91 protein-coding genes and 2 pseudogenes (1 of these 93 running past the window's edge) are annotated in these 115,343 nt (G+C 62.6%); 48 read left to right on the forward strand and 45 right to left on the reverse strand.

From position 1 onward, the window contains the following. The first annotated feature begins 463 nt into the window (after positions 1-463). Together aepX and aepY are read left to right on the forward strand one after the other, a co-directional pair. Positions 464-2,185: a phosphoenolpyruvate mutase gene (gene aepX / locus HWX91_RS35060; protein WP_028200637.1), complete on the forward strand. Its 1,722-nt coding sequence runs from the start codon at positions 464-466 to the stop codon at positions 2,183-2,185. Beyond that, the gene (aepY, locus tag HWX91_RS35065; RefSeq protein WP_028200636.1) at positions 2,182-3,348 is read left to right on the forward strand and encodes a phosphonopyruvate decarboxylase; all 1,167 of its coding nucleotides are present in this window, start codon (positions 2,182-2,184) and stop codon (positions 3,346-3,348) included. The genes aepX and aepY overlap by 4 nt, the downstream gene beginning before the upstream one ends. A gap of 88 nt (positions 3,349-3,436) precedes the next feature. Here aepY and HWX91_RS35070 read toward each other — a convergent pair whose 3' ends face one another. From HWX91_RS35070 to HWX91_RS35085, 4 genes are all read right to left on the reverse strand, one after another. Then, positions 3,437-3,589 (reverse strand): hypothetical protein, encoded by a 153-nt coding sequence (locus HWX91_RS35070; RefSeq protein WP_165614491.1) that lies wholly within the window; start codon positions 3,587-3,589, stop codon positions 3,437-3,439. 81 nt (positions 3,590-3,670) lie between these two features. Beyond that, complete coding sequence (locus HWX91_RS35075; protein WP_028200635.1) at positions 3,671-4,375, reverse strand: PIG-L deacetylase family protein; 705 nt, start codon at positions 4,373-4,375, stop codon at positions 3,671-3,673. Positions 4,376-4,562: 187 nt separating this feature from the next. Next, entirely contained in the window at positions 4,563-6,092 is a 1,530-nt protein-coding gene (locus tag HWX91_RS35080; RefSeq protein WP_042277528.1) for a UdgX family uracil-DNA binding protein, read from the reverse strand. A gap of 195 nt (positions 6,093-6,287) precedes the next feature. Further along, positions 6,288-6,992 (reverse strand): SDR family NAD(P)-dependent oxidoreductase, encoded by a 705-nt coding sequence (locus tag HWX91_RS35085; protein WP_028200634.1) that lies wholly within the window; start codon positions 6,990-6,992, stop codon positions 6,288-6,290. 175 nt (positions 6,993-7,167) lie between these two features. On the opposite strand from HWX91_RS35085, the gene HWX91_RS35090 reads away from it, so the two are divergent. After that, positions 7,168-8,085, forward strand: a complete 918-nt coding sequence (locus HWX91_RS35090) for a LysR family transcriptional regulator (protein ID WP_028200633.1) — start codon at positions 7,168-7,170, stop codon at positions 8,083-8,085. On the opposite strand, the gene HWX91_RS35095 is transcribed toward HWX91_RS35090, so the two are convergent. The 5 genes and pseudogenes from HWX91_RS35095 to HWX91_RS35115 all read right to left on the reverse strand — a co-directional run. After that, positions 8,082-8,669: a nucleotidyltransferase family protein gene (locus tag HWX91_RS35095; protein WP_028200632.1), complete on the reverse strand. Its 588-nt coding sequence runs from the start codon at positions 8,667-8,669 to the stop codon at positions 8,082-8,084. The genes HWX91_RS35090 and HWX91_RS35095 overlap by 4 nt on opposite strands. A 77-nt stretch (positions 8,670-8,746) precedes the next feature. Next, positions 8,747-10,969, reverse strand: a complete 2,223-nt coding sequence (locus HWX91_RS35100) for a xanthine dehydrogenase family protein molybdopterin-binding subunit (protein WP_028200631.1) — start codon at positions 10,967-10,969, stop codon at positions 8,747-8,749. Further along, positions 10,966-11,967 (reverse strand): FAD binding domain-containing protein, encoded by a 1,002-nt coding sequence (locus HWX91_RS35105; protein WP_028200630.1) that lies wholly within the window; start codon positions 11,965-11,967, stop codon positions 10,966-10,968. Before HWX91_RS35105 ends, HWX91_RS35100 begins: the two co-directional genes overlap by 4 nt. Positions 11,968-11,980: 13 nt before the next feature. Further along, on the reverse strand, positions 11,981-12,730 hold the full coding sequence (locus HWX91_RS35110; RefSeq protein WP_028200629.1) for a 2Fe-2S iron-sulfur cluster-binding protein: 750 nt from the start codon (positions 12,728-12,730) through the stop codon (positions 11,981-11,983). A 396-nt stretch (positions 12,731-13,126) separates the two neighbouring features. Then, positions 13,127-13,261 (reverse strand): annotated as a pseudogene (locus tag HWX91_RS35115) (PKHD-type hydroxylase); the annotation flags it as partial. Positions 13,262-13,603: 342 nt separating this feature from the next. Here HWX91_RS35115 and HWX91_RS35120 point away from each other — a divergent pair. The 4 genes from HWX91_RS35120 to HWX91_RS35135 are packed head-to-tail and all read left to right on the forward strand — an operon-like array spanning position 13,604 to position 20,109. Continuing rightward, positions 13,604-16,462, forward strand: coding sequence for a type VI secretion system Vgr family protein (locus HWX91_RS35120; RefSeq protein ID WP_102857518.1), 2,859 nt, complete (start codon positions 13,604-13,606; stop codon positions 16,460-16,462). After that, the gene (locus HWX91_RS35125; RefSeq protein ID WP_028200297.1) at positions 16,459-18,486 is read left to right on the forward strand and encodes a phospholipase D-like domain-containing protein; all 2,028 of its coding nucleotides are present in this window, start codon (positions 16,459-16,461) and stop codon (positions 18,484-18,486) included. The genes HWX91_RS35120 and HWX91_RS35125 overlap by 4 nt, the downstream gene beginning before the upstream one ends. A gap of 2 nt (positions 18,487-18,488) precedes the next feature. Continuing rightward, positions 18,489-19,814, forward strand: coding sequence for an SEL1-like repeat protein (locus HWX91_RS35130; protein WP_221306907.1), 1,326 nt, complete (start codon positions 18,489-18,491; stop codon positions 19,812-19,814). Between the two features lie 7 nt (positions 19,815-19,821). After that, positions 19,822-20,109 carry a PAAR domain-containing protein gene (locus HWX91_RS35135; protein WP_028200295.1) on the forward strand — a complete coding sequence of 96 codons (288 nt, stop codon included), beginning with the start codon at positions 19,822-19,824 and terminating at the stop codon, positions 20,107-20,109. A 209-nt stretch (positions 20,110-20,318) separates the two neighbouring features. On the opposite strand, the gene HWX91_RS35140 is transcribed toward HWX91_RS35135, so the two are convergent. The 4 genes from HWX91_RS35140 to HWX91_RS35155 all read right to left on the reverse strand — a co-directional run bounded on the left by HWX91_RS35140 (position 20,319) and on the right by HWX91_RS35155 (position 25,244). After that, entirely contained in the window at positions 20,319-21,002 is a 684-nt protein-coding gene (locus HWX91_RS35140; RefSeq protein WP_028200294.1) for a Fe2+-dependent dioxygenase, read from the reverse strand. Continuing rightward, positions 20,999-21,745: a tetratricopeptide repeat protein gene (locus HWX91_RS35145; protein WP_028200293.1), complete on the reverse strand. Its 747-nt coding sequence runs from the start codon at positions 21,743-21,745 to the stop codon at positions 20,999-21,001. The genes HWX91_RS35140 and HWX91_RS35145 overlap by 4 nt, the downstream gene beginning before the upstream one ends. Positions 21,746-21,755: 10 nt before the next feature. After that, on the reverse strand, positions 21,756-24,005 hold the full coding sequence (locus HWX91_RS35150; protein WP_028200292.1) for a TonB-dependent receptor: 2,250 nt from the start codon (positions 24,003-24,005) through the stop codon (positions 21,756-21,758). 327 nt (positions 24,006-24,332) lie between these two features. After that, on the reverse strand, positions 24,333-25,244 hold the full coding sequence (locus HWX91_RS35155; RefSeq protein ID WP_042277268.1) for a LysR family transcriptional regulator: 912 nt from the start codon (positions 25,242-25,244) through the stop codon (positions 24,333-24,335). A 90-nt stretch (positions 25,245-25,334) separates the two neighbouring features. Here HWX91_RS35155 and HWX91_RS35160 point away from each other — a divergent pair, with 90 nt between their 5' ends. Further along, a complete protein-coding gene (locus HWX91_RS35160) occupies positions 25,335-26,423 on the forward strand; it encodes a zinc-binding dehydrogenase (protein WP_028200290.1) in 1,089 nt (362 codons plus the stop codon). Positions 26,424-26,542: 119 nt separating this feature from the next. Here HWX91_RS35160 and HWX91_RS35165 read toward each other — a convergent pair whose 3' ends face one another. Beyond that, positions 26,543-27,835: an aspartate carbamoyltransferase gene (locus HWX91_RS35165; RefSeq protein ID WP_025647588.1), complete on the reverse strand. Its 1,293-nt coding sequence runs from the start codon at positions 27,833-27,835 to the stop codon at positions 26,543-26,545. A gap of 396 nt (positions 27,836-28,231) precedes the next feature. On the opposite strand from HWX91_RS35165, the gene dapA reads away from it, so the two are divergent. From dapA to HWX91_RS35185, 4 genes are all read left to right on the forward strand, one after another. Further along, positions 28,232-29,146 carry a 4-hydroxy-tetrahydrodipicolinate synthase gene (gene dapA, locus HWX91_RS35170; protein ID WP_028200288.1) on the forward strand — a complete coding sequence of 305 codons (915 nt, stop codon included), beginning with the start codon at positions 28,232-28,234 and terminating at the stop codon, positions 29,144-29,146. Positions 29,147-29,413: 267 nt separating this feature from the next. Then, the gene (locus HWX91_RS35175; RefSeq protein WP_025647584.1) at positions 29,414-30,403 is read left to right on the forward strand and encodes a M23 family metallopeptidase; all 990 of its coding nucleotides are present in this window, start codon (positions 29,414-29,416) and stop codon (positions 30,401-30,403) included. After that, positions 30,396-30,782 carry a hypothetical protein gene (locus tag HWX91_RS35180; RefSeq protein ID WP_028200287.1) on the forward strand — a complete coding sequence of 129 codons (387 nt, stop codon included), beginning with the start codon at positions 30,396-30,398 and terminating at the stop codon, positions 30,780-30,782. The genes HWX91_RS35175 and HWX91_RS35180 overlap by 8 nt, the downstream gene beginning before the upstream one ends. Before the next feature lie 167 nt (positions 30,783-30,949). Continuing rightward, a complete protein-coding gene (locus HWX91_RS35185; protein WP_028200286.1) occupies positions 30,950-31,384 on the forward strand; it encodes a bactofilin family protein in 435 nt (144 codons plus the stop codon). A 132-nt stretch (positions 31,385-31,516) separates the two neighbouring features. Here HWX91_RS35185 and HWX91_RS35190 read toward each other — a convergent pair whose 3' ends face one another. The 3 genes from HWX91_RS35190 to HWX91_RS35200 form a co-directional block, all read right to left on the reverse strand. Then, positions 31,517-32,323, reverse strand: coding sequence for a hypothetical protein (locus HWX91_RS35190; RefSeq protein WP_028200285.1), 807 nt, complete (start codon positions 32,321-32,323; stop codon positions 31,517-31,519). A 122-nt stretch (positions 32,324-32,445) separates the two neighbouring features. Next, positions 32,446-34,515 carry a putative bifunctional diguanylate cyclase/phosphodiesterase gene (locus HWX91_RS35195; RefSeq protein ID WP_028200284.1) on the reverse strand — a complete coding sequence of 690 codons (2,070 nt, stop codon included), beginning with the start codon at positions 34,513-34,515 and terminating at the stop codon, positions 32,446-32,448. A 141-nt stretch (positions 34,516-34,656) separates the two neighbouring features. Continuing rightward, positions 34,657-35,070, reverse strand: a complete 414-nt coding sequence (locus HWX91_RS35200) for a rhodanese-like domain-containing protein (protein ID WP_028200283.1) — start codon at positions 35,068-35,070, stop codon at positions 34,657-34,659. Between the two features lie 122 nt (positions 35,071-35,192). Between HWX91_RS35200 and ftrA the strand changes: the two genes are divergently transcribed. From ftrA to HWX91_RS35260, 12 genes are all read left to right on the forward strand, one after another. Continuing rightward, positions 35,193-36,158: a transcriptional regulator FtrA gene (ftrA, locus tag HWX91_RS35205; protein ID WP_025527590.1), complete on the forward strand. Its 966-nt coding sequence runs from the start codon at positions 35,193-35,195 to the stop codon at positions 36,156-36,158. A 391-nt stretch (positions 36,159-36,549) separates the two neighbouring features. After that, positions 36,550-37,494, forward strand: coding sequence for a hypothetical protein (locus tag HWX91_RS35210; protein WP_028200282.1), 945 nt, complete (start codon positions 36,550-36,552; stop codon positions 37,492-37,494). 155 nt (positions 37,495-37,649) lie between these two features. After that, a complete protein-coding gene (locus tag HWX91_RS35215; protein ID WP_028200281.1) occupies positions 37,650-38,417 on the forward strand; it encodes a bestrophin-like domain in 768 nt (255 codons plus the stop codon). Positions 38,418-38,469: 52 nt separating this feature from the next. Further along, on the forward strand, positions 38,470-39,687 hold the full coding sequence (locus tag HWX91_RS35220; protein ID WP_028200280.1) for a DUF2252 domain-containing protein: 1,218 nt from the start codon (positions 38,470-38,472) through the stop codon (positions 39,685-39,687). 783 nt (positions 39,688-40,470) lie between these two features. Next, a complete protein-coding gene (locus HWX91_RS35225; RefSeq protein WP_028200278.1) occupies positions 40,471-40,941 on the forward strand; it encodes a hypothetical protein in 471 nt (156 codons plus the stop codon). A gap of 178 nt (positions 40,942-41,119) precedes the next feature. Further along, positions 41,120-41,545, forward strand: a complete 426-nt coding sequence (locus HWX91_RS35230; protein ID WP_028646114.1) for a hypothetical protein — start codon at positions 41,120-41,122, stop codon at positions 41,543-41,545. A gap of 334 nt (positions 41,546-41,879) precedes the next feature. Further along, positions 41,880-43,295 carry a GH1 family beta-glucosidase gene (locus HWX91_RS35235; protein WP_028200277.1) on the forward strand — a complete coding sequence of 472 codons (1,416 nt, stop codon included), beginning with the start codon at positions 41,880-41,882 and terminating at the stop codon, positions 43,293-43,295. A gap of 134 nt (positions 43,296-43,429) precedes the next feature. Then, complete coding sequence (locus HWX91_RS35240; protein WP_028200276.1) at positions 43,430-44,668, forward strand: ABC transporter substrate-binding protein; 1,239 nt, start codon at positions 43,430-43,432, stop codon at positions 44,666-44,668. Positions 44,669-44,677: 9 nt separating this feature from the next. Next, a complete protein-coding gene (locus HWX91_RS35245; RefSeq protein WP_028200275.1) occupies positions 44,678-45,619 on the forward strand; it encodes a carbohydrate ABC transporter permease in 942 nt (313 codons plus the stop codon). Then, positions 45,619-46,530, forward strand: coding sequence for a carbohydrate ABC transporter permease (locus HWX91_RS35250; RefSeq protein WP_025527711.1), 912 nt, complete (start codon positions 45,619-45,621; stop codon positions 46,528-46,530). Before HWX91_RS35245 ends, HWX91_RS35250 begins: the two co-directional genes overlap by 1 nt. 71 nt (positions 46,531-46,601) lie before the next feature. After that, complete coding sequence (locus tag HWX91_RS35255) at positions 46,602-47,777, forward strand: ABC transporter ATP-binding protein (RefSeq protein WP_028200274.1); 1,176 nt, start codon at positions 46,602-46,604, stop codon at positions 47,775-47,777. 48 nt (positions 47,778-47,825) lie between these two features. After that, positions 47,826-48,890: a LacI family DNA-binding transcriptional regulator gene (locus HWX91_RS35260; RefSeq protein WP_030098812.1), complete on the forward strand. Its 1,065-nt coding sequence runs from the start codon at positions 47,826-47,828 to the stop codon at positions 48,888-48,890. On the opposite strand, the gene HWX91_RS35265 is transcribed toward HWX91_RS35260, so the two are convergent. The 4 genes from HWX91_RS35265 to HWX91_RS35280 form a co-directional block, all read right to left on the reverse strand. Further along, entirely contained in the window at positions 48,860-49,717 is an 858-nt protein-coding gene (locus HWX91_RS35265; RefSeq protein ID WP_025527708.1) for a PA4780 family RIO1-like protein kinase, read from the reverse strand. The two genes, HWX91_RS35260 and HWX91_RS35265, sit on opposite strands and share 31 nt — an antisense overlap. 181 nt (positions 49,718-49,898) lie before the next feature. After that, the gene (locus HWX91_RS35270) at positions 49,899-51,164 is read right to left on the reverse strand and encodes a type II toxin-antitoxin system HipA family toxin (RefSeq protein ID WP_042277258.1); all 1,266 of its coding nucleotides are present in this window, start codon (positions 51,162-51,164) and stop codon (positions 49,899-49,901) included. After that, positions 51,154-51,489, reverse strand: coding sequence for a helix-turn-helix transcriptional regulator (locus tag HWX91_RS35275; RefSeq protein WP_063627899.1), 336 nt, complete (start codon positions 51,487-51,489; stop codon positions 51,154-51,156). Before HWX91_RS35275 ends, HWX91_RS35270 begins: the two co-directional genes overlap by 11 nt. 246 nt (positions 51,490-51,735) lie before the next feature. Beyond that, positions 51,736-52,656, reverse strand: coding sequence for a LysR family transcriptional regulator (locus tag HWX91_RS35280; protein WP_025527705.1), 921 nt, complete (start codon positions 52,654-52,656; stop codon positions 51,736-51,738). A 124-nt stretch (positions 52,657-52,780) separates the two neighbouring features. Here HWX91_RS35280 and HWX91_RS35285 point away from each other — a divergent pair, with 124 nt between their 5' ends. From HWX91_RS35285 to HWX91_RS35300, 4 genes are all read left to right on the forward strand, one after another. Next, a complete protein-coding gene (locus HWX91_RS35285; protein ID WP_025527704.1) occupies positions 52,781-53,968 on the forward strand; it encodes a M20 aminoacylase family protein in 1,188 nt (395 codons plus the stop codon). Between the two features lie 39 nt (positions 53,969-54,007). Next, positions 54,008-55,186, forward strand: coding sequence for a porin (locus tag HWX91_RS35290; RefSeq protein ID WP_028200272.1), 1,179 nt, complete (start codon positions 54,008-54,010; stop codon positions 55,184-55,186). Between the two features lie 14 nt (positions 55,187-55,200). Further along, complete coding sequence (locus HWX91_RS35295) at positions 55,201-56,484, forward strand: MFS transporter (RefSeq protein ID WP_028200271.1); 1,284 nt, start codon at positions 55,201-55,203, stop codon at positions 56,482-56,484. Positions 56,485-57,095: 611 nt separating this feature from the next. Continuing rightward, on the forward strand, positions 57,096-58,805 hold the full coding sequence (locus tag HWX91_RS35300; RefSeq protein ID WP_028200270.1) for a SulP family inorganic anion transporter: 1,710 nt from the start codon (positions 57,096-57,098) through the stop codon (positions 58,803-58,805). A 58-nt stretch (positions 58,806-58,863) separates the two neighbouring features. Here the strand turns inward: HWX91_RS35300 and HWX91_RS35305 are convergent, their stop codons facing one another. The 3 genes from HWX91_RS35305 to HWX91_RS35315 form a co-directional block, all read right to left on the reverse strand. Beyond that, the gene (locus tag HWX91_RS35305) at positions 58,864-59,223 is read right to left on the reverse strand and encodes a hypothetical protein (RefSeq protein WP_028200269.1); all 360 of its coding nucleotides are present in this window, start codon (positions 59,221-59,223) and stop codon (positions 58,864-58,866) included. Between the two features lie 70 nt (positions 59,224-59,293). Beyond that, positions 59,294-59,932 carry a LysE family translocator gene (locus tag HWX91_RS35310; RefSeq protein WP_028200268.1) on the reverse strand — a complete coding sequence of 213 codons (639 nt, stop codon included), beginning with the start codon at positions 59,930-59,932 and terminating at the stop codon, positions 59,294-59,296. Positions 59,933-60,221: 289 nt separating this feature from the next. Then, positions 60,222-61,097, reverse strand: a complete 876-nt coding sequence (locus tag HWX91_RS35315) for a LysR family transcriptional regulator (protein ID WP_028200267.1) — start codon at positions 61,095-61,097, stop codon at positions 60,222-60,224. Between the two features lie 191 nt (positions 61,098-61,288). Between HWX91_RS35315 and HWX91_RS35320 the strand changes: the two genes are divergently transcribed. The 6 genes and pseudogenes from HWX91_RS35320 (at position 61,289) to HWX91_RS35345 (ending at position 70,459) form a co-directional block, all read left to right on the forward strand. Beyond that, positions 61,289-61,723 carry a VOC family protein gene (locus tag HWX91_RS35320; RefSeq protein WP_028200266.1) on the forward strand — a complete coding sequence of 145 codons (435 nt, stop codon included), beginning with the start codon at positions 61,289-61,291 and terminating at the stop codon, positions 61,721-61,723. Positions 61,724-62,140: 417 nt separating this feature from the next. Further along, entirely contained in the window at positions 62,141-65,377 is a 3,237-nt protein-coding gene (locus HWX91_RS35325) for an efflux RND transporter permease subunit (protein WP_028200265.1), read from the forward strand. Positions 65,378-65,425: 48 nt separating this feature from the next. After that, entirely contained in the window at positions 65,426-66,649 is a 1,224-nt protein-coding gene (locus tag HWX91_RS35330; RefSeq protein WP_028200264.1) for an efflux RND transporter periplasmic adaptor subunit, read from the forward strand. A gap of 98 nt (positions 66,650-66,747) precedes the next feature. Beyond that, the gene (locus HWX91_RS35335; protein ID WP_042277271.1) at positions 66,748-68,214 is read left to right on the forward strand and encodes an efflux transporter outer membrane subunit; all 1,467 of its coding nucleotides are present in this window, start codon (positions 66,748-66,750) and stop codon (positions 68,212-68,214) included. A gap of 93 nt (positions 68,215-68,307) precedes the next feature. After that, positions 68,308-68,994 carry a heavy metal response regulator transcription factor gene (locus HWX91_RS35340; RefSeq protein WP_028200263.1) on the forward strand — a complete coding sequence of 229 codons (687 nt, stop codon included), beginning with the start codon at positions 68,308-68,310 and terminating at the stop codon, positions 68,992-68,994. Continuing rightward, positions 68,991-70,459 (forward strand): annotated as a pseudogene (locus HWX91_RS35345) (heavy metal sensor histidine kinase). Before HWX91_RS35340 ends, HWX91_RS35345 begins: the two are co-directional and overlap by 4 nt. Here the strand turns inward: HWX91_RS35345 and dinB are convergent. The 4 genes from dinB to HWX91_RS35365 all read right to left on the reverse strand — a co-directional run bounded on the left by dinB (position 70,426) and on the right by HWX91_RS35365 (position 75,641). After that, positions 70,426-71,592, reverse strand: coding sequence for a DNA polymerase IV (dinB, locus tag HWX91_RS35350; protein ID WP_028200262.1), 1,167 nt, complete (start codon positions 71,590-71,592; stop codon positions 70,426-70,428). The pseudogene HWX91_RS35345 and the gene dinB overlap by 34 nt on opposite strands. Before the next feature lie 178 nt (positions 71,593-71,770). After that, positions 71,771-72,913, reverse strand: coding sequence for a substrate-binding domain-containing protein (locus tag HWX91_RS35355; protein ID WP_028200261.1), 1,143 nt, complete (start codon positions 72,911-72,913; stop codon positions 71,771-71,773). Positions 72,914-73,008: 95 nt separating this feature from the next. Further along, entirely contained in the window at positions 73,009-74,010 is a 1,002-nt protein-coding gene (locus HWX91_RS35360) for an ABC transporter permease (protein ID WP_028200260.1), read from the reverse strand. Continuing rightward, on the reverse strand, positions 74,007-75,641 hold the full coding sequence (locus HWX91_RS35365; protein WP_042277248.1) for a sugar ABC transporter ATP-binding protein: 1,635 nt from the start codon (positions 75,639-75,641) through the stop codon (positions 74,007-74,009). Before HWX91_RS35365 ends, HWX91_RS35360 begins: the two co-directional genes overlap by 4 nt. Positions 75,642-75,892: 251 nt before the next feature. Between HWX91_RS35365 and deoC the strand changes: the two genes are divergently transcribed. The 7 genes from deoC to HWX91_RS35400 all read left to right on the forward strand — a co-directional run bounded on the left by deoC (position 75,893) and on the right by HWX91_RS35400 (position 85,278). Further along, complete coding sequence (gene deoC / locus HWX91_RS35370; protein ID WP_028200259.1) at positions 75,893-76,903, forward strand: deoxyribose-phosphate aldolase; 1,011 nt, start codon at positions 75,893-75,895, stop codon at positions 76,901-76,903. A 16-nt stretch (positions 76,904-76,919) separates the two neighbouring features. After that, a complete protein-coding gene (locus HWX91_RS35375; protein ID WP_028200258.1) occupies positions 76,920-79,322 on the forward strand; it encodes an aldehyde dehydrogenase family protein in 2,403 nt (800 codons plus the stop codon). Between the two features lie 120 nt (positions 79,323-79,442). After that, positions 79,443-80,405 carry a ribokinase gene (locus HWX91_RS35380; RefSeq protein ID WP_028200257.1) on the forward strand — a complete coding sequence of 321 codons (963 nt, stop codon included), beginning with the start codon at positions 79,443-79,445 and terminating at the stop codon, positions 80,403-80,405. Positions 80,406-80,438: 33 nt separating this feature from the next. Next, a complete protein-coding gene (locus tag HWX91_RS35385) occupies positions 80,439-81,512 on the forward strand; it encodes an ABC transporter permease (protein WP_028200256.1) in 1,074 nt (357 codons plus the stop codon). A gap of 112 nt (positions 81,513-81,624) precedes the next feature. Continuing rightward, on the forward strand, positions 81,625-82,629 hold the full coding sequence (locus tag HWX91_RS35390; RefSeq protein WP_028200255.1) for an autoinducer 2 ABC transporter substrate-binding protein: 1,005 nt from the start codon (positions 81,625-81,627) through the stop codon (positions 82,627-82,629). 1 nt (position 82,630) lies between these two features. After that, on the forward strand, positions 82,631-84,190 hold the full coding sequence (locus tag HWX91_RS35395; RefSeq protein ID WP_028200254.1) for a sugar ABC transporter ATP-binding protein: 1,560 nt from the start codon (positions 82,631-82,633) through the stop codon (positions 84,188-84,190). A gap of 29 nt (positions 84,191-84,219) precedes the next feature. After that, positions 84,220-85,278, forward strand: a complete 1,059-nt coding sequence (locus HWX91_RS35400; protein ID WP_028200253.1) for an ABC transporter permease — start codon at positions 84,220-84,222, stop codon at positions 85,276-85,278. Between the two features lie 39 nt (positions 85,279-85,317). Here the strand turns inward: HWX91_RS35400 and HWX91_RS35405 are convergent, their stop codons facing one another. The 4 genes from HWX91_RS35405 to HWX91_RS35420 form a co-directional block, all read right to left on the reverse strand. Next, on the reverse strand, positions 85,318-86,043 hold the full coding sequence (locus HWX91_RS35405) for a DeoR/GlpR family DNA-binding transcription regulator (RefSeq protein ID WP_028200252.1): 726 nt from the start codon (positions 86,041-86,043) through the stop codon (positions 85,318-85,320). 259 nt (positions 86,044-86,302) lie between these two features. Further along, positions 86,303-86,881, reverse strand: coding sequence for a YceI family protein (locus tag HWX91_RS35410; RefSeq protein WP_028200251.1), 579 nt, complete (start codon positions 86,879-86,881; stop codon positions 86,303-86,305). A gap of 48 nt (positions 86,882-86,929) precedes the next feature. Continuing rightward, positions 86,930-87,493: a YceI family protein gene (locus HWX91_RS35415; protein ID WP_042277270.1), complete on the reverse strand. Its 564-nt coding sequence runs from the start codon at positions 87,491-87,493 to the stop codon at positions 86,930-86,932. A 127-nt stretch (positions 87,494-87,620) separates the two neighbouring features. Beyond that, a complete protein-coding gene (locus HWX91_RS35420; protein WP_028200249.1) occupies positions 87,621-88,175 on the reverse strand; it encodes a cytochrome b in 555 nt (184 codons plus the stop codon). Positions 88,176-88,468: 293 nt separating this feature from the next. Here HWX91_RS35420 and HWX91_RS35425 point away from each other — a divergent pair, with 293 nt between their 5' ends. After that, positions 88,469-89,716 carry an arsenic transporter gene (locus HWX91_RS35425; protein WP_028200248.1) on the forward strand — a complete coding sequence of 416 codons (1,248 nt, stop codon included), beginning with the start codon at positions 88,469-88,471 and terminating at the stop codon, positions 89,714-89,716. Here the strand turns inward: HWX91_RS35425 and HWX91_RS41420 are convergent. Both HWX91_RS41420 and HWX91_RS35435 read right to left on the reverse strand, forming a co-directional pair. Further along, positions 89,713-89,844, reverse strand: coding sequence for a hypothetical protein (locus HWX91_RS41420; RefSeq protein WP_390417776.1), 132 nt, complete (start codon positions 89,842-89,844; stop codon positions 89,713-89,715). The genes HWX91_RS35425 and HWX91_RS41420 overlap by 4 nt on opposite strands. Positions 89,845-90,463: 619 nt before the next feature. Continuing rightward, a complete protein-coding gene (locus tag HWX91_RS35435; RefSeq protein ID WP_028200246.1) occupies positions 90,464-90,769 on the reverse strand; it encodes a hypothetical protein in 306 nt (101 codons plus the stop codon). Positions 90,770-90,992: 223 nt separating this feature from the next. On the opposite strand from HWX91_RS35435, the gene HWX91_RS35440 reads away from it, so the two are divergent. From HWX91_RS35440 to HWX91_RS35455, 4 genes are all read left to right on the forward strand, one after another. Beyond that, on the forward strand, positions 90,993-91,199 hold the full coding sequence (locus HWX91_RS35440; protein ID WP_127837966.1) for a hypothetical protein: 207 nt from the start codon (positions 90,993-90,995) through the stop codon (positions 91,197-91,199). A 14-nt stretch (positions 91,200-91,213) separates the two neighbouring features. Further along, positions 91,214-91,507 (forward strand): EF-hand domain-containing protein, encoded by a 294-nt coding sequence (locus tag HWX91_RS35445; protein ID WP_028200245.1) that lies wholly within the window; start codon positions 91,214-91,216, stop codon positions 91,505-91,507. A 129-nt stretch (positions 91,508-91,636) separates the two neighbouring features. Continuing rightward, a complete protein-coding gene (locus HWX91_RS35450) occupies positions 91,637-92,350 on the forward strand; it encodes a response regulator (protein ID WP_028200244.1) in 714 nt (237 codons plus the stop codon). Beyond that, a complete protein-coding gene (locus HWX91_RS35455) occupies positions 92,347-93,693 on the forward strand; it encodes an ATP-binding protein (protein ID WP_028200243.1) in 1,347 nt (448 codons plus the stop codon). The genes HWX91_RS35450 and HWX91_RS35455 overlap by 4 nt, the downstream gene beginning before the upstream one ends. Before the next feature lie 10 nt (positions 93,694-93,703). On the opposite strand, the gene HWX91_RS35460 is transcribed toward HWX91_RS35455, so the two are convergent. The 4 genes from HWX91_RS35460 to HWX91_RS35475 all read right to left on the reverse strand — a co-directional run bounded on the left by HWX91_RS35460 (position 93,704) and on the right by HWX91_RS35475 (position 96,475). Further along, positions 93,704-93,970 carry a hypothetical protein gene (locus tag HWX91_RS35460; RefSeq protein WP_028200242.1) on the reverse strand — a complete coding sequence of 89 codons (267 nt, stop codon included), beginning with the start codon at positions 93,968-93,970 and terminating at the stop codon, positions 93,704-93,706. 191 nt (positions 93,971-94,161) lie between these two features. Then, a complete protein-coding gene (locus HWX91_RS35465; RefSeq protein WP_028200241.1) occupies positions 94,162-94,530 on the reverse strand; it encodes a DUF1634 domain-containing protein in 369 nt (122 codons plus the stop codon). Next, on the reverse strand, positions 94,527-95,417 hold the full coding sequence (locus HWX91_RS35470; protein WP_244144177.1) for a sulfite exporter TauE/SafE family protein: 891 nt from the start codon (positions 95,415-95,417) through the stop codon (positions 94,527-94,529). Before HWX91_RS35470 ends, HWX91_RS35465 begins: the two co-directional genes overlap by 4 nt. Then, positions 95,414-96,475, reverse strand: coding sequence for a GntR family transcriptional regulator (locus HWX91_RS35475; RefSeq protein ID WP_244144178.1), 1,062 nt, complete (start codon positions 96,473-96,475; stop codon positions 95,414-95,416). Before HWX91_RS35475 ends, HWX91_RS35470 begins: the two co-directional genes overlap by 4 nt. A gap of 284 nt (positions 96,476-96,759) precedes the next feature. Between HWX91_RS35475 and HWX91_RS35480 the strand changes: the two genes are divergently transcribed. After that, the gene (locus HWX91_RS35480) at positions 96,760-97,881 is read left to right on the forward strand and encodes a YncE family protein (protein WP_028200238.1); all 1,122 of its coding nucleotides are present in this window, start codon (positions 96,760-96,762) and stop codon (positions 97,879-97,881) included. A gap of 231 nt (positions 97,882-98,112) precedes the next feature. Here HWX91_RS35480 and HWX91_RS35485 read toward each other — a convergent pair whose 3' ends face one another. The 3 genes from HWX91_RS35485 to HWX91_RS35495 all read right to left on the reverse strand — a co-directional run bounded on the left by HWX91_RS35485 (position 98,113) and on the right by HWX91_RS35495 (position 102,422). Next, positions 98,113-98,544, reverse strand: a complete 432-nt coding sequence (locus HWX91_RS35485) for a hypothetical protein (RefSeq protein WP_028200237.1) — start codon at positions 98,542-98,544, stop codon at positions 98,113-98,115. 243 nt (positions 98,545-98,787) lie between these two features. Continuing rightward, positions 98,788-99,708, reverse strand: a complete 921-nt coding sequence (locus tag HWX91_RS35490) for a DUF72 domain-containing protein (protein WP_028200236.1) — start codon at positions 99,706-99,708, stop codon at positions 98,788-98,790. A gap of 32 nt (positions 99,709-99,740) precedes the next feature. After that, on the reverse strand, positions 99,741-102,422 hold the full coding sequence (locus HWX91_RS35495; protein ID WP_028200235.1) for a response regulator: 2,682 nt from the start codon (positions 102,420-102,422) through the stop codon (positions 99,741-99,743). Positions 102,423-102,897: 475 nt separating this feature from the next. Here HWX91_RS35495 and HWX91_RS35500 point away from each other — a divergent pair, with 475 nt between their 5' ends. Further along, positions 102,898-104,127: a DUF2252 domain-containing protein gene (locus HWX91_RS35500; protein ID WP_028200234.1), complete on the forward strand. Its 1,230-nt coding sequence runs from the start codon at positions 102,898-102,900 to the stop codon at positions 104,125-104,127. 723 nt (positions 104,128-104,850) lie between these two features. Here HWX91_RS35500 and HWX91_RS35505 read toward each other — a convergent pair. The 4 genes in view from HWX91_RS35505 to bcsA are tightly spaced (at most 19 nt apart) and all read right to left on the reverse strand, a layout consistent with a single transcriptional unit that may run on beyond the window. Then, positions 104,851-109,659: a cellulose synthase subunit BcsC-related outer membrane protein gene (locus tag HWX91_RS35505; RefSeq protein ID WP_028200606.1), complete on the reverse strand. Its 4,809-nt coding sequence runs from the start codon at positions 109,657-109,659 to the stop codon at positions 104,851-104,853. Then, positions 109,650-110,852 carry a cellulose synthase complex periplasmic endoglucanase BcsZ gene (bcsZ, locus tag HWX91_RS35510; protein ID WP_028200607.1) on the reverse strand — a complete coding sequence of 401 codons (1,203 nt, stop codon included), beginning with the start codon at positions 110,850-110,852 and terminating at the stop codon, positions 109,650-109,652. The genes HWX91_RS35505 and bcsZ overlap by 10 nt, the downstream gene beginning before the upstream one ends. A gap of 19 nt (positions 110,853-110,871) precedes the next feature. Next, the gene (bcsB, locus tag HWX91_RS35515; protein ID WP_028200608.1) at positions 110,872-113,448 is read right to left on the reverse strand and encodes a cellulose biosynthesis cyclic di-GMP-binding regulatory protein BcsB; all 2,577 of its coding nucleotides are present in this window, start codon (positions 113,446-113,448) and stop codon (positions 110,872-110,874) included. 3 nt (positions 113,449-113,451) lie between these two features. After that, on the reverse strand, positions 113,452-115,343 hold the 3' portion of the coding sequence (gene bcsA / locus HWX91_RS35520) for a UDP-forming cellulose synthase catalytic subunit (protein ID WP_028200609.1). Its footprint extends 313 nt past the window's final position; 1,892 of the gene's 2,205 nt are visible here — the last part of the coding sequence; the start codon falls outside the window, past its right edge; the stop codon is at positions 113,452-113,454.

The following is a 115,343-nucleotide window of genomic DNA, read 5'->3' on the forward strand; positions in this document are numbered from 1 at the left end:
GAATGAACCCCAAACACTTGACCTTCAATACAGTTGCTTTCTTTGCGGCGGCAAAGAAAGTAAGTGCCGCCCCGCACAGGGGCAACACTAATAGACCATTAACAAAACAAGGAAAGGCCAAAAGATAAACACTAATAGACCACGACCGACGCCAATACAGAAAAACAAACACCAACCATATAAACCATAAAAACAAAATAAATAGAAAACGAAAAACCCACCCCAAACCCCAAGCCCCGCAGGGCCCAATCACATTTCACCACGTAACGCCAAAAAACCCCAACCAGACACTCATCCGCATGAAATGCAAAAAACAGCACATTTCCACACTTAACAACAACACCCAAAAAGGTGAATACAACCGTCACCACCAATAAAAACGATTTCAGCTATAGTCGCCATTTTCCAGTCGCCAGCCGGGCAAAAAAGAGCACCAATAAGCCCGCCACCAGGAGTAAAGAAAATGAACGCCCGCGAACCCGCATTCATCCCGGTTTCCCGCAGCGCACGCCTGCGCCAGATGCTCGTCAGCAACGAACTCGAATTCATGATGGAGGCCCATAACGGTCTCTCCGCCCGTATCGTCCGCGAAGCGGGCTTCAAGGCGATCTGGGGTTCGGGTCTCGCGATCTCCGCCCAATTCGGCGTGCGCGACAATAACGAAGCGAGCTGGACGCAAGTCGTCGATAACCTCGAATTCATGGCCGATGCCAGCGATCTGCCCATCCTCCTCGACGGCGATACCGGCTACGGCAACTTCAACAACGTGCGCCGCCTTGTGCGCAAACTCGAACAGCGCGGCATCGCCGGCGTCTGTATCGAAGACAAGCAATTCCCGAAAACAAACAGCTTCATCAACGGCGAAGCCCAGCCGCTCGCCGATATGGACGAGTTCTGCGGCAAGATCAAAGCCGGCAAAGACTCGCAGTCGGATGAAAATTTCTCGATCGTCGCCCGCGTCGAAGCACTCATCGCCGGCTGGGGCATGGACGAAGCGCTGCGTCGCGCGGAAGCCTATCGGCAAGCAGGCGCGGACGCGATCCTGATCCACAGCAAGCTCTCGCGCCCCGATGAAATTCTCGAGTTCGCACGCGAATGGGCGGGCCGCGGGCCGCTCGTCATCGTGCCGACCAAGTACTACAGCACGCCCACCGAAGTGTTCCGCGAAGCCGGCATCAGCACGGTCATCTGGGCAAATCATCTGATCCGCGCGGCAACCTCGGCCATGCAGGCCGTCGCCAAGGAAATTCACTCGAGCGAAACGCTCGTCAACGTCGAAGACAGCATCGCCGCCGTCAACGAAATCTTCCGTCTGCAAGACGCGGACGAATACTCGGAAGCCGAAGACCGCTATCTGTCCAGCGGGCGCTCGGCCGGCTCCGCCATCGTGCTCGCGGCCAGCCGCGGCAAGGGGCTCGAAGCCGTCACCGAAGACCGTCCGAAAGTCATGCTGCCGATCGCGGGCAAGCCGCTGTTGCGCTGGCTCGTCGACGCGTTCAAGAAGCAAAGCGTCAACGACATCACCGTGGTCGGCGGTTACCGCGCCGATGCGATCGACACGGCCGGGATCAAGCTGGTCGTCAACGAACGCCACGCGCAAACCGGCGAGTTGGCGTCGCTCGCCTGCGCGGCCGGCAAGCTCGCGGGCGATACCGTCATCTCCTACGGCGATCTGCTGTTCCGCAGCTACATCCTGCGCGATCTGGTCGAGAGCGAGGCCACGTTCAGCGTCGTGGTGGATTCGTCGCTGACCGATGCGGAAAACGCCAGCGTGCGCGACTTCGCATGGTGCTCGGCAGCCGACGATCGCGGTCTGTTCGGCAACAAGGTCACGCTGCGTCACGTGTCGAGCGGGCAGGAAGCAAGCTCGGCCATCGCTTCGCAAACGCCGCATGGCCGCTGGGTGGGTCTGCTGAACGTGCGCGGCGAAGGGCGTGAGCGTCTGCAAGCGGTGCTGGGCAAGTTGCAGGCGCGCCCGGATTTCGATTCACTCGACATGCCCGCGCTGCTCAATGCGCTGATCGAAGCAGGTGAGGCGATCGAAGTGCAATACGTGCACGGCCATTGGCGCGGCGTGAACGATCTGGAAGACTTCCGTCGCGCCGGCGATTTCGCGCATGCGCAAGCGCCGTTTGCGGCAGCGGCCGGCGGCAAGACGAACGAAGCCAGCGGAGCAGCGCAATGATCGAGGCAGCACAGTTTGTCGAAGCGGCGCGCGAGCGTGTTTTCGACTGGTATGCAGGTGTGCCGTGCTCATATCTGACGCCGTTCATCAACTACGTATTGCAGGATGAATCGCTGCATTACGTCTCGGCCGCCAATGAAGGCGATGCGGTTGCGTTGATCGCCGGCGTCACGCTCGGCGCGCAAAACGGCCGCCGCGGTATCACGATGATGCAGAACTCCGGGCTCGGCAACGCGGTGAGCCCGTTGACTTCGCTCACGTGGACCTTCCGTCTGCCTCAGTTGCTGATCGTGACGTGGCGCGGGCAGCCCGGCGTCGCCGACGAACCGCAGCACGCGCTGATGGGTCCCGTCACGCCCGCGATGCTCGATACGATGGAAATTCCGTGGGAGACTTTCCCGACTGAGGCTGACGCGATCGGCCCGGCGCTGGATCGTGCCATTGCCCACATGGATGAAACCGGCCGCCCCTACGCGCTCGTGATGCAAAAGGGCAGCGTGGCGCCCTACGAGTTGAAAGAGAGCGCCGCGGGCGCGCGCCGCGTGCCGGTCGCGCCGCGTTCGCAATTCAAAAACGTCGCGGCGAATGAATTGGCTTCGCGTCACGACGCGCTGCAGAAAGTCATCGCGCACACGCCGCTCGAATCCACGGTAGTGCTCGCGTCGACCGGTTTTTGCGGCCGCGAACTCTATGCAATCGACGACCGTCCCAACCAGTTGTACATGGTCGGCTCGATGGGCTGCGTGACGCCGTTTGCGCTGGGCCTTGCACTCGCGCGTCCGGATCTGCACGTGGTCGCGCTCGACGGCGACGGCGCCGCGCTGATGCGCATGGGCGCCTTCGCCACGCTCGGCGCGTACGGCCCGTCGAATCTCACGCACGTGCTGCTCGACAACGGCGCGCACGATTCGACCGGTGGTCAGGCGACGGTGTCGCCGCAGGTGTCGTTTGCGGGTGTCGCGGCGGCTTGCGGTTACGCGTCGGCGCTTGAAAGCGACGACGTCGGCGTGATCGACGAGTTGTTCGGCACAGCGCCGTCGCCCCACGGCCCGCGCTTCGTGCGACTGGCGATTCGCCGCGGCACGCCCGATGGCCTGCCGCGTCCCACGATCACTCCGCCCGATGTCAAGACGCGCCTGATGCGCCACATCGGCGCCGCTTAAGGAGTCGGTGAATGCTGCTGCTCAATCCGGGGCCGGTGATGCTTACGGAACGCGTGGGCTAGCCAGCCTGGTGGCAGACTCCCGGGCGTCACACCGGATCTTTGTCCGGCGGTCCATCGGGCCGCTGCGGCTCTTCGGTGTGATGACCCGGCGACGGCGGCACTAGCGGATCGGCTTCCGGGTCCCGATTCGGATCGGCGTTCGGATCGGGAATCGGGCTGGTATGCATGTCGTAGCTCATTGCGTCACCTCTTTGAGTCAGGAATGTGCCTGAACGCAGGCCGTTTCCTTCTAGCGTAGGCGATCCAGCACGGCACGCCTCTTACTTTTTCCCGCGACGGCCCGCGCTCAATTGCCAGTAGCGTTCGGCGGCGAAAACGTCGTCGTAGTTGCCGGCGCCGAAAGCGCGTAGCTGGCTTGCGTAAGCGTTGACCGCTTCGCGCTTGAGCTGGAGGCGGCGCGGCAGGTCGATCGTGTGACTCGCGTTCGGATAGTCCGGCGTGGCGACGATGCCGCGTTGCGCGAGGTCGGCGAGGCGCGCCTGCACGACACCAGGTGTGCGGCGGTGAATCGCGTCCTCATAGGCGAACCAGGTGAGGTGCGACAGCCGCGGCAGGATTTCGCAACAGGCTTCGAATACCAGGACGTGATCCTCGTGCCGCAGGCCGAGCGGCATGAGCAGCGTATTCGCGGTCGTGCGGTAGATGGTCTCTTCAAGCGCCGCCGCCAATCGGGCGATCGACGGCGAATCCAGATATTGGCCGTCGCGAAACGGCATGCGCAGCGGAATCGCGTCGAGCACTTCGAGCGCGAGGTTGTCTTCGCGCGTGCGGGCGTGGATGGCCTGATGGGCGCTCGTGAACCCCGACTTTGCATCCCATTCGGTTTGCATTTCCTGCTCGGGCGGGGCGGCGAATACGGTACAGACCGCGGCGTCGGGATGGGCGGCGAGTAATGCGCCGCAACTGAAGACGGCGTCATCGAAATGGGGCGAGACGATAAAAAGGCGTGGGCTGGTTTCGCTCATGGAATGTGTGGAGATTGCGAGACGTGCGGGGCCGCGTTCGAAGCTTCAATCTTGCGCGAGACACACTCGCGGGATCGGCGGCGTCACATCAGCTTAGGCGGAATTGGCGCAGCTTGTGGTAATCGTTGTGAGCGCTGCAAACCGCGTGCCTGGGCGGCCCGATTCTGCGGCGGCTTCCCGTAGAGGCTCACCGTTGTGTCTCTGGCCTATCCCGAACCTGCTCACCTCGAGCGGGCGCGCTGCCCTCCGCCAGTGCCGCTGCGCGGCTGAACGCGCTCGTGATGGTCGCCACGATGTCGTTGCGCAATGTGGCGTCGGCCATTCCTAGCGCATACGACGGGTGCCAGGTCGGCACGATCAGGCGCCCGTCGTGGGCGATGGTTTGACCAAGGTATTCGGACAGATTGACGTGTGCGCCGGTCAGTGTTTGCAACGCCGTCGCACCGAGTGCGACGATGACGCGCGGTGCGACCCGCGCCAGTTCTTTTTCCAGCCAGTACTGACAAGCCTCCAGTTCGCGCCACACGGGTGTGCGATGGACGCGTTGCTGGTCGAGCGTTTCCCATTTGTAATGCTTGACGGCATACGTCAGATACAGCGCTTGGCGCTCGAGGCCGGCGCGCGCCAGCACGGTGTCCAGCAGTTGGCCGGCCGGTCCGGTAAAGGGCTCGCCATGCTGGTTCTCGTCTTCGCCCGGCTGTTCGCCGATCACCATGATCGCCGCAGGTGCGGGCCCGGCGCCCGCCACCGCCTGTTTCGCGTTGCGCCATAACGCGCAGCGCCGGCAGGTGGCGAGCGGGCCGGTGGGCTCCTGCAAGGGGGGCGTCACGGCCGAATACTCGACCGGCGGTTTGCGGGGAACGGTGACAGCCGCGCTTTGCGCGCCGAGACGGCTGCGTTCGCGCGCGAGATGTGCGGGCAGCGGTGGGCCTGCCGGCGGCATTCTCCAGTAACGCAGCGGCACCGGCGACGGCAGGCTGTTGACGGCGTTGCTGTAGTACGCGAGCCAGAGCGCCTCGGTGGGTGTGCTGGTGACGGCTTCGCCACTGAGTGCACCGGCCGCACTGGCCGCGAACGCAGGCGCGGCTTGCTCGCATTGCGCCAGTAACGGCCGGTCAATGCGCAGCAGCATGCCGTTCCAGAACACCGCGCCGTGCGGCGTGGCCAGCATCCACGTGGAATTGCCCATGCTCCCGGCGAAGCGCACGGCGGCACGCTCCAGCAAGTCGTGATGCGGCTCGTACCAGCCGACGAATTCGGGTGGCCCCATCGACGGATCACGCCGTCTGAACAAGGTGAGTGTCAGCAGGTCTTCGGTTTCGCGCTCGATAGTGCGGATGCGCTGATCCAGCAGCGCGCCGTCCGGGTCGCTGGGGTCTAGGACATTGCGCTCGCTGCGCGTCCAGCGCCAAAGGACGCGGTACAGCAGCGCCCAGCGGTCCGGCGCGCGGAAGCACGCCGCCGTTTTCAGCCAGGAGAGCAGTTCGCGCGGAATCACGGGTGTGGCGAGGCCTGGGGCAGCGGCGGCGATTGCTGGGCCGGAGGCACCCGCCGTGGCGAACGCGGATTCAGCAGCCGGCACGCCCGGAGTTGCAGCCCCCGCTTCAGCTTCGGACTCGACCCACTCGACCTGTGGCGGCTCGATACCTTGCCGCAGCAGTACCCGCGCGGCACGCCGCCATGTAGCGAAAGACGGTTCGATCGGAATGCGTTTCATGCTGACGCGCGGCGGATGCGCGCATCGTGATGCGCGTACCTATGCTGCTAAAATACTGTATGGATATACAGTATGCGGCAGAACGCCTGCCTGGATCAAGTCGACCGGATCAAGCCGGCGCTGCGGGTGCGTGACCCTGCAACGGGGCCAGAGACATACTCGCCGGCCGACGGGTATTCGCGTCAACGGCGCCCGTCACCACGGCACGACCCTTCCGAGGTAGTCGAGGTAATGCAGGCCGGCACGCCCTTCATAAGCCTCGATCGTATTGACCAGGTTCGGAATGCTTTCCCCGATGGTCAGACGCGCCGTAGGACCGCCCATGTCGGTCTGGACCCATCCAGGCGCCATCAGCAGAAGGCTGCGCGGATACTCGGCGCTGCGCGCCGCGAAAGTCCGCATGAACATATTCAAGGCGGCCTTGCTGCCCCGATAGACTTCGTAATTCGCGTTAGTGGCGTTGGTGATACTGCCTTGCCCCGACGACATGACGCCAATCGTTCCAGTCGGCGGGACGAGGTCCTGAAACGCGTCGATGACTCTCATCGGGCTTAGCGAATTCGTCACCATCACCCGCACGAATTCCTCGGTTGAGACATCCGCGATTGTTTCCCCATCGTCGTTCTTGACGCCGGCGTTCACAAAGAGCACATCGATACGACGGTCTGCAAGGCGGGTGCGCAGCGCTGCGATCTGCTCCGGAATCGTGATATCGACAGTTTCTACTTCCAGCGCGCCAGCGGAAGCCTCCGCGACATGCCGGAGCTTGTCGGTCGAGCCGGTTCGTCCGGTGGCGATGACCTGGTAGCCGCGCTTCAAATATTCCTCGACCATCGCCAATCCAAGGCCGCGGGACGCGCCGACAAGGAGGACGGTTTTCTGCGAATGAGTGTTTTTCATGGGTATTTCCGGAGAACGAAGCCGCTCCCGAACCTGAGTCTAACGGGAGCGATCCTCGTGGATAAATTGTGCAATCCAATATAGCCATACGCAGGAAAGGGCGGAAGCCGCGCTGAATGCAACTAATATCTGCATCAGACGCCTTATCCCATCTCCGCCGACCACGATTAAAAAAATGCCTGAACCGGACCTCAATCTTCTTTTCGCGCTAGATGCGTTGCTCACCGAGAAAAACGTGACGCGCGCTGCCCGGTCGTTGCAGTTGAGTGCGTCGGCAATGAGCCGCACGCTGACCCGGCTTCGCGCCGCGACCGGCGATCCATTACTGGTCCGGGCCGGGCGCCAGATGGTGCTGACGCCGTATGCCGAAGAGATTCGTGAGCAAACGCAGAACGTCGTTCAGGACGCGCGTTCCTTACTGCGCCCGTCGCCCGCGGCGCTGGATTTTTCAACCCTGCGCAGAACCCTCACGATCCGCGTCAATGAAGCTTTCGTGGAAGCCTTCGGCGCACCCTTGATTGCAGAAGTGACCGCGCAGGCGCCGTTTGTGCGTTTGCACTTTTCGTCCAAGCCAGAAAAGAACGCGGAATATCTGCGCAATGGCTCCGCCGATCTCGAGATCGGCGTCGTGGAGGAAATGGGGCCCGAAATTCGCGTCCAGGCGTTGTTTCGAGACCGTTTTCTGGGTGTCGTCAGAAAGGGGCATCCCCTCGACCTGAAACAGGAGGTGACGCTCGAGCAATACGCCGCGTTTGGTCACGTCGTCGCGCCGTACGGCCGCCAGACAATCGATTCGCTTGACGCCGCGCTTGCCCAGTCAGGTCTGGAGCGCACGACTGTCGCGGTTGTGCCGAGTTTTCCGGCGGCGCTGGCCGTGGCGCGAGCGTCGGATCTGGTCGCGCTCCTGCCGGAATCTTTTGTGAACACGCAGCCCGGTGCGGCCGTCAGCGTCTACGCGTTCGAGCTTCCCGTGGTGACTGAGGGTTTCACGGTTTCGCAGATGTGGCATCCCCGTTCGGAGAATGACCCGGCTCACCGCTGGCTCAGGCAGCTCGTTCTCGGAATGTGCCGTCAGCAGGTGTCGTCGGACTAAACGTTGCGCAGATCTTCCGGCGTATCTACGTCCCGCAGGATCCCCGGATCGTCGACGTCCAGCCGCATGACCCGCTGCGAGGTCAACAGCGCGCGTGCGCCGGTGTCGCCGTCGAGCGCCATCAGGGCGTCCCGATGCTCGATGCCGAAGCCAACCGGATGGCCGCGCTGGCCCTGATAAAACGGCGCGACGATCGAAGCGCCGCCGTCGAGCGCACGCGCGACGGCTTCGATCGTGGGGGTGGCAATGCGCGGCATATCGGCAAGCGCGACGATCCAGCCCCCGGCGTCGTCGCTGGCTTCAATGCCGGCGGCGAGACTCGCACCCATGCCACGATTGGCGCTCTCGGCGAACACCACGTCACAGCCGGCGTCGTTCAGCAGGCGCGCGAGGGCGTCCGAGCCCGGCCGCACCACGGCCAGCACACGCGAGACGACCCGCAGCAGCCGGTGTGCGGCTTCGTGCGCGACCGGCGTGCCGTCCGGCATCTGCGCGAGCAGCTTGTTGTGCAGGCCGTCCGGGTCGAAGCGGGAGCCGAAGCCGGCGGCGAGCAACACGCCGGTCGCGAGCGAGGCGTAGGCCATGGGCGGGCACCGAGAGAAAGGATGTGCCCGATTGTGCGATGCAACGCATCGGCAGGCAAGCGCCAATGTATCGACCGTTATGCGCGCATCGTCCCCATCACCTTGTCGAGTGTCACCGGAAGATCGCGCACGCGCACGCCGGTCGCGTGATACACCGCATTCGCGATGGCCGCCGGTATGCCGGTAATGCCGATCTCGCCGATGCCGCGCACACCGAGCGAGTTGACATACGGATCGGGCCGATCGATGAACGTGATGTCGAGCGAACCGATATCGGCATTCACCGGCACGTGATACTCGGCGAGATTCGCGTTGACGAAGCGCCCATAGCGCGTATCGAGCGAGGTCTCTTCCTGGAGCGCCGCCCCCACGCCCCACACGATGCCGCCCATCAACTGGCTGCGCGCGGTCTTCTGGTTCAGCACGCGCCCCACGTCATATACGCCGACCACGCGCGCCACCCGAATCGTGCCGAGATCCGCATCGACATGGACTTCGGCGAACACGGCGCCAAACGAGTGCAGCGAATACTTCTGCCTTTCATCGCCGGGTTTGACCGTCGCGGTGGCTTCGATCGGTTTGCCGCCTGAGCGCGCGATGATCGCCGCCGCCGGATCGCGTTTGGCCGGTTGCGAACGGCTCACGACCCAGCCGTTCTCCACCGTAATGTCGTCGAGCGCGATGCCGTGCACCGGCGAGGCTTCATCGGCCAGCGCCAGGGCGATCAGCTGGCTGCGCGCTGCGTTGGCGGCCTCGCGCACCGCGGGCGAAACGCTGGCCGCCGATTGCGAGCCGCCCGACCCCGGTGCTTTCGGCAACGACGAGTCGCCGAGCGCGAAGTGGATATTCTCCGGCGCGAAGCCGAGGGCGTCGGCGGCCACCTGGGTCATCACCGTGTAGGTGCCGGTGCCGAGGTCCTGGGTGCCGGAGGCGACCATCGCGCTGCCGTCCGGCAGAATCCGTGCGATGGCTGCGGCTTCGCTGCGGTTGGCCGGATAGGTCGCGGTGGCCATGCCCATGCCGATCAGCGTATTGCCGTCGCGCATCGAGCGCGGTGCGCCGGTACGCCGCGACCAGCCGAATTTCTCCGCGCCGATCTGATAGCACTCGCGCAGGGACTTGCCGGACCACGGCTTGTTTTCCTGCGGATCGGCTTCGGCGTAATTCTTCAGGCGCAGCGCGAGCGGGTCCATCCTCAGTGCCACGGCGAGTTCGTCCATTGCCGATTCGAGCGCGAACGAACCGGTTGTCTCACCGGGCGCGCGCATGAAGGTCGGCGTGCCGAGATTCATCGGCACGATCCGGTGCGTCGTGATCTGATTGGGCACCGCGTACAACATGCGCGTGACCATGCAGCAGGTCTCGGTCCAGTCCTCGAATACCGACGTGTTCGAGGTACTGTCGTGGCGCATCGCCGTTAGCGTGCCGTCGTGCCGCGCGGCAAGCGTGAAATGCTGTTCGGTATGCGGCCGCGCGCCGACCGGCCCGAACATCTGCGGCCGCTCGAGCACGAGACGCACCGGACGCCCGGTCTGTTTCGCCGCCATCGCGCACAACGATACGTGCGACCACGACGATCCCTTGCAACCGAAGCCACCGCCGATGAACGGCGAAATCACTCGCACGTCGCCCACCGGCATGCCGAAGGTTCTGGCGACCGCCTGCGCCGCATTGCTGACCCCTTGCGTCGAGTCGTAGAGCGTGAGCTGCGGGCCATCCCAGCGCGCCATGGTGGCGTGCGGCTCCATCGGGTTGTGATGCTCGATCGGTGTCGTGTAGACGGCGTCGATGTGCACTGTACCGCTGCGCATGCCGTCCTCGAAGCTGCCGCGTTGCGTGTCGGTGGTGCGGCCTTGCGGTTTGTCGGGCGCATGTCCGTTCGGCTTCGCCTGTGCGAAATCGAGTACCGCGGTGCTGCTCTGGTACGTGATGCGCAATTGGCGGGCGGCGTCGGTAGCATGTTCGAGCGTATCGGCAACCACCACCGCGACCGGTTCGTTGTTGTACTGAACCTGGTTGTCCTGCAACAGCGACAGGCGTCTGACGGCCGGCGGCGCCAACGCCGGCTTGCCGCCATTCGGCAGGCGCGGCGCGTTCTGATGGGTCATCACCAGCAATACGCCTGGCAATGCCTGCGCGCGGCTGGCGTCGATCGACGTAATCGTGCCGCTTGCGATCGTGCTGGTGACCAGCACGGCATGCGCAAGCCGCGCCTCGGGAAACTCGGCGGCGTAGCGCGCTTCGCCGGTCACTTTCAGCAGACCGTCGATACGGTCCATGGGTTGACCGATCAGATTCATGCGACACCTCCGCTGTGGCCCGCGGCCTGATTCACTGCGCGCACGATCGCGCGTTGCGCGAGCTGTACCTTGAACGCGTTCTCGTGCTGCGGCCTCGCATCGCGTAGCGCGGCGGCTGCGGCGTCATGCAACCGCGCCTGTGTGAGCGGCTGGCCGTTGAGCATCTGCTCGGCGGCGCCCGCACGCCATGGTTTGTGCGCGACGCCGCCCAACGCGATGCGCGCGGTTGTTATGTGATCGCCGTCCATCTGCAACGCGGCGGCTACGGACACCAGCGCGAATGCGTAACTGGCCCGGTCACGCACTTTCAGATAGTGCGAGTGATCGCTAAACAGAGGCGGTGGCAAATCGACGGCCGTAATCAGTTCTCCCGGCCGCAAGGTCGTATCGACGTCGGGACGGTCGCCGGGGAGCCTGTGAAAATCGGCAAACGCAATCGTCCGCTCGCCTGTGGGGCCTGTGACGCGCACGACGGCGTCGAGCGCGGCGAGCGCCACGCTCATATCCGACGGGTTCACGGCGATACATTGCGGACTCGCACCGAGAATCGCCTGTGTGCGATTGTGGCCTTCGAGCGCCGCGCAGCCGCTGCCTGGCGTGCGCTTATTGCACTGCGTGAAGGCCGTGTCGTAAAAGTAGCCGCAGCGAGTGCGCTGCATCAGATTCCCACCCACGGTCGCCATATTGCGCAGTTGCGACGAGGCGCCGGCCAGAAAAGCTTGCGACAGCAACGGATATTGTTCGCGCACCAGCGCGTGATTGGCCGCATCGCTATTGCGCACCAGCGCGCCGATGCGGATACCGCCATCCGGCAGCGTGCCGACCGTATCGAGCCCGCTGATGTGCGTGATATCGATGAGCCGCATTGGCCGCGCCACGCCGCCTTTCATCAGGTCGAGCAGATTGGTGCCGCCGCCGATGAATACCGCCCCTGGCTGCTGCGCCGCGCGCACGGCGCCGGCGACGTCGCCGGCGCGTTCGTAAGAGATCGCATCCATGCTGGTCGCTCCGTCAGGCTTTGGTGTCGTGCAAGCCGCCGTTGCTGCCGGCGCCCGCGCTGTTTTGCCCGCCGCCGTCATGCACGGCGCGCACCGCCGCGACGATGTTGGCGTATGCACCGCAGCGACAGATATTCCCGCTCATGCGCTCGCGGATTTCGTCGTCGGAAAGCTGGGGCGGGCGGCTGCGCACGTCGGCGGTCACGGCACTCGCCGTGCCGTTACGGAATTCGTTCAGCAGGGCAGTCGCGGAACACAACTGCCCGGACGTACAGTAGCCGCACTGGAACGCATCGTATTCGATGAAGGCCCGTTGTAATGGACTCAGCACGTCGTTGCTGGCAAGTCCTTCCACCGTCGTGATGTTTTCTCCTTCATGCATCACGGCGAGCGTCAGGCAGGAATTGATACGACGGCCGCCGGCGATGACGGTGCATGCGCCGCATTGCCCACGGTCGCAGCCTTTTTTCGTACCCATCAGGCCGGCGTATTCGCGCAGCGCATCGAGCAGGGTTACGCGTGGCTCCAGTTGCAGCGTATAAGCACGACCGTTGACGGTCAGCGTGACTGGTCGGCTCGGCACCGGCGTATGGGTTTCAGCGGGCGGTAGCGCGGCAGGACCGGGTGTCTGGGCCCGCAAATGTGGTGCCGCGCCGACGGTGGCGGCAGCGGCGGCCGATTGCAGAAAGCGGCGGCGTGAAGGTTGAGGCGGTGCGGCGTCGGGCTCGTCGCCCGGATCCTGAAGTTTGTTTCTCGTGGACATGACGATCTGCTGGCTCCATTGAAAGGTCAATGCAGGCATGACGACACGCGCGTATCCCACGCCCCGATAGCCGACGTGCGGGTGTCCCATGCGCGGGCACCCGAAGTGTCGCGGTTTAATTCATTACACACTCAGCAATTTCGGTGCCGTTGCGAATGCAACAGGTTGTCGACGCGGCGTAAAGCGATTCTTCGCGATCCGGCGACAAGCCGCGGCGAATCCGTTCGAATCGTGGAGGCGCGGCCAGATATGCGGTGGCGCACGTCAGTGACTGACGTTGCGCTTAACGAACGGGAAAGTAAATACGCTTGGGTGTCTTCTTTCTGCGTATAAAGAGAAAGACTGTTTTGCTTGGGACGAGGAGTCCGCGTGGGGAATTACAGGCGCGGGTACTGCTCAGGCATCAGCCCAGCGGCGCAGCAGATTGTGATAAATACCGGTGAGACTGACCACGGTCGGATCGTTCGAGCCTTTCTCGGCAGCGAGGCGCTGCACGTCGTTGTCGAGTTGGAACCTGAATCCACGTGCAGCAGGACTGGATCGAATGGAGGGACGAAACCGCTCGTATCCCGAACAGCTATGTTGCGGGAAACGGTTCGACCGTGTTCAAAGTTGGAAATGACTTTCTTTTTCACGCCGTGACCGGGCAGGCGAAATTGCTTGACACTATTCACGCTATAAAGGGCGGCGAATATTGCCAGTTCAGGCGCTGGCATATATGGAGTTAATCTCTCGGAGATTCGGTATCCACCAGAATATTCATGTTGCATTAAGCTGGCGTTTCTTTTTGCAAATTATCACACTTGTCCAATTGCCTTCATACTATCGTCATACGTAAAATCGCGCGAACCGGCGGGAACGATGAGAGGCGGTATGGGCGTGCGGGATGTGATCGGGGCGATAACAGGCGGGCTGTCACAGCAGGACCGCCTTCTGAAACTGGATACAACGGCAGGAAATAACGTCCTCCTGCCGCATCGGGTCATCGGTCGCTCGCGCATCGGTCGTGATTATCTTTTCATGCTCGACTGTGTATCCACGTCGGGCGATGTCCAGCTCAAGACACTGATCGCGCAGGCCGTCACGCTGTGGATACAGCAAACGGATGGCTCGTATCTCCCGCATCACGGTTATGTGCATACGGCACGCCGGTTGGGAAGCGAAGGTAGTCTGACCACGTACCAGCTTGCGTTTTCCTCATGGATGCATTTCCTGCAATTCCGCCGCGACCAGAAACACTGGCAGGATAAAAGCGCCGACGCGATCATTTCGGACGTATTCAACGAGCACCCGCAGGCGCGCGGGATGTTCCGCTTCGCACTGTCGAAACCGCTGCCCATGCGCTCGTATTGTCGGCAGTGTGAGACTGACTGGAATTTCGTGCACCGGCTGCTGGAGTCAGAGGGGCTTTACGGTATCTGGCAGCAGGCGAGTGACGGCAAATCGCATACACTGGTGATTACCGACCGCCTCCAGACGCTCGAACCGCTCTCGCCGCAGACGGTCGGGTTCTATCGTGCGGGCGTGAACAGCGAGGCCGATGCACTGATGCAGTGGTCGGGCACGCGGACGCTGCAATCTGTTCTGTTGTCGACACGCACGTTCGACTACAAGAATCCGCCGACGCCATTCAATCCGAAGGCGACAGCGATTCCCACGATGGCGAATCAGGGGGTGCTACCAGCACAGACTGAAGTCTACGAATATACGGGCGGCTATACCTATCGGGAACAGGGGCGCGGCGATCACTTGTCGACAATCCGCATGCAGGAATGGGAGTCGCAGGCGAAGCGCTTTCATGGCGCAGGCGGTTTGCGCGCAATCGACGCAGGGCGGCGTTTTATGATAGCCGGTCATCCTGTACACGATCAGGATTCGGACGATCAGCGTGAATTTGCGGCCATCGAGGTTGAATGGGCCATCGAGAACAATCTCCCGCTTTCCGGACACGAAACGAATTACCCGCACAGCCTGAGCAATCAACTCACGCAGGCTCGCGCCGACGATCCGGGCAAGCTGTTCAGTGTTGCCCATGGTGACGGCTCCACAGGGTTTTACCGGGTTTCCGTCGAAGCGCAGCGTACGGGTGTGCCGTACCGCAGCCCGTTCGAACACCGCAAGCCCGAAGCGCAACTGGAGTCGGCCATTGTCGCCGGTCCGAAAGGTCAGGAGGCGTATACCGACGAACTGAACCGGGTCAAGGTGCTGTTCGTGTGGGACCGGATCAATGAGGGCGATGAGCGGGCATCGTGCTGGGTGCGCGTGGTGCAGTCTGATACGGGTGATGGTTATGGCGGCGTGCACATGCCACGTGCAGGTGAGGAACTGATAATCGGCTATATCGGCAACGACATTGACCGACCCATTGCGCTGTATCGCGTGTACAACGGCGCAGCGAAACCGCAATGGCATTCGAACGGGCTGCTCTCGGGATTTCGCTCAAAGGAATTTTCGGGAAGCGGTTTCAATCAGATGGTGATGGACGACGCGACTGGCCAGAACCGCGTTCAGCTATACAGTTCAAGCACCAATGCTCAACTTCACCTCGGCTATCTGATTGATCATACCGCCAACACGCGCGGCAACTTCCTCGGCAGCGGCTTCGATCTGAGTTCCGAAGCATACGGTGCACTGCGCGCAGGACGTGGGCTGTACGTATCGACGCACCTTGTCGTCAGCCAGCCTCTCGATGCGCGTCAGGCCAGCAATCAGTTAATCAGCTCGGAAAGTGTCATTGAAGGACTGTCGCAGGCTAGCGATAGCGCGCAGGCCGAGAGTCTGAAGGAAGGGCGCGACGCGTTGAAGGTTTTTACAGATACGACCCAGCACAGCGAAGCGGGCGCGACGGGTAGTGGTGGCAACACGGCAGGTGGGGGAACCGGTAGCGCGAACGCGTTCACGCAGCCCGTGATACTGTTTGCCGCGCCTGCGGGTATTGCACTGTCGACACAGAAGTCGACGCACGTCGCGGCGGACCAGCATATCAATCTGGTGAGCGCCCAGAGCACGCACATTGCGACAGGTAAATCGCTGGTGGCAAGCGTCACGCAGAAACTGAGCCTATTCGTGCAGAACGCAGGGATGAAGCTGTTCGCGGGGAAGGGGAAGATTCAGGTGCAGGCGCATGCCGACAATGTCGAATTGACCGCGCAGAAATCGCTGCTGTTTGTATCCGCCACGGAAAGTATTCAGGCCGCTGCCCAGCAGGAAATCCTGCTGACCTCTGGAGGTGCATACATCCGCATCAAGGACGGCAACATCGAGATTCACGCACCGGGCAAGATCGACTTCAAGGGGGCAGACTTCCCGTTCAGTGGACCGACGCGGATGGATGTGACGAACCCGGCGTTCAAGGACATGCCTACGCGGCGACTGACCCTGAACACGATGGCGTCACCTTCCGCGACGAACGTCGTGCCGGTCGGCATGCCGTACAAGCTCTATGCGGACGGTGCGTTGGTGAAGCAGGGTGTATTCGACAGCACCGGGCAATTACCCATCGACCATCACGTCACCACGCAGAAATATACGCTTGAGATGGCAAGCGGCGTCAAGCACGAAATCCCTGTCCCGGCCGATTACCGGGACGCTGGCAATGGGGCGCTGGCGAATCAGGGATTCCAGTTTCACGAGAATGGCAGTGCGACGGATGTCACCCCACCCGGTGACCGCGCTCAGCATCGACAACGCTACAGCGACCTGCTCAATCCGTCATCAGGAGACGACGCATGACCGGCGCGCCAATCACGACACCGCTTGCACAGAACCAGACATCCACTGCGACAGTATGCTCGCCTTGGTTCGTGGACTTTACCGACGAGAACAGGCCTGTCGAATTTCATCCGCTACCATGCTCCTACAAGCCGCTCGTAAACGGTGAGGAAGCATTCAGTGCGGTCTACGACGCCATTAATGCAGCAAGATTCAGCGTCGATATTATCTGCTGGGGCTTTCAGCCTTCGATGTATTTCAAGCGCGGTGATCGCGGTGCGTCGATGAATATCGGTGATCTGCTCATCACAAAGGGCTTGCAAGGCGTGCGGGTCCGGGTTCTGTGTTGGGCGGATTCCCTTGGTATCGCGCAGATGTCCGAGAATTCGACCCCGGGCCTGACCTGGTGGAGGCACTTTTTTACACAGAACGAGAACAATGCGGAGCGGGAATATGACCGCGAGTGGTATCGGCATGCGACAGCCCCGGGTATCGGACCTCAATGGGAGGATGCGAGAAACAAGTGGGCAGCGGAATTACGGGCGCGACACACGGCGGGATTGCCGCCACCTGATCCCGCACAGGTCGTCGCCTTACAGGGGTTCCCGTGCGTGGAAATGGCGACGCGGGATTTCTCGTTGAAGGACCGCTGGGAAATCATGTGGCGGGAATCACGTTTCCGCGATGATAAAAATCTCAACGAGGAAGCGGTCACGGTCGGCTTTGGTGGCGAACCGTCACATCACCAGAAAATGGTGATGGTGGACTACGACGCGCCGGAACACGCGGTGGGCTTCGTCATGGGGCACAACACGCTCGACGCCTATTGGGACGACGATAAACATTCGTTTGCGCGGATGCATCCGCGCTTCGGACGCAATGGCGCAACGCCGAGGCAGGACATGTCCGCGTGCGTCACTGGTCCGATCCTTGAACATCTGAACGTGAACTTCTGCCGTGCGTGGCAGCACACCACGAAAGTCGACCTGATTACGCCGCGCAAGGCGCTGGCATCGCGGCTCACCGTCCGACAGGACAAGGGCACTCCTGTGATGGCGCAAATCCTGCGCACACAGTCGCAGAAAGCCGAGAATCGCCGGGATATCCGGTCGATGTACAAGCAGGTGACGAACAATACGTCCCGCTTCATGTATATCGAGAACCAGTATTTTCGCTGGCCACCGCTGGTCGATCAGATCAAGGCCGCCGTCAATAAACAACTTGCATGGGGACGGGACACCGGCAGGGATGGGACGCTATATCTGTTTGTCGTGACCAATTCCAGCGACGATGCGCTGGAAAACGGACAGGTTTCGACGTATCGCATGATGGAGTCGCTTGGACATGCGGATACGATGCCAGACGTAACGAAGGCGGAACGCGACGACGCACTGCAACAGCAGAAAAGCAGTCTCCAGTCGCAGATAGACGACATCGATGGCAGTGAGCAGACCGTGAGAGCATATGGCACCGGCACGGCCACACAGAATGCGCCATTTTTTGCCAGGAGCGAAGCACGCAAGAAGGATTTGCAGCAGCAACTGGATGCCGTAAACGGGAAGATCAGTGCCAATAAGAGCGGGCCAGTTGTTCCGAGTGATATCACCGGGCTGAAAACGCTAATCTGCACGTTGGTTGCGCCTGACTCTCCGGCAGGAAACTGGACGAACACCTATGTACATAGCAAGATCATGGTCATCGATGATGTGTTCCTCACGCACGGCTCGGCTAACATCAACACGCGGAGTATGGAAGTCGATAGCGAATTGAACATCTGCCATGAGCATGGCGACGTGACGAATGCGCTCCGGAAGCGGTTGTGGACTATTCATACAAGGAACGGTTCAGTCAGTTATCAAGGAGGACAGTCGGACTCGGACGCAAATAACGCACAGGCCATCGGCGACAATATTGAGGAAGCATTCAAGGCTTGGAGCGGGATCATCACAAGCAACAAAAAACGAATGGATAGCAAGAAACAGTCGCCTTTGGCATCTTTGATTGCGTTTCGAACCGACACGACAAAACGGAGCAAACTAGATTGATCATGCATAGATCGCTCGTTGCATTGTCTGTTGTATGCCTGCTATCTGCCTGTTCGAAAAACGAGAATGCCATGGACCCGTTGCCTGACGTTAGCGCAGTACGCCTGAAACTTGCCTTCACGTGTACGCACGAAGCTGATCATCTGCCGCCGCTCGATCCCGAATCGGAAGAACTCTTTCAGTACGGACGATATCTTGAGAAGAAAGAGGGGCCGAAGGATTTCAACGACATCGCGCGTTACTATCGGATTGCAGCGGCGTATGGACATTACAAGGCGAACCACAATCTGCAAATCCTGATTTCATCTGGATCGGCGTCGTCACCCGATCCAGAAAAGGAAAGCGTTGATCTGGCTGAACAACTCATCAAAGCAGGTGTGCCGAGCGGCTACTACGATATCGGGCACTACCTGCTGAATGGCTACGGCGTCAAACGCGACGACGACGCGGCTAGGCGTTACATACGCAAAGCAGCAGATTTGGGAAATCCAGATGCGCAATACTATGTTGCGAATTTACTCAACCCCGCTGATGCAGCGCCGGACATTGCGCTACAAATGTTTCAATGTGCGTCTGCTCAAGGATACGCTGCCGCAGGTAACGATCTGGGCGTGGCTTTTCAACTCAATCGAAAGTTTGTCGAAGCGGCTGAGGCTTTTCAAAGTAGCGCCAAGGCGGGAAGTAGTCAGTCGGCGTTCCTACTCCAGTATGCCTTTGATGAGAAATCTGGAAAGAATGAGCTCTATGCGATCGACGTTAAGCCTGATGCAGAACGTACTCGCCGCTATGGCTTGATTGGCAAGTTCCTCGACAGCAACGACGGTCGCAACCCCAAGGTCCCGGACATCGACAAGATCGTTCCGCTGCCGCCCGCGAAACTCCCAGCGTGGGACGGTACGTTCCAGTGGCAAAAAGAGCAGGATGCAGCCGTGCCACCGAAAAAGCCATCTGACGAAACAATCGACCAGATGGCAAAGGCGAAGCACCTCGACCCGGCGACCGGTCTGCCGCTATCGGGTTTCTCGAACAAGACATCACAGGCCGACGAACCCTCGAAGGTCGCAGCCCGCGTACCGATTGGGACCCTCGCGAGCACGGGTGAAATTTGCCCCGAAGATGGTGTTTGGCACGCGAAGCTCGAAGCGGGGCAGATGGGGGATTCGCAGCGGCGGTTCCTCAAGGGCGTTACATTGCCCTCGCTGGTCGTGCATGAACCGCGCACGCTTGCATTCCTCGACCGCATGATGGGTACACGTCAGCAGGTTGCGACGGTGGCGTGGGAACTGGTCGCGTACATCGATCAGACGCGATGTTCCGATAACAGGTAGGCAAATTGTGAAGCGATATCTGATTCTCGACGGCGATCACACGACAGTATCCGGAACGGTTCGTGCACAGCCGACTGCGCTCTCGTTGAGTGGTCGGCATATCGCGCACGAGGGCGATGACGTTGTGTGTCCAGCGTGCAACTCAACGGGGAAGATCAAATGCGACGGCCAACGTCTGACGATGCCCGGACCAGACGGACGCCGCACGGCGCTGAGCGATGATCTGTGCATCTGTAAATGCGATCCACCGCCGAAGCTCGTCGCCTCGCAGCAGGCAATGTCCGTCGATGTGTAATCGCAATGGGTAACTATATCGGCGTTCGTGCGAGCAAAGCAACTTGCGCGGGACGCTTCGGCAACCGAGCAATGAGGTTTCACGCTGCGAATCACTGACTCTTTTCTTCGAGAACGCGTGCGCTGTGTAGTTCCCGTTTCGAAAATACAGACTCGGTGAAAATTTCCGGGCTAACCTCACACTTCTATCGCCGACGCCTGCATCGTCTGCTACGCATCAGCCCAGCGGCGCAGCAGATTGTGATAAATGCCGGTAAGACTCACCACTGTCGGATCGTTCGAACCCTTCTCGGCAGCGAGGCGCTGCACGTCGTTGTCGAGTTGAAACAGCATGGCGCGTTCGCCGTCATCGCGCACCATGCTCTGAATCCAGAAGAACGACGCGATCCGCACACCGCGCGTCACCGGGCTCACGTGATGCAGGCTCGAAGCGGGGTAGAGCACCATATCGCCCGCCGGCAGCTTCGCGCGATGCACACCATAGGTGTCTTCGATGCAGAGTTCGCCGCCGTCGTAAGTGTCCGGCTCGGCAAGAAAGAGCGTGGCCGACAGATCGCTGCGAATGCGGAAGTCGGTGCCACGTAGCTGGCGGATCGCGTTGTCCACATGCGTGCCGAAACCGTCGCCGCCTGCATAGCGGTTAAACAGCGGTGGAAATACTTTCAGCGGCAAAGCAGCGGAAAAGAACCGCGGATTGCGCCCGAGTGCGTCCTGAATCGCATCGCCCACCGCGCGCGCGACCGCGGAGCCTTCGGGCAATTGCTGGTTGCGCTTGGCCTGCGCCGACTGTTCGCCGGACGTCGCATTGCCGTCGATCCATTGCGCCGCGTCGAGAATTTCACGGCATTGCGCGACCTGTTGTTTGCTGAGTACGCCCTGCAGATGCAACATCATGCGTGCACCTCTTCATTGATCTCCTCAGCGAGGGCACGAAATGCAGCCACTGGCGAAGCGGCCAGCCATGCCCGCATTTTCTCGACGAACGCCGCCGTTGCCGTCATCGGCACGCGCCGCAACCATCCGAGTGCGGCGTCGATCTCGCCGCGCGTGGCCAGCAGCCGCGCATAGTTGAACTGGCCGCGAAAGTCGCCGCCCACCGCGGCGCGCCGGTAATAGTCGAGCGCGATGCCTGCGTCGGCATCGACGGCCCAGCCGTCTTCGTAAAAGCTGCCGATATAGTTGAGCGACTTCACGTGCCCTGTCTCGGCGGCGCGCCGGAACCACTGCAGCGCCTGCGCCCGGTCGCACTCCACACCATGGCCTAGCGCCAGCGCCGACGCGTAGTTGTACATACCCCAGTCGAGTCCCGCCTGGGCCGCGAGCCGATACCAGTACACGGCTACCGGCGCGCACGCGGCCGTTCCCCAACCGTGTTCGTAGCAGCGGCCCAGCATGTTCATCGCCATCGGATGATCCTGCCGGGCCGCGTGCCTGAACCACGTCAACGCTTCTTCGGCATTGCGTTCCACGCCGTGACCGTCGAGCAGATACTGGCCGTACACCGCCTGCGCTTCGACGATGCCGTTGTGCGCGGCAGCCGCTACCCACGCGGCGGCGTGGGCAGGCGGCCCGGAGAGGATCGCGGCGAGTTCGTCATGCGACACGCTCGCCAGCGCCTTCAGCGTCACCTGTTCCATCATGCGTTGCCTAGTAGTGCGCGTTGAGCGTCAGGAAGGCGGAACGGCCGGGTGCGATCGACGCGTAATGCGCCGGGTACGCCTGGTCGTAATACGTACGGTTGAAGATGTTCTGCACGTTCAATTGCAGATCGACCTTCTTGTTGATCCGGTACGTGGCCATGCCGTCGAAGCGCCAGTAAGAGGGCACCGCACGCAGATTCGCCGTGTCGCCGTACACCTGCGACATGTAGAACGCGCCGCCGCCGATCGTGAACTTCGGCAGCACGTCGTAGTTGGTCCACAGGCTGATGCTGTTCTTCGGCGTATTCGGGAACTGATGGCCGTTATCCGACGTGGTCTTGCCGTTGTCGCGCAACTGGCTCTTCATGTACGTGTAGCCGCCGAACACTTGCCACTTGTTGGTCAGCTTACCCGCTACGCCGAATTCGAAGCCTTGCACACGCTTGTTGCCGACCATCGCGTATTCGTTGTTCGGCAGCGTGACGCGGGCGTTGGTCGTATCGATCTGGAACAGCGCGCCGGTCAGCGAGAGCTGGTTGTTCAGCACATTCCACTTGGTGCCGAGTTCGATGCTGCGGTTTTTTTCCGGGGCGAGTTGATCCGCGTTCGCACCGACACCGCCGCGGCCCGGCGTCAGCGACTGCGTCTCGCTGCCCTGGCCGAGCAAGGCGCCGGCCGGCGTCGACGAGGTTGCAATCGACGCATAGATGCTGCCGTTGGACGCCGGTTTGAAGACTAGGCCGAACTGATAGTTGAACAGCGTGTCGTCGCGCGAGGTGCGCTTGCCGCCGTTGGCTACTGTATTGCGGAAATCGGTCGAATAATCGTCGACCCGCAAGCCGACGTTGGCCTGCCAGCGTTTGGTGAGTTCGATCGTATCGAACGCGTACAGCGATTTGGTGACGGTGCGCTGCTCGCTCGGATCGTTGGTCTGCTTGACCGAACCGGCCCACGGGTCGTTAGGATTCGGCGACCACAGGCTCGTGCAGTTGTAGCCCGACGCCGCGCCGATACCGTTGGTCCTGCAGATCGCACCGTTGGCGGCGGCCACGGTGTACGAATCGTTCACGCTGGTTTCACGCGACAGTTCGAGGCCGGTGGTGAAGCTGTGCTTCAGGAAGCCGGTCCTGAACTCGCCGAACAGTTCGGTCTGGTTCGCGAGGCTGTAGACGTCGCTGGCACGCGTGTTCGCGCGGCGCCACACCATGCCGTTGACGACGTTGCCCTGGCTGTCGTCCGGCTGCGTCCAGATGTAGTCCTGGGTGGACTTCGTATAACGCGTGGTGTTGCGGATCGTCAGGTTGCTGTTGATGTCGTGTTCGATACGCACCGTGCCGACGTCCGAAGTCGTCTTGCGGAAATCGCGGTCGATCAGGCCGTAAAAGTTGTGGCGGTCCACATTGGCCGGATAGATCGTGTCGACGTTGGCCGGTTTGTTGGTAGTTGTGTAGAAGTACGGAATACCGCTGTCGGGCAGGTCGTCGGTCGAGAGATGATAGTAGCTCGCCGTGACGCGGGTAGGCGTGCCGAGACCGTAGGTGAACGACGGCGCGATGCCCCAGCGTTCGTTATTGACCGCATCGCGGCCGGCCACGTCGTTGTTGTGGCTCATCACGTTCAGGCGGAACGCCGCATGATCGGCCATCTGCCAGTTGCCGTCCGCGGTGAAGCGGCGGTAGCGATCAGTGCCGAGGCCGACGCTGCCATCGGCGGAATTGCCCAGATGCGGGGTCTTGGTGATCAGGTTGATGCTGCCGCCCGCGCCGCCGCGGCCGCCGTAGGCGCCGTCCGAACCCTTGGTCACTTCAACGCTTTCGATGTTGAACACTTCACGGGTGGTCGCGCCGATGTCGCGCATGCCGTCGACGAAGGTGCTGCCCTGAGCGTCGTAGCCGCGAATGAAGGGCCGGTCGCCGAGCGGGTTGCCGCCTTCGCCGGCGCCGAAGGTGATGCCCGGCACCGTGCGCAACGCTTCGGTCAAAGTCGAGGCGCCCGTGCTCCTGATCAACTCCTGCGGAATCACGGTGACCGACTTCGGCGTATCGACCAGCGGCGCCGTGAATTTGACCGACGCCGAATGATCGGTCTTGAAGCCGTCATCCAGTTGACCTTGCACGGCAATCGGCGCGAACTGGTTTTCCTTGTCGGGCGGCGTGGTGCCGGGCGTGCCTTGCGCGAGGGCGGGACCTGCCGCCAGCATGCCGCACAGCGTCGTGCTGATTTTGCCGAGCTTCGGTTCGTCGGACCGCAACTTCATTTTTATCCCCGTTGTTGAGTGCAGGCGGCCGGGTAGAGAAGCTGTTCCTTACCCGGGCATGTCATGTTTATTACAAAGTGTTTTCGGCGTGCATTCTATGCAATCCGCTTGTAATTGAGAAGCGTTCTCAACATAAAATCTCGGGGTGCGGGGTGGCATGCGTGGGCCGGCAGATGGAATTGGCGGATCAATCGGGGAAAATGGAGGGGAAATGCGAGAATTTAGTGACTCTGCGCAGAGGTGAATTTGTTTCTGCGGCGCGATCGGTACGAGTAGCGGGCGATTGAGCCCTTCTGGCCAAAAGGGGCGGCGTACACACCCGGCGTCCTACTGCGCGGCGAGCTCAGCCAGCGTTTCCCGCAGCCACACGAGCGCCGGATCGGCCTGGTTGCGTGGATGCCACGCCGCATACAACGTGAAGCCGCGTGCGTCGAACGGCAGCGCAAAGGTATCGAGCCGATCGGCGTAGCGTGCCGCGAAGCGCGACGGCAGTGTCGACACATAGTCGGTTTTTGATAGCAGTTCCGGCACCAGCGTGAAGTGTTGGACCGACAGCGCGACGTGCCGCTCGCGGCCGAGTTCGTTGAGATGCTCGTCCATGAAACCGTGAAAGCTGCCGCCGCTGGTCGACACCAGCACGTGATCGAGTGTGCAGTAAGCGTCGAGATCGAGCGGAGCGGTGCCGCGCGGGTGTCCCTTGCGCTGCACGAATACGAAATGCTCGTCGTAGAGCTTGCGGGCTTTCATCGACGGCGGAATCATCCGGTCGGAACCGAGCAGCAGATCGATCTCGCCGTTCTCGAGTCGCGATGCGGTGATGGGCTGATCGCCCATCACGAACGCCACGCGCACGCCAGGCCCCGCGAGGGCGGGCAAGCGCTCCATCAGGCGCATGCCGAGCACCGCGGTGGCGTTGTCGTGCGCGGCGATCGCGAAGCGCCGCGTGTCGCTCAGTGGATCGAATGCGGACTGGTGGCGCACCACGGCTTCGAGATTTTTCAGCGCGGCATGCAGCGGCGTCATCAACTCCAGCGCCCGCGCCGTGCGTGTCATGCCACGGCCGGTTTCGGCGGGCAGCAACAGCGGATCGCCAAAGATCTGCCGCAAGCGCGCAAGCTGCGTGGAGACGGCCGGTTGGGTCAGATGCAGCCGCTCCGCCGCCCGCGTGACGTTCGACTCGGCAAGCAGCGCGTCGAGCGAAACCAGCAGGTTCAGATCGATGCCACGGAGATCAATCATGTTGATGGGTCACATATGAGTAATTGATTTCAAGAATACGTACCGCGCTTCTACAGTTCAAGCACCGAAACGAACTGAAGGACAACCAAGATGAAAGCCTGGATGCTCGATGAACCCGGCAAGGCGCTGGCCTTGCGTGAAGTGCCGCAACCGCAGCCGCGCCGTAATGCCGTGCTGGTGCGGATGGAGTCGGTGCCGCTGCTGAGTTACACGCGTGACTATGTGGAAGGGAAGTTGGGCTATGCGTGCCCGCCGGGGCCGTTTTCGCCCGGTACCAATGGTGTCGGCCGGATCGTCGCGGTCGGCGAGGGTGTGGTGGCATTCCGCGCGGGCCAACGGGTCGCCGTGAATCCGTACCTGATTGCCGATGAAACGGTGCGCGAACCCGCACAGGCGCTACTGGGGCTCACCGCCATCAGCGCCGACAGCGGCGCGTTGATGGCTGACTTTCCGCACGGCACGTTGCGCGAACTGGCCGAATTCCCGGCCTCGACCGTCGTCGCGCTGGATGGTCTGGATCAGATCGACGCCGCCCGTCTTGCGGTGCTGGGCAAATTCGCGGTGCCGTTCGGCGGCCTGAGGCGCGGCCGGCTATCGGCGGGCGAGACGGTGGCGGTCAACGGCGCGAGCGGTTACTTCGGCTCGGCGGCCGTGATCGCGGCGCTGGCGCTCGGCGCGAGCAAGGTGGTCGCCCTAGGCCGTCGGCTGGAGCCGCTGCAAGCGCTGGTCGAGCAAGGCCGCGGGCGTGTGGTGCCCGTCGTACTGACCGGCGACGTCGCGCAAGACACGGCGGCGATTTGTGCCGCCAGCGGTGGCGGCGTGGACCTCGGCTTCGATATGGTCGGCCACGCGACCGATGCGAACGCAACGCTCGCCACATTGCGCAGCCTGCGCCGCGGCGGCCGGCTCGTGCTGATGGGCAGCATGCAAGTGGATTTGCCGATTACGTACCGGGAGATGTTGCAGAACAACTGGGAGTTGATCGGCCAATTCATGTACACGCGCGCTGACTATCTCGCGTTGATTTCGATGGTCGCATCCGGCCAGATCGCACTCGATGCGGTCGAGTTGAAGTCGTACCCGTTTGCCGAGCTGGAGGCGGCAATCGACGCGGCCGGCCGTATGTCCGGCTTGCAATGCACGGTGGTGGACGGCAAGTCGCAGCACGCGTGGGGTTGAGCGTGTAACGACCCGCTCGGCCTGATCGGACCTGCTTGCGGCAGCGTAAAAAAAAGCGGCGTTGCTGGTTCACAGCAAGGCCGCTTTGCATCGGACGGTCTCAGTCGATCGGCAGGCGATCAATCGATGCCGTGAAACACCGCGTCGTCCGGACCGAGGTAAGCGGGCGGGCGCCACGCGGCGTCGCGCATCGAATGCTGGACCAGCTTTTCGACGCCCAGCAGTACCGCGAAAATCGCCATCCGCACGGGAATGCCATTATCGGTCTGCCGGAAAATCGCCAGCCGCGGATCGTGATTCAGGTCGACGCTCAGATCGTTCGCGCCCGGCCGGCTGTCGCGCGGCAGCGGGTGCATGATCAACGTGTCGGCACCGCATACGCTGTCCATCAGCGCCTGATTGATCTGGAAATCCGGCGTGTAGCCTTCGAACGATTCGTCGGTGAAGCGCTCTTTCTGAATGCGCGTGGCGTACACCACGTCGGCGCCGCGCAGGCCGGCGGTCAGATCGTGAGTCTGCTCGATCACATGATCGTTGCGTGAAATCTGCTCGATGATGTAGCTCGGCATTTCGAGCATGGGCGGCGAGATCAGCGTGAACTTGATGCCGCGATAGAGCGCCAGCAGCTTGACCAGCGAATGCACCGTGCGGCCGTATTTCAGATCGCCGACCAGCGCGATATGCGCCCCGTCGACAATCTTGCCCAGGCGCGAGAACTCGCGCTGGATCGTGTACAGGTCGAGCAGAGCCTGGCTCGGATGCTCGCCGGGGCCGTCGCCGCCGTTGATCACCGGCACGTTGGTGGCGCGCGCGAATTCGGCCACCGAGCCTTGCTCCGGATGACGGATCACCAGCGCATCCACGTAGCCGCTCATCACGCGGCTGGTGTCGTAAATCGACTCGCCCTTGGCCATCGACGAAAACGTGAAGCCGGTGGTGTCGCACACTGAGCCGCCGAGCCGGCAGAACGCCGCGCCGAAGCTCACGCGGGTCCGGGTGCTGGCCTCGAAAAACAGATTGCCGAGTACCGCGCCTTCGAGCACGCGCGAGATTTTACGGCGCCGTGCGATCGGCTGCATGATGTCGGCGACGCGAAACAGCGCTTCGACCGAGTCGCGCGAGAATTGATCGACGGACAGCAGTTGCGGTTTGCCCTCGAACAGCATCTGGCTGGCAAGCGACTGCGAGTCTACGCTTTGCGTATGCTTTTCGCCTGGTTCGCCATGCACCACGATTTCCGACACGAAACGCTCCACGATCTCCGGCATGGCGCGCGATTCCTGCGAATCGTCCGGCAGCAGCCACGTGTCGAGTGCGCGGCGCGACACGCCGATACGGCTCGCGAACGCTTCGCGGGTCATGTTCATGCGACGCATCGCGTCGCGTAGGAAGGCTTGTTGTGGGACGCTCATGCGGGCACCTGTCGGGAAAGGGCTGCGTATCGGCTATGTACGCGGTGCGTATATTAGTTTCCCTGTTGCAGAAGTCAAGCAATTTTGCGAGTTTGGCCGGCCCGCTTTGCCAACTCGCGCCGGACGCGGTTAAACTGCGTGTCATGCATTCCGGCCAAACGTTCCGACCCTGCTCGTCAACCGCCGCACGTCTCGCTTCTGCGAGCGTCGTGGCCGCACGCGCGAATCTCGAGAACGTCAACGCCAAAGCCAAAAAACAGCCGCTCATCTGACCGGAGCCGCTGTTCCGTCAGATGTTGCGACGGAACAGCCGGTCAACGCCCCCTGCGGCATTCCCTGTTTTTCCTCCCTCGCACCGCTGATCGGAATCGATACGGTCGTCATCGAGGTAAAAACATGTCTATTTTTTCGGGTATCTGGGTTCCGCTCATCACGCCATTCGCCGACGGCGAGGTGGATCACGCCGCGCTGCGCGCGCTGGTGCGCCGCTATGCCGACGCGGGCATTGCCGGGCTGGTCGCACTCGGCACGACCGGCGAGCCAGCCGCGCTCGACGACGCCGAGCAGCACGCCGTGCTGGCGACGATTCTCGACGAAGCGCAGACCGCCGGCCAAGGCGCGAACGCGCGAGCGCTGCCCGTGCTGGTCGGCGTGTCGGGCAATCACACGGCGAGCATGCAGGCGCGCATCGGGCAACTGAACGCATTGCCGATCGCCGGCGTGCTGATAGCCGCGCCGTACTACATCCGGCCTTCGCAGGCGGGCATCGTCGGGCATTTCATGGCGCTTGCCGAGGCGAGCGAGAAGCCTGTCGTGCTGTACGACATTCCCTATCGAACCGGTGTGCGGCTCGAACTCGACACGCTCCTGACGCTGGCCGCGCATCCACGAATTCAGGCGGTGAAGGATTGCGCCGGTTCGCTCGACACCACGCTCGCGCTGATTCGCGATGGCCGCCTGCAGGTGCTGACCGGCGAGGACATCAATCTGTTCAACACCCTGTGCCTGGGCGGCAGCGGGGCGATCGCGGCTTCCGCGCATCTGCGGCCGGAGCGGTTCGTCGCGCTGTATCGTGCGTTATCGGCGGGCCGCCTCGACGAAGGGCGGCGTATTTTTCATGAGCTCGCGCCATTGATCCAGGCGCTGTTTGCCGAGCCGAACCCGGCGCCGGTGAAGGCGCTGCTTGCAGCGCAAGGCCTGATACGCGACGGCTTGCGCATGCCGATGACGCGTGCCAGCGATGCGCTGGTTGCACGGCTGTGTGAGCTGGACAGGTTTGATCGGAACGAGCCGCGTCTGGCGGCACGGTGAGCATGAGCGCGGACTCGTCAACTGCCCTTTGTATTTGAGATGATGGTTCGTGATGCCAGGCGATAATCGGCCCCCTTTGTCCATTATCGCAACCGGTAAGTTGTCCGGTTGATGTCGCATGCAGTCAGTCCCGTTCGCCGATTTCCCGTCTCGTTTTTGCCTGTTCAACACGCGTGGCGCGTTCAACACACCGCGCGTGTTGAACGCGTCCTGCGTCGCCCGTACGCTGCCTTGCGCGCGCCTTATGGCGCGTGCCGGGAGCTGCTGATGTCCTCCATGTTTGGCGCCGGCCGCAGGTTTTCCAGCGGGCCGGTCAGTTTCGTGACGCGCCGCACCGTGCTGACCATCGTGGTTGCGACCGCGTTCGGCGCGGCGGCGCTGGCGCTCGCCGCAGGCATCGCGATCGGCATGCATTGGCCGGCACACGACGCCGCCGGCGAGCAAGTGGCGAACCGTGTCGAGCACGACTATGCGATTGATCAGCTCGGCAAGCTGAACGCGTCCGTGGCGCAGATCGAACCGCGCATCGCGCGCCTGACGCTGCAGGTCGACGCGTTGCGCGATTTCGAAACACGTCTGAATACACCGCGGCCGGCGCCGCGCGCACCGGCTACTTCAGCTACCCCGGCCATCCCGGCAACCCCGGGCGCCGCCTCCGAACCCGACCTGTCCGCAACCGACGGCGAGGGCGGTCCGTCTTTACCGCCGCGCCGCTGTACGGATGTCATGCCGCAAGCGGCCGGTCATGCCGATGCCGCGCGCACCCGGCAACAACTGGATTGCATCGCGGCGACGCTGTCCGCGCTCGAGCAGCAGACCGCCGACCACGCGATCGCCTACGCCGCCTTCCCCGGCCGCATGCCCGCCGACGGCGCGCGCTTCGGCTCACCGTTCGGCAACCGCACCGATCCGTTCACCCATCGTTTGAGTTTTCATCCGGGCGTCGACCTGGTCGCCAGAACCGGTACGCCGATTCTCGCGGCAGCAGGCGGCCGGGTCATCTTCGCCGGTGAGAAATCGGGCTATGGCAACTGCGTCGAAATCGATCACGGCAACGGCCTCGTGACCCGTTACGGCCACGCGTCGCGCATCGTTGCGCATGTCGGCGATCTGGTGCTGCCGCGCCAGTATGTCGCCGACGTCGGTTCCACCGGCCGCTCCACCGGGCCGCATCTGCATTTCGAAGTACTGGTCAACGGCGCGCCGGTCAACCCGGCCGCTTACCTTGCGCTGTTCGCGCCCCCGCCCCATGGTTGAGCGACGCCTCTCCCGCGATGCGGGCCGTCTGACGCAGCGCGCCTACACGTTGCAACCCGCACGCTCGCCGGGTTTTCGCGCGGCCCTGTGGGTTTTGGTGTGCGCGCTCAGCGCGGCTGGCGGCGCGGCGGCCGTTGTGGCTTGGCACGCGCAGCGCGCCGGCACACCGGCGCTTCAATGCACTGCGGCGCCCGCGGATGAAGGCAGCGAACAGAGGGAGCTAGCCCGCGCGCGGCTTGCGTTGGCGCAGGAATCGGCGGCGCGCGCCGCGGTGCAGAAAACCGCGGATGGCGCCGCCGCCGATGTCGCGAGATTGAATGCCGAACTGCAGTTTCTGCGCGGCCAGAGCAAAGCGAAGCCATCCGAGCCGCGCCGCTGACTGACGGGTATGCGGCGCAACACCCCGATGACCCGGCAAGCGGATGACCCGGCAACCGGGCAGGAACAATCAGGCAACAACAACGAGGCAACAACCAGCCAACAACACCCCGGATCGTCGCCCGGACGGCATCGCGCGACGAACATTTTCATTTTCACGAGGTATTTATGTTCAGCAAGAAAAAGCACGCGGGTATCCAGCAGACGAAGCTCGCCACACTCATCGCCCATGACGTGCGGATCACGGGCGACCTCCTGTTCAGCGACGGCCTGCGCATGGACGGCCACGTGACCGGCAACGTCAGCGGCGAGCCGGGTGCGCAGACGCTGCTGGTATTGAGCGAGCGCGGCTCGATCGAGGGCAACGTGCATGGCTATGACGTGGTGGTCAACGGCCGGATAATCGGCGACGTGATCGCCGATCACTTTGTCGAGTTGCAAAGCGGCGCGCACGTGACCGGCAACATCTACTACCAGCAGTTGCGGATGGATTGCGGCGCCTCGGTGGACGGCAAGCTGGCGAGGCGTGAAGCTGTACAGATTGCGACGCCGATGCTCGTCGAAGTGGCCGATAGCGCGCGAGAGGAACGCAAGGCCGGTTAATCCGTTAATGAGCGATCAATGAGTGGCTAATGCGCGACCAATTAGCGCTTAACGAGCGCCTGACCGGCGGCTAAAGTCATAAACGGGCCAATGCGCCGCCAACAGGGGTTCGCAAGCGGCCCGCGCGCCGCGTCAAATCGCTCCCGGCAGTGACTGGCGTTGCGTGGACGTGTCGTGACCGAGCACGTCGCCGCGTGGCAGCCGCGAATCGCGCAGAGCCCGCATTTGCCGTGCTCCGGCGAGATGTTCCAGCGCGCCGCGGTCGAGCGTGGCGAGCATGTCGCGTTCGGTGACCAACTGGCGCAAGGCCAGCACGATCAAGCCGACGGTCAACAGCAGATCGCCTGCAAACACCACCGCGTACAGCGCCGAGGTGGTGCGAGGATTGCCGTAGAACAGTGTCATATTGGCCCGGTCCAGCAGGACCAGCAGGAGCGGCACGATGACATTGAGCATCGCGATGATGCTGCCCACGACCACCAGCACACGTGCCGGCCCGAGATGCGGACGGCGCCGGCGGCACACTTCATACAGCGTCGCCGCGCGACACGGCAGAAAAAACAGCGCCAGCAGCAAGGCGCGGGCGCCCAGCGGCGCGTTCAATGCCAGCATGCTCCCATGCAGCACGGCAAACACGGCCGTGACGGCAAGGCCGGTGCGCCACCGCGGCGCGGCGCCGAACAGATCGCGCGTGCCCGACCAGATCAGAATGCGGCTTAGCAACGCCAGCGTCGCGGTGGCCAGCATCAGCAGGTCATTGGGCCAGATCTTATGCAACGCGAACGATGCCGTGGCGGTGGCAAGCAGATAAAAGCCGATGGCCCAGAAGCGGAAGGCGCCGACCTGCGCGAACATGCGCGAAAGCGCCGTCGTGATCAGGGCGCTGCACAGAAACAGAATCAGCCATACCGTTTGGAACGTCGCTACGTCAATTTTCATGAAATCTCCAGCCGCCAATCTGTCTGTTCCTGCTTATCGGTAAAACGGGGTCGCGCAGCGAGGGACACGGCGACGGACACCCTCGTGGCGCACCCCTGCGCGTTTCGAGTGGATCCGGATGCTCATGCCGCCATCATCCTCTCACGGAGCAGTTCACTGAAATCGTCGGCGCTAAGCGGCTTGCCTAGCAGGAAGCCTTGCATCTCGTCGCACATCATTGATTTGAGCTTGTCGAGCTGCGATTCGGTCTCGACGCCTTCCGCCACGACGTCCATCTCCAGCGAGTGCGCGAGCGCAATGATTGCGGAGACGATCGCGCTGCCTTCCGGTCCGTGCTCGTCGAGGCCGTTGGTGAAGAAGCGGTCGATTTTCAGTTGCTTGACGCGAAAGCGCTGCAGGTAAGCGAGGCTGGAATAGCCGGTGCCGAAATCGTCGATGGCGATTTCAAAGCCGCTTGCCTGAAACTCGCGGATCATTTCGATGGTTTTAGGCGCGTCCTGCATCGCGACGGATTCGGTGATTTCGAACATGATCTGTCCGCATTGCACGCCTTCCTCCTTGACGATCTCGAGCATCGTTGGGACGAGGTTCGGTTGCGACAACTGGCGTGGCGACAGATTGATCGCCACTTTCATCGACGGCAGGCCTTGCGCGACCCAGCGGCGAATCTGCCGGCAGGTTTCACGCATGACCCAGTAGCCGATCTGTACGATCTGGCCGGAGCGCTCGGCAATCGGCACGAACTCGAGCGGCGCCAGCGCGCCAAGCTGCGGATGATTCAGGCGGATCAGCGCTTCGGCGCCCGCCAGCGAGTCGCCGCTGCCATGGAACTTCGGCTGGAAGTGCAGCGAGAAATGTCCGGCGGTGAGCGCTTCATGCAGCGCACTCTGAATTTGCAGCGTACGCGTCGCGGCTTCGTTCATGCTTTGTTCGAAGAAGCGATAGGTGCTGCGGCCCGCGCGCTTGGCTTCGTACATGGCCGCGTCGGCATGTTTGAGCAGCGTGTCGACGCTGTCGCCGTCGTGCGGATAGAGCGCGATGCCGATGCTCGGCATCACCTGCAGCGGCTGCGAGTCGGTCCAGATGCCACGGCGCATCCGGTCGAGCACGCCTTCGGCGATCGTGCCGGCATCTTCGCGTGAATCCAGATTTTCGGACAGCACGACGAACTCGTCGCCGCCCAGACGCGCGACGGTGTCGCTCGCACGCACGCACAGCAGAAGACGCTGGGCGAACGCGGACAGCACTTCGTCGCCGGCCGAGTGGCCGAGCGAATCGTTAATGGTCTTGAAGCCGTCGAGATCCATGAACAGGATGGCGAACAGCGAACGCTGCCGGCGCGCAACATGGATCGCGTGTTGGATGCGGTCGGTGAGCGTGCTGCGGTTGGGCAGGCCGGTCAGCGTGTCGAGCGTGGCAAGCCGCACGATCTGACCGTTCAGTTTCGATACCGAGCCGATCAGGAAGCTGGTGCGCGCATCGAAACGCGACAACATCAGCGTCACGATCAGAATCGCAAATGTGAACAGGATCACCGAGGTCGCCAGCCATTCCGCGTTCACGCCCTTAGCCGCGCCGCACACGGCGCCGGGCAGAAACTCGGCGGCCGCCATGCCGGTGTAATGCATGCCGCTGATTGCCACGCCCATCACCAGCGCGGCGCCGAAACGTTTGCGCACGACGTGGCGTTCGTCGTCGTTACTGAGTGCGCGCGCCATCCATAGCGCGGCGGTCGAGGCGCCGATCGCGATCACCAGCGAAGCGGCGAACCAGGCCGGGCGGTAATGGATGCCCGGCGCCATCTGCATGGCGGCCATGCCGGTGTAGTGCATGCCGGCAATGCCGAAGCCCATCAGCACGCCGCCGGCTACGAGCCGAAGCGGGGTAAGCCGTGTCTGGGTCGTCACAACCAGTGCCAGATACGAGACGCCGATCGCGAGGCCGAGCGAAAAAGCGGTCGTCGCGAAGTCGTAGCCAAGCGGGATCGGCAGCGAAAAGGCGAGCATCGCGATGAAGTGCATCGACCAGATCCCGACACCGAGCGCCGCGGCGCCGCCCAGACGCCACGCGCGACGCAGACGTACCGATGCCAGCATGAAGATGCGGCCTGTCAAATCGAGCGCCGTATAGGACGCTAGCGCCGCGACGAGGAACGAGATTGCAACCAGCCAAAAATTGTATGAGCTCTGCATGTTAAGTCCAACCGCGAAAGGGAAGCGGCTGAACCTGTTATCGACAGTTCGCGGCGTTTATTTAATTAATTTTCAATATGTTAGCGATAGGGCTCGATCACGCCTGGTCTGGCTGCGGCCTGGCGGTAATTGGACCGTTCTTCAAGCCAGGGTGAACCCCTCGTCGAGCCAGCCTGTGACGCCGCCGATCATCAATTTGACGGGCCGTCCCAGTTGCGCGAGACGCAGCGCGCCGCGTGCGGCGCCGTTGCAGTGCGGACCCGCGCAGTAGGTGACGAAGAGCGTGTCCGGCGGGTAGGCCGCGAGCTTCGACGCCACGATTTTGCCGTGCGGCAGGTTCAGCGCGCCCGGCACGTGGCCTTGTTCGAACAGCGCCGGGCTACGCACGTCGAGCAGCACGAAGCCGGGCGTGCCGCTCGCTAGTGCCGTGCTGACGTCGGCGCAATCGGTTTCGAATTGCAGCGACGCCTGGAAGTGAGCGACGGCGGCGGCGCTATCGGCAGCGGCGATAGCGGTGACGGGGTTGGTGGAGGGGGCCGCGGTGTGATCAGGCATGGCTAGGTTCCGGTAGAGAGTGAGCGTGAAGGCATCGCGAGGCGATTCAGGAGCCTTCATTGTCGCGGTACCCGAGCTGCCGGATAAGTGGCGTAATCGTCAATCTTCGGTAACATCACGCCATGCAAAATCATCTCGTTGTTGCACTGGCTTACGACCGGCTCTGTACGTTCGAATTCGGCTGCGTGACCGAACTGTTCGCGCTCGAACGTCCCGAGCTCGGCGTGGACTGGTATCGCTTTGCGGTATGTGCGAGTGAGCCTGGTCCGATTCGCGCCGCCGGCGGCATTACCGTTACCGCGCCGTACACGCTCAAGCTGCTGGATCGCGCCAACACGATTGTGGTTCCCGGCTGGCGCGATGCCGGCGAACTGCCGCCCGAGCCGCTGCTAAAGAAAATTCGCGCCGCTCACGAGCGCGGCGCACGCCTTTGTTCGATTTGCTCCGGCGTATTCGTGCTGGCCGCCGCGGGCGTGCTCGACGGTAAAACCGTGACGACCCATTGGCGCTACGCCGACACCTTGCAGCAGCGTTATCCGCAACTGCGTGTGCAGCCGGACGCGTTATATGTCGACGAAGGACAGATCATCACCTCGGCGGGATCGGCGGCAGGGCTCGACATGCTGCTGCATCTGGTGCGGCGCGACCACGGCAGCGCGGTCGCCAACCGGGTCGCGCAGCGCCTCGTGGTGCCGCCGCATCGCGAGGGCGGTCAGGCGCAGTTCGTGCCGCGGCCGATGCCGCAGGATGAAGGCGGCCGCCTCGCGAAACTGATGGACTGGGTGCGCCGTCATCCGGCTTTGCCGCACACCTTGCAGTCGCTGGCCGAACGGGCGGCGATGAGTCCGCGCACGCTGCAGCGGCAGTTTCACGACGCCACCGGCATGGCGCCCTACGAATGGCTGGTGCGTGAACGCGTGGCGATCGCGCGGGAACTGCTTGAGGCATCCACGCCGTTGCCCATGACGCGCGTTGCGGAACTCGCGGGCTTCGGCTCTGAGGAATCACTGCGACGGCACTTTCGCCGTATCGCATTGACGAGCCCAGGCGCGTATCGTAAGAAATTCGGCGTGCAAGCCGAGGCATAGGGCGGCTTGCAAACGGGCCGGTAGACGTAGGTCACGTCCGTGTTGCCGTTCTCGTGTGCGCGTGCCGTTTCAAACACGCGCTTGCCGATGTGAAAAATCATCCGGGGTGCATGCATGGCAAGCGCTTCGATGCGCGCCGCATGAGATATCGAATGCGCGTCATGCTGGCTTCCGCGCGAGCTCAAACGTCACGAAGCGCCATAAGCCGGGCGTTGCCGCTGGTTCGCGTGATTGAGCACACGCTTCGGCCGCGTGCGAGGGTTCGCGCAATCGCCGGTTTTCTGTCAGCATCACGGCCAGCGTCCGTGGCAACCCACCTCCAGCGTGTGGCGCATACGGCTGCTTGAAGTGCGTCTTTGAAACGCGTCGTCGCCACCGTCCTCTCTTGCTCATGAACGTCAAAATCACCGTCGCTGCTGCTGCCGTTGTCGTCACTGCTGCCGTTGCTGTGCTTGCGCCCGCGCTTGCCGCGGCGCAAACGCAAGCCACCGCGTCGCGCGCCGAACTCTATCGGCGCAACCTGCTGGCGGGCAAAGACGTGCCGTGCCGCACGAACGCGTCATGCGCGGCGTTGGGCGTGGCCGCGCTCGAAGCCGGGCACGTCAAGGAGGCGCGAACGCTGGTCGAGATGGAAGCCGCGCTCGCAGAAGCCACCGCCCTGCAGGCCGACGAGGAGAACTCGCCGAAAGCCACCAGTTCGGCGCGGGCCCGCGTGGCGATGGCGCTGGTCCATCAGGGCGACGTGCAATTGAAGCTGGGTGCGCTGCCCGATGCACGCGCCTACTACCGGACCGCGGTGAGTCGTGGCGGCGAGTACCCTGACGATGCGCTGCTCGGTCGCGCCGTCGCGGCCGCGCGTCAGCGCCTCGAGTCGATCGCCGGCAAAGCCGTGGTGAACGGGGTGCCGCCAAACGGCGCGCACTTCGTCAGCTATATGTTTTTCGGCGCGTGGAACAGTATCGAGATCAAGCCGGTGAAAGGACGGCACGGCATCTACCGGATCGACGGCGACTTCATGTATCCCACGGTGGGTGCCGACGGTCAGCCCAGCGCGAACATGGGCAATCTGTCGGCCTACGTGCGTTTTTACGACGGTGTGGCGCGCGTGCCCGTGGCCGATGGCGCTGGCGATGCGCCGCTCGACGCCACCGCGAGAATCACCAACCTCGCGGCTTATGACAAACCCGCTAACAAAGCGGCGGACAAATGCCTGATCGAGTTCAGGCTTTCCGCACCGGAGACGCTTGATGTAGAGACGCATGGCTCGCCGATGGAATGCGGTTTCGGCTTCAATGTCAGTGCGAACGGACGTTACTATCTGATGACAGGCTCCTGACGGTTCGCATGCTGCCGGCGGCCAGGCGCGAGTGCGGCGTTGCGCGCCGGCTTCCCGATCCGCATCGCGTCTCTTATGATGCAATGGCTGTGCCCGTTTAACCGTTGTCCACAGCGTTCCCGCCAACGAAACTCTGATAAGAATAACGTTCGTCCATGCATACCCTCTTCGACTATCCCGCACTCGTGTTCATCATTTCGTTCGTCGCGATGTGGTTGTCGGCGCGCGTCGGCGCGTCGGTGCTACGCAGATTCAGAAAGATCGACGAAGATGCACGCGACGACTTCAGCGTGATTCAGGCCGCTACGCTAACCTTGCTCGCGCTGATTATCGGTTTCACTTTTTCGATGGCGGTAGGCCGCTACGATCAACGCAAAAACTACGAGGAAGAAGAGGCGAACGCAATCGGCACTGAATACGTTCGTGCCGATCTGTTGCCCGCCGCCGAGGCGGCGACCGTGCGAGGCTTGCTGAAGACTTATCTGGACCAGCGGGTGCTGTTCTACACTACCCGCGACGCCGACGAACTCGCCCAGGTCAACGCCGATACGTCACGCCTGCAAAACGCAATGTGGGCCGCGGTGAAGAACGCCGCCACGGCGCAGCCCACGCCGGTGGCGGCGCTAGCTGTCTCCGGCATGAACGACGTGCTCAACACGCAGGGTTATACGCAGGCGGCGTGGTGGAACCGCATTCCCGTCGCGGCGTGGACGCTGATGGTGCTGATCGGCGTGTGCGCCAACGTACTGGTCGGCTATGGCGCGCGCGGTCTGAAAGCGGGCGCCGGCTTGTTGCTGATCGTGCCGCTGATCGTATCGCTGTCGTTCATGCTGGTCGCCGATATCGACAGTCCGCGCGGTGGCGTGATTCGCGTGAAGCCGCTCAATCTCCATGCGCTCGTGGACTCGATCCGCTCGAATTGAGTCCATACTGCCCCCCGTTGGACTCACCGCGCGCCGTATGAAAGGAAACCCCATGTCCGATATCGCACATACCATCGCCAGCTTCAATACCGGCCGCGATCCTGAACGGCTCGCGATGAAGTACAAGCTCATGCGCAGCTCGCCATTCGTGTTTCTGCGTGGCACCTGTCATCTGTTCTATGAGCGCCTGCCGCGCGACAAAGTGCTCGACGATGCGCCGCCGGTGTGGATTTGCGGCGATATGCATCTGGAAAATTTCGGCAGCTACAAGGGTGATAACCGGCTTGTCTATTTCGACAACAACGATTTCGATGAAGCCTGCCTCGCGCCGGCCCTTTACGAGCTGGTACGGCTTCTCACGAGCGTGCTGGTCGGTGCAAGCGACCTCAAACTGAGCCGCGCTCAGGCACTCGCGCTCTGCCACACCGCGGTCGATGCGTACGGCGGCGCGCTCGCCTTCGGCAAAGCGCGCTGGATCGAAGCGGAGACTTCCGTCGGCATGGTGCGCGATCTGTTCGACGCGCTGGAGAGTCGCACGCGCGCCCAGCATCTCGACCGGCGCACCACGCTCAAGGGCAAGACGCGCGTGCTGAAGGTGGACGGCAGAAAAGCCCTGCCGATCAGCGACGAGGCGCGGGCCACCGTTACCGCGTTCATGCATCAGTTCGCCGCCAGCCAACCCAATCCGGACTTCTATCGCGTTATCGACGTGGCCCGGCGGATTGCCGGCACCGGTAGCCTGGGGGTGGATCGCTATGCGATTCTCGTCGAAGGTAAAGGCTCACCGGACGGCAACTATCTGCTCGATCTGAAAGAGGCGCTGCCTTCTTCGGTGACGCCGCATGTGCGCACACCGCAGCCGAAGTGGCACAGCGAGGCGCAGCGCGTGGTTGAAATTCAGCGGCGCAATCAGGCTGTTTCGCAGGCATTTCTGCATGCAGTCGATTTCAATCAGCGTTCGTATGTGCTGCGCAGCTTGCAGCCTTCGGAAGACCGGGTGGCGTTGAGCGCCTGGGACGATAAGCTGCCGCGGCTCGAAGCAGTGATCAACAGCATGGCCGAGTTGAGCGCATGGGGGCAACTGCGTAGCGGCGGCCGGCAGAAGTCGGCGATTGCGGACGAATTGATTGCGTTCGGCAATCGTAAGGACTGGCAATTGCCGTTGATCGACCTCGCGACGCAATGCGAGGCTCAGGTGAACGCCGACTGGAAAGCGTATTGCGAGGCTTATGACGGTGGCGCGTTTAATCTGCCGGCAAAGAAGTCTTAATGGCGGTCACCTTGGGCACTTGGCGCCGTGCCCAGGGCTTTGCATCGATCTTTGCGGCTGCCAGCGCATCTTGTCTTTTTACCTCTAGCGTCGACGGTGTGCAGATCGGATACTCGGCTTATCGACAGTCTGCGGAAGTAGTTCGCGTTGGTTCGATTTGCCCGCCACGGTAATAAGGTCACAGAGGCTACATGTGCAACGACTGTTAACTCCCCGCGAACATCGATTGATTGAATTTCTTATTTCGGTCAATGCTCCTTTGTACGAGGCGGACGCACCTCGCTGGATCAATCAAATTCAAAACTGTACGGTTTGTGAAGTCAACGTTCCCTATTGCCTCTCGATCAGCCACGGCGAGGAAACCTACGAAGGATGGGAAAACTCCCGAACGCCTGCGTGAGCTGATATCCATTGACGAAGGTGTACCGGTGCTTATCTACGCGATAGCCGATAGAACGCCGGCGGGCTTCGTGCTCGAATCCTTCAATATCGACAGACTCGATGGAGAGCCTCTTGTGGCCTATCCCGAGCCAGGTGACGGGCTAATGGTCGTCGAAGGCAACAAGAGGGTCGGCGGGGCAGATTTGCGCCATCTATATGGCAAGTCGGGTTCGTAACGTGCCTTGGCATGTGGTCCGTCAGCGTAACACCTGAGCGCCGCAGCACAATTCACTTCGAATCGCCTGAGAGTGCTAACAGCCAGTTGAATTGAGGTTCCGGCGACAACGCCAATCCATGCGCCGCGCATGCCAGCCCATGGCCGGGTCCTAAAGGAGGAAAATTATGCAACGGGCTTTAGCGACCCACGAACGCCGACTACTGGAGTTTCTTCTTACCGTGAATAGGTCTTTTTATGGTGCCTACGCTCAAAGGTGGGAAGCCCAGATCAAAACCTGCTTGGTTCATGAAGTTAATGTGCCGTACTGCCTGGCTATCAGTCATGATGAAATCAGATTGCCGAGTGGCGGCTACACCACGCTCGCGCGTGAGTTGATCGGCATTGACGAAGGCGTACCGCTGCTTATCTATGCTTATGCGGTGCAGACGCAGGCCGGCTATGTCCTCGACTCTTTCGACATCGATCGTCTCGATGGAGAGCCTCTTGTGGCCTATCCCGAGCCAGGCGACAGCCTCATGATCATGGAAGCTGGGAAACGCATAGGAGGGGCAGATTTGCGACACGTGTTCAAGGAGTCGGACCTATTGCCGCGCTTTAAGCTCCCGAGAGACCGCCTCGATAGAGAAGCTGGCTAACTATCCTGAGGCAGGTGACGGGGTAATGATTGTCGAGCGAAACAGGAGGTTCGGCTATTCACCTGACGGCCAGGTCGTTTCGCGGACCGGCACGGTTGCCAGGAACGGCAGTCCCTCGATCTGAACGACGCAACACGATACGAGTGGGCTCGATTCGCCCAAGATGAGGAAGGAACAAATGTCAAGACCACTCTCGGCGAAGGAGCATGCGCTGCTCAAGTTTCTGATCGAGGCAAATGAGCCGCTGTATGGTGACCGAACTAATCAATGGAAGACACAGGTTGAAACGTGTCTGGTACGCGAGATCGATTCTCCTTATTTCCTCGCGGTGGTTCACGAAGAAAACATCGAAAGAGCAGGACGCGACTCAATCACACTCGGCTACGAATTGGTGGGCGTCGATCACGGTGTGCCGGTTCTAATCTATGCGGTGGCAATGAAAACCCCCTCAGACTATTTCATTGATATCTTTAATGTGGACCGGCTAGATGGAGAACCGCTGGTTAATTACCCTGAAGCGGGCGACGGGCTAATGATTGTCGAGCGAAACAAACGGGTCGGCGGGGCAGACTTACGCCATCTATATGGCAAGTCGGGTTCGTAACGTGCCTTGGCATGTGGCCGGTCAGCGTAGCACCTGAGCGCCGCAGCACAATTCACTTCAAATCACTGGACAGCGCCAAGAGCCTGTTGAATTCAGATTCAGGTGACAACGCCAATGCGCGGCGCATGACAGCGCCGCGCATGCCAGCCAGCCCTCCAGACAAACCCTGATTGCTGCAGTGAATTCGCCACTGCTATCGTTCGCTGGTCGTTGTGGAAGCGCTTCCACTTTTGCTTCCAGACCGTTTCCAATCAGCTCTTAAGCGGCTTCCAGCCGGCTTCCGTATCAAGTTTTGCCGTACCCGGTTCAATGACCTCAGCGCAGGAGAGAATCCGTGGCAAACGACGCATCCGCTGCATTCGACACCCTATCCCCAGCAGTTTTCAAGGGCTCGCTCGCCGACCCCTTTACCCCGCCCGCGGACTCCTCGCTATGGCGCAAGAATTTCCTGTTTGGCGCCGCCACGGCTTCGTATCAGATCGAAGGCGCGGTGGATGAAGACGGTCGCCTGCCGTCGATCTGGGACACTTTCTCGGCGACACCCGGCAAGGTGCTGGCCGGCGACACCGGCGCGGTGGCCTGCGATCACTATCACCGGTGGGAAGCGGACATCGACATGCTGGCCTCGCTCGGGCTCGAGGGCTACCGGCTCTCGATTGCATGGCCACGCGTGATGGACGCGGCAGGCAGGCCGAATCGCAAAGGGCTCGACTTCTACAAGCGCCTTCTGAACCGCCTGAAAGAGAAGGGCATCACAAGCTTCGTGACGCTCTATCACTGGGACCTGCCGCAGCATCTGGAGGATCGCGGCGGCTGGCTCAATCGCGACACCGCCTATCGCTTCGCCGACTACGCCGATCTGATGAGCCGTGAACTGGCCGGTACGGTCGACGCATGGGCGACGCTCAATGAGCCGTGGTGTTCGGCATATCTCGGCTACGGCAACGGCCACCACGCGCCGGGCCTCGCCAACGACCGTTTCGCGACGCAGGCGATGCATCATCTGCTGCTCGCGCACGGCCTTGCGATTCCGGTATTGCGCGGCAACGATCCGGCTTCGCAGAAAGGTATCGTCGCCAACATCGGCCGTGGCACGGCCAATAGCGACAGCGCCGCGGATCAGCGCGCGGCGCATCTGTTCGAAGTCCAGCACAATGCGTGGATTCTCGATCCACTGCTCAAGGGCGAGTATCCGCAGGATCTGTTCGAGTTGTGGCCGGGCACCGAACCGCTGGTGCTCGACGGCGATATGCAAACCATTGCCGCGCCGCTCGACTTCCTCGGCATCAACTATTACTTCCGCACGAACGTTGCGAGCGATGGCGCGCACGGATTTCGCGACGTGCCGCTCGAAGGCGTCGAACGCACGCAGATGGGTTGGGAGGTGTATCCCGATGGCTTGCGCGATCTGCTGACCGGTTTCAAGAAAACGTATCGCAACCTGCCGCCGATCTACATCACCGAAAACGGCATGGCCTCGGACGACAAGGTGATCGACGGCCACGTCGACGATGCGCAGCGCATCTCGTTCCTCAAGCGCCATCTTGCGGCGGTCGATCAGGCGATCAAGGCCGGCGTGGATGTTCGCGGCTATTTTCTGTGGTCGCTGATGGATAACTTCGAGTGGGCGTTTGGTTACGAGCGTCGCTTTGGTGTCGTCCATGTCGATTACAGTACGCAGAAGCGCACGGTCAAACGCAGTGCGGAGTTGGCGGCGAAATTTTTGAAGGAGCGTAAGGCGAGGGTCTAACGGCAGGTGGGGCTGTATGTCGACAGCTTTGCATGGGACCAGAGTAAGCGCTGAAGCGCTAACTCTGATCGACAGCTTTGCATGGGATCAGAGTAAGCGCTGAAGCGCTAACTCTGATCGACACAGGAGACGGAATGAACAGCAGAAAAATGATCGCGGCGAGTGTAGTTGCGGCACTGTCGTTATATGGCGTCGTCGCGCAAGCGGAACCGTTGAAGGCCAACGTGATCCACTGGTGGACCTCGGGCGGCGAGTCCGCCGCGATCCGCCAGTTCGCCGATGCGTATAACAAGGCCGGCGGCCGGTGGATCGACAACGCCGTCGCCGGCGCCGATCAGGCACGCTCCACCGCGATCAATCGGATCGTCGGCGGCGATCCGCCCACCGCCGCGCAGTTCAATACGTCCAAACAGTTTCACGACCTGATCGACCAGGGCCTCCTGAACAATGTCGACGAGGTTGCCGCAAAAGAGAACTGGAATAATGTCTTCCCGCAGTCGATCATCGACAGCATCAAGGTGAAAGGTCATTACTACGCCGCGCCGGTCGATATTCATATGCCGGCCTGGTTCTTCTACTCGAAACCCGTGTTCCAGAAGGCCGGCATCGCCGCCGAGCCGAAGAGCTACGACGAGTTCCTTGCCGATCTCGGCAAGCTCAAAGCCGCGGGCGTGATCCCGCTCGCGCTCGGCGGTCAACCATGGCAGGAAAAGATCACGTTCGATGCGGTATTCGCCGACGTCGGCGGTCCCGATCTCTATCTGAAGGTGTATCGCGATCGCGATCAGAACGCGGTCAAGTCTGACGCGTTCAGGAAGGTGCTCGCATCGTTCAAGCGCTTGCATGACTTCGTCGATCCGGGCTCGCCTGGCCGCAACTGGAACGATGCCACCGCGCTGGTGATTTCCGGCAAGGCGGGGGTGCAGATCATGGGCGACTGGGCCAAGGGTGAGTTCTCGGCAGCCAATCAGGTGGCCGGCAAGGACTTCGGCTGCTTCCCGGGTTTCGGTCCGCACTCGCCGTATCTGGTCGCGGGCGATGTATTCGTGTTCCCGAAAACCGACAACGCCAATGCGATCAAGGCGCAGAATCTGCTTGCCACGGTGATGACCTCGCCGGCCGCGCAAGTCGCATTCAGCGCGAAGAAAGGTTCGATTCCGATTCGTCCCGATGTGGACGCGAGCAGTCTCGACATCTGCGCGAAGGAGGGTATGGCGATCATGAAGGACAAGTCGCGTCAGTTGCCGAATCCGGAAATGCTGCTCTCGCCTGACACGCAGGGTGCGTTGATCGACGTCATCACGAACTTCTGGAACAAGAACCAGTCGGTCGACGACGCGCAGAAAGCGTTTGCCAGTGCGTTGAAGAGCTAGGCGCCCGCCATGCACGCGCTCAAGCTGCAGGCCGCTGACGCCAGGCATCGCAAAGGGCCGCTGAAAAAGCCGCTAAAAAAGCGTTTGCCTATCGCGGTATGGGTGGCATTGCTGCCGATGGTCCTGACCGTCGTGTTCGCATATCTCGGCACGATGGTCTGGACCGCGCGCGTGTCGCTCAGCAACTCGCACACGTTTCCTTCCGGCGATTTCGCGGGCCTCACGCAATACGTGCGGCTGTTCAACAACGACCGGTGGTTACTGTCGCTGCAAAACATCGTGATCTACGGTGCGTGCTTCATTGTTGCGTGCATGGTGATCGGTTTGCTGCTGGCGATCTTCATCGATCAGCGTGTTGCGGCTGAAGGCGTGCTGCGCACGGTGTTTCTCTATCCGTATGCCATGTCGTTTGTCGCCACCGGTCTGGTCTGGCAGTGGATCCTGAATCCCGAACTGGGCGCGCAGGCGGTGTTGCACAAGCTCGGTTTCGTGCATGCGCGCTTCGACTGGATCGTCGATCAGGACGGGGTGATCTACACCATCGTCATCGCGACGGTATGGCAGGCATCCGGCCTCGTGATGGCGCTGCTGCTGGCGGGCTTGCGCGGTATCGACGACGAACTGTGGAAAGCCGCCCGTATCGACGGAATTCCGCGTTGGCGTGTGTATGCGAGCATTGTCGTGCCGATGCTCGGGCCTTCCATGTCCACGGCCTTCGTGCTGCTCTTCGTGATGGTCGTCAAGCTCTACGACGCGGTGGTCGCAATGACGCAAGGCGGCCCCGGCACGGCGAGCGAAGTGCCCGCAAAGTTCATCATGGACTACCTGTTCGGCCGCGCGAATATCGGTTTGGCATCGGCAGCGTCGATCGTGTTGCTCGCAACGGTGCTGGCGATCCTCGCGCCGTTCTTCTTTGCCCGCAGCCGCGCTGTGTTGCGCAAGGAGGTGTGATGAACACGCTTAGTCCAACCCTGAAAGGCGGCACGCCCAGCCATAGCCGCCGGCGTCGCCGGACTTTTACACCCGCGCGTTTCGGCGTCTACGCGTTTTTGCTCACGGCCGCGTTGTTTTTCCTGCTGCCGCTGTATGTGATGCTCGTCACGTCGGTCAAACCGATGAGCGAGATTCGCCTCGGCAATCTGCTCGCGTTCCCCACGCATTTCACGCTCGACGCATGGCGCGCCGCGTGGCAATCGGCCTGTACCGGGCTCGATTGCAACGGCATTCAGGTCGGTTTCTGGAATTCAGTGCGTATCGTCGTGCCGAGCACGGTGTTATCGATCGCGGCCGGTGCGGTGAACGGCTACGCGCTGTCGTTCTGGCGGCCGCGCGGGGCCGGCGTGCTGTTCGGCGTGCTGCTGATGGGCGCCTTCATTCCCGTGCAGGTGATGGTCTATCCGCTTGTGCGCGTGCTGGCGAGTGTGCATCTGTTCAGTTCGCTGCCGGGCATCGTGGTGATTCACACCATCTTCGGCATGCCGGTGATGACGCTGCTGTTTCGCAACTACTACGCGTCGATTCCGCAGGAGCTGTTCAAGGCGGCGCGCATCGACGGCGGCGGTTTCTGGCGTATCTTTTTGCAACTGATGCTGCCGATGTCCACGCCGATCATCGTCGTGGCGGTCATCATGCAGGTGACGGGCATCTGGAACGACTTTATTCTCGGGCTGGTGTTCGCCGGCACAAAAAATCTGCCGATGACGGTGCAATTGAACAACATCATCAACACGACTACCGGCGAACGGCTCTACAACGTCAATATGGCGGCGACCATTCTGACCTCCATGGTGCCGCTAGCGGTCTACTTCATTTCGGGCCGCTGGTTTGTGCGCGGCATTGCGTCCGGCGCCGTCAAGGGATAAGGGACAGGGCGGTAAGGTATGACGAAGCTGGCCAGTCTTGAAACGTGGAGGCACATGCAGTGGCAAATGCGATGACACACCCGGCAGCAGGCGCAGCAGATGTGGCAGGTGCGGCGGGCCTCGGCGACGTGGCGGATGCGGCGGGGCTGGCGAATCCGGCCAATGTATCGGTGCGCAACCTGAAGATCCAGCTCGGCGCGAATACGGTGATCGAAAATCTCGATCTCGACGTGCGCGCGGGCGAGTTCGTGGTGCTGCTCGGACCCTCGGGCTGTGGCAAATCCACCTTGCTGCACAGCATTGCGGGTCTGATCGATGTGACCGGCGGCAGCATCGAAATTGCCGGCGAAGACATGACTTGGGCCGACCCGAAAGATCGCCGCATCGCGCTGGTGTTTCAGTCGTATGCGTTGTATCCGACCATGAGCGTCGAGCGCAATCTGTCGTTCGCGTTACGCATCAACGGCACGCCGAAGGCGGAAATCGAACGGCGCGTCACGCGGGCCTCCGAGATGCTGCAACTCGGCCCTCTGCTCAAGCGCAAGCCGGCGCAACTCTCTGGCGGGCAACGGCAGCGCGTCGCGATTGGCCGTGCGATCGTACGCGAAGCCGACGTGTTCCTGTTTGACGAGCCGCTGTCGAATCTCGACGCCAAGCTGCGTACCGAATTGCGGCGCGAGCTCAAGCAACTGCACCAGCGTCTGGGCGCGACGATGATCTACGTGACTCACGACCAGGTGGAAGCCATGACGCTCGCCACACGCATGGCCGTGATGCGCGGCGGCGTGATCCAGCAGTTCGGCACGCCCGGGGAAGTCTATGCGCGGCCGGACAATCTGTTTGTCGCGACGTTTCTGGGCTCGCCCGCGATGAATCTGCTCAAGGGCACACTCGAGGTGCGCGATGGTTCGCTGCACTTTTGCAGCGCGAACTTGCGGTTCGATGTGTCGGCCTATCCTTTCAAAAACCTGCCGGCGGATCGTCTGCCTTGTGTGCTCGGCGTGCGGGCAGAAGACGTGCGGGTGAGCGAACGCGTGGATTCGGGCACGGCAATGAGCGAGCGCGCGAACATTTCACTGATTGAGCCGATGGGCAACCACCGCGTCGTCTGGCTCGATTATCATGGCGTGCAGATCGCGTCGATCGATCAGACCAAGACGCCGTTGGCGATAGGAGATGCCGCGGCGTTCTCGTTCGACGGCGCGCATATTTCGCTGTTCGACGAGGAGGGCGGCGCGCGTCTCTAGTGACCGGACGCGGCGTCGTTGAATACAACAGGCTTGACGGAGAACCGCGTGGCAACACTCAAGGATGTCGCGGCACTGGCCGGCGTGGGGATGTCGACTGCGTCACGCGCCATTTCCGGTAAGGGACCCATTTCAGCCGACGCGGCCGCCCGTGTAAAGGCCGCGATCGAAGCACTGAATTTCCGGCCATCGTCGATCGGCCGCGCCATGGCGACGCAATCGCTCGGCATCATCGGCATTTTTGTGCCGACTTTCTTCGGCTCCTACTACGGCACGATACTCAAGCAAACGGACACCGAACTGCGCGCGGTGCGCCGTCACGTGGTGGTGGCGACCGGCTGTGGGGAAGTGTCGCCGCGTGAGCAGGCGATCGAGGCGGTGCGCTTTCTGATCGGCCGCGATTGCGACGGCGTGGTGGTGATCAGCCACGATCTGCACGACGACGATCTGGACATGCTGCATCGCATGCACCCGAAAATGGTGTTTCTGAATCGCGCGTTCGATCAGTTGCCGGAGGCGTCATTCTGCGCGGATCATCGGCGTGGCGGTGAACTGGCGGCACGCACGCTGCTCGATCATGGGCACCGGCACATCGCGGTGATATCCGGGCCGTCCAGCGCCTCGGACAACCAGACCCGGCTCGAAGGCTTCTTCGCCGAACTGTCGCGCGAAGGCATCGCTCGCGAGGACGTCACGCTGATCGAATCGGACTTTTCGCCAGAAGGCGGCTATGCGGCCGCGCAGAAACTGCTCGATTCGAAGCGGCGCTTCACGGGGCTATTCTGCGCGAACGACACGATGGCGGTCAGCGTGCTGGCGCGCTTCCATCAGGCGGGCATTGCCGTACCGGACGACGTTTCCGTGATCGGCTACGACGATGACTATTCGGCCGCTTATGCCGCGCCGGGACTGACCTCGGTGCATATCCCGACGGCGGAGCTGACGCAGAATGCCGTGCGCTGGCTGGTCAATCAGTGCTACGGGACGTCGTGGGAGATTACTCGCGAGTTTCCGGTGAGCGTGACGATGCGGGAATCGGTGGGGCAGGTTCCGGGTACGCTGGCGCGAGGTACGGGGTCCGCTTACGTTCCGCTACGCAGCGACTGTTCGTAGCGCAGGCGCGCTTCTTCATCGAGCCGGGTGTCTTCGAGTTCCTGTAGCACGCCTTCGAGATCGATCGGCGTGGTGTCCTGTTCGACACGGCCGGTCAATCGGGCGTCCACGTGCAGAGCGCCTGCTTCGTACAGCGACCAGATTTCCTTGCCGTAGCTTGTGTCGAGCAAGGCGGGCGCGAAACGGCCGAAGTACGTGGCGAGGTTGTTCACGTCGCGCTCCAGCATGGCCGGCGCTTCCAGATTGCCGGCGGCATCCACGGCTTGCGGCAGATCGATGATCACGGGGCCGTCCGCCGCGAGCAGGATGTTGTACTCGGACAGATCGCCGTGAATCATGCCGGCGCACAGCATGCGCACCACCTGGTTGAGCAGCAGCGCGTGCAGTTCGAGCGCGCGTGCTTCGGTCATCTCGACATCGTTCAGACGCGGCGCGACGTCGCCGTCCGCATCGGTCACCAATTCCATCAGCAACACGCCGTCGGTGCAGATGAACGGCTGCGGCACGCGCACGCCCGCGTTGGCAAGCTGGAACAGCGCGTCGACTTCGGCGTTCTGCCATGCCTGCTCCTGCACTTCGCGGCCATAGCGGCTGCCTTTCTCCATGGCGCGCTGCTGGCGGCTGTTCTTGACTTTGCGACCCTGCTGATAGGACGCGGCCTGGCGGAAGCTGCGCTGTTTGGCGTCTTTATAGACCTTCGCGCAGCGCGTGGATTCGCCGCTGCGGACCACGTAGACGGTGGCTTCCTTGCCGCTCATCAACTGCGAAATGACTTCGTCGATCAGGCCTTCTTCGACCAGCGGGAGCAGACGTTTGGGTGTTTTCATGCGGCCGCCGTGGAGCGGTGGGCGGCTGATCGGCCGTACGCGGCCGATTTGAGGGGGAGAGGATGCGGGATTCGGGTCATGCCGGATTATAAGGGGTATGAGGATATGTGCTGGAACGCAGGCACGGAGGTGTCCGTTGCGACCGACTGGCCTCGCACATGTGGGTCGCCATTCGAACGCATCACACCTGAAATACAGATTCCATTCGCTGTATTTCGGGCCGGGGCAGATTCAGAGCCGCGGCTTCTTCACGCCATGTATTGACGGCGTGTCGAACGTCCACAACGATGTGACGTGCCTGCTTGTCGTCGAGCCGATAAAACTCAGCCGTTCCGATCACGGTTTCGAGATCCGGCAGGGCGCTCATGGCGTCCAGCGTGAGCGCGTGTTCCCGCTTGCCGGGATTTGGATTCATATCGAATGCTGGCGAGAGTCTCCAGCCCGACGCTTCGCGAATGAAGCCGTGATTGCGAAGATGATCGTCCCGGTTTCCTACGAGCACGTTGAAGACAATCCTTCGGAAGAGTTGGGCGAGATCTTCGTCGATATGACCTTGCGCGCCGTTGCCTGCGAGGTATTCAGCAATGTCCAGATAGCTTGCATCCGACTCGCCATCCTGACGTTCGAGCAAGGTCATGGCGGAGGTGTACATGCGCCGGTTGCCTTGACGGCGATCGAATCGTTCGACGCAGAACGTGCCATACCGTACGCCATGCGCACCGACGTACCTGAGCTCGGACTGCGGCACCCAGATGCCGGCTTTGCTCGCCAGCCGGTGAGTGAGGTATTCCCACGCGCCGATGTCGTAACGGTCGTCTTTGGCTGGGAATTTGGCGATCCAGAGATCGTTGCCCAGGCTGGTGAAGTTGGCCTTCGGGCGAGCGCCGCCGAGCGATGTGCCGGGAGCGATCAGCATGGCGAGCCACTGCTCGTATTCGAGCAACTTTTCGACCCCCGCCTCTTCAATGCGCAAGCTGATATAGGCGAGGGTGGCAAGGTCGGTAACGGGTGGAGCGGCGTCGGCGCTGTTGTCAAGAAACCGGTCCTCTACATCCTGAAACCGCAGCGCGCCGACGCGCGTCAGATCGTGTACGCCCAGCAGAAAGTCGAGTTCCTGCAAGTTACGCATGGGTCTGTCCTCGCGATCCGCGGTAGCGGCTTCGCGGCGCTCCATCAACACGCGTCCCCAGCGATCCGGGGCCGAGTCCATGAATACGCCGAATGCGACAGACTTCGCCGGCGGGTATTGCTCATGGGCCCATAACTCGAGGCGCGGGTCGAGCATGAATGCGTTGCGACCGTCGAGCCAGCTCTGCGCATAGGCAAACGCGGCAGGCAAGTCGGTACGCGCAGTCTGGCGGTACAACGTGCCGACCTGTTGCATGTCGCTCAGTTCGGCTGCGTCGAGGAATACCTTGTATGTATCTCGAGGTTTATTACTGACCATCAGACCTCTTCGGGTGAGCTTTATCCGGCGGCGCGGTTTTGATCGGCGCGGTGCTGGGTCTTTCCGTACGTGGTTTTCGCTGGCCGGGCAACTTGAGATCCTGGAGCTTGCGGCCGAGTTCGTCGTCGCGGGCGACGGAGTCCACGTCCTTGTCGAGGCCCAATACACGAAGCGCTCGCATGTAGGTCCCAAGCGCAATATTCGGATCGCCTTTCTCGAGGCGGCTCAAGGTGTCGCGCGAAATGCCCAGCCTTTCGGCGAACAGAACCGTGGAAAGTTCACGCCGCAGCCGGGCCAGTTTTAACCGCTCGCCAAGAGCGCGCATCTGTTTCTCGACCGACGGAAAGGGGCGTTGAAAGGTACGTGGCATGGCGGATAGATTAGGCAAATATCCTATATTTGTCAAAAGTATCGGACAAGACGACTTGGATCGAAATGATAGGAGGGTTGGCGATATCAACCGAGATCGTATTTGATGTGCCTGATACTTCAGGCAAAAACTTGAAATTTGACTAAAATATCGGACAAATTTAGGGCTGCAGCAGCGACCGGGTCATTCCTTCGACCCCGTTCATACTTCTTCGGCAGCCACCGTCCCCTTCAACAACGGCCCGATGGCCTGCTCGATGCAATGGACGAAATACTCCGCCGGACGGGTCAACTGCGACTCCTGCGGTGACAGCAGATACAACTGCAGCGGCGGTGGCGCGACCGGCAGGGCGAGGCGCACGAAGCTCTGTCCGAGCAAGGTTTCTTCGAGCGAATGCGTGGTCCACGCGAAGATCGCATCGGTGCTGACCGTCAGGCTGTAAAACAGCGCGTATGAGGTACAACGCGTGATGCGCCGGGGCGGCGCGAGTCCGGCGCATTCGAACATCGCGCGGATGAAGCCCGGATAGTTGTCCGTCACGTCGGTGTGAATCCACTCGGCTTCCTGCACCGCTTCGAGCGATGCCGCGCCGGCATACGGACTCTGTGCGCGCGTCACGAATACGGTCTCGAACGAGACCATCCGCTTCACGCTGCCCAGATCGCTCACCGGCCGGGCGAAGGCGGCGAACGCAAGATCCAGTGTGCGATTGCGCAGTTGCTCGTGCAACTGGTTGAAGCCCAGCTCGCGAAATTCCAGCGTCACCATCGGCCAGCGTTTGCGAAATTCGACGAAGGCCTCGGCAAGCCCGGTCGTGCCGACAATCGGCGTGATGCCGATCACGAGGCTGCCGTCGCGCAAGCCCTTCAGATGCGCCATGTCTTCCTCGGCGCGTTCCATCTCGCGCACCACGGTGCGCGCCCGGCTCACCAGCGCCGCGCCTTCAGCCGTCGGCACGACGCCCCACGGGTTGCGCTCCAGCAGCCGCACGCCGAACTCCGTCTCCAGTTCCCGCACCGCTTTCGTGATGGCCGGTTGTGTCACGTACAGCGCCTTGGCCGCACCGTTGATGCTGCCGGTCGAGGCAATCGCAACCAGTGCTCGCAGATGATGAATTTTCATGATGCGGAATATAGCACTGCTGGTTATGCACATCAAAATTTGTGCTTTTTTGTTTTCGGGCCGGATCTTTACGCTTGGCTTCGACGGTTGCGAAACGACAACCGGCTTAATCGGAGCAAGACGAATGACGCAGGCTTTTCCCCAGCTTCTCGCCGAACTGCGCGAGAACGAGCACGAATTCATTTCGATTCGTCACGACATCCATGCGCATCCCGAACTGGGCTTTGCTGAAACGCGCACTGCGGAACTGGTCGCCCGTAAGCTCGCCGAGTGGGGCTATGACGTGACGACGGGGGTCGGCGGCACCGGCGTGGTGGGCCAGTTGCGGCGCGGCACGTCGAATCGCACGCTCGGTCTGCGCGCCGACATGGACGCGCTGCCGATCCAGGAGGCCACCGGCCTGCCGTACGCGAGCACCGTCGCGCAGACCATGCACGCGTGCGGTCACGACGGCCACACCGCGATCCTGCTGGCCGCCGCGCATCACCTGGCACGCAAAGGCGAATTCGACGGCACGTTGAACGTGATTTTCCAGCCTGCGGAAGAGGGCCTGGGCGGCGCCTCGAAGATGATCGCGGACGGCCTGTTCACGCGCTTTCCATGCGACCAGGTGTTCGCGCTGCATAACGCGCCCGGCCTGCCGGTCGGCCACTTCGCGCTGCGCCACGGCTGCATGATGGCGTCGTCCGATTCGGTGACGATCACCGTGACCGGCAAGGGCACGCACGGCGCGATGCCGCAGTTGGGCTGCGATCCGATCGTCGCGGCGGCCAATATTGTGCTGGCCTTGCAGTCGATCGTCGCGCGCAACATCGAGCCGACTCGCGCGGCCGTGGTGACGGTCGGCGCGATCCACGCCGGCAGCGCGCCTAATGTGATCCCCGAAACCGCGACGCTGAAACTTTCGGTGCGCGCGCTCGATTCGGAAACGCGCGACACGGTCGAAGCGCGGATCCGCAACATTGCCCAATTGCAGGCGCAAACCTACGGTGCCACAGCCGAAGTCGACTACCGGCAGATCTCGCGGCCGCTCGTCAATCATCGCGGCGCGGCCGACCTCGCGATCGAAACCATCGAAGCCCTTGCAGGCCCCGAGGGCTACACGCTAATGCCCGATGCGGTGATGGGCAGCGAAGACTTCTCGTGGATGACCGAAGTGGTGCCGGGCTGCTATGTGGTGCTCGGCAACGGCGTCGACTCGCAAGGCGGCTGCGCGGTCCACAACCCGGAATACGACTTCAACGACGCGGCGCTCAGCTGGGGCGCGGCTTATTTCGTCGGACTCGCGGAGCGCTGTTTGAGCGTGTCCTGAGCGTCAGATATCAATCGCATGTGAGGAGCAGGGAGACCCATGAAAAAATGCATCGCAATGAGCGTGGCAGTGCTGACGCTCGGGACCGGCACGGCGCACGCCGAGCCGTATCAGGCAACCTTGCTGGCCGCGTTGCCGGAGTTCAATGGCAGCTTGCGCGAAGGCGTGGCGCTGTACGGATCGGTGGATATGGGCATCAACTATCAGACCGTCGGCGGCAAATCGCTGGTGCAGACTCAGAGCGGCGGCGAATGGACCTCAAAATTCGGCATCTTCGGACGGGAGGATCTGGGCGGTGGTCTGCGCGCCGAATTCAATCTGGAGAACGGTTTTCTGGCGAATAACGGAGCCATGCAGGACAGCACGTCATTCTTCAATCGCGAGGCTTGGGTAGGGCTGAACTCGTCGACTTATGGCCGGCTGCGTTTCGGCAAGCAGATCGGCACGGGGCTGCCGCTCTTCGTCGACGTGTTCGGCACGGTGGGCACCAACTCGGCTTATACGTGGCTCGGCACCGCTGTCGTGCAGACGCCGAAGGGCTTCGGCTACAACAGCGACCTCGGCGCGGGCGCAACGCAACTGGCCGCGCGGGTGAACAACGCAATCACTTACCTGTCGCCGACGTTTGCGGGCTTCAGCACGGAACTGATGTACGCGCCGAGCAACGTGGCGGGGCAGTCGCCTGCCGCGGCGGCGCAGGGTGCGCTGTTGCAGTGGTATGACGGCAGGACTTACGTGACGGGCACCTACAATCAGGTGTGGGGCGCCACGGGAACAGGCGGCACGAGCACTGTGCGCAACGACCTGTACGGTCTCGGCGTGGTGGTCGATACCGGCAAGATCGTGCTGTCAGGCGCATTCAACCAGTATGCGCCGAGGCTAGCCAACGACGGCATCGCGCGTGTCTATACGCTCGGCACGATCTGGCCGGTCGGGCGCAATGCGTTCCGGGCTTCCGTGGTGTATCGCGATACATCCGGTGTGCACGACTCGGCAAACAATCCCGCGAAAGATTCGGCGTTCGGTGTAATGCTCGGCTACGACTACACCCTCTCCAAACGCACGGGCCTGTATGCGCGCGCCGGCTTCATCCGCAACTACGGCATTTCCACGGTACTGCTGAACAATAATCCGCTGCCGACACAAACCGGCAGCACCGCGCCGGAATTCGGGACGACGCCGGTCACCATGTCGCTCGGCATGTATCACAACTTCTAGGCGTACGGCTCCCCATGAATGCAATCCAACACACGGCAGGCGTCGTCGCGAACAACGCGGCAGCGCAGCGCGCGTCGCGCCGGACCATCTTCGCCGCGGCACTCGGCAATGGCCTCGAATTTTTCGACTTTACGGTCTACAGCTTTTTCGCCGCGCTGATCGGCAAGTTGTTTTTTCCGGCCGGTAGCGAGCTCGGTGCACTGATGATGTCGCTGGCGACGTTCGGCGTCGGCTTCGTGGTGCGGCCGCTCGGCAGCATCGTGATCGGCGCGTATGCCGACCGCGTGGGCCGCAAGCAGGCCCTCGTGCTCACTGTTTCGCTGATGGCGCTCGGCACCGGCATGATCGGCCTCGCGCCAACTTACGCGGCGATCGGTCTGGCCGCGCCCGCGATCATCGTGCTGGGCCGTTTGCTGCAAGGCTTCTCGGCGGGTGGAGAAGTGGGTGCGGCGACCACCTTGCTGATGGAGTCGGGCAGCGCGGGCCGGCGCGGTTCGCTGGTGAGCTGGCAGATGGCCTCGCAGGGCGGCGCGGCGCTGGTCGGCGCGCTGGTGGCGGCAACGCTCTCGCGCAGCCTGTCGCACGAAGCCCTGCTTGCATGGGGTTGGCGCGTGCCGTTCCTGATCGGCCTTCTGATCGGTCCGCTCGGTTTCTATCTGCGCAAGCATCTCGACGAGACCTTGCCGCCCGCGCATGCGGTGACGGCGGCGGCCCGCAAGTCCCGCATCGAATGGCGGCAGATCGTGGCGGGCACGATGCTGGTGATCGGCGGCACCTCGTCGATGTATGTGATCGTGTTTTTCCTGCCGTCGTTCCTGACGATGACAACCGGCATGCCGGCGGCGGTATCGTTGCTGGCGGGTTGCACCGCGGGCCTCGTGCTGCTGATCGGTTCGCCGTTCGCCGGCCGGCTCGCGGACCGCATGCCGCGTCGCAAGACCTTGCTGTACGCGGTGTCGGTGGTGTCGCTGGTTGTGCTGCTGCCGGCGTTCTATGCGATCAGGACCTGGCCGTCGATTTATATCGTGGTGCTAGTCGTATTCGTGCTGATCGGCTTGATGACGCTGTCGAGCCCGGCGGGTTTCGTGCTGATTCTCGAAGCGTTCAAACCCGAAGTGCGGGCAACGTCGCTCGGCATCATCTACGCGTTGGGTGTGACGATTTTTGGCGGTTTCGCGCAGTTGATCGTCAGCGCGTTGTGGCGCATGTCGGGGAGTTTTTATGCACCGGCCTGGTATGTGCTGGCCTGCGGGCTGGTGAGTTTCGCCGGCATCGTGCTGTTCAAGGAAGCGAAATAGGAGTGCGCAGTGGTGCGGGCGCCAGCCAATGCCCGCATCGAGTCGTTGGAAGCGGTCGTCTAATTGTCGGGCCGCGAAGCTGAACGTGACCTATATGCGGTGTAACAGATTTGTAGGTGAGTGAAGGTTTGCGCGTCGTAGCGCCTTGTGCCGGGCGCGCGCTCTATTGCCCTGTTTGCCGCGTTTTCCGGCGTATTTTCCGGCACATTTTCGGGCGCGTTTTCGCAAGCGACGCGCCATTCGGCAGTAATTTTGTTGTAATGGTCCGCAATAGTGTGTTGCGTTTTCCCTCATTCAATTCGCGCCGCAATCGCTTAAACTTGGCGGTAACAATATGTTACGGGGTGCGAGATGTTGGCCGTGTTCATCATCGCTTGTCCGATCTGCATTGCCGCGCTGTTCGGTTTCGCGCGGCGTGTGGATCCACTGACGGGGCAGTTCAGGCGTTAAGCCGAAGTGGATGGTTGCTGTGGCGGATTCGGAGCCTGGGGTTCGAAGCCGTCGCATTGGTTTTGCCATTTTCTTTAGCCGATCAACGCTCCAATCCTTGCCTTTACGTGCCGAGTCGCGGCACGATGCGCGATAAACCTAAGTTCGGGGCACGATCGCGCATGCGGGATTTTCTGGCAAACATCACTTCACGCCTTGGCCTGCTGAAGGGCGTCCTTCCGTTGAGCCGTGCTGCGGCGGCGCGCGATGCGCTGGCCGGCGTGCAACTGGCGTCAATGGATATTCCGCAAGTGCTCGGCTACGCGCGCATTGCCGGGATGCCTGCCGTTACGGGCCTTTACACCGTCTTTCTGCCGCTTATCGCGTTCGCGTTCTTCGGCGCGTCGCGGCACCTCGTGGTGGCTGCCGATTCCGCCACCGCCACCATTTTTGCGAGCCGGCTCTCGACCATGGCGCCGGCTTCGAGCGCTGAATATGCGGCGCTCGCCGGGATGGTCGCCTTGCTCACTGCTGCGCTGTTGTTGATCGCGCGGATCTTCAAGCTCGGCTTTCTTGCTGATTTCCTTTCGCGCACGGTGCTGGTCGGTTTCCTCGCCGGCGTCGGCGTGCAGGTCGGCATCGCGATGCTGGGCGACATGCTCGGCATTCCTGGGCATGCCGCCACCAGCGTCGGCCAACTCGCTCTGGCGGTGCGCGAGTCGGCGCAGATCAATCTGCCGACGCTCGCCATTTCAGTGCTGGTGGTTGTCGCCATTCTGGTTTGCAAGCGCTTTCTGCCGCGCGTGCCAGTGCCGTTGATCGCGGTGGTGGCGGGCATCGCGGCCAGCGATATCTACGGTTTCGCGGCGCACGGTATCGCCGTGCTGGGGCCGGTGGCCGGCGGCTTGCCGCCGCTGCGCATGCCTTCGGTTACCTGGCAGCAACTGCTCGATCTGCTGCCGGTCGCGGCTTCCTGCTTCGTGATGATCGTCGCGCAAAGCGCCGCCGCGAGCCGGGTATTCGCTGAGCGTTATCACGAAACCGTCGATACCAATGCTGATCTGCTGGGCATTGCCGCCGCCAATGCCGCGGCGGCGTTTTCCGGCGCGTTCGTGGTGAACGGCAGTCCGACGCAAACCGCGATGGCCGATCGCGCCGGTACGCGCAGCCAGTTCGCGCAGCTTGCGTTCGCGGTGGTGGTGGTTGTGGTGCTGCTGTTTTTCAGCCGTTTTTTGCAGTACCTGCCGCACTGCATCCTGGCCAGCATCGTGTTTACGATCGCTGTCGGGCTGATCAATCTGACGACTCTGTTTTCGATTCGCCGCGAAAGTCCCGGTGAATTCATGCTGGCCGTGTTCACCGCGGCAGCCGTGGTGTTGATCGGTGTCGAGCACGGTATTCTGGTGGCGGTCACGCTATCGTTACTGCGGCACGTGCGGCATAGTTACCGGCCGCACACCATGATTCTCGCGCCCAGCGAAGGCGGTATCTGGGCGCCGGTGCCGGCCGCGCCCGGACTTCAGACCGCGCCGGGCCTGATCGTCTATCGCTTCGGCGCCGATCTGTTCTACGCGAACGACCACTTTTTCGTCGAGAACACCCGCAGCCTGATCGATCACGCGCCGAGCCCGGTGCACTGGTTCGTGATCGACTCCGGCGCGATCACCGACCTCGACTATTCGGCGGCGCGTTCGGTCGGCGAATTGTGCGAGATGCTCAAGAAGATGGGTGTCGACGTGATCTTCGCGCGCGTAAACCAGTACCTGCGCTCGGATATGGAGCGGCATGGGATCACGCCGATTGTCGGCACTGACCGCATTTTTAGCACCTTGCACGAAGCGTTGCGCCTGGCAGGCGTGGAGCAGCCGGGTACGCGCAAAGACGCCTCGTAACGAAGGACTACGAGGAGGCGTGATAAACGCCTGTTTGGTCAGACGCGGCGGGTCGGCTTCAGAGGGAGGGCTCTTCGTCGGCAAAGAAGTAGCCGACGAAAAAGCATGCGCCCGCAAGCAGCGCGCCGAGCACGGCCACCGTATACGCGAGCGCCGTGCCCTGCCAAAGACCATCGAACCACTGGTGAAGCTCCGCCATCAGCACCTGAGCGGTGCCGCCAATGCGCTGCAATTCGATCTGATAGCGCGGGTCCGCGATGCTGTACATGGAGACGGCGCTGTCCGGCGCCGGCGCCATTGCGTAGATGATCGCAGCGGCGACCAGACTGCCGAGCAGCACAGCAGCGCCTGCCAGATATAGCCGCGTTTGGAATGGCGAGCGCCTTGCTGCCGGATCCGGGTTGTTGCCAGCGCTCATTCTGTTCGCTTGTCCACTTCGATTCATCAAGCTGACAGTATCGCAGAGCGGGCGAGTCCCGAGGGCGCGGTTAGCTTTTCGAGGTCAGCAGCTTGATCCCGGCAATGCCGAACATGATCGCGAGTGAACCGTCCAGCCAGCGGCGGATCGCGACGTAAATACGCCGCGCGGACGCGGTTGAAAACAGCACCGCGTAGCTGCTGAACACGGATACGCCGATCACCATGCAGCCGAGCACCACCGGTGCCGTGTGCGAGGTGCCGCCTGCCGGCGACATGGCCAGCGAAACGATTGAGAGCCACACCAGAATCGCTTTCGGATTGGTGAGGTGCAGCAGCAGGCCACGCAAATAGAGCCGTTTGAGCGGTTCGCCTTCGCGTGCGGTATTCGTGGGCAGCGTTTTCGCGCGCAAGGCGGAGCGCGCGGATTTGAAGCCGAGCCATAGCAGATAAAGTCCGCCGGCAATCTTGATCGCCACCAGACATTCCGAGTAAGTGGCAAGCACCGCCGACAAACCCAGCGACGCCAGCAAGGCCCAGAAGAACGAACCGGACACCACGCCGAGCGCGAAAGTGAGCGCGGATTTTCTGCCGGCGCTCATCGCGAGCGACATGATCGCAAGATTGCTTGGCCCCGGACTCGCCGTGCCGACGAAGTAGGCGCTATAGGCGATCAGGACGTCGGTGGTGAGGAAGGTGCTGGCGATCATGGGTTTGTAAGCTTGGGTGGCGAGCGGGGTGGAACGATGCGAGTGCAACGATTCTGCGTGCTGGCGTGCGAATCTCACAGATACAGTTGACGGCCTGTGCAACGGCACAATCGTGCGCTTGCCACGTGGGCTTGCTACGTACATTTGCGACGTTCATTTGCCATATCAGGCCCCACCTCAGGCCCCACCTCAGGCCCCACCTCAGGCCCCACCTCAGGCCCAACCTCAGGCCCAACCTCAGGCCCAACCTCAGGCAGGTAACTCACGCAGCCCGGAGCCGCCGCGCAACTCAGCCCCCCGCCGCCTGACCGATGCAATCCGCCAGCGCCTCCGCCACCGCCTGCCGGCTATGCCGTGGACGCTGCACGAGCCCGATCTCACGGTGAAACGTCGCGTCGCCGAGTTCGAGCGCGGCGACATTGGCGGGCCATCTGCCGAGTCCCGTAGTATTCGGAATCAGCGCCACGCCGATACCGCGCGCGACCAGTTGCGCGATGCCCTGCAACTCGTCCAGCTCGATCACGTCGTGCACATTCAGCCGCTCGCGCCGCAGAAAACGGTCGACCAGCCTGCCGCCGAACGATCCGCGGTCGTAGCGGATGAACGGCTCGCTTCGGAGCAGCTCGCGCCAGGAGCGCTTGCCACGCGCGAGCGCCTTGGGCGTCAGCAGCACGAACGGCTCGGTGACGAGCGTGCGCCATTCCAGTTCGGACGGCAGCGCGAACGGCGGTTTGATGATCACGGCGAGATCGAGCTCGCCCGAGTCCACCTGGCCGAGCAAACCCAGCGACACGCCGGGCACGACGCGCATTCGCCAGCCGGGGCGGTCGTCGCGAAAGCGCGCCAGCGCATCGGCGAGAAACGACACTTGCGCGGACGCAATCGCGCCCACCCGCAGCATGCCGCTATCGGCGGCGCCCGCGCCGCGCTCCGAGAGCCGCGCGTACAGCGTCATCATTTCTTCGGCTAGCGCCAGCGTTTCGCGGCCGGCGTCGTTGAGCGTGGCGGAGCGGCCGGTGCGGTCGAACAGCGCGAAGCCGAGTTCCTCTTCGAGCCGCTGCATCTGCGCGCTGACCGCCGATTGCGTCAGGCCGATGCGCGCACCCGCGCCGGAAAACGTACCGTACTGGCTGACGGCGATAAAGGTTCTGAGTTCGCTGAGCATTGTCGATTGATCGATTTTGGTGTTGGTCAGGTCAAATATATATCGTTTTTCACCATTTTTAGTCATGGTTAAAATTGGCCTCACGCGTGCGGCTTCAGGAACCGCTTGATGGGCTGCCTCATGGGCCGCTTCATGGGCTGATTCAGGGCCCGACACGCGATCCCACTTTCCTCTTTGCGAGTTCTCCGAACATGAGCGTTGCCGAAACCGTTTTGCCGCCGTTCCATCTGGCGTTCCCTGTGCATAGCCTCGAGGCCGCACGCGAGTTCTATGGCGAGCTGCTCGGCTGTCCCGAAGGGCGCAGCTCGCCGGACTGGGTCGACTTCAACTTCTACGGCCACCAGATCGTCGCGCACCTCGCGCCGGAAGAAATCGGCCACCGGCACACCAGCAAGGTCGACGGCGACGCGGTGCCGGTGCGCCACTTCGGCGCGGTGCTTTCGATGGCGCAATGGCAGGCTGCCGCGGACAAGCTGCAACAGGCCGGGATCGACTTCATCATCGAACCGCATGTGCGCTTCAAGGGCGAGGTCGGCGAGCAGGCGACGATGTTCTTCCTCGATCCGTCGGGCAACGCGCTGGAATTCAAGGCGTTTGCGGATATGTCGTCGTTGTTTGCGAAGTAACAGTTGGTGCGAGGGGCCCGGCGGTATACGCCGGCGCCGCGAATGAGGGTGGGTTGCCAGAAGCCGATTGCGTGGAGCCCATCACCACGCCGAACGGCAGGAGACACAATCTGGCCGTAAGGTATTAGCATTGCGCAATAAAATATAAAGGCATGTCTCGCCAGAGTTCGCCGAGACTTGCGTGGGACATGCCTTTAATCACCCGCTTAAAATCGCCTAACTCCATCTCTTCAAACGTTTGCGTCCGCACGGCATTGCGTGCGTTTGAAGTGTCTCCTATCCTTACATTAGCCTTCCTGACAATTCCGCCATTTTCGCGCCATGCAGGCGTTGGTGCTACCGATCTAGCATATTGGCTGACTCACCCGTCCTGGCTGATTCACCCCTCCCTTACCGGCATTCTTTCGGGCGCGTTTCATGTGGATCGTCAACGTAGCGCTTAAGCGGCCATACACGTTCATCGTGATGGCCATTCTGATCCTGCTGGCGACGCCGTTCGTGCTGTTGACCACGCCGGTCGACGTGCTGCCGGAGATCAATATTCCGGTGGTCAGCATCATCTGGAGTTATACGGGCTTGTCGGCCGAGGACATGGCCAACCGCATCACGTCCGTCAACGAGCGCAGTCTGACCACTACGGTCAACGACATCGAGCACATTGAATCGCAGTCGCTGGCGGGCATCACGATTCTCAAGGTGTTCCTGCAGCCGAATGCGAATATCCAGACCGCGATCGCGCAGACGGTGGCCGTCGAGCAGGCACAGCTCAAGCAGATGCCGCCGGGCGCGACGCCGCCTCTTGTGATCAGCTATTCGGCCTCCAGCATTCCAGTGATCCAGCTCGGCTTGTCGAGCCCGAAGCTTTCCGAGCAGGCGCTCAACGACACCGCGCTGAACTTTTTGCGCCCGCAACTGGTAACGATTCCGGGCGCGGCCGTGCCCTATCCGTACGGCGGCAAATCGCGTCTGATCTCGGTCGACCTCGACACGCGTGCGTTGCTTGCGAAGGGCCTGACGCCTTTGGACGTCGTCAGCGCATTCAATGCGCAAAACCTGATTCTGCCGACCGGCACGGCCAAGATCGGGCCGCGGGAATACACCATCAACATGAACGGCTCACCCGCCACGGTGGAGGGACTCAACGACATTCCGGTGCGCACGCTCAATGGCGCGACAACGTACCTGCGTGAAGTGGCCCATGTGCGCGACGGTTTTTCGCCGCAGACCAATATCGTGCGGCAGAACGGCCACCGCGGCGTGCTGATCTCGGTGCTGAAGAGCGGCAGCGCGTCGACACTTTCGATCGTCAATACGCTGAAAGAATTGCTGCCAAACGTGCGCGCCGCGTTGCCGCCGGACTTGAGCATCACGGCCCTGTTCGACCAGTCCGTCTTCGTGAAAGCGGCCGTACAGGGCGTAGTGCGCGAAGCGTTGGTGGCCGCTGCGCTGACTGCGGCGATGATCCTGCTGTTCCTCGGTAACTGGCGCAGCACCTGCATCATCGCGATTTCGATCCCGCTGTCGATTCTGTCTTCGCTGATCGCTTTGCATGCGCTCGGCCAAACCATCAACATCATGACGCTGGGGGGCCTTGCGCTGGCGGTCGGGATCCTTGTCGACGACGCGACGGTGACGATCGAAAACATCGAACGGCACCTGCATATGGGTACGAATCTTCACGATGCGATTCTCGACGGCGCCGGCGAAATCGCGGTGCCGGCGCTGGTCTCGACGCTGTGTATCTGTATCGTGTTCGTGCCGATGTTCTTCCTGACCGGCGTCGCGCGTTATCTGTTCGTGCCGCTTGCGGAAGCGGTGGTGTTCGCGATGCTCGCCTCGTACGTGCTGTCGCGTACGCTGGTGCCGACGCTCGCCATGCTGCTGATGGGCCATGCGCACAAGCCCAAGGCGAATGCCAGACCGAATCTGTTTCGCCGCCTCTATCTGCGTTTCGATAACGGCTTCGAGCGCATGCGTTCCGCCTACATTGTGATTCTCAGCAGCGTGCTGGTGCGTCGCGGCAGGTTTGGCGGCATATTTCTCTGCTTCTGCGTGGTGTCGATGGGGCTGGTTTTCGTGCTCGGCGAGGACTTTTTCCCGAGTGTCGACGCCGGCGACATTCGTCTGCATATGCGTGCGCCGACCGGCACGCGCATCGAGGAAACCGCGCGTCTCGCGGACGAGGTCGAGAAGGTGATTCGCCAGGTCGTGCCGACTGATGAACTCGGCACGATCCTGGATAACCTCGGCTTGCCGTATAGCGGTATCAACCTCTCGTATAGCAACGCGGGGACGATCGGCACGCTCGATGGCGAAATTCAGGTGGCCCTGAAGGAAAACCACAAGCCGACGCAAGGCTATATGGACAAACTGCGCGCGATCCTGCCGCAGCGCTTTCCGGGCGTCGAGTTCTTCTTTCAACCGGCGGACATCGTCACGCAGATTCTCAATTTCGGCCTGCCCGCCGCCGTCGACGTGCAGATTTCCGGTGCGGATCAGCAGGGCAACTTCGACGTCGCACGCAAGCTGCTGAAGCAGGTCCGGATGATTCCCGGTACGGTCGACACGCACATCCAGCAGAAACTGGACGAACCGGCGATCAATCTTCAGATGGATCGCACGCGCCTGCAGCAACTCAATCTGAGCGCAAGCAACGTGGCGCAAAACGTGCTGATTTCGTTGTCGGGCAGTTCGCAGACTTCGCCGGGGTTCTGGTTCAACGACAAAAATGGTGTGGAGTACAGCGTCGGGGTGCAAACTCCGCAGTATCGGATTTCGTCGATCGATGAATTGTTGCGCACACCGGTGTCGGGTTCCGCCACGGGGCCGACCCAACTGCTCGGCAACCTGGTGCGGGTCTCGCCGCACACCCAGTTCGCGGACGTCACGCACTACAACATCAGACCGGTGATCGACCTGTACGTGAGCGTCGAGAAGCGCGATCTCGGCAGCGTGGCGAATCAGGTCGACAAGCTCGTCGATAACGTGCGCGCCTCGCTGCCGCGCGGCAGCCAGATCATCGTGCGCGGCCAGGTGCAGACCATGCGCAGTTCGTTCTTCGGTCTGGGCCTCGGCGTGGCGATGGCAATCGTGCTGGTGTATCTGCTGATCGTGGTGAATTTCCAGTCGTGGGTCGATCCGCTGATCATCATCAGCGCGTTGCCTGCGGCGCTGGCAGGCATCGTGTGGATGCTGTTCCTGACCGGCACGCATCTGAGCGTGCCGGCCTTGACCGGCGCGATCATGACGATGGGTGTCGCGACCGCCAACAGTATTTTGATGGTGTCGTTCGCGCGCCAGCGGCTCTCCGCCGGCGCACCGCCGCTTACCGCCGCGCTCGAAGCCGGTGCGAGCCGGATCAGGCCGGTGCTGATGACCGCGTTCGCGATGATCATCGGCATGATTCCGATGGCGCTCGGTCTCGGTGAAGGCGCCGAACAGAACGCGCCGCTGGGCCGCGCGGTGATCGGCGGCTTGCTGTTCGCCACCGTCTCCACGCTGTTTTTCGTGCCGGTGGTGTTCGCTGGCATTCATACCCGCCTCGCGCGGCGCCATCGCGACGATGACGACACGGATAGTACGGGCAGCCACGGCGCCGGCCATGGCAACGACGGCCCCACGTTGGACCACGGCGGTGATGGCAAGCCCGCGTAACGTTAATTGACGGCTGACTGAGATAGCTGACTGAGATGACTGACTGAGATGACCGAAAAAACTCATGCATCGCTGGCGATTCCCGCGCGGGAGACCGAAGGCGGCCACAGCTTGCCGCCGCGCAATCGCGAATGGAAGCGCGCCAAAATCGCCGTCTGGATCGTGCTGGCGCTGCTCGCCGTGGGGGCATTGCGCACCGTGGTCGCGAACATTCTGCAGAGCCGCGCAGTCGTCGCCACGACAACGCAGAACGCCACGCAGTACGTGAACGTGGTCAGCCCGACGGAAACGGGCGGTGGCGGCCATACCTTGCTGCCGGGCACGCTGCGCGGCTATGTCGAGTCGCCGATCTACGCGCGCGCCACCGGCTATCTGCTGCACTGGTACGTCGATATCGGCGCTCGCGTGAAGCAAGGTCAACTGCTTGCGGATCTGGACACGCCGGAAATTGACCAGGAACTCGCGCAGGCTCTCGCGCAGCGTCAACAGGCCAGTTCGAGTCTCGAGCTTGCCAAAAGCTCGGCGCAACGCTGGCAGCAACTGCGTCAACGCGATGCGGTCTCGCAGCAGGAACTCGACGAACGGCAGAGCGCTTACACGCAGGATGTCGCCAATCTCGCCGCCGCCGACGCCAATGTGAAGCGCCTCCAGCAACTCGAATCGTTCAAGCGCATCGTCGCGCCGTTTGCGGGCGTGGTCACGCAGCGCAATGTCGACGTCGGCGATCTGATCGATGCGGGCAGCGGCACGAGCCGCGCGTTGTTTGCTCTTGCGCAGTCGGACCCGTTGCGAGTCTATGTGCAACTGCCGCAGGCTTACGCGCAGAACGTGTCGGTCGGACAGGACGTGGTGGTCACGCAGGCTGAACTGCCGGGTCAGCAGTTCCACGGCAAGATCACGCACATCTCCGGCGCGATCGACGTACCAACCCGTTCACTGCAGATCGAAGTGACCTTGCCGAATCCCGACGGCACGCTGCGGCCCGGCGCCTATGTGCAGGTTGCGGTGCCCGCGGCCGCTCATGCGCAATTGTCGGTGCCGGGTAATGCGCTGCTGTTTCGCGCCGAAGGTCCGCGGCTCGCGGTGGTCGATGCGAAGGGTAATGTGACGTTGCGCAAAGTGGTGATCGCGCAGGACCTGGGGCAATCGCTCGAAATCGAGAGCGGCATCGAGGCGAGCGACAAAATCATCATCAACCCGAGCGATTCGATCTCGGACGGCGATCATGTGCAGATCGCGCCGCCGCAGAAAAACGGCAAGGGGGCGTCGTGATCGCGAAGCAGGCGGGCGCTGACCGGGCACTCACATCACGAACGTCACACGCGTCACGCAGTGCGCTTGCGGCACTCGCGGCCGCCGCAAGCGCGGCATTGCTGGCCGCATGCACCGTCGGCCCGGATTATCAGCGACCGCAAGCCGAAGTGCCGCCGGACTGGCAAACCGATTCGTACTGGCGCGTCGCGGCGCCTTCGCATGCACCGATGTCGCCGGACTGGTGGAGCGCGTTCGGCGACCCGACGCTCACCGCGCTGGAAACGCAGGCTCTGGCGCAGAATCAGACGCTGGCCGCGGCAAGCGCGCATTATGAGCAGGCCAAAGCGACGCTCGCCAACACCCGTGCGCAGCAGATTCCCGAGGTCGATCTGAGCGCGACCGGCTCGCGCTTCCGCATTTCACAGAACCGGCCGCAAACGAATTACGCCACGCCGACTGTGTCGACGGTGCAGAACAACGTGCAGCTCGGCCCGACCATCAACTACGACACCGATCTATTCGGCCGGATACGTCGCGAGGTGGAAGGCGCCACGGCTTCGGCGCAGCAATCGGCCGACGACCTCGCCAACGCGCGCCTCGTCCTCACTACCGATCTCGCCACCGACTATTTCTCGCTGCGTGAACTCGACGCCGAGATCGACGTGCTGAATCAATCGGTGAAACTGCAGCAGAAGGCGCTCGATTACGTCACGGCCGAGCACGATCTCGGCTCGGTGTCCGGGCTCGACGTGCTGCAGCAGAAGTCGCTGCTCGATTCGACCCGGGTGCAGGCGCAACTGCTGCTGAATCAGCGCGCGCAGCAAGAGCACGCGATTGCCGCGCTGATCGGCGTACCCGCGCCGCAGTTCGCAATCGAGTCTCGCGTGCTCGCCACGCAGGTGCCGCCGATTCCGCTTGGGCTGCCGAGCGACGTATTGCAACGGCGCCCGGATATCGCCTCGGCCGAGCGCGCGATGGCGGCCGCGAACGCGCAGATCGGCGTCGCCAAGGCGGCGTTTTTCCCGAGCCTGACGCTGACGCCGGGCATCGGCTGGGAAAGCACGCAGTTCGCCAGCCTGCTGAGCGCGCCAACGCTGATGTGGACGCTCGGCGCGACGGTCGGCCAGGTGTTGTTCGACGGCGGCCGCCGCGCGGCCAACGTGAAATACGCGAGCGAAGGCTACAAGGCGACCGAGGCGAACTATCGGCAAACCGTGCTGAACGCATTCCAGCAGGTGCAGGACGGCATCACCGGTCTGTCGGTGCTGGACGGCGCGGCGAAGCAGTCGCACGAGGCGGTGAGCGATGCGCAGCATCTGCTGGCGCTCGCCAACGATCGTTATTCGGGCGGCCTCGTCGCCTATCTCGACGTCATCACCGCGCAGCAGTCGCTGCTCACCAGCGAGCGCCAGGACGTGCAGATTCATGGTCAGCAGATGACGCTGTCGGTGTCGCTGGTGAAGGCGCTCGGCGGCGGCTGGGAGGGTGCCGGCACGGACATGTCGGGCACGCAGCGGCCCGGCGATGCAACCAACGCAACGAACGCAACGAACACGAAGGAGGCGATGGTTCCCGCGAAGTGAGCCGCCCGACGAATGACACGGCCAGACAGGAAGGCGGGAAACGGGAAACGGAAAACGAGGCGTTTCGTATAATGCAGATACAAGGGGATGCGCATGAAATTGCTGATCGTTGAAGACGAGCATAAGGTGGTGGACTACCTGCGCTCCGGTTTGACAGAGCAAGGCTGGGTCGTCGACGTCGCGCTCGACGGCGAGGAAGGCATGCATCTGGCCACCGAATTCGATTACGACGTAATCGTCCTCGACGTGATGCTGCCCAAACGCGACGGTTTCAGCGTGCTCAAGGCGCTGCGCATGCGCAAGTCGACCCCGGTCATCATGCTGACGGCGCGCGATCATGTGAACGACCGCGTGCGGGGTTTGCGCGAAGGCGCGGACGACTACCTCACCAAGCCCTTTTCCTTTCTCGAGCTGGTCGAGCGGTTGCATGCATTGGCGCGCCGCACGCGCTCGCAGGAATCCACATTGATTTCCGTGGGCGATTTATTCGTCGATCTGATCGGCCGGCGCGCCACCCGCGACGGCGTGCGTCTCGATCTGACCGCCAAGGAATTCCAGTTGCTCAGCGTGCTGGCGCGCCGCCAGGGCGACATTCTCTCGAAGACCGCGATTACCGAACTCGTGTGGGACGTCAACTTCGACAGCCATACGAACGTGGTCGAAACCGCGATCAAGCGGCTGCGCGCCAAACTCGACGGCCCGTTTCCCTCGAAGCTGCTGCACACCGTGCGCGGCATGGGCTACGTGCTCGAAGTACGTGAAGAGGCGGAGCAAACATGAACCGTTCTATTGCACGCCGCCTTGCGCTGATGTTCGCGCTGGTGGCGCTGCTCGTGTTCACGCTGGTAGGAACCGGGCTCTTTGTGGTGTTGCGCACGCAACTTCAGCATCACCTGCGCGAGTCGCTCGACGATCGCACGGAGATCGCGCGCATCATCGTCTCTCATGCGGTGACGCCGGAAAAGTGGCGCATGGCGCGTGAAAAACTCACCGACATGACGCCGCGCGACGGCAGCACCATCTATGCGGTGTCGAGTGCCGATCCGTATTTCCACTACGGCAAGCTGGTCGAAGGCCCAGTGGTATCGAGCTGGGCGGGCGGCTACGCGACTATTGCACCAGCCGGCGGCGGCGCGGACATGCTGACTATCACCGTGCCGATAGCGGCTAATGGCGCCCGCCCAGCGGTGCAATTGCAGGTCGCCGCCAGTTGTTCGCCCAACTTCCGCACCATGCGCGTGTTCGGCTCGGCGCTCGCCGCGCTGTCCGCGTTGGGCAGTCTCGCCGTGCTGCTGCTGAGTTACTCGGTCACCCGGCTGGGTCTCGCGCCGTTGACGCGCCTGACGCGAGATGCGTCCGCAGTGAGCCCGAACAACCGCTCGCAACGTCTGAATACCGCTTCGCTGCCGCTCGAACTGAACGATCTGGCCAACTCCTTCAACGGCGCACTCGAACGTCTGGACGGCGCTTATGGCCGCCTCGAATCGTTCAACGCGGACGTCGCTCACGAACTGCGTACGCCGGTGACGATTCTGATCGGTCAGACCGAAGTGGCATTGACGCGCAACCGCTCGGTCGACGATTTGCGTCATACGCTGCAATCGAATCTCGAAGAGTTCGAACGCCTGCGCGCGATCATCAACGACATGCTGTTCCTCGCCCGTGCCGACCAGGGCGAGCGCGCGACGGGGCTCGTCGAAGTGTCGCTGGCCGCGGAAGTCGCGCACACGCTGGAGTTTCTGGAGATCCCATTTGAAGAAGCCCGCGTGCACGCGCAGTTGCGCGGCGATGCGGTGGCGCGCGTGAACCGCTCGCTCTTCGGGCGTGCGTGCACGAATCTGCTGATGAACGCGATCCAGCACTGCGCGCCTGGCGCGGCGATCACGGTGACGATTTCGAACACGCCGGATCAGGTGCGCGTGGCGGTGGCCAACCCTGGCGAGCCCATCGAGCCGGGCGTGCTCGAACACCTGTTCGACCGCTTCTATCGCGCGGAAGTGTCTCGCACCAATAGCCGCGAAAACCACGGGCTGGGTCTCGCGATCGTGAAGGCGATTGCGGAGATGCATCGCGGCGCGGTGTCGGCGGAAAGCGCGAACGGGATCAATACGTTCACGTTTTCGATTGCGGCCTCGAGTGTGGAAACCAGCGCCCCGGCGGCACGCGCGAATGCCGGTGTCGCGGCGGTGGCCGCGGGTTAATCGTCGCGGGTCAATCGTCGTTGGTGAAAGGCAAATCGGCCTGAACCGGTACGCGCGTCTTCACCGTTTGCGCATTGGCCGGTGTCAATGCGCTGACGCGCACACCCAGCAGCCGCAGCTTGCGGTTCAATTCCACCCGTCGCAGACACTCGGTTGCCGCGCGCCGGATCTCGGTGGCGTCGGCCGTCGGTTCGTCGAGCGTCAGGTCGCGCGTGACCGTGCGGAAATCGTCGTAGCGCAGCTTGATACCCACCGTGCGGCCCACATAGCCCTTCCTCACCAGGTCTTCCGCGACCCGCACGCACAAGCCGGTAAACGAACTGGACAGGGCCGGCCGATCGTGGCGCGGATGCAGATCGCGTTCGAAGGTCGTCTCGCGGCTCATCGACTTTGGTTCCGATTCGACCACCACCGGCCGCTCGTCGTAGCCTTGCGCGACTTGCATGAGCCAGGCCGAGTAGCTGCGTCCGAAGTGATCCTGCAACAGGCCCGCGTCTGCCGCCGCCAGATCGCCGACCGTGGCGAGACCGAGCGCGGTGAGCTTCTCCGCCGCCTTCGGTCCGATCCCGTTGACCTTGCGCACCGGCAACGGCCACACCCGCAGCGGCACGTCCTCCGGCGTCAGAATCGTGAGGCCGTCGGGTTTGTCGAGTTCGGAGCCGACCTTCGCCAGCAGCTTGTTCGGCGCGACGCAGATGGAGCAGGTGAGGCCGGTTGCCTGATTGACGGCCTGCTTGATGCGCGCGGCGATCTCGCGCGGCTCGCCGGGCAGCTCGGTGAGGTCGATGTAGATTTCGTCGATGCCGCGGTCTTCGATCCGGTCCGTGAAGGTCGCGACCGCCGCCTTGAACAGGCGCGAGTAGTGGCGATACGACTCGAAATCGGTGGGCAGCAGAATCGCATCCGGCGCGAGCACGGCGGCTTTCATCATGCCCATCGCGGAGAACACGCCGAGCGCGCGGGCTTCGTAAGTGGAGGTGGTCACCACGCCGCGGCCCGCGTAATCGCGCAGCTTTGCGAAGCGGCGGCTGCCGTCTTCAAGCGTTTGCGGCGCGCCGTTGCGCCCGCCGCCGATCACCACCGCCTTGCCGCGCAGTTCGGGATAGCGCAGGAGTTCGACTGACGCGTAGAACGCGTCCATGTCCAGATGCGCAATACGGCGGCTTGCAGAACTCATGGATGGCGGATGGAATGACGGCACGGGACGCGAGCATAACAGTCGATGCGTGGCCCGTTGCCCGATGGTATGGCTGCTGCGTTGGGCGCCCGACATATCAGCCGTGACGGGCTGTACGCCGGGCGCCAAACCATAATATTACCTTGCTCCGCCCGGGCAAGGTGTCACGCGGCCAGCGTCAACCGCAAGCCGGCTTGGCTTTCTTGCATGCGTCCGCAAGCTGCGGCGGCGGGTCCTTCTTGAACACCGTCTTGTACGATTCGAGCACATTCGACTGAACCACCGGCAAAGACTGCACGCCGATCCAGGCCGGCGGCGTCTGGCCGATCAGCGCCTTCATCATCGCCATGGCCTCGGCCACGCCCTGATCGTACGGACGTTGCGAGCCGGTTGCCTTCAGCGGTCCGCCCTTGGCGATCTCGATTGCGGATTGCAGACCGAGGTCGACTGTCGTGACGGGAATATTCACCCCTTGTGCCCGCATCGACGTCAGCGTGTCGAGCGCCGGTTGATCCCAGACGGCGAACAGACCCTTGACGTCCGGATTGCCGGTCAGGAAATCGCCCGCGATCTGCCCCACCTTGGACGGATCCGTAAACGCGACCTGCTTGATCTTGATGTCGGGACGATTTTTCTTGAACCAGTCGTTGACAGCCTTGGTGCGCTCCGTCGTGCTGAAGTAGTCCACGCCGAAATTCACGAGCCCGATGGTGCCGCCTTGCGGCACGCACGAGGCGAGCACCTTCGCCGCGATCTGGCCGTTGCCTTCGCTGTCGGCGGAAATCATCGACGCGTATTGCTCGGGATGCTTCAGGCCGGTCGGCACGTTGTCCATGAACACGAGCTTGATACCGGCTTCGGACACTTTCTTGTAGGTGGCGGCCGTCGCCGTACCGTCGACCGGAATCGAGATGATGCCGTCGGGATGGCGCTGAATGGTGTTCTCGATGTCCGCGATCTGCTTGTCGACCTGGTATTCCGCCGACGCCGTGCCGATCACTTCCACACCGTACTTCTTGAGCGTATCCGTGATGCCTTGCACCTGCAGTTGCGACCAGTCGAGATTCATGGTCTGCATCGAAATACCGACCTTGAATTTGCCGGCCTTGATTTTGGCGATGTCGGCGTCGCTCAGCTTGACGGCATCCACCGAGGCCGCTTTTTCGCCGTTCGGCCCTTGCCCGACAATCGTCTTCGGACCGATCGATCCGACCGGCAGACTCGTCACGCATTGCGCGTAGGCGCCCGGCGTTGCCAGCGCCATGAGGGCGGCCGCCATGAGAGTGGGTAGAACGTATCCAGAGCCACGACGATGTTTCATGTTTCTTCTCCGTTGGTCTTCATGTTGGTGTTACGTCTCCTGCCATTCACGAACAGCGCGGGCACGCGAACTCATACGCGATCGACTTGCCCTCGTCACTTTCTGGTGAAGGCCACCGCCGCGACGATGATGGCCCCCTTGATCACCAGCTGCAGCGATGAACTGACACCGAGCAGCACCAGCCCGTTGTTGAGCGTGCCGATGATGAGACTGCCGAGCAGCGTGCCGAGCACGAAGCCGCGGCCCCCGAACAGACTGCAGCCGCCGAGCGTCACCGAAGCGATCACGTCGAGCTCCATGCCTTGCACGACGTCGGGCCGTGCCGCATGCGAGCGCGCCGAGAGCACGAGTGCGGCGAGTCCGGCCAGCATGCCGGTGAGAATGAAGGCGAGGGTGGTCACGCGTCGCGTGTTGATGCCGGAGTAGAGCGCCGCCGTCGGATTGCCGCCGGCGGCATAGATCTGCCGGCCGAACACGCTGTAATGCAGCAGCAGGATGCCGGCGATCACGGTCAGCACGGTCCAGACGATCGGTACCGGCACACCGGCAATGTCGCCCTCGCCGAAGATCGCGATGAACGAGTCGTTGGTGATGATCTCCGGCCGCGTGGTCGTCACCATCAGGGCGAGTCCGCGTGCGGCGCTCAAGGTGCCGAGCGTCACGAGAAAGGAGGGGATGTTCAGCCGCGTGCTCACGACCCCGTTGATCGCGCCGACAAGCGCACCGGTGCCGATGCCGGCAATCGCGCCGACGATCCAGTTGTCGCCGACATGCGCCATGGCAAGCGCCGCGGACATGCCCGACAGCGCCAGGGTCGAGCCCACTGAGAGATCGATTTGCCGCGCGATGATCACAAAGGTCATGCCGACAGCGATGATCGACACGAGCGCGGTTTGCCGGCCGATATTCAGGAAGTTATCGATGGAGAGAAACCAGGGCGACGCGAAACTGAACACCACCAGCAGGATGGCGAACGCGCCGTACAGTGCATAGGGCCGCTCGCCTTGCAGCAGGAGTTGCGCGATGCGCCGCATGCGGCTCTTGCGCGGTGGCGATGCCTGCCGTTCGGCCGTCATCGGCGAGACAGAATCGTTCATTTTGAATGCGCCCTGGAAGAAGTCCCGTCGAGGGACTCGATGGAGGAACGGGACAACTGGATCAGGTGATGAAGCGCCTCGGCGTTGGCGAGATCGGCACGCTCAATGGTCCTGACGATCGATCCGTCCACGACGATCGAAATCCGCGCGCACAGGCGCAGCAGCTCGTCGAGGTCTGAGGACACGACGAGCACGCCGGTGCCCGCGTGCGCGGCGTCCTGGATCACGTCGTAGATCTCCTCGCGCGCGCCGACGTCCACGCCGACTGTCGGTTCGTCGAGCAGAAGAACCTTGGGACGCGGGTGATTCCACTTCGCAAAGACCACTTTCTGCTGGTTGCCGCCTGAGAGAAACTTGACCGGGGTCGACGAGCCCGGCGCCTTGACGGCCAGTTCCTTCATCGAGTGCTTCGCCTGATTGACGGCCGCCTGGCTGCGCAGCCACCCCCAACGCGAGAATTGCGGCAAGCGCGGCAAGGTCAGATTGCGCTCGATCGAATGGTCGAGAACGAGCCCCTCGAGATGACGGTCTTCCGGCACCAGCGCGACCCCGAGCCGGATGGCTTCGGCCGGCGTCATACGCGCGCGGGATTGACCTTCGATCACGATCGCGCCTGCCTCGATCGTGCGAATGCCAAAAATGGTTTGCAGGATCTCCGTGCGTCCGCTGCCGATCAATCCCGCAAGCCCGTGGATCTCGCCGCGGCGAATCAGCAGGTCGACGTGGCGAAGCCTGTCGTTGCTGACGTTCGACAACTTGAGTACGGGCGCGGCAGCGGCATGGAAGGTCGCGAGGGTCTGCTGTCCGGGAAACGGTTCGTCACCCGCCATGCCGGCAGCCGTCCGCTCCCGCGCCTGCAAGGCCGCATGACCGGGTCCGACGATGGCTGCGACCAGTTGCTTCATATCGGTGTGCGCGGTCTGGAACACCCCTGCGTTGGCTCCGTCGCGAAACACGGTGACACGCTGCGAAATCCTGAACACCTCGTTCAGACGATGCGTCACATAGATCACACCGACGCCGCGCTCTGTGACCGCGCGAATCGCGTCGAACAGAATCTGTTCCTCGCCGCCGGTCAGCGCCGAGGTCGGTTCGTCGAGAATCAGCACGCGCACGTCGCCCATCAGCGCCTTGCAGATTTCGGTCATTTGCCGGTAAGCGAACGGCAATGCGCCAACCGGCGTGCGCGGGTCGAGCGGGATGCCATGCGAGTGGAGGAATTCGCGGACGGTGGCCATCAGTTGCCGGTTCTTCACGAAACCGAGACGGGTGCGGGGCTCGCGCCCCAGCATCAGATTTGCGCCGACCGACAGCGATTCGACCAGGCTCAGATCCTGATAGACCACGGCAACGCCGGCTTCACGCGAGCGCGCCGGCGAGTCGAACGCCACTTTCTGGCCGGCAATCTCGATGACGCCGTCGTCATAGGCATGCACGCCGCTGAGAATCTTGATCAGAGTGGATTTGCCGGCGCCGTTTTCGCCGAGCAACGCATGGACTTCGCCGGGCAATACGTCGAGGCTGACGCCGCGCAGCGCCTGCACGCCACCGAATCGTTTGGTGACGCCCGCAACACGGATCAATGGAACCTGAGGCGATGACGCGGCCGCGACCGCAACCGGCTCACTCATCTGACACGTCTCCTTCGTCGATACGGCGGAATCTTTCTCTTTGTATGGCGCTGATGGCCGAAACCGTTTTGTGATCTTCGCATCATGAATATGGTGCGTCAATAACATTTGTCCCGTACCGCAGCGCTTGACATCGGATTGTGTGACGATTGAATCGGAAAGCTTGTGAGAATTCTATCAATCGTTGTAGCATAACTGCGAACAAACTTGTCGGCGGCCGTTGTGCGCCGCGTCAAATTTCCGGATGCCTTATGCCTGAAGCCCCTGTGCTTTCTTCTTCGGTCGTCACGCTGCGCGGCGGCCCGCTGGTTCATCCGGTGCGTAATCCGGGCCTGCCGTTCGACGCGTCCTGGCTGGACGGCTTGCGGGTCAATCAGTCCGCCGTCGAGCGGCGCACGGCCACGCTCGGAACCCGCCGCAGCGTCAAGAAAGACGCCCAGGCAGCGTGGCTGCTGAAGGCTGTCACCTGTATCGACCTCACCACGCTTAACGGCGACGACACCGAAGGGCGCGTGCGCCGCCTTTGCGCGAAGGCGCGCCAGCCCGTGCGGGCCGATCTGCTCGAAGCGCTCGGCATCGCGCCGCACGGCATCACCACGGGCGCGGTGTGTGTTTATCACCGCTTCGTCGCGGCGGCGGTGGATGCGCTGCAGGGCAGCGGCATTCCGGTCGCCGCCGTATCGACAGGATTTCCGGCCGGACTGATTCCGCATCCGCTGAAGCTGAAAGAGATCGAGGCGTCGGTGGCGGACGGGGCGCAGGAAATCGACATTGTCGTCACGCGTGAATATGTGCTGACCGGCAACTGGCAGGCGCTCTACGACGAGGTGCGCGAGTTCCGCGCGGCCTGCGGTCCGGCACACCTGAAGGCGATTCTGGCCACCGGCGACATCCGCACGCTCTCCAACGTGGCGCGCGCCTCGATGGTCTGCATGATGGCCGGCGCCGACTTCATCAAGACGTCGACCGGCAAGGAAGGGGTCAACGCCACGCTGGACGTCTCACTGGTGATGGTGCGCATGATCCGCGAATACCAGCAGCGCACGGGTGTGCCGATCGGCTTCAAGCCGGCGGGCGGCGTGTCGAGCGCGAAGTCCGTGCTGTCCTATCAGATCCTCATGAAGGAAGAACTGGGCCGTCCGTGGCTCGAACCGGAACTGTTCCGGATCGGCGCATCGAGCCTGCTGGCCGATATCGAACGCCAGCTCGAACATCACGTGAGCGGCCGTTACTCCGCTTTCAACCGCCACCCCGTAGCCTGAACAGAAGACCGATCTCATGAGCGTAGCCGAGTATTTTTCATCGATGGAGTACGGTCCCGCACCCGAGGACGATCGCCCTGCGCGCGCGTGGCTCGCGCAGCATGAAGCGGGCTTCGGGCATTTCATCGGCGGTGCGTGGCATGCGCCCGCTGCCGGCGAGCGTTTCGTCTCGCACGCGCCTGCCACGGGCGAGCGGCTCGCGGATATCGCGCAAGGCGACGCGGCCGATGTCGACGCGGCCGTGGCCGCCGCGCGTGCCGCGCAGCCGGGCTGGCTCGCGTTGGGCGGCGCCGGCCGGGCACGCCATCTGTATGCGCTGGCACGCATGGTGCAGCGGCATAGCCGCCTCTTTGCCGTGCTCGAAGCACTCGACAACGGCAAGCCGATCCGTGAAACACGCGATATCGACGTACCGCTCGTCGCGCGGCACTTCCTGCATCACGCGGGGTGGGCGCAATTGCAGGAGAGCGAATTCGCCGATTACGCGCCGCTCGGTGTGATCGGCCAGATCGTGCCGTGGAATTTTCCGCTGCTGATGCTCGCGTGGAAGATCGCACCGGCGATCGCGATGGGCAACTGCGTCGTGTTGAAGCCGGCCGAATACACACCGCTCACGGCGCTGCTGTTTGCCGAACTCGCGCACCGGGCCGGTTTGCCGGCCGGCGTGCTGAACATCGTGACGGGCGACGGCCGCACCGGCGCCGCGCTCGTCGATCATCCGCAAGTGGACAAGATCGCGTTCACGGGGTCGACCGAAGTCGGGCGTCTGATACGCGCGGCCACGGCCGGCTCGGGCAAATCGCTGACGCTCGAACTCGGCGGCAAGTCGCCGTTCATCGTATTCGACGACGCGGATCTCGACGGCGCCGTCGAAGGAGTTGTCGACGCGATCTGGTTCAACCAGGGGCAGGTTTGCTGCGCGGGCTCGCGCCTGCTGGTGCAGGAGGGCATCGAAGCGCGTTTCATCGCGAAGCTGAAGCGCCGCATGGAAACGCTGCGCGTGGGCAACTCACTCGACAAGAGTATCGACATCGGCGCGATCGTCGATCCGGTGCAGCTCGAACGTATTCAGTCGCTGGTGGAAACCGGCCGGCGTGAAGGCTGTGCGGTGTGGCAGTCGCCCGATACGGCGATGCCTGCCGGCGGCTGTTTTTATCCGCCTACACTCGTTACCGGCGTGGCGCCGGCTTCCATTCTGGCGCAGGAAGAAATCTTCGGACCGGTGCTGGTCGCCATGAGTTTTCGCACACCGGACGAAGCAATTGCGCTTGCCAATAACTCGCGCTACGGACTCGCTGCGAGCGTGTGGAGCGAAACCATCGGCCGCGCGCTCGATATCGCGCCGCGCCTTCTCTGCGGGGTGGTGTGGATCAACGCGACCAATCTGTTCGATGCGGCCGTTGGTTTCGGGGGGTATCGCGAGTCGGGCTATGGCCGGGAAGGCGGTCGCGAGGGTATCTACGAATATCTGAAGCCGCGCGCCTGGCTCAAGCTGGCCGCCCGTCGGGACGCGCGCACCGAACGCGCTGGACAGGCAGCCGCCCCAGGCGAGCCCGGGTCGTTGTCGAACGTCACGCTGATCGACCGTACTGCGAAGCTTTTCATCGGTGGCAAGCAGGTGCGTCCGGATAGCGGCTATTCGTTGCCGGTTCATGCGCCGGATGGCACCCTCGTCGGTGAAGTGGGTGAGGGCAATCGTAAGGATATTCGCAACGCGGTCGAAGCGGCGCGCGCGGCGCAGAAATGGTCGCAGGCGAGCACGCATAACCGTGCCCAGGTGCTGTTCTATCTCGCGGAGAATCTGGCCGTTCGTGCGGACGAGTTCGCGCGGCAACTGGTGACGAGAAACGGCGCCACGGAAGCGGCGGCGCATGCGGAAGTCGAGGCGGCGGTAGCACGCCTCTTTACTTACGCGGCGTGGGCCGACAAGTTCGACGGCGCCGTGCATACGCCGCCACTGCGCGGTGTCGCGCTGGCCATGCACGAGCCGCTTGGCGTGATCGGTATCGCCTGTCCGGACGAAGCGCCGTTGCTCGGCTTCGTTTCGCTGGTGGCCCCCGCGCTGGCCATGGGTAATCGTGTGGTGGTCTTGCCGAGTGCGGCGTGCCCGCTCACCGTGACCGATTTTTATCAGGTAGCCGAGACTTCAGATGTGCCGGGCGGTGTGCTGAACATCGTCACGGGTGAGCGCGGTGCGCTGTTGCCCGCGCTTGCCGCACACGACGACGTCGATGCGCTCTGGTGTTTCGGTTATGCGGCGGATTCGACGCTCGTCGAGCGCGAGTCGGTTGGTAATCTGAAGCGGACATTCGTCGATTATGGCCGCCAGTTCGACTGGTTCGACCGTTCGAGCGAAGGCCGCCCGTTTCTGCGTCAGGCCGTGCAGGTGAAGAATATCTGGATCCCGTACGGAGACTGACCGCGAGACCCACAGGGTGTCGAAACCCAATGCACGCCAACCAGAAAATGGAGGAGACAACGTGCTGAAGAAACTGGATTTGCGGTTGTTGTTGCAGGTTTTGCCTCGAGGGGAATGCCAATGAACGCGCCGGTACAACGAAACGGGCGTGTCGTCATTCTGGGCATCTACGTCACGGACCTGACGTTTCGTGCCGCGCGCATGCCCCTGATCGGCGAGACGATTGCCGGCTCGGCATTCGCAATGGGCCCGGGCGGCAAGGGCTCGAATCAGGCGGTGGCGGCGGCGCGCGCCGGCGCCGAGGTGGTGTTCTGCACTCGCATCGGCAACGATGCATTCGGCGAGATTGCGCGTAAAACGTGGGCCACGGAAGGCATTACGGCACGCGCGTCGGTGATCGAGGGCGTCTCCACGGGGGCGGCGCATATCTTCGTCGACGACACCACCGGCACGAACGCGATCATCGTCGCTTCCGGTGCGGCCGGTACGATGAATGCAGCCGACGTCGACGCAATCGAAGCCGACATTGCCGCTGCGCGCGTATTCGTCACGCAACTCGAGCAGCCGCTCGCGGCGGCGCGCCGCGGCCTCGAAGTAGCGCGCCGACACGGCGTTATCACCGTGTTCAATCCGGCGCCCGCGTTGCCGCTCGACGACGACATCTTCCCGTTGTGCGATTACATCACCCCCAACGAAACCGAGGCCGCCGCGCTCACCGGCGTGCCGATCGCGAATGCCGACGACGCGCGTCGTGCCGCCGACGTGCTGCTCGCCAAAGGCGTAGGCGCGGTCATCGTGACGCTGGGGGAAAGCGGCGCGCTGCTGCACTCGCCGACCCAGTCGGTGCTCGTACCGGCCTATCGCTGCGGCCGCGTGGTGGAGACCGCCGGTGCGGGCGACGGCTTCGCGGCCGCACTCGCACGCGGCGACGACGCGGTAGCCGCACTGCGCTTCGGCTGTGCACTCGCGGGCATTTCCGTCACGCGCGCGGGTACGGCGCCTTCCATGCCGACGCTCGACGAGGTGAATCGCGTGCTGAATCAGCCGGCCGAACTGTCTCCGGCAAGCTCGCCGCTGTCCTGATCATTGCGAAGACTCAAGGAGATCGTGTTCACCATGAAGTCCTCGTTTATCACTGGCAACGCTGGAAAAATGTTCGGCGACCGGCAACTGAATTTTCTGCTGATCGTCAACGTACTCGTCGTGCTGGCCGCAACCTGGCTTTCGCGCGGGCAATTCGTCGATATCGACAACCTGCAGTCGATGGGCGGGCAGTTACCCGAACTCGGGCTGCTCGCGCTCGGCATCATGTTGTCGATGGTGTCGGGCAACGGCGGAATCGACCTGTCGGGTGTGGGGCTCGCGAACCTGTCCGGGATGGTCGCCGCGCTCGTTGTGCCGCGCTTCGTCAGCGGCGACGACTCACCGGTGCTCTATACGTCGCTCTTCTGCGTGATCGTCGTGGTGACGGGGCTGCTTGGCGGACTGCTGAACGGCGTGGTCATCGCGCGTCTGCGGCTCACGCCGATTCTCTGCACGCTCGGCACGCAACTGGTGTTCACGGGTTTTGCGGTCGTACTCAGCAACGGCGCATCGGTGCATGTCGACTATGTCGACCCCTTGTCGAATATCGGTAACGGCACCGTGTTTCAGGTGCCGATCGCGTTCTGCATCTTTATCGCCGCCGTGATCGTGCTGGGATGGCTGCTCAAGCGCAGCCCGTTCGGTTTGCGCCTCTATCTGATGGGCACCAATCCGAAGGCCGCGTTCTACGCCGGCATTCCGCGTGCGCGGATGCTGATCACGACCTATGCGATGTGCGGCGTGCTGGCCTCGCTCGCCGGTCTGATCAGCGCGACTCATACGTCGAGCGCGAAATGGGACTACGGCAACTCCTATCTGCTGATCGCCATTCTGATCGCGGTGATGGGCGGTGTGAATCCGTCCGGCGGCCACGGCCGCATCATCTGCGTGTTCTTTGCCGCCACCGTACTGCAGTTCCTCTCCAGTCTGTTCAATCTGCTGGGCGTGTCGCAGTTTTTCGGCGATTGCGCATGGGGTTTTCTGTTGCTGCTGTCGCTCGCGTTCGCGGGCGGCGAGCGGGTGCGCGCGATCTTCGGTTTCGGCGGCGGTGGCGGCGGAGGTGGAGGTAGTACCGCAGGTTCCGGCGGCACGGCGCCGAAACATTAGCGTGCAGCACGGACGCGAGGCGCAGGCAAGGTTTCAGTACGCGGCGGACAACGAGCCCTGGCTGTCCGTGACGGTGAAGTGGGGCGACATCGAACCATAAAGGAGACATCGCATGAAATTGACTCGACTGGGTACCGCGCTCGCAGCAGGCGCCCTTACGGTGGGCGTGATTGCCGCTGCGCACGCGGCAACCAACGAGACGATCGTCACGGTCGTCAAGGTGACCGGTATTAACTGGTTCAACCGGATGGACGAGGGCGTCAAGCAATTCGCGAAGGACAACCCGGGTGTGACCGCGTATCAGACCGGCCCTGGACGGGCGGATGCCGCACAGCAACTGAAGATCATCGAAGACCTGATCGCGAAGAAAGTCACGGCGATTGCGGTGGTGCCCTACGATCCGCCGACACTCGAACCGGCCTTGAAGAAGGCGATGGATCGCGGCATCAAGGTGGTGACCCATGAGGCCGACAACGAAAAGAACACGATGGTCGATATCGAGGCATTCGACAACACGGCCTACGGTGCCGGCCTGAACGAACGACTCGCTTCATGCATGCACAACGAAGGCAAGTGGGCCGTGCTGGTCGGCTCGCTCGGCAGCCGCTCGCAGGTGCAATGGGCCGACGGCGGGATCGGCAACGCCAAGGCAAAGTATCCGAAGATGGATCTGGTCGAACCGAAACTCGAAACCAACAACGACGGCGAACGCGCCTATGAAGTCGCGAAGGAAGTGCTGCGCAAGCATCCGGACCTGAAGGGCTTCCAGGGCTCCTCCTCGCTCGACGTGATCGGTATCGGCCGCGCGGTCGAAGAAGCCGGCATGCAGGGCAAGATCTGTGTGTACGGCACGGGCCTGCCGACTGAAGCAGGCAAGTTCCTTGAGAGCGGCGCGATCAACGGCATCGCATTCTGGGATCCGAAGCTGGCGGGCATCGCGATGAACAAGATTGCGCAGATGCTGATCGACGGCAAGACGGTCGAGAACGGCGCCGATCTCGGCATTCCGGGCTATACGAAAGTTACCGTGGCCAAGGGGCCGGGCAAGGGGATCATTGTGCGCGGCCAGGGCTGGGTGAACGTCGACAAATCGAACTACAAGCAGTATCCGTTCTGATATGAGTGAAGACGCAACGTCACCGCCGTCATCGCGTTCCGGTACGCCGCAACCGTTTCTTGAGGTTGTCGGCGTGCACAAGCGTTTCACCGGCGTGCATGCCTTGCGCGGGGTGAGCCTGTCGTTCGAGCGCGGTCAGATTTATCACCTGCTCGGCGAAAACGGCTGCGGCAAGAGCACCCTGATCAAGATCATCTCCGGCGCGCAGCCGCCCGACGAAGGTGAGCTCGTGATCGAAGGCGTTCGGCATGCGCGGCTTTCCGCGCTGGAATCGCTCGCGGCGGGCATCGAGACCGTCTATCAGGATCTCTCGCTGCTGCCCAACATGAACGTGGCGGAAAACGTTGCACTTACCGCCGAGCTGGCCACGCACGCAGGCCGGCTCGCGCGGACCTTCGACCGCCGGGCGCTCGCGCGCACGGCAGCGCGAGCGCTGGAATCGGTGGGCCTGCCTGGCGATGCGCAATTTCAGGCGACCCTGATCGAGCAATTGCCGCTTGCCACGCGCCAGCTCGTTGCCATTGCGCGCGCGATTGCGAGCGAGGCAAAGTTCGTCATCATGGACGAGCCCACCACCTCGCTCACGCAGAAGGAGGTCGACAATCTGATCGCCGTGCTCGCGAATCTGCGCGCGCAGGGCGTGACGGTGCTGTTCGTTAGCCACAAGCTCGACGAATGCTACGCGATCGGCGGCGAAGTCATCGTGCTGCGCGACGGCCAGAAAATGGCGCAGGGGCCGATCGCGCAATTCACCAAAGCGCAGATCAGCGAGCTGATGACAGGGCGCCATCTGTCGAACGAGCGCTATCGTGAAGGCGCGTTCAGCCGGGAGGTCGTGCTCGACGTGCGCGGCTTCACGCGCGCGGGCCAATTCAGCAACGTGTCGTTCGCGCTGCATGGCGGCGAGATTCTCGGCATCACCGGTCTGCTCGATTCGGGGCGCAACGAACTTGCTCGTGCACTGGCAGGTGTTGCGCCGGCGCAATCGGGACAGGTGATGCTCGACGGCAAGGCGATTTCCTTGCGTACTCCCTCGCACGCGAAACATCATCGCATTGGCTACGTGCCGGAAGACCGCCTGAACGAAGGGCTGTTTCTCGACAAGCCGATCCGCGACAACGTGATTACCGCAATGATCTCGAGCCTGAGGGACCGCTTCGGCCAGATCGACCGCACGCGCGCGCGAGCGCTTGCCGAACAGACGGTGAAGGATTTGCAGATCGCGACACCCGGTGTCGACAAACCCGTGCAGTCGCTCTCGGGCGGCAATCAGCAGCGCGTGCTGATTGGCCGCTGGCTCGCCATCGATCCACGCGTGCTGATTCTGCATGGGCCGACGGTTGGCGTCGACGTCGGCTCGAAAGACATTATCTACCGCATCATGCAACGCCTGTCGCAACGCGGCATCGGCATCATTCTGATCAGCGACGACCTGCCCGAGTTGCTGCAGAACTGCGACCGCATCCTGATGATGAAGAAGGGGCGCGTGGCAAGCGAATATCAGGCCGACATGCTGAGCGAAGCCGACCTGTATCGCGCGCTGCTTTCGGAAGCCGCATAAAGCACGCCGCATAAAGGACGCCGACACCCATGAACTCGCGGATCCCTTCGCGCATGAACCAGACCATGACCACCCCGAGCGTTGTTGAAGTCGCCCCCGAGGTCAAGCCACCCACCTTGATGGCGAAGCTCTCTCGTAACCCCGAATGGTTCACTGTCGCCTTGATTGCGGCGACGTGTGTGATTGTCGGCACGATCAATCCACGCTTCTTTCAGCTCGCGACTTTATTCGATCTGCTGCATTCAGCTACCACGATGTCGCTTTTCGCGCTGGGCACGCTAGTCGTGCTTGCGTCTGGCGGTATCGACGTCTCGTTTACGGCAATCGCCGCGCTGACGATGTACGGCATCACGAAGGCGGTGTTTGCATGGTGGCCGGATGCGCCGTTCGCATTGATCCTGATCACCGGTGCGCTGGGCGGCGTGCTGCTCGGTCTCATCAACGGCCTGCTGGTGCATCGCCTGAAAGCGCCTTCGCTGATCGTCACGATCGGCACGCAGTATCTGTATCGCGGCCTGCTGCTGACGTTCATCGGCACGACGTTTTTCATGAACATTCCGCACAGCATGGATCATTTCGGCCGGATTCCGCTGTTTTTCTATCACACCAGCGAAGGTCTGCGCGCCGTGCTGCCTGTCTCGGTGCTGGCGCTGGCGGTGGCCGCCGCCGTTACGTGGTGGCTGTTGAACCGGACCATGATGGGGCGCGGCGTCTATGCGATGGGCGGCAGCCTCGCGATCGCCGAGCGGCTCGGCTACAACCTGCGCGCGATCCATCTGTTCGTGTTCGGTTATACCGGCATGCTCGCCGGGATTGCGGGCATTCTGCATGTATCGAACAACCGGCTTGCGAATCCGTTCGATCTGGTGGGCTCGGAACTCGATGTGATCGCCGCGGTGATTCTGGGCGGTGCGCGCATTACGGGCGGCACGGGCACGGTGGCCGGCACCTTGCTCGGTGTGGTGCTGGTCACGCTGATCAACAGTGTGCTGATTCTGGTTGGGGTGCCGAGTACCTGGCAGAAGGTGATTATCGGTGCGTTTATTCTGATCGCGGGGACGTTGTTCGCCTTGCAGCGCAAGAGCTGAAAACCGGCCGCCCGGCGTGGTGCCGGGCTGCAAGTGTATTCATTTGCGCTTGCGAAGCTCCTGGCCTTTTTCGGTGATGATGGAATCGAAGTCGTCGACTTGCGAGAAGCGCACCGCCTTGACGACGCCGAACTTGCTCTGATCCACCACCAGATGCCGTTCGACGGCACTTGCCATGGCTGCCTGCTTGAGCGCGACTTCGTGAAAATTCCAGCATGTGACGCCGCGCGCGCTGTCCACGCCGCCCGCGGAAATAAATGCCTTGTTGATGCCCATACGGCGCAGCATCTCCAGACTCTCTTCGCCCGCAAACGAATCTGAAGACGGCACGTAGACGCCGCCCAGCAGGATCATCCGCACATTCGGCTTGCGCCGCAGAATCTCCGCCACGTTCAGCGAATAGCAGACCACGGTGACGTGACGCTCAAGCGGAATCAGACGCGCCAGCGTGGTGAGCGTGGTGCCGCAATCGATGAAGATCGTTTCGTGGTCGACAACGAGTTTCGCCGCAATCGCGGATGCTTCCGCCTTGGCCTGCGCGAAGTGATCCTGCTCGGCTTCGAGTGAATAGCCGGCGGTATTGGGTACGTCGGTCGCGCTGACAATGTAGCCGCCGAGATACGTGAATCGTTCCGGACTGCCTGCGATGTCGCGCCGGACAGTCATCTCCGATACGTTCAGCAGGGTGGCGGCGTCGCGCAGGCGCATGACGCTCTGCTTGGCCAGCGCATCGGCGAGGGCGCGGAGGCGGTCGGGTTTCAGCATGGATGTCCTGTCGCGCAGTAGGGAGAGGCGTTATGTTTTGTTCGAGTTGATGGGAGAATTATAACAAGAGCGTGTCAGCGCGGCGAGCCTGTTTGAGCCTCGATTAAGCCTCGAATATGAAGACTTCGACGAATTGGGGGGATGGTCTGGACGAATCGACCGTCGGCATCACGGCATGACGGCAAGGTCGAATGGGGAGGTGGGAAGCGGTACGACTGTTTGCCGCTCGCGCGTGACGCGAGCGGGCGGGGAGCAATGATTACTGCTTGATGCCTTCAGCCTGAATATGCAATGTGGTTTGCATCTTGAAGCCGTAGGTCTTGCCGAAGTCGATGCCGAAATCGTCGCGATTGAACGTCGCGGTCGATTCAGTGCCGCACACTTCGCGCTTGAGCATCGGGTTGATGAAGCACTTGAACGATTCGATCTTCAGGTTGAGCGGTTTGGTGACGCCGTGCATGGTCAGGGTGCCGATCACTTCCACCGGCTTGTCGCCGTCGAAGCGGATTTGCGTGCCCTTGTAGGTCGCGCTCGGATACTTGGCCGCGTCGAAGAACTTGTCCGTGACCAGTTCAGCGTCGAGCTTGTCGTTACCGATATCCACCGAGCTCATGTCGATCGTCACGTCTACCGTGCCGGTCTTTGCCGCGCGGTCCAGCACCACGGTGCCGCTGCTTTTCTTGAACTTGCCGCGCCAGATCGACAGTCCGCCGAAGTGATCGGTTTCGAAGCTCGGGTAGGTATGCGTGGGATCGAGCTGATATGTATCGGCGGCCATGGCGTTGAACGACAAAGCGGTGGCCAGCGCGCCTGCGGCGAGCAAAAGTTGTTTTTTCAAGTGATTCTCCAGGTTTCAGAAAGTGCTGCGACGCTTCGGTGTGTTGCGTTACTTCTTCGAAGCGACGATGTGAAATTTGATGACGACTTCGTCGGCGACAACCGACGTGTCTTTCCATTCGCCCGTGCCGACATCGAACTGCGAGCGCTTGATCGGCAAGGTGCCGTCGAAGGTTTGAGTGTTGCCCTGGCTGGCGATCGTAACCGGCACCACCACGGTCTGCGATTTGCCTTTGATGGTGAGCTTGCCGGTGATCCTGTACTGATTGCCGCCGGCCGGCGCGATCGCGCTCGAAACGAAAGTCGCGGCCGGCCAGGTCGCGCTGTCGAACCATTCCTTGCCTTGGGCCTGTTTGTTGTAGTCGTCCGCACCGAGGTCGTAACTGCCGGTGTCGATCGAGACGCTGGCGCTGCCGGCGGTCGGCTTCGCCGGATCGAAATTCAGCTGCGCCGAGAACTTTTTGAATTTGCCGTCCACCGGCACGTTCATCTGCTTCGTCGTGGCGATCACGCTGCTTTTGCTCGTGTCGACATCGGCGTGCGCGAGGCTTGCGCCGAAGAACGAGAGGGCGGCGGCGCCGGCCAGAATGGAGTGGTAGAGAGTTGATTTCATCGTGGTACGCATCCTATCGAACTCATGCGCGCTGATTGCGCACTACGGGGAATTAGATTGCCAACTGGCTGTGGCCAATCGGCTGTGACCAGACCGCGACCCGGCTGTGGCCCGGCTGATGCCTGTGTTACTTGAGGAACGGAATCATCCGCGCGAGTAATCCGTCGCGGTCGACAAACTGATGCTTGAGCGCCGCCAGTACATGCATGACAACGAGCGCCAGCAGCGTGTAGTTGAGCAGTACGTGGACGGTGCGCAGGCTTGCCTTGAGCGCCTGGTCGGGGCCGATCAAGGTGGGCAGCGGTACGATGCCGAGGTACACCACCTGAATGCCCGCGGCCGAGCTATAGAGGTAGCCGGATAGCGGAATGGCCAGCATCAGCACGTAGAGCACGCCATGCACGAGATGGGCCGCCGCCTTCTGCCACGTGGGTGTCGCGCGATCGAGTGCAGGCGCGCGGTGCGTGGCGCGCCACAGCACGCGGGCCACGGCCAGCACGAAGACGGTCACGCCGATCCATTTGTGCCATGAGAAGTACTTCAGCTTGGTGGGCGTAAAGCCGGGGATATCGGTCATGATCCAGCCGATATAGAACCCGCAGATGATCAGCAATGCAATCAGCCAATGCAGGGCGATGGCAGGGCCGCTGTAACGCTCGACGTCTGAAGGACGGGGGTTCATGAATTCATGCTCGCTATTCGTGAGGCGCGTGATGCTTACCGCGTGCGCTATGTCGCGTGTGAATGCGGATGGTAGGGACGCCGATGAAAACTGAATAGACGGGCAGAAGAGAACAGATTGTTCTAGCCGTGGCGCTAATGAGGATGGAATAAACGCACGTGACCGCCTGCGGGGCGTGGCACGTCACTTGCACCCCGATTCCGGCTTTCTAGCGGTCATAGGTTATGCTGCGCTCCACGGCCGCGCTCGCGCGCCATCCAGATCATCCAGAATCAGAATCCAGGACTTGTCCATTGAATTCCGTCTTCCTATCCTGGGGTATTGCCATCGCCGCCACGGCCGGCGTCATTACCCGTCCGTTCAAATGGCCCGAGGCGGTGTGGGCCGTCGCCGGTGCGTTACTGCTGGTGTCGCTCGGCCTGCTGCCCGTCGACCTGGCCGTCGAGGCGGTCGGCAAAGGCACGGACGTCTACCTCTTCCTGTTCGGCATGATGCTGCTCTCGGAAGTCGGGCGTCGCGAAGGTCTGTTCGACTGGGTGGCGGTATTCGCGGTCAACCATGCCAAAGGTTCGCCGCGAAAGCTCTTTTTGCTGGTCTATCTGGTCGGCGTGGTCATTACCGCGTTTCTATCCAACGACGCGACTGCGGTCGTCCTCACGCCGGCGGTATTTGCCGCCGCCAAAAAAGCGAAGACGCATCCGTTGCCCCTGCTCTTCGTGTGCGCGTTCATCGCGAATGCCGCGAGTTTCGTGCTGCCGATCTCGAACCCGGCCAACATCGTGCTGTACGGCAATCACACGCCCGCGCTCGGCGCCTGGCTGCTGCGCTTCACGCTGCCTTCGCTGCTGTCGATCGTCGCGACCTATCTGCTGTTGCGCTGGACCCAGCGTGAGGCGCTCGCCGGTACTTGCGAGGCCGATCTGGAGCCCGTGGCGTTGTCGTCGAGCGGGCGCGTCGCGCTTGGCGGGATCGCGGTGACTGCCGTCGTGTTGCTGACGGTTTCCGCGTTCGATGTTCCGCTCGGCTTGCCCACCGCGATACTCGGCGCGCTGACCGCGCTGGTCGTGCTGGTCCAGGAGCGCAAATCGCCGCTGCCGATGATCCGGGAGATATCGTGGAGCGTGTTGCCGCTGGTCGCGGGCCTGTTCGTGCTGGTCGAAATGCTCGATCACACGGGCGTCATCAGGACGTTCGTCAATCTGCTGCAAGACGCGGCGCGGCACAATGAATTCTCGACGGCCGCTTGGGCGGGCAGCGTCATCGCGATCGGCAGCAATCTGATCAACAATTTGCCGGCCGGCCTGATCGCCAGTTCGACCGTGATGCAGGCGCATAGTCCGGAGCGGGTGATCGACGCGCTTTTGATTGGCGTTGATCTGGGGCCGAACCTGTCGATCACCGGCTCGCTCGCCACGATCCTCTGGCTCAACGCCATTCGTCGCGAGGGCGAGGACGTGAGTTTCATGAAGTTCCTGAAAGTCGGGGTCGTAGTGATGCTGCCGGCGCTCGCGCTGGCGCTTGCCGCGCGGATCCTGATCTAGGTTCCCGTCGGACGCAAGGGCGGCTTGGCCACCAGCGTCGGCACGGACTGTTCGAGCGATTGCAGCACAGCTTCGAGCCGCGCGAGGCGCGCGCGCTGGGCGGGCATCAATGATGTTCTTGGAAGCATGAGCAATCGCTGACGCCAATAGGACAACGGGATACGATCGTTAGCGGAGATCAGCCTAAATACGCGTTCGAGATGGGCGATTTCCTTATCTATGTGTTGGAAGCTCATCAAGCGTTCCTGAAGAAGAGGAATGGGCAACGAAGCGTTGTGGGCGGAATTCCATAAATTGGAAAGATCAGACCGATCCGGCTAACGGATGCTAAACACGCTCGGCGTTGGTAATCCGTTTGAGCAAATCTCGTACCGCATCCCTCTGTTCTGATGCGATGTCGAGCTTTCAAACGTCCTGCATTGACCTGATGGATCGACTTCGTCCAGTCTCGGAGGCTTCTGGACGGAGCAGGTCTTCTGTCCGTTTTAAATCACGCAATGCATGGAAATGGTTAATCGGACGCTTAAAAGCCGGGCTCATTTCGCATCTTTGTCTGTAAGCCGTGGCGATTTAACACTGGACAAGGTGTTTTCGCGCGGCACGCCGGCCATTCTTCAGGGGAACGGGAATTCACCAGGAATCTTTGTGGGCAGCATGGCTTATGCTGGTTCAACGGCTATTGCCGTAACCGGTACATCGGACACGAACCCGCGGAGCGCGCGTTTTGCGTCCCCGATTCGGCACCATCTAACGCGGCACCGCCATGACAGGCTGAGCGTAAGTAACGACGGACGCGGGCACGATTGCGTAGCGGGTCGGCGCGGGCAGCAACACCGGCGTGCCGGCCGCGACCGCCACCGGAATCGGAGCGGGTGGGGGCGCAACCACATAGACCGGTTTGACCGGCGCATAGCCGTAGTAATAGACGGCGCGTGGCGGCGGCGCGTAGATCACGGTGGCGGGTACGGTGACGATTACCCGGGCGAACGCTGTCGACGAACAGGCGAGGCCGATGGCGGTGAAGGTAGAGGCGCAGACTAGACGAATACTCACTTGATACTCCTGAGACGTGTTGAACGGCGTGGCGCATGTGCCGGTAAAGAAAGGCGGCTGATTCGGATTGCTTGATATGTCATCCGAACCGCTGGAGCGCTTTGGTTGCTTAAGGTACTTAAGGTGAATAAGGTGCCGGTAGCGCCGGCAGACGAAAGATACGCAAACTACGTTCGAAACGGCAGCGCGAACTTATTTCATTTCATGTCGCGCGAAAGGAGTCGTGAAGACAGGCGTGCATGTGGTTGAAGCGCGCGACGTGCCACAACGTGCCACGACGGCAGCGCGCTGTGCCTGTCATGCCGATGTAACCCGAACCATGAAATACGGCGACATGATTCTGAAATTGCCTTCCGGTCGCGCTTGCCTAAAAATCCGCTCTGTCATCGAACGGATCGCGGCGGTTTGCAGGCGACGCACGATGGTTTAATCGAGGAATCAGTCATGAAGAAGTTAATCGCCGTTGTGTTGCTGTGCTGCGCATCCACCGTCACGTTTGCTCAAACAACCGCACCGCAAGGTGGCAATCCCCAGCGCATGGAACGCATGGTGCAGCAACTGCAAACGCGCTTTGCGAATGCCAACACCACGCACGACGGCAAGCTCACGAAAGAACAGGCCGCCACAGGCATGCCGATGGTCGCGAAGCATTTCGATGAAATCGACACGCAGAAAGCGGGTTACATCACGCTGCCGCAGATCATGGCATTCATGCAGGAACGCGGGGCAGCGCACTGAGCGGCGTGGGCATCGGCGGGATCGTGGGATGGCTGTTTATCCCGTCGTTCTACGTGTTGTCGCCGCGCGAGGCAGAACGGCACGCGGCGCGCCATGCACCGCCCGACGCTTGAACCGAGGAGCTGTCATATGGATCGCCCCGCCAAAATTATCGTGCTCGACGACGAAGTCGAACTGCGCAACATGTTGCAGCGTTTCCTGCGTGGCCATGGTTTCGACGTGCGGGTCGCGGAGGACAGCAAACGGCTCGACCGCTATCTGCAGCGCGAGCCGTTCGATCTGCTGGTGCTCGATCTGATGATCGGCGAAGAAGACGGCCTCGAGATCTGCGCCCGTCTGCGCGAGCAGGGGCAAACGCTGCCGATCCTGATGCTGACCGCCAAGGGCGATCCGCTCGACCGGGTGGTGGGCCTCGAAACCGGCGCTGACGACTACCTCGCCAAACCGTTCCTGCCGCGTGAACTGGTGGCGCGGATCAATGCGCTGCTGCGCCGCCAGAAGATGGCTTCGGGCGACGTCACCGTGACCTCGCAGAGTGTGCGCTTCGGCGATTTCAGTCTCGACGTAGGCAAGCAGGAGTTGTCGCGCGCGGGCGAGTTGCTGGAGATTCATTCGGCGCAGATGCTGCTGCTGGTCGCGCTGGCTTCTTCGCCGAACCGGCCTGTGAGCCGGGACAATCTGCTGGCGCGCGCCCGCGGGCGCGAGCACGATGCGCTCGATCGCAGCATTGACGTGCAGGTGCTGCGGCTCAGGCAGATCGTCGAGGACGACCCGTCGAAGCCGCGCTTCATCAAGACCGTGTGGGGCATCGGCTACATGCTGGTCGCGGACGTCGACTCATGAGCCGCGCGTGGCTGCAGCGCGCGCTGCCGAGAACGCTGCTGGCGCGCAATATCGTTTTGCTGATCGTCCTGGTGATGCTGAGCCAGGTGTGTTCGCTCGGTGTGCTGCTGCACTATGTGCAGCGGCCGCGTGTCGTGCGTGCGGCCGCCGTGTTCGCCACCTACGTGAGAACGCTCGACGGCCTGCTTCAAGCCACACCGCCGAACGCGCGCGCCGGATTGACCGGCCGCCTCGACGCGCGTGAGCAACTGCCCGCCGAGGCGTCGGTCAAGCCGCCGCCCAGTTTGTTGCTGGCCTATCGCACGTATCAGCGCAGCGTGTTTCTCGACAGCTTGCGCGCGCATCTGCCTGCCGATATGCCGGTGCTCTGGCAGTCCGAAGGCGGCCAGCGGTTGTGGATTCGCATGCATGCGCCGGCCGACGCGCCGCATTCGCCGTACTGGATCGCGCTGCCGATTCCGGAGGATGCGCAAGGCGCCGGCCTCGACGCCGCGATCCTGTTGTCGCTCGGTCTGGGTGCGCTGGCGGCGCTGACCGGCTACGTGATCCAGCGCCATCTGAACCAGCCGCTGCGGCAGTTGACGCGGGCGGCGCGCCGCGTGAGCGCGGGCGAAACCCCTGAGCCGTTGCCGACCGACGGTCCCACCGAGATCGCCGCGGTAAGCAGCGCATTCAATCAGATGACGCATACGCTGCAGCAAGCCGAGGCAACGCGCGCGCTGATGCTGGCAGGCATCTCACACGACATCCGCACGCCGCTCACCAAACTGCGGCTCTCGATGGCGATGGCGATGCCGGACGGCAGCGACAGCAGCTTTGTCGTCGCAGCGGAGTCCTATCTGGACCAGATCGAAACAATCTTGCAGCAGTTCATGGATTACGCCGGCAGCGGCGAGCGCGAAGCGGCCGAACCCGGCGATCTCAATGCACTGATCGAGCGGCTCGCGGGCGATTTCGCGGGGCTGGGCCATGAATTTGAGCTTTCGCTGGCGGTTTTGCCGGCGATCGCGTACCGGCCGATCAGCATGATGCGGCTCCTGATGAACCTCATGCAGAACGCGATCGTCTACGGCGGCAGCGGGCTTGCCGTACGAAGCTGGGCCACAGGCCACGCCGTGTATGTGGCGGTTGGCGATCGCGGCAAAGGGCTTTCGGCGGAGGAACTGGAACAACTGAAAGCGCCGTTTCAGCGCGGCCGCAATGCGCGCGCGCACAGCGGCGGTACCGGGCTGGGGCTTGCGATTGTCGAGCGGATTGCACGGCTGCACGGCGGCAGCCTGCAGTTTCATGCGCGCGAGGGCGGTGGCCTGGAAGTGTGGGTCGTGTTGCCGCGCGCATCCTGATCGGGCCCGCTCATTTCCTGTCCAGCCACGCGTCCAGCCCGACCCGGAAAGCCACGCCCGCGATAACCGGCACGGTCAGCATCAGAATGATGCCGAAGTTGGGAATCTCGTCGCCGTAAGTGATTGGACCGTAAAGCACGACCGTTGCCACGATCGCGAAGACCACCACGCCGATCGCAACCATCAGAAGGTTGCGCGACGTAACGGACAGATCCTTGCGCTTTGCGTTGCCCGGTTCGGTGCTGGTAGCCGGGACTTCGTCGTGTTGGGCGGGCATGATGGTTCTCGTGGCTGGAAAAGTGCCGTGTAAGGCGCGGCTGCAAATTCAAATCGAAACGTGATGACAACGCGCGGTAAGGAAACGTAATGCGGGACCCGATGCCCGGCGTAGTGCCGTCGCCCGGCAACGGATCGCACGCCGGGCGGCACGCGTTCGCATCATACCCAGGGTCGTTCGCGCCGCACACATCAAACCGCGCCGGCCAGTAATCCCGCGGCGACGATCAGCAGCACCAGGGCGGCAATCGCGCTGAACCGGTAGTCGCGTTGATGCAGGAACATCCCTAACATCAATATAAGCCGCATTATCGGCAACAGGATAAAAAGCGCGATGCCAGCGGTCATAACATGCATGCCGGCTGATATCGAGAGCATTTCGGGCAGCGTTCGCATGCCGGATAGTGCGCTTGCAAGCTTGCCAAGCTTGCCGTCGCCGGTGCGAAGAAGGCTAATTGCAAGGCCGATGGCAACGATGCCCGTTGCCACCCATGTGCCGTAGTGCAGGAGTCGCGCCAGCCAGTGTTCGAGCCGTCTCCCGGTCGACGCGGCGCCGCTCATGCGGACGCGCCGAAGAGGTGGACGCCGAATGCTTCGAGCAGCATCTGCACGGCCAGCACCGCCAGCACCACGACAAAGAGCACACGCAGCCTGTCGCCCGACAGGCGCGTGAGAACCCGCGCGCCGAGCACGGCGCCGACGACGGAGCCCAAGGCCACCGGGCCGGCGATTGCCGCCACGATGTCGCCGCGCAGGAAGTAAGCGCCGGCGCTGGCTGTCGCCGTCACGCCGATCATGAAGTTGGAGGTGGCGGACGAGACCTTGATCGGCAGACGCAGCGCCGTATCCATCGCCGGAATCTTGAGAACGCCGCTACCGATGCCGAGCAACGCCGAAATCAACCCCGCGCCGTACATGAGGGACAAGCCCAATGGCACGCGTTGCACGCGATAGTCGACGTCGCGTCCGAGCGCGCGGTCCGGATAGCTCGAATCCAGGCGTAACGCAGCGCCCCACGACTGCGCGCCCGGCACGGCAGTGCCATGACTGATAACCGGATCGGCACGCCGTGCCAGCATTTGCTGGGCGGAGAGCAGCAGAATGACGGCGAAAATGAAAAACAGCACGGGCACCGGAATGAGCCCGCTCAACAGGACGCCGGACAACGCGCCGAGCGTGGTGGCGGTTTCCAGAACCACGGCGAGCCGGACATTGGTCAAGCGGCCGCGCAGGAAAGGTGCGGCGCCTCCGCACGAGCAGGCGATTACCGAAACGATGCTGGCGCCAATGGCGATGTGAATGTCGAGGTGGCCGAACATGGTCAGGATGGGCACGATAAAAATGCCGCTCGCCATGCCGAGCAAGCCACCCAGCGCGCTGGCCCCGAGCGACACCGCGAAGAGCCACAGCGTGTAGCCCAGATCCATCGCTGCCTGTGCGCCGGTCATGGCAGGTTCGGCTTGCGCCGGGCGAGGCGGGTAACGAACTGGATCTGATCGCCCCGGTAATACAGCTTTTCATAATCGACCGGGCGGTTTTCGTCGCTGTACGAGGTTCGCTCGATCAGGAAAATCGGGCTGCCCGTCGCGACTTCGAGGGCCTGCGCAACGGCGGCGTCCGCGGCGATTGCCTCCAGCCGGTATTCCGCTTCGATCAGGGCAACGCCGTACTTCTCTTCGAGCAGCGTGAAGATCGGCTCTGCTTCGAGATCGTTTTCGATGATCTTTTCGCCGATGTCTTTTGGCAGCCAGGTTTCGTCGAACGAAAGCGGCGTGCCGTCGGCGATGCGCACGCGCTGAATGTGGACGACGGGCGTACCCGGTTTGAGCGCCAGTTTGCCGGCCACGGCCTCGCTGGCGGTTTCGACCTGCCGCGCCAGCAGACGGGCGCTCGGATGGCGGCCGTGCGCACGCATATCCTCGACAAAGCCGCTCAGTTCGGTAAGCGGCTGCGTGAGGCGCGGCTGGGTGACGAAGGTGCCTTTGCCACGGCGGATTTCGATCAGACCGCGCGTAATCAGGTTCTGCACCGTTTTCTGCAGCGTGGTGCGGCTGATGTTGAAACTGGCCAGCAGGCTCGCCTCATTGGGTAATTGTGTGCCCGGCGGATAGGTGCCGTCTGCGATCCGCGCGGCAAGCACTGCTTCGACCTGCGCGTAGAGGGGGAGTTGGCTGTTTCGGTCGGCGTTCATGTATGACATCATGACGTCATGATGTCTTGAAGTCAAGGCAAAACAGGTTGCGCACCAATGGGTGGGGCAGCGGATCGATATGCGCGAAGATAATCTCGCCGGCCCGGACACCGAGGTATCCATACAGGCCAGGGCGTGGGTCAAGTGAACATCCGCGCGCGATGGTCGACTATCTCGCCGCCCGGTCATGGGTACTCGAGACGTGGTTCGTTCCATGAGCGTCCCCAGAGGTATTTCACTGATTACGCCTAGTGAATCTTTGGATTCCGAATCTTCATGGAAAGAGGTGGCGGTCCATGGAGGCTTCAGATTCATTACGGGTATAGCGTTCACATAATGCAGACGATAAATAAGTTTTACTTTCCGATTTTCCGTCGCGCCGCCATTGTGTGAGCCAGACAGCCAGTCTATAGCCACAACTCATGCGTTGCGCGGCTGCATTCATGAGAAACGTGGCTTTCATCTTCAGATGAGCATTTCTTAAGATTCCTTAAGAAATTGTTCGTCGATCGTCGTCGTTCGGGAGCGGGTTGGATTTCAGTACTCACGCCCATCCCCGGACCGACGGTCAGGCCAATAAACTGAAAGGAGACGAATCGATGGAAAAGCGCATGATGACCTTGATGTTGCTCGCGGCGGCCACCTTGACCGGCTGCGGAGGTGGAAATGACGTCAGCACGCCGACGCCGCCAAAGCTGTTGACGAACATCGCCGTACCCAATGCTTCGAGCCCACCCTTCAGTTTCGACATTGGCTACGTCGAGGCCGGCAAGTACTTTCTTTCCGACCGAAATAACAAAGCAGTCGATGTCGTGGACACCGGATCAAACGCGTTGATCGCACAGATTCCGGGGCCGTTCACCGGTGCCGGCGCCACGACAGACGAGTCCGGTCCCGATGGAATCGTAGGTGTCACCGGCACGAACACGATCTATGTTGGCGACGTCGACTCAGTCAAGGTGATCGATACCGCTGCGCAGAAGACGGTCAACACTATCGTCATCAGTCATTCCGGATCGCGTGTCGATGAAGGGTGCTACGATCCTGACGATCATCTTGTGATGTTCGCAAGTCCCGGAGACTCACCACCGTTCGTCACGTTGATTTCCACGCTGACGCAAACAGCGGTGGCGAAGCTTTCTTTCAATGGCTCGTCGGGGCTCGAAGCGTGTACATATGATCACGCCTCGAAGAGTTTTCTGATCAACAATGACGGGACTGCTGCCAATCCCGATGGCGAACTCGATGTCATCACCGCCAGTTCTGCGGCAGCGGGAAGTCCATCCGTCAGCAAGTCGTTTCCGTTAGGGAAATGTGGACCCGCGGGAATCGTGCTTGGCCCAAATAATGACGTGCTTGTTGGATGCGATCCGCCCGCGGGCGACCCGCTGATCACGCTGATTCTCGACCGTACGAGTGGCGCAATTCAAGCGAGCCTGCCATTTGGCGGGGTGGACCAGGTCAGTTACGATCCGGCTTCCAATCGCTATTTCCTCCCGGCCCGTCATTACGTCACGAGCGGTATCGCCGCGGCATCGGGGTTTAGCCCGCAGATGGCCGTAATCGATGGTACGTCACGGCAATTGCTCTTCAAGATTCCGGTGGGCACCGGCGCGCATTCTGTCGCTATCGACAGCACGCTTGGGCGAGTGTATGTGCCGTTCCAGCCCGGTGCGGCCAGCTTCCCCAACGGCGGAATCTCGGTGTTCTCGACCCACTAGTCTGTCCCATGCGGGTCATAGCGCTGGCGGGCCGGAGCGGAAGGCGATTGCCGTAGGGACGTTTCCGCGATGGCTCGATGGGCGCCGCCACCCGTGCTCCACGATCCGCTGGGTTTGCGGATCTGGGGCGCGGGCGGTGACCGTCTTCATCGTAGCGGACGTTCAAAATCTATCGAAGTCCGCTACGGCAATCCCTCATACGTTTGACTGTCGTGCCCCAATCCCAATAGGTCAGTGATAGGTTGTCGTGGACGACTGCAGCTTCGTCAGCGCACCGCGTTTGAATCGAAACCAGCCTTGCGAACCTTGCATCACGACCTCATCGCCTTGCCAGAACACGCGCTTGACCGTCATGCGCGTGCCACAGCGCTGCACAAGTGGAGGACGGTCGCGCAAGTCGTACAGCACCGGGCCGGAATCGGTCTGCACGAGCATGCGCTGTACAGTGTCATTGTTCCCGGCCATGTCATCGAAATGCGTGAGCGTGTTCGCGCCAAACCGATCGAAAATTTGCTGGTCGAGCATTGCCGCAAAATCGTGATCGGCGCGCACGAATTGCAGTTTGCCCGAGGGCGTGCCGAGCGGGCCGGACGCGTTGCTTTGCGCATGAACGCAAGTCGCGAAAGTGGCAGCCGCGAGCGCGGCGGCGAAGAGTCGTCTCATGGTGCCTTTCAGGTTTAGCGGTGTGTCTCCGACAAAGGAGCACGGCTCGCCATTGTTTCCGGGGAATATTGTCGTCGATTCTGGGCGGCATGTCGAAGCCCGGCAACTGGCCCAACATGGCTTCAGATGGAATTGACGACTGGCCGCCTCCACCTCCGGCCGGCTTGTCAGCAATCGAGGAGCTTTTGTCGAATGCCCTTGATTGGCCGGTTGCCGGCCAGGCCAACTGCGCGCCGAAACCGCTCACGACGGGTTCGCACCGACCCCCAGGATACGCATTAATGTCCTCGCGTTTCTCTGCCCCTGATCCTCGAAGCAGTTATTGAAGATCACATGAGTACGGCCCGCCCGCGTCGCGATTGCGCGGATCGACGCGGCCAGTTCGTTCAGTTCGTCGTCGTTATAGTCGTAGTCGAAACGATCGGCGGCGCTTGCCGCGCCCGTCGCGCCCCACGCCTGCGTATTGCGGCCGTGCAGACGCACCATGGCGAGTTCGGGATGCGTTGCTTCCCATACGGTGTGCACGCGGTTCGTCACGTCCGGCGGGGCGTCGACGATCACGTGGACGAGGCCGCGCTCGCGCAGAAAATCGAGTGTCCATTGCGCGTGCTGGTCGTCGAACCAGGTCTGATTGCGAAACTCGACGGCCATCAGATAGTCCGCCATGCGCAGCCGGCACGTTTCGACAAGTGCGAGACCGTCCGGCGAGCGGGTGATCCACGGCGCGAACTGGAATAGCACCGCGCCGAGACGACCGCTCGCGCGCAGCGGTTCGAGCGCTTCCCGATAGCGCCGCCATAGTTCGTCGAGAATCTCGGCGGGGAGATCACCGTAATAGACGTTCTTCTTGCGCGGCCCGGTGATGCCCGCCGGCAACGCCATCGCGATGTCTTTGGGCAGGACGTCGGGTGAAGTCTGATGGCCGGTAAAGAGCCGGAACGATTTGAAATTGAACGTGAAGCCGGCGGGCGTGCGCTCGCTCCACAACTGGGAATTGGGCGCCGATGGCAACGCGTAGTAAGCCGAATCGACTTCGACGAGCGGAAACTGCGACGCGTAAAAACGCAGCCTTGCTTCCGCGCTGCTGCTGCCGCGCGGATAAAAGCGCTTGCAGGCGATCAGCGTCTTGTCGGTCCAGCCAGCCGTGCCGCATCGGATGTCCATCGGCGGTCCGTGTGATTGCGCGAAGGACTCCGCTAGGAGGCCGCCTCCGTGTGATCGAGCCACTCGGCGAGTTGGTGCCGCAACTGCGAGATATCGAGCGGCTTGCCGAGCAGCCGTGCGCCCGGGATGGCGTCGCCGATCTCGGCATTCTCGCCATAACCCGACACCAGCAACACGCGGATGTCCGGCTGCTGACCGAGCACCGCGCGCGCCAGGTTGTCGCCGGACATGCCGGGCAACGTCAGGTCCGTGAGCAGCACATCGAAGTGCTGCGTGGGCACCAGTGGCAGCGCTTCTTCGGCGCTCGCGACCGCGGTGCAGTCGAAACCCAGCGCACCGAGCAGATCGTTGAGCGCGTCGCGCGAATCGGCGTCGTCTTCGACCAGCAGCAGACGAGCCGGCGTACCGGGTTGGGGGACCGCCGAACCCGACAGGGAATCCACTGGCGAGCTCGCGGTGGCGCCTGCGAGCGAACTCCCGGTCAAAGCGGCAACCGCATGCGGACTTTCGCGCGGTTCGGATACGCCGGATGAGCCGGCCGGATCGTAGACCGTGCGCGGCACGCAAGGGGCGATGCGTCCATCGCCCACGCTGACGACTCCGGCGTTCAGCACGGCGCGCACCTTGCGCGCGAGATCGTCGCGCCGGTAGGGTTTGGAGAGCAGCGTGATGCCGGCGTCGAGCTTGCCGTGATGGACGATTTCGTCGCGTGTATAGCCGGACGTGAAGAGCGTTGGCACCGTGGGCGAGCGAGCCGCCGCGCGCTGCGCCAGTTCCACGCTTTTTACCTGGCCGGGCATCACGACGTCGGTAAACAGCAGATCGATCGGCACATCGCTGTCGATGAACTCCAGCGCCGCATCGCCACTGGATGCAGTCAACACCTTATAGCCAAGCTGCGCGAGCATTTCGACGGCGGTCAGACGGACATCCGCATCGTCCTCGACCACCAGAATCGTTTCGCCGCCGCCCACCGGCGCCGCAGTCTGATCGGCGGTTTCGACAGTTTCGGGCTCGCAGCAGCGCGGGAAAAACAGCGAGACCGTGGTGCCGCGTCCCAGCTCGCTGTCGATCATCGTATGGCCGCCGCTTTGTCTGACGAAACCGAACACCATGCTCAAGCCCAGGCCGGTGCCATGACCGTCGGGCTTGGTCGTGAAGAACGGTTCAAACACGCGCTCGAGGATTTCGGGCTTCATGCCGGTGCCCGTGTCGGTCACTGAGAACACCACGTATTCGCCCGGCGAGAGTTCCGGTTCGCCACGGCAGAACTGGGCGTCCAGCACACGGTTGGTCGCGCGCACGGTGAGCGTGCCGTCCGCTCGCATTGCATCGCGGGCATTGATCGCGAGATTGAGCAGGGCATTTTCGAGCTGGTTGCGATCGACCTGCACATTCCACAGGTCGTCGCTCAATACCGTTTCGATCTTGACCGTTTCGCCGAGCGCCCGGTGCAGCATCTCGCTCATGCCGGCCAGCAGGCGGCGCGGGTTCAGCACGGTAGGCGAGAGCGGCTGGCGCCTCGCGAAGGCGAGCAGGTGCGCGGCCAGTTTCGCGCCGCGTTTTACCGCGTCGGTTGCGGCGGACAAGCGCCGCAAGGTGGCCGGATTGCAGTCCGCATCGGCGGCGAGCATTTGCAGATTGCCGTTGATCACTTGCAGCACGTTGTTGAAGTCGTGCGCGACGCCGCCTGTCAGGCTGCCGATCGCTTCCATTTTCTGGGCCTGGCGCAACTGCTCTTCGGCGAGCGCGCGTGCCGAGACTTCGTCAGCGACGCGTTGTTCGAGTGTTTCGGTCAACTGACGGAGCGATTGCTCGGCGATCTTGCGCTCGTGAATGTCGATCAGCACGCCGGGAAAGCGCGTCGGCTCTCCATGTTCGTCGTACTCGCACCGGCCGTTCGCCTGAACCCACATATAGTCGCCATCGGGGCGGCGAATCCTGTATTCGGCGCGAAATGGCGCGCCGGTGCGTATCGCTTCGCTCGTCAACTGCTCGTTGAGCGACTGGTCATCGGGATGGATTACTTGTGTCGCGGCATGATGCTCGACTCCTTTCGCGGCCTCGTCCAGCGGAAACGAAAAGGTGCGCGCGAAACGTTCGTCGCCGGTGACGGTGCCGGAGCGCACGTCAAGCACCCAGGTGCCGAGCACGGCGCCGGTGTTGAGTGCGAGTTGCAGGCGTTCGTTGGTTTCGCGCAATTCCGCCTCGGCGCGTTGCCGCCAGCGTTCGGTCAGTACGCGCGTGGTGGTTTCGACGACCATCGCGAGAACGCCCGCGGGGGCGCCGCTGTCGTCGGGGACCGGGCTGTAGTAGAGGTCCATCCAGACGTCTTCGGGCTTGCCGTCGCGCAGCAGAACCAGTTCCTTGTCGCGATACGACAGGGTGCCGCCGGCCAGACAGGTCACCATCACGTGACGGTTGAAGTCGGCGACTTCCGGCCAGCCGCGTTCGACTGGACAACCGAGCAGATACGGATGCCGTCCGCCCGCGAAAATCGCGTAGGCGTCGTTATAGATCATGTAGCCCGGTTTCCCCCATAGGAGCACGAGGGGCACGGGCGACGCGAGCAGCATTTGAACGGCAGCGGTGAGACTGCGTGGCCAGTCTTTTATGGGGCCGAGGCTGGTCGCACTCCAGTCGAATTCGCTAATGCGCCGCGCCATTTCCCCGTTCCAGCCGGGGCAGCCGTGGTCTTGTGCCGGGAATGGCATTGCTGCGCTCCACAGAGTTCACGTCAATGAGTGTGTCCCCACTCTGCCGACGCGCATGGTGCGCGTGGATGCTCAGCAGGAGGTGGGATGAATCTTCTGCTGTGTACCGCGGGGATGAGGCGGCCACGAAGCGGCTGCGCGGCAGCAATAATTGTAGGCTAGAACGTCTCCTGTTGGCATAACAGAAGGGGCTTTGCGGAGTTCGCCGAACAATCGGCGCAAATCGCCTTGCAAGTTTTACCTGCATCGGTCGGCGTCCGCGCGTTGGATCAGAAAAGAAGCGCATATGTGACTGATTTGAACCGGCCGTCTGCTGCTCGATTGGCGCGAGACGGGCGCGTCCCGGATGCGCGTGGGTGGCGGGAAGGGGCAGGCGTGTTTCGTGCTCCGCGCTCTGGTTCGCTTGTGCTAATGGGCGCAAGGTGCAGGTTGAGCGCCACACCGGACTCGAACTTCAACAAACGCGGACGCCAGAATGCCGAAGAAAAACATCACACGAAACAATAAGTTGCCTAAGCCGGAGGTACGGCAGGCGTTATTGACTGCCCGCCGCAACGCCAAGATGGCGCGTTCGGCGCATGCCTATGTGCGCGGCAACACGAGCAAATTCTACGAATGGCTCGACGGGATGGAGAGCCACACTTTGCCCGAGGGGCCGGCGATCTGGATCTGCGGCGATTGCCACAGCGGCAATCTTGGGCCGGTCGCCGATGGAGAGGGGCGCGTCGAGATCCTGATTCGCGACCTCGACCAGACGGTGATCGGCAATCCGGCGCACGACCTGATCCGCCTTGGGCTGTCGCTGGCGACGGCTGCGCGCGGTTCGGACCTGCCTGGCCTGACCACGGTGCACATGATGGAGGCGTTGGCGGACGGCTACGAGCGCGCCTTCGACGAGGCCGCCGGCGAAGCCGATATCCATGCCGAGAAGCCGGAGGTGGTGAAGGTGGTGATGAAGGAGGCGGTACGCCGTTCGTGGCGTCATCTTGCGGAGGAGCGGATTGAAGATATCGAGCCGACCATTCCGCTGGGCTCGCGTTTCTGGCCGCTGGCCAAGAGCGAGCGGCGCGAAATCGAGGCGTTATTCGAGAAGGGATCGGTGGCGCGGCTTGCGACGGTATTGCGTGGCGGTGGCGACGACGCGGATGTCGAGGTGCTCGATGCGGCGTACTGGGTGAAGGGATGCAGTTCGCTGGGGCGGTTGCGGTATGCGGTGCTGCTGGATATAGACGGTGCCGCGATGGATGGCGACGATCTTTGCCTGATCGACATCAAGGAAGCCGCGCAGGCGGCAGCGCCGCGGTATCCCGGCGTGCGCATGCCGCGGGATAACGCCGAACGGGTGGTGGAGGGTGCGAGGCATTTGTCGCCATCGCTGGGCGAGCGGATGCGGGCGGCGCGGTTATCGGATCGAGCTGTTGTGATACGGGAGTTGCTGCCGCAGGATATGAAGTTGACGATTGAGCAGTTGACGCAGGATGAGGCGATGAGAGTTGCGCGCTTTCTTGCGCTGGTGGTGGGGAAGGCGCATGCGCGGCAGATGGATGCGGGGGAACGCGCGGGGTGGCTTGCGGAGTTGCGGAGGAATCGGTCGAAGACGCTCGATGCGCCGGGGTGGCTTTGGAAGAGTATTTTAGAGTTGGTGAGTAGTCATGCTGTGGGGTATCTGGAGCATTGCCGGCGGTATGCTAATGAGGGGAAATAAGGGGATTTTTTTCGCGGGGCGATGGGGGCTGGTTGGGCTTTCCTTGCTTTGTTAGTGGTCTGTTCTGGTGTTGGTCTTTTGGCCTTTCCTTGTTTTGTTAGTGGTCTATTAGCGTTGCCCCTGTGCGGGGCGGCACCTACTTTTCTTTGCCTGCCGCAAAGAAAAGTAGGCAAAAGAAAGCGGCTCAAACCGCCAGCTCATAAGCGGGTCCCCCGCGCAGCCGCGGTAGTGGTGCATCTGGAATCTGTGCCCTCGCGCACTCCGCGCTGTTGACAAAGCACTCATCAGCTCCCACTCCGCACTGCGTGCGTCGCGGACGGGTCTGTCAGGGAAACCTGGCCGATGTTTTCGATGACTGATCGACGCTTTGCATAACTGATGGTTTTTTGAAACCGGGTTTCGGCGCGCGCAGCGCCGCCGGAGGTATGACTGCCTTGTCACTAAAGCCGAATGTGCGAGGCGACAGATTCCAGATGCACCACTACCGTGGCTGTGCGGGGGGCCCGCTTATGAGCTGGCGGTGTGAGCCGCTTTCTTTTGCCTACTTTTCTTTGCGGCAGGCAAAGAAAAGTAGGTGCCCCCCCGCACAGGGGGAACGCTAATAGACCACTAACAAAACAAGGAAAGGCCAAAAGACCAACCCCATACCAGACCACGAACACAGCAAGAAAAACCAAAAAAACAAAAAACAAAAAAACCAAACCTAAACCGCCGAGCAGGCCCCTAATTCGACAACGACAAATACGGCGAACTAAGCGGCGTAGGCGGAAACGGCTGCAACCCCGTCTGCCTGCTAAAGCTATACCGCACATAAACCGCTGCAAGCCACTCCCGATACTCATAAGCATTGCCGAGCGACGCAGTCGCCCCAAACGCCAACTGCGGCGCCAGTTGATATTCCCCCACCGCGCTAAGCGAATAAGAAAACCCGGTCTTGCTCTGCCCAGGATAAACCGCACCGCCATCCACACCCGTGCCAATAAGATTGGCTATCGCCGCCGCAGTAGCCTGGCGGTTGGACCCGTCATTGAGCGGGAAGTAATTCGACGCGTCCTGACGATAATGCTGCACGCCGATCGATCCCTTCACGTCATAAGTGAACTGCCCATTGCGCCCTGTCCATTCCACCGGCAGATTCAGAATCACATACTGCTGCGGACTGAAGTACCCACCCTGACCATAGGTGAAGTACGACAGGTTCTTGTTATAACGCATCAGCGTCGTGTTCACGCCGACAGTCAGCGTCTGATCCGCATCCTTGAAGACACGTGTATAGACACCGCCGCCGCCCTTGACAGCGTTATTGCTCGCTACGTTATAACCCTGGTAGTACTGAAACGCGGCATTCACGTACAGGCCACTGGTGCCGTCGTCCCACGCAAGGCTGCCGAGGCCGCCATTGGAAGTGACGCCGCCCCACTCGAGGCCGGAGCCGGAATCGCGCGCGCCCGCATACGAGAGCAGGCTGTCCGTCACCGCGCGGCGTGCGATAGCCAGCGAATAAGACACCTTGTCGGTAATGCCGCCGTTGTATTGCAGGCCGCCCACGACGGTTTTCTCAGGGAAGCCGAGCGGCGTCACGCCGATATCGCCGCTAAAGCTGCGGGCTTCGTAGCCGAGCGACAAACCCACACCGTTGGCGGTCTGGCTGCCATAGGTGTTGTTGCCGTTGACCGCGGCAATCGCGGACGTGCTGCTGGACAGCCCCGCGCCGAATCGCGCGAGCGTCGAGAGATTGCCCGAAGCAGTGCCGGCATCCAGCGTAACCGGCGTGGCGGTCACCACAATGTGGCCGTTGCCCGCCTTGATGCGCCCCTGAATGGGCGCTTCGATATCGGTCAGCGTCGACAGTCCATCCTCGCCCGAACGGTTGCGGAACACAATCCCGCCCGACACCGTGCTCGATTGCTCGCGATTGACCTGAGCCAGTTCCTCCGCCACGCCAAGTGTCTGCGTATTGGCAACGTTCGGTTGCGGGTAGCCAGCGCCATTGCCGTTCGCACCGGGTTGCTGCGGGTAATACGGCTGCGCGTAACCGGTAGGCGGCTGCGGAATGTACGGTTGCTGCTGTTGCGCGTAATAACCCGAACCCTGACCCGGATACGGCTGATAGGGTTGCTGGGCGTAAGCCTGCTGCGGCGGAACCGGTTGATAGGGTTGTTGCGCGTAACCCTGCTGCTGCGCATAAGGTTGCTGGCCGTAATAGGGCTGTTGCTGCTGCGGATAAGCTTGCTGCCCATACGGCGCCTGCGCATAGGCCTGCGTGTTGCGATTGCTCTTTGACGCGCTTTGTTTCTTGCTGGTCGAGCGTTTCGTGCTCGCGGACGAATTCGCGTAACGCGGCGGCTGCATCGAACCGGCGTTGGCTTGCGCTTCACGCGCGGCAGGCGACATCGGCCATGGCGTGGCCGCATAGCCGTCCGGCACCTGCTGCGGATACTGAGCCTGCTGCGGATACTGAGCCTGCTGCGGATAACCGCCTTGTTGCGGATAACCACCCTGTTGGGGGTAGCCGCCTTGCTGCGGATAGCCAGCCTGCTGCGGATACCCTGGGTTGTACTGCTGCTGCGGGACCTGTTGCATCTGCGGCTGGCCCTGGCCCGGATACGGTTGCAACGGCGCGCCTGACTGGCTCGACCCGTTGCTCCCCTGGCCGTAACCCCCCGTGTTGACGCCGGGCAGCGGCGCGTTATAAGGCAACGGGGCCGGCGCGGCATTGGGCGAATACGGCTGCGGCGCGGGTGCCGTGTAAGGCGCGACGTAGGGCGCGGGCTGCGTGGGTGGCGGAAAGTTCGGCACGGTCTGTGACGGCAAGGAGGACTGCGAGTACGGAAGCGAGGCACGCGCGGCGTTGGAGCCGCCGCCGGCAAACGCGGCGTTGTCGGCGTCGGTCGGCGAGATCGTGGCGGTTTTACCTTCGAAGGGATTGGTGCCGGGCAGCGGCGTCGCGCCGATCCGGCGCATCGCGACTTCCCAGCCGCGCGGCACGTTGCCCGGTGCATTGGCGCGCGGCGCGTTGGCCATCAGCGGCGTATTGGCCGCGACCAGCGAACGCTGCAGATAAGTCGATGCGAGCGACAGCTTGCCTTCGGCGCGATACATGCGCCCGACCGTCGCCAGCACGCCCGGGTCGCCAGGGGCCGCCGCGAGCGCTTGCCGCGCGAGCGATTCGGCATAGCTGAACTGTTTCGCCCCAGTCGCCGCGGAGATGCCCGCCTGCAGCAGGTTCAGGTCGTCCGGTTTGCGTTGCAGCGCGACGCGGTAACTGGCGAGCGCATTGCGGTCGTCGCCGGCGCTCGAATAGAGGCGCCCGAGAGCGGCTTGCAGATCGGGATTGTCGGGCATCGCCGCCAGCCACGGCGCGATCACGTCATAGGCGCTGGCAAGGTCGCCGCGCTGACGCACCGCGTCGCATTGCTTGATGACGATGCCCAGATTCAGATTGCCGAAATCGGTGCGCTGCTGCGGTGTCAATTGCATCGACGCGAGCCGCCGCATCACCATGCCGAGTTCGGCTTCCTGCCGCGTGGCGGACAGAATGCCCGCGTATTGCAGCAGTAAATCGGTGTTGCCGGGCGCCGCGTTCATTGCGCTGCGTACGAGGCCCAACGCACGATTCGGGTCGCCGGCCTGCTGATACGCGGCGGCAATCACGCCGATCAGTTCCGGGTTGTTTCCGGCCACCGGCTCGGCCGCTTGCAAGGTCGCCAGCGCCTGTTGCGACTGGCCGTTGCGCGCCATCCGCATCGCGAGGTCGGCCTGCTGATGCACCCACAAACGGTGCTGCAAGGTCGTCATCGCGTCGGTGCGCTGCGCGACCGGAATCCGTTCGAGTTGCGCGAGACCGGCCGCCCAGTCCTGGGTTTCCGCCGACAGCAACGCACTCGCGTAGAGCGCATCGGTCATGTCGGGATGCGCGGCGAGTAGTCCGTCCATCATGCTGCGGGCATTCGCCACCGCGCCCTGGCGCACGTAAATGCGCGCGAGGTCGAGGCGCAGCCAGGGATCGTCGGGATTGTTCAGCAACGCGTCTTCGAACAGGCTGCGCGCGCTGCCGAGATCGCCGCGCGCTTCGGCCGCGCGCGCCTGGGCAGCCTGCGCTTCGCCCCGCAAACGGTTGATGCCGCCGGCCTTCGATTGTTGTTCGCTGTTCAACTGATTGGCGAATTGCAGTGCTTCGTCGCCGCGGCCTTGTGCAGCGAGCGCGCCGACGAGGCCGCGAATCGCATCGGGATTGTCGGCCTGGCGGCGCAATGCCATCCGGTAGGCCTGCTCGGCGCCGGCCGGGTCGTGATTCGACAGCAGCATCTCGCCGAGCAGCACCTGCGCGGTGACGTCGGACGGATTCAGCGCGATCGCGCGTTCGAACAGCGACTTTGCCTTCGCGAACTCGCCATTGCTGCGCGCGCCGATCGCGTCGCTGGTGTAGGTCCAGTAGGTTGCACTATCGAGCGCGGTTTTCCAGCGCGCCGGATTGCCGCTGCGCGACGCGCGTTCCAGATAATTGCGGGCTTCGGCAAAACGTTCCTGCTTCAACGCGGCGATACCCATGCCGCCCAGCGCATCGGTGTCGTTCGGACTATTTGCCAGTACTGACGAAAACTTCGAGCGCGCCGTGTCGAGCTCGCCTCGGTCGAGCGCGGCGAACCCGTCGGCGATGGTGCGGCCACGAGCATCGACCGCGGCATTTTCCTGAGCACGGTCGCGAGCCGCCTTGTCCTGCTGGACCATCGAATCGAAGCGGGCCTTGACCGCGGCGTCGTCGGGTGAGGCTTGCAGATAGGCTTCATACGTCGCGGCGTCGGAGGGCCGTGCGTCGAGCCACAATAAGGCTTGCCGCCAGCTCTTTTTCGCCGACGCGCCAACCGTGCTGTCGCCGGTGAGCTTCTGCAGCCGCGCGATCCCGTCGCGGCGTGTAGTGTCGCGATAGGTCAGATGCTGCGCATAGGCGAGGGCGTAGCGCGGGTCGTCGGGATTGTCGCGCGCGAGTTGTTCGAGGCCGCGGCGCGCCTGGTCCCAGCCCTGCGGCGTGGCCGACAGGGCCTGGTAATACTCGAGTTGCAGTTCGGGCGTCGCCGGCTTGCCGTTCAACGCGCGCTGATATTCCTCCACCGCGCTCGCGCTTTGACCGCTTTGCGCGAGCCGCCGCGCGTCGTTGACGGTCTGATCACGCAAGCTCGATTCGCCGAGCCGCCGGCCCAGTTCGTCCAGATTCGGATAGTTCGGCGCAACCGCTTTCAGACGCGCCAGATATTGCTGCGCTCCCGCGCCGTCCTTGCGGTCGGCGAGCACCATGCCCATGCCGTAGAGCGCATCGGGTTGCTTCGGGTCGATGCGCAGCACTTTCTGCCACGCCTGTTCGGCGAGGTCGCCGCGATGATGCGATTGCCAGTACTTGCCCTGATCGATCAGCACGCTCAGCGGGTCTTTCGACGCCTGCGCCAACGCATCAGGCGAGGCCGTCGCCACACCGCACACCACCGTGAGGCTCAGCGCGAACCGCATTGACAACGCGAGGGCGCTCAATCGCATGCATTTCTCCAACTGGGCACGAGACGGCCGGCTTCGTCGAAGCGATAGCGGCCGTCGATAAATCCGGTGCCGAACAAACCGAGCACACGATCGTAATAGACAGGCTCGCGACCCGGCACGTTGGTGTCGAGGGCGGCGAGATGGGTGCGCGCGAGCCCGAGGCCGCGCTCGTCACCGAGCGCCTTGAAGTACGGCGCGAGCGCGCCCCAGTAGCTTAACGGACCTTCGCCGCTCGCCGTGCCGGTGGTCGACGAGACCTTCTCGGGCGGGATGCCGGTTTGCGCCACCTTCGCGCGCATGCCGCCCACCGCCGCGAGCCAAGGCTTGGCGAGCGGATCGGCGGACGACGCGAGACCGGCCCACAGGTAGACGCGGATCGCGTCATAGCTGCCCGTGTCGCCTTCTTTCGGATCGACCACGAACTGGCCGTTCTGCCAGGCAGCCCAGTCGGGCGTGAAGCCCAGCGGCGAGGTGGTCTTGATCAGCTTGTAGGCGTTGTCGGCGAGCCGGGCCCACGGCCCGCCCGGCATCTCCTTCGCCAGCGCGCGCAGCACCGGCAAAGGCAGATAGCTCGGGTTCAGGCGCGTGACGCCGCCGTTCGCGAAGCCTTGCGGTCCGGGCAGCAGCATCGGGCCAAGGCCCGGCAGCGTGGTCGTTTCCTCGCGCGCGATTTGCGCGGCGAGCGCCCGACCGAGTTGCGTGTAACTTGCGTCATGCCACAGGCGGCCGGCTTGCAGCAGATCGTAGGCGATCCACAGGTCGGAGTCGGACGCGGAATTCTGATCGAGCACGCCGAATGAGCCGTCCGGTTTCCTGCCCCAGAGCCACGACGGCAGCCGCACGTTTTGCGCGTCGAACTGATTGCCCGCGAGGTTGGCGCGGGTCCAGCCGAGCAACCGGTCGAAGCTCGCGCGGTCGTTCGCGACCAGCGCGAAGAACATGCCGTACGACTGGCCTTCCGAAGTGGTTTTCAGTTGCGGCGACGAATAATCGATCACGCGGCCATCGGCCTGCACGAAGTGTTCGATGAAGATGCGGTACGCCGGCCAGTCGTTATTGCACTGGCCTGGCTGACCTGGCGTCGGCGTGGCCTGGGCCACCCTGGTGAGGCCGGCAAAACTCGTGGCCGCCGCAAGCGCGAGGCCCACGCCCAACGTGAGCGTCATATAGGTCTTGTTGATTCGAACCCGCATATCAGTCCTATCGGTACTCTCAGTCTTTCAGGCGGCGCGCGGCGATCGAGCGCAGGGTCCGGTAGAACAGACCGGCGATGATCAGCGCGGCAAGCACGCCGCTTAGCACCAGCAGCAGCGGATGCGACGACAGCGCCCAACGCAGATACTCCTGCGGCGACAAATGGCCGACATAATACGCTTCGCCGTTCGACGTGATGGTGACGGTGCGGCCGTGGATCACGGCCATCGCGCCTTGAATTTCCGGCAGCACGTCGGCGTCGAGCAGGGCGGCGGACAGATCGGCGTCCGACTGGCCGGCCGCGCTCACCAGCGCGACGGCGCTGCGGTTCTTCTGCAGCGGCGATTCGAAACCGGTCAGCAGCGCGTCGCCGTTCGAACTCACGAGCGTGAGGTCGGCGCGCGCCGGCGAACGTTCGACACCGCGCTCGCCATGCCACCAGTCCTCGAGCTTGAAGACCACGTCTGACAGCGAGAAGGTGCGCGAATCGCCGTCGCTTGAAAACGGCATCGATTTGGCCCAGCGCTGCAGCAGCGGCTGCTTGCCCGGCGCGCCGAAAATCAGCAGATCCTTGTTCGCGTACTTGTCGACGTCATCGGCCGTGCCGACGGTGACGCCGCTTACCGGATATCCCGTCGATGCGCCCATGCGGCCCATGGTCAGCAGGTACAGGCTGTAGTCGCTCGAATCGGCGTCGTTCGGCAGGACCACCGCGGTCTCGGAGAGGTCGGCCATGCGGGTGAACGGGAAGCCGCTGTTGGCAAACGCCGCCAGATCGGGCAGCGCCATGTAATGCGGGAACGACGACAGATCGATGGTCGAGTTCGGGTCGATGGCGCCCACCACGTTTTCCAGCAGACGGCCGTGACACTCGCCGGTGTTCGGAATGTCGTAGTAGAAATGCAGGCGCACTTGCGCGCGCGGCGTCAGCAGCAGCGGCGGAATGTGGACCGTGCGGCGCGCTTCGGCGGTTTTGTCCGGCAGGACGCGCGCGAAATAATGGCTCAGCTCGAACACCGAGGCCGACTCGGCCGGAATCGGCAGCGACTGCACGAAGCCGTCGTTGACGCTGATGTTGAGCGACGACCGGTCGCGCAGCGGACGCACCGTGTAGCGGTAGCGCAGATCGATCGGCGCGCCCTTGGTGTGCCACATGAACAGATCGGGCGGCACGCGCAGGTTCACGCGCACGGCGTCGGCGTCGTAGCCGGACACGGTCAGATCGCGCGGGTCGGCGAGTTCGCCGAAGCGCACGGGGCGGTTGGTGGGCAGCCAGTTCGGCGCGTCGTACGGCGCGCGCGGGGCGAGTTCGTTCAGGCTCGTGATCGTCGCGCTCGGGCCGGTGAGCGTGTTCTGACCGATGCCGAGCGCTCTGGCCGCGGTTTTCAGTTCGGCCTCGGTGCGCCCGAGCACGAGCAGCAGCTTGCCGCGTGCCGGTGCTTCGCGATCCACCACGGCGATCGTCGGGCCGGAGATTGCCGGGATCGTCACGCCGGCCGGGCGTTGGTCGTCCGTGGCGAAAACGACGGCGTTGCCCGACAGCGGCGCGTTATCCAGTTGCGCGGGAAATATCGCGCCGCGATAGCCGGCCAGCGCGCCAAACCATGACGCGACAATGCCGCCCGCTTCGAGCGTGCCGGCGCCGGGTTTTTGCGGGAACACGAACGGCAGCTCGAGACGGCGCACATCGCGGCGGTCGAAGAACGGCTGCGGCAATGCCGCGAGATCCGGCTTGCTGGCGAGCGACGCATAGGTCAGGTCGAGCGAACTCGCGTTGCTGACGGTGGCCCACAGCGACGAATTCGCGGGGTCTTCGCAACTCGTCGTGTAGTGACCGATCAACTGCACGTTCAGGTGATTGAATTCGGTAATGAAGCGCGGATCGATCGAGACGTCGCGCGCCACCAGCATGCCGGCCTGTTCGCGTGGCACCGGCAGTGTCGCGGCGACTTCGCCGTTCACTAGCACTTTCAGCTGGGAAATATTCGCGAGCAGCGCGGGCGAGTAGCTGTAGACCAGATGCAGGATCGCGCCGGTCACCACTTCGTCGCCGCGCACGGAGAAGGCGACGCCGTTCTGGCCGTCGGTGCCGCGCAGTTGCAGCGGATCGCGCGCGCCGAGGTCGGCGAAGGTGAGCGTTTGACGGCGGCCGCCCGGCACCAGGGTGCCCGGCTCGGCAGTGGTGGGCGTTCTGATACCCAGCGCTTTTACCGACGAAGCGGCGAGCGCCGGCGTGGGCGTGGCCAACTGTGCTTGCGTGATCGCGGCCGGATCGTAAGGCACGGCCGGGCTCGGCGCGGGCACGCTGCCCACCCCGGTGGCGACGCGCGCGGCCGGCGCGCCCTGGCCTTGCTGAGACTGCGGCGCGACCGCCTGACCGGCTGGCGCCGCGCTCGCGCCGCTCGTCGCCGCCGCAGTCGCTTCGGCGGCCGATGCCAGCGGCGCTGCCAACGCGGTCTGCAACGCGAGCCAACAGGCAAGTCCGCGCATCAACCCTTGCGAGCGAGGGCGTCCCGCCGGACGCGCCTGCGCTTTCATCCCACCGCGCTCGTGATGCGAGCGTTCGACGTTTGACTTCGCCATCCTGTTGCCCATAGATCAGTCTTTGGTTTTTAGCTTCTTGACGTCCACCGGACGGCTTTTCATCGAGCTTCGAAGGTCGGCATAAAGATGCTCGAAAAGACCCACGATGCCGCGCGCGCCGACCGACAGCACGTGCGACAGACCGCGCAGCGGCGTGTCCTGCTGGCGCCCTTCGGCCCAGCCGGTCCACGCGTCGGCGCGCGCGAAGGTGGTCTTGACGAACTCGTACTCCTGCTCGCGCGTCAGCGTCGCGAAGCGCAGGCCCACCCGGCCCGGCTCGGTGAAGCCGACCGTGGCGGGGAAGGTGTATTCCTCGTCGCCGCGAAACAGCGACACGGTCACGCGCTCGTGGATCGGCACCTCGATTTTGCCGGGCAGCGCCACGCCGACACCGCCTTCCGAGTAGTCGATGGTTTCGCAGGCCAGCGTGCGGCCGGTCGAGAATTTCAGCATCACGGGCATTTGCATCGCCACCCGGTGCACCGCGCGAATCTGCCGCCGCTCGCTCGCCGCGGCCACGCTCGCGCCGAGAATCAGCATGTTGTAGGTGGTCCAGCCGAGGTTCAGGATGGTCGTGTTGACCACGCTGCGGATATGCCAGTTCAGATAGATATGGACGATGCCGACCACGAAGCCGATCAGGTTCAGCAACAGCAGGAACAGATACGGCCGCGAGATCGACCAGTCGAAGTAGTTCTTTTCGATCTGGCCGCCCTTGGCCGTCACGTTGAACTTGCCGAGCTTCGGGTTGATCAGCGCGAGCAGCGTGGGCGCGGTGATGTAGGAGGCCAGCACCGATTCGTACACCTCGGCCCAGAATGAATGGCGGAACGAGCGCTGCATCCGCGAGTTGGTGATGCTTGCGTGCATCATGTGCGGCAGCGCGTAGATCGCGATCGTGCTGGCGGCGGCTTCGATCACATGCGCGCCGAAGAACAGGTACGACAGCGGTGCGGTGAGGAACACGAGACGCGGGATGCCGTAGAAGAAGTGCATCATCGCGTTCAGATAACAGAGCCGCTGGCCGATTTTCAGACCCTTGCCGGTCAGCGGATTGTCGATCCGGAAAATCTGCGTCATGCCGCGCGCCCAGCGAATCCGCTGACCGATGTGGCCGGAGAGACTTTCGGTGGCGAGGCCTGCTGCCTGCGGAATCGCCAGATAGGCGGTGGTGTAGCCGAGGCGGTGCAGCTTCAACGCGGTGTGCGCGTCTTCGGTGACCGTTTCCACGGCGATGCCGCCGATCTCTTCGACCATGCTCCGGCGCAGCAGCGCGCACGAACCGCAGAAGAAGGTGGCGTTCCACAGATCGTTGCCGTCCTGCACGAGGCCGTAGAACAGTTCGCCTTCGTTCGGCACCTTGCGGAAGGTGCCGAGATTGCGTTCGAACGGATCGGCGGAGAAGAAGTGGTGCGGCGTTTGCAGCATCGACAGCAGCTTGTCGCGCAGGAACCAGCCGAGGCCGATCTGCAGGAACGAGCGGGTCGGAATGTGATCGCAGTCGAAGATCGCGAGGTATTCGCCTTGGGTGATCTTCAACGCTTCATTGATGTTGCCGGCCTTTGCATGGCGGTTGTGCGTGCGGATCGTCCAGTTGACGCCGACTTCTTCGCAGAACGCCTTGAACTCGGGACGGCGGCCGTCGTCGAGCACGTGGATCGAGATTTTCTCGGCCGGATAGTCGAGCGCGAGCGCGGCGTAGATGGTCGGTTTCACCACCGAGAGCGGCTCGTTGTAAGTCGGGATGAACACGTCGACGCTCGGCCACTGGTCGCGTGAAGCGGGCAGCGGCATCGGCGTGCGCTTGAGCGGCCACGCGGTCTGAAAGTAGCCGAGCAGCAGCACGATGGTCGAATAGACCTCGGCCGAGACCAGCAACAGACCCCACGCGGCGTCGAGCGGATGTT

The sequence above is a fragment of the Paraburkholderia fungorum genome (assembly GCF_902833645.1).
Lineage (GTDB): Bacteria > Pseudomonadota > Gammaproteobacteria > Burkholderiales > Burkholderiaceae > Paraburkholderia > Paraburkholderia fungorum.

Coding starts and splice junctions, on each gene's coding strand:
- bcsB (WP_028200608.1), bottom strand. CDS start 113,448: ATGGGCAACAGGATGGCGAAGTCAAACGTCGAACGCTCGCATCACGAG.
- HWX91_RS35145 (WP_028200293.1), bottom strand. CDS start 21,745: ATGGAACAGGTGACGCTGAAGGCGCTGGCGAGCGTGTCGCATGACGAA.
- HWX91_RS35415 (WP_042277270.1), bottom strand. CDS start 87,493: ATGAAATCAACTCTCTACCACTCCATTCTGGCCGGCGCCGCCGCCCTC.
- HWX91_RS35460 (WP_028200242.1), bottom strand. CDS start 93,970: ATGCCCGCCCAACACGACGAAGTCCCGGCTACCAGCACCGAACCGGGC.
- HWX91_RS35215 (WP_028200281.1), top strand. CDS start 37,650: ATGCATACCCTCTTCGACTATCCCGCACTCGTGTTCATCATTTCGTTC.
- HWX91_RS35295 (WP_028200271.1), top strand. CDS start 55,201: ATGAATGCAATCCAACACACGGCAGGCGTCGTCGCGAACAACGCGGCA.
- HWX91_RS35230 (WP_028646114.1), top strand. CDS start 41,120: ATGTCAAGACCACTCTCGGCGAAGGAGCATGCGCTGCTCAAGTTTCTG.
- HWX91_RS35095 (WP_028200632.1), bottom strand. CDS start 8,669: ATGGCCTACGCCTCGCTCGCGACCGGCGTGTTGCTCGCCGCCGGCTTC.
- HWX91_RS35390 (WP_028200255.1), top strand. CDS start 81,625: ATGAAATTGACTCGACTGGGTACCGCGCTCGCAGCAGGCGCCCTTACG.
- HWX91_RS35120 (WP_102857518.1), top strand. CDS start 13,604: ATGGGCGTGCGGGATGTGATCGGGGCGATAACAGGCGGGCTGTCACAG.
- HWX91_RS35130 (WP_221306907.1), top strand. CDS start 18,489: ATGCATAGATCGCTCGTTGCATTGTCTGTTGTATGCCTGCTATCTGCC.
- ftrA (WP_025527590.1), top strand. CDS start 35,193: ATGCAAAATCATCTCGTTGTTGCACTGGCTTACGACCGGCTCTGTACG.
- HWX91_RS35380 (WP_028200257.1), top strand. CDS start 79,443: ATGAACGCGCCGGTACAACGAAACGGGCGTGTCGTCATTCTGGGCATC.
- HWX91_RS35450 (WP_028200244.1), top strand. CDS start 91,637: ATGGATCGCCCCGCCAAAATTATCGTGCTCGACGACGAAGTCGAACTG.
- HWX91_RS35365 (WP_042277248.1), bottom strand. CDS start 75,641: ATGAGTGAGCCGGTTGCGGTCGCGGCCGCGTCATCGCCTCAGGTTCCA.
- HWX91_RS35160 (WP_028200290.1), top strand. CDS start 25,335: ATGAAAGCCTGGATGCTCGATGAACCCGGCAAGGCGCTGGCCTTGCGT.
- bcsZ (WP_028200607.1), bottom strand. CDS start 110,852: ATGCGGGTTCGAATCAACAAGACCTATATGACGCTCACGTTGGGCGTG.
- HWX91_RS35340 (WP_028200263.1), top strand. CDS start 68,308: ATGAAATTGCTGATCGTTGAAGACGAGCATAAGGTGGTGGACTACCTG.
- HWX91_RS35155 (WP_042277268.1), bottom strand. CDS start 25,244: ATGATTGATCTCCGTGGCATCGATCTGAACCTGCTGGTTTCGCTCGAC.
- HWX91_RS35375 (WP_028200258.1), top strand. CDS start 76,920: ATGAGCGTAGCCGAGTATTTTTCATCGATGGAGTACGGTCCCGCACCC.
- HWX91_RS35445 (WP_028200245.1), top strand. CDS start 91,214: ATGAAGAAGTTAATCGCCGTTGTGTTGCTGTGCTGCGCATCCACCGTC.
- HWX91_RS35265 (WP_025527708.1), bottom strand. CDS start 49,717: ATGAAAACACCCAAACGTCTGCTCCCGCTGGTCGAAGAAGGCCTGATC.
- HWX91_RS35315 (WP_028200267.1), bottom strand. CDS start 61,097: ATGCTCAGCGAACTCAGAACCTTTATCGCCGTCAGCCAGTACGGTACG.
- HWX91_RS35490 (WP_028200236.1), bottom strand. CDS start 99,708: ATGGACATCCGATGCGGCACGGCTGGCTGGACCGACAAGACGCTGATC.
- HWX91_RS35185 (WP_028200286.1), top strand. CDS start 30,950: ATGTTCAGCAAGAAAAAGCACGCGGGTATCCAGCAGACGAAGCTCGCC.
- HWX91_RS35285 (WP_025527704.1), top strand. CDS start 52,781: ATGACGCAGGCTTTTCCCCAGCTTCTCGCCGAACTGCGCGAGAACGAG.
- HWX91_RS35085 (WP_028200634.1), bottom strand. CDS start 6,992: ATGAAAAACACTCATTCGCAGAAAACCGTCCTCCTTGTCGGCGCGTCC.
- HWX91_RS35360 (WP_028200260.1), bottom strand. CDS start 74,010: ATGAACGATTCTGTCTCGCCGATGACGGCCGAACGGCAGGCATCGCCA.
- HWX91_RS35080 (WP_042277528.1), bottom strand. CDS start 6,092: ATGAAACGCATTCCGATCGAACCGTCTTTCGCTACATGGCGGCGTGCC.
- HWX91_RS35465 (WP_028200241.1), bottom strand. CDS start 94,530: ATGAGCGGCGCCGCGTCGACCGGGAGACGGCTCGAACACTGGCTGGCG.
- HWX91_RS41420 (WP_390417776.1), bottom strand. CDS start 89,844: ATGCTTCCAAGAACATCATTGATGCCCGCCCAGCGCGCGCGCCTCGCG.
- HWX91_RS35400 (WP_028200253.1), top strand. CDS start 84,220: ATGAACTCGCGGATCCCTTCGCGCATGAACCAGACCATGACCACCCCG.
- HWX91_RS35270 (WP_042277258.1), bottom strand. CDS start 51,164: ATGGTCAGTAATAAACCTCGAGATACATACAAGGTATTCCTCGACGCA.
- HWX91_RS35140 (WP_028200294.1), bottom strand. CDS start 21,002: ATGATGTTGCATCTGCAGGGCGTACTCAGCAAACAACAGGTCGCGCAA.
- HWX91_RS35305 (WP_028200269.1), bottom strand. CDS start 59,223: ATGAGCGCTGGCAACAACCCGGATCCGGCAGCAAGGCGCTCGCCATTC.
- HWX91_RS35180 (WP_028200287.1), top strand. CDS start 30,396: ATGGTTGAGCGACGCCTCTCCCGCGATGCGGGCCGTCTGACGCAGCGC.
- HWX91_RS35225 (WP_028200278.1), top strand. CDS start 40,471: ATGCAACGGGCTTTAGCGACCCACGAACGCCGACTACTGGAGTTTCTT.
- HWX91_RS35330 (WP_028200264.1), top strand. CDS start 65,426: ATGACCGAAAAAACTCATGCATCGCTGGCGATTCCCGCGCGGGAGACC.
- HWX91_RS35240 (WP_028200276.1), top strand. CDS start 43,430: ATGAACAGCAGAAAAATGATCGCGGCGAGTGTAGTTGCGGCACTGTCG.
- HWX91_RS35455 (WP_028200243.1), top strand. CDS start 92,347: ATGAGCCGCGCGTGGCTGCAGCGCGCGCTGCCGAGAACGCTGCTGGCG.
- HWX91_RS35190 (WP_028200285.1), bottom strand. CDS start 32,323: ATGAAAATTGACGTAGCGACGTTCCAAACGGTATGGCTGATTCTGTTT.
- HWX91_RS35280 (WP_025527705.1), bottom strand. CDS start 52,656: ATGAAAATTCATCATCTGCGAGCACTGGTTGCGATTGCCTCGACCGGC.
- HWX91_RS35320 (WP_028200266.1), top strand. CDS start 61,289: ATGAGCGTTGCCGAAACCGTTTTGCCGCCGTTCCATCTGGCGTTCCCT.
- aepY (WP_028200636.1), top strand. CDS start 2,182: ATGATCGAGGCAGCACAGTTTGTCGAAGCGGCGCGCGAGCGTGTTTTC.
- HWX91_RS35110 (WP_028200629.1), bottom strand. CDS start 12,730: ATGTCCACGAGAAACAAACTTCAGGATCCGGGCGACGAGCCCGACGCC.
- HWX91_RS35505 (WP_028200606.1), bottom strand. CDS start 109,659: ATGCGATTGAGCGCCCTCGCGTTGTCAATGCGGTTCGCGCTGAGCCTC.
- HWX91_RS35475 (WP_244144178.1), bottom strand. CDS start 96,475: ATGAATCTGAAGCCTCCATGGACCGCCACCTCTTTCCATGAAGATTCG.
- HWX91_RS35300 (WP_028200270.1), top strand. CDS start 57,096: ATGCGGGATTTTCTGGCAAACATCACTTCACGCCTTGGCCTGCTGAAG.
- HWX91_RS35250 (WP_025527711.1), top strand. CDS start 45,619: ATGAACACGCTTAGTCCAACCCTGAAAGGCGGCACGCCCAGCCATAGC.
- HWX91_RS35395 (WP_028200254.1), top strand. CDS start 82,631: ATGAGTGAAGACGCAACGTCACCGCCGTCATCGCGTTCCGGTACGCCG.
- HWX91_RS35355 (WP_028200261.1), bottom strand. CDS start 72,913: ATGAAACATCGTCGTGGCTCTGGATACGTTCTACCCACTCTCATGGCG.
- HWX91_RS35310 (WP_028200268.1), bottom strand. CDS start 59,932: ATGATCGCCAGCACCTTCCTCACCACCGACGTCCTGATCGCCTATAGC.
- HWX91_RS35255 (WP_028200274.1), top strand. CDS start 46,602: ATGACACACCCGGCAGCAGGCGCAGCAGATGTGGCAGGTGCGGCGGGC.
- HWX91_RS35420 (WP_028200249.1), bottom strand. CDS start 88,175: ATGAACCCCCGTCCTTCAGACGTCGAGCGTTACAGCGGCCCTGCCATC.
- HWX91_RS35210 (WP_028200282.1), top strand. CDS start 36,550: ATGAACGTCAAAATCACCGTCGCTGCTGCTGCCGTTGTCGTCACTGCT.
- HWX91_RS35070 (WP_165614491.1), bottom strand. CDS start 3,589: ATGAGCTACGACATGCATACCAGCCCGATTCCCGATCCGAACGCCGAT.
- HWX91_RS35245 (WP_028200275.1), top strand. CDS start 44,678: ATGCACGCGCTCAAGCTGCAGGCCGCTGACGCCAGGCATCGCAAAGGG.
- HWX91_RS35480 (WP_028200238.1), top strand. CDS start 96,760: ATGGAAAAGCGCATGATGACCTTGATGTTGCTCGCGGCGGCCACCTTG.
- HWX91_RS35075 (WP_028200635.1), bottom strand. CDS start 4,375: ATGAGCGAAACCAGCCCACGCCTTTTTATCGTCTCGCCCCATTTCGAT.
- aepX (WP_028200637.1), top strand. CDS start 464: ATGAACGCCCGCGAACCCGCATTCATCCCGGTTTCCCGCAGCGCACGC.
- HWX91_RS35275 (WP_063627899.1), bottom strand. CDS start 51,489: ATGCGCGCTCTTGGCGAGCGGTTAAAACTGGCCCGGCTGCGGCGTGAA.
- dinB (WP_028200262.1), bottom strand. CDS start 71,592: ATGAGTTCTGCAAGCCGCCGTATTGCGCATCTGGACATGGACGCGTTC.
- HWX91_RS35125 (WP_028200297.1), top strand. CDS start 16,459: ATGACCGGCGCGCCAATCACGACACCGCTTGCACAGAACCAGACATCC.
- dapA (WP_028200288.1), top strand. CDS start 28,232: ATGTCTATTTTTTCGGGTATCTGGGTTCCGCTCATCACGCCATTCGCC.
- HWX91_RS35385 (WP_028200256.1), top strand. CDS start 80,439: ATGAAGTCCTCGTTTATCACTGGCAACGCTGGAAAAATGTTCGGCGAC.
- HWX91_RS35200 (WP_028200283.1), bottom strand. CDS start 35,070: ATGCCTGATCACACCGCGGCCCCCTCCACCAACCCCGTCACCGCTATC.
- HWX91_RS35165 (WP_025647588.1), bottom strand. CDS start 27,835: ATGAGCGTCCCACAACAAGCCTTCCTACGCGACGCGATGCGTCGCATG.
- HWX91_RS35290 (WP_028200272.1), top strand. CDS start 54,008: ATGAAAAAATGCATCGCAATGAGCGTGGCAGTGCTGACGCTCGGGACC.
- HWX91_RS35470 (WP_244144177.1), bottom strand. CDS start 95,417: ATGACCGGCGCACAGGCAGCGATGGATCTGGGCTACACGCTGTGGCTC.
- HWX91_RS35500 (WP_028200234.1), top strand. CDS start 102,898: ATGCCGAAGAAAAACATCACACGAAACAATAAGTTGCCTAAGCCGGAG.
- HWX91_RS35175 (WP_025647584.1), top strand. CDS start 29,414: ATGTCCTCCATGTTTGGCGCCGGCCGCAGGTTTTCCAGCGGGCCGGTC.
- deoC (WP_028200259.1), top strand. CDS start 75,893: ATGCCTGAAGCCCCTGTGCTTTCTTCTTCGGTCGTCACGCTGCGCGGC.
- HWX91_RS35485 (WP_028200237.1), bottom strand. CDS start 98,544: ATGAGACGACTCTTCGCCGCCGCGCTCGCGGCTGCCACTTTCGCGACT.
- HWX91_RS35105 (WP_028200630.1), bottom strand. CDS start 11,967: ATGGATGCGATCTCTTACGAACGCGCCGGCGACGTCGCCGGCGCCGTG.
- HWX91_RS35100 (WP_028200631.1), bottom strand. CDS start 10,969: ATGAATCTGATCGGTCAACCCATGGACCGTATCGACGGTCTGCTGAAA.
- HWX91_RS35325 (WP_028200265.1), top strand. CDS start 62,141: ATGTGGATCGTCAACGTAGCGCTTAAGCGGCCATACACGTTCATCGTG.
- HWX91_RS35220 (WP_028200280.1), top strand. CDS start 38,470: ATGTCCGATATCGCACATACCATCGCCAGCTTCAATACCGGCCGCGAT.
- HWX91_RS35405 (WP_028200252.1), bottom strand. CDS start 86,043: ATGCTGAAACCCGACCGCCTCCGCGCCCTCGCCGATGCGCTGGCCAAG.
- HWX91_RS35495 (WP_028200235.1), bottom strand. CDS start 102,422: ATGCCATTCCCGGCACAAGACCACGGCTGCCCCGGCTGGAACGGGGAA.
- HWX91_RS35090 (WP_028200633.1), top strand. CDS start 7,168: ATGCCTGAACCGGACCTCAATCTTCTTTTCGCGCTAGATGCGTTGCTC.
- HWX91_RS35195 (WP_028200284.1), bottom strand. CDS start 34,515: ATGCAGAGCTCATACAATTTTTGGCTGGTTGCAATCTCGTTCCTCGTC.
- HWX91_RS35150 (WP_028200292.1), bottom strand. CDS start 24,005: ATGAAGTTGCGGTCCGACGAACCGAAGCTCGGCAAAATCAGCACGACG.